The sequence below is a fragment of the Pseudomonas salicis genome (assembly GCF_057128705.1).
The window spans coordinates 513,152-624,465 of sequence record NZ_JBSKHU010000001.1 but is presented as its reverse complement, the minus strand read 5'-3'; the positions used below and the strand labels follow the sequence as shown (position 1 = coordinate 624,465).

At 62.1% G+C, this 111,314-nt stretch carries 110 protein-coding genes, 2 pseudogenes and 1 riboswitch (1 of these 113 cut by a window edge); of the genes and pseudogenes, 45 read left to right on the top strand and 67 right to left on the bottom strand.

The features are described 5' to 3' along the window. From ACWKWE_RS02920 to sctU, 9 genes are all read left to right on the top strand, one after another. On the top strand, nt 1–126 hold the final stretch of the coding sequence (locus tag ACWKWE_RS02920; RefSeq protein WP_483849557.1) for a FliI/YscN family ATPase. 1,224 nt of this gene lie to the left of the window's left edge; only the last 126 of its 1,350 coding nucleotides appear in the window; the start codon falls outside the window, past its left edge; it ends in the stop codon at nt 124–126. A 321-nt stretch (nt 127–447) separates the two neighbouring features. Next, nucleotides 448–894, top strand: coding sequence for a YscO family type III secretion system apparatus protein (locus ACWKWE_RS02915; protein WP_166594328.1), 447 nt, complete (start codon nt 448–450; stop codon nt 892–894). 24 nt (nt 895–918) lie between these two features. After that, complete coding sequence (locus ACWKWE_RS02910; RefSeq protein WP_483849556.1) at nt 919–1,467, top strand: type III secretion system HrpP C-terminal domain-containing protein; 549 nt, start codon at nt 919–921, stop codon at nt 1,465–1,467. Continuing rightward, nucleotides 1,464–2,186, top strand: a complete 723-nt coding sequence (locus ACWKWE_RS02905) for a type III secretion system protein (protein WP_483849555.1) — start codon at nt 1,464–1,466, stop codon at nt 2,184–2,186. Before ACWKWE_RS02910 ends, ACWKWE_RS02905 begins: the two co-directional genes overlap by 4 nt. Beyond that, on the top strand, nt 2,176–2,613 hold the full coding sequence (locus ACWKWE_RS02900) for a FliM/FliN family flagellar motor switch protein (RefSeq protein ID WP_483849554.1): 438 nt from the start codon (nt 2,176–2,178) through the stop codon (nt 2,611–2,613). Before ACWKWE_RS02905 ends, ACWKWE_RS02900 begins: the two co-directional genes overlap by 11 nt. After that, nucleotides 2,610–3,263: a type III secretion system export apparatus subunit SctR gene (sctR, locus tag ACWKWE_RS02895; RefSeq protein ID WP_341957639.1), complete on the top strand. Its 654-nt coding sequence runs from the start codon at nt 2,610–2,612 to the stop codon at nt 3,261–3,263. The genes ACWKWE_RS02900 and sctR overlap by 4 nt, the downstream gene beginning before the upstream one ends. 8 nt (nt 3,264–3,271) lie before the next feature. After that, nucleotides 3,272–3,538, top strand: a complete 267-nt coding sequence (gene sctS / locus ACWKWE_RS02890) for a type III secretion system export apparatus subunit SctS (protein WP_166594323.1) — start codon at nt 3,272–3,274, stop codon at nt 3,536–3,538. Continuing rightward, complete coding sequence (gene sctT, locus ACWKWE_RS02885) at nt 3,539–4,333, top strand: type III secretion system export apparatus subunit SctT (protein ID WP_483849553.1); 795 nt, start codon at nt 3,539–3,541, stop codon at nt 4,331–4,333. A gap of 28 nt (nt 4,334–4,361) precedes the next feature. Beyond that, nucleotides 4,362–5,438, top strand: coding sequence for a type III secretion system export apparatus subunit SctU (gene sctU / locus ACWKWE_RS02880; RefSeq protein WP_483849552.1), 1,077 nt, complete (start codon nt 4,362–4,364; stop codon nt 5,436–5,438). A 49-nt stretch (nt 5,439–5,487) separates the two neighbouring features. Here the strand turns inward: sctU and ACWKWE_RS02875 are convergent, their stop codons facing one another. Continuing rightward, entirely contained in the window at nt 5,488–6,408 is a 921-nt protein-coding gene (locus ACWKWE_RS02875) for a LysR family transcriptional regulator (RefSeq protein WP_166594320.1), read from the bottom strand. A gap of 278 nt (nt 6,409–6,686) precedes the next feature. Between ACWKWE_RS02875 and ACWKWE_RS02870 the strand changes: the two genes are divergently transcribed. Then, a complete protein-coding gene (locus ACWKWE_RS02870; RefSeq protein ID WP_483849551.1) occupies nt 6,687–8,006 on the top strand; it encodes an OprD family porin in 1,320 nt (439 codons plus the stop codon). An 11-nt stretch (nt 8,007–8,017) separates the two neighbouring features. Here the strand turns inward: ACWKWE_RS02870 and ACWKWE_RS02865 are convergent, their stop codons facing one another. Then, entirely contained in the window at nt 8,018–8,527 is a 510-nt protein-coding gene (locus tag ACWKWE_RS02865) for a helix-turn-helix domain-containing protein (protein ID WP_166594318.1), read from the bottom strand. Nucleotides 8,528–8,751: 224 nt separating this feature from the next. Here ACWKWE_RS02865 and ACWKWE_RS02860 point away from each other — a divergent pair, with 224 nt between their 5' ends. Next, entirely contained in the window at nt 8,752–9,396 is a 645-nt protein-coding gene (locus tag ACWKWE_RS02860; protein WP_483849550.1) for a phosphohydrolase, read from the top strand. 71 nt (nt 9,397–9,467) lie between these two features. Here the strand turns inward: ACWKWE_RS02860 and ACWKWE_RS02855 are convergent, their stop codons facing one another. The 5 genes from ACWKWE_RS02855 to ACWKWE_RS02835 all read right to left on the bottom strand — a co-directional run bounded on the left by ACWKWE_RS02855 (nt 9,468) and on the right by ACWKWE_RS02835 (nt 16,336). Then, nucleotides 9,468–11,759, bottom strand: a complete 2,292-nt coding sequence (locus ACWKWE_RS02855) for an ATP-binding protein (protein ID WP_483849549.1) — start codon at nt 11,757–11,759, stop codon at nt 9,468–9,470. A 204-nt stretch (nt 11,760–11,963) separates the two neighbouring features. After that, nucleotides 11,964–12,581, bottom strand: coding sequence for a response regulator transcription factor (locus ACWKWE_RS02850; RefSeq protein WP_166594315.1), 618 nt, complete (start codon nt 12,579–12,581; stop codon nt 11,964–11,966). Between the two features lie 14 nt (nt 12,582–12,595). After that, entirely contained in the window at nt 12,596–14,149 is a 1,554-nt protein-coding gene (locus tag ACWKWE_RS02845) for an ATP-binding protein (RefSeq protein ID WP_483849973.1), read from the bottom strand. 234 nt (nt 14,150–14,383) lie between these two features. Beyond that, nucleotides 14,384–15,271, bottom strand: coding sequence for a helix-turn-helix domain-containing protein (locus ACWKWE_RS02840; protein WP_483849548.1), 888 nt, complete (start codon nt 15,269–15,271; stop codon nt 14,384–14,386). A gap of 72 nt (nt 15,272–15,343) precedes the next feature. Beyond that, nucleotides 15,344–16,336, bottom strand: coding sequence for an MBL fold metallo-hydrolase (locus tag ACWKWE_RS02835; protein ID WP_483849547.1), 993 nt, complete (start codon nt 16,334–16,336; stop codon nt 15,344–15,346). A gap of 208 nt (nt 16,337–16,544) precedes the next feature. Here ACWKWE_RS02835 and ACWKWE_RS02830 point away from each other — a divergent pair, with 208 nt between their 5' ends. From ACWKWE_RS02830 to ACWKWE_RS02815, 4 genes are all read left to right on the top strand, one after another. Further along, on the top strand, nt 16,545–17,975 hold the full coding sequence (locus tag ACWKWE_RS02830; RefSeq protein ID WP_483849546.1) for a mechanosensitive ion channel domain-containing protein: 1,431 nt from the start codon (nt 16,545–16,547) through the stop codon (nt 17,973–17,975). Nucleotides 17,976–18,152: 177 nt separating this feature from the next. Beyond that, nucleotides 18,153–19,367, top strand: a complete 1,215-nt coding sequence (locus tag ACWKWE_RS02825; protein WP_483849545.1) for an MFS transporter — start codon at nt 18,153–18,155, stop codon at nt 19,365–19,367. Between the two features lie 134 nt (nt 19,368–19,501). Then, the gene (locus tag ACWKWE_RS02820; RefSeq protein ID WP_166594742.1) at nt 19,502–20,260 is read left to right on the top strand and encodes an endonuclease/exonuclease/phosphatase family protein; all 759 of its coding nucleotides are present in this window, start codon (nt 19,502–19,504) and stop codon (nt 20,258–20,260) included. A 148-nt stretch (nt 20,261–20,408) separates the two neighbouring features. After that, the gene (locus ACWKWE_RS02815; RefSeq protein WP_166594309.1) at nt 20,409–20,606 is read left to right on the top strand and encodes a con-10 family general stress protein; all 198 of its coding nucleotides are present in this window, start codon (nt 20,409–20,411) and stop codon (nt 20,604–20,606) included. Nucleotides 20,607–20,676: 70 nt separating this feature from the next. Here the strand turns inward: ACWKWE_RS02815 and ACWKWE_RS02810 are convergent, their stop codons facing one another. Continuing rightward, nucleotides 20,677–20,841 carry a hypothetical protein gene (locus ACWKWE_RS02810; RefSeq protein WP_166594291.1) on the bottom strand — a complete coding sequence of 55 codons (165 nt, stop codon included), beginning with the start codon at nt 20,839–20,841 and terminating at the stop codon, nt 20,677–20,679. 58 nt (nt 20,842–20,899) lie between these two features. Next, on the bottom strand, nt 20,900–21,457 hold the full coding sequence (locus tag ACWKWE_RS02805) for an ATP-dependent Clp protease proteolytic subunit (RefSeq protein WP_166594308.1): 558 nt from the start codon (nt 21,455–21,457) through the stop codon (nt 20,900–20,902). Nucleotides 21,458–21,822: 365 nt separating this feature from the next. On the opposite strand from ACWKWE_RS02805, the gene ACWKWE_RS02800 reads away from it, so the two are divergent. The 5 genes from ACWKWE_RS02800 (at nt 21,823) to ACWKWE_RS02780 (ending at nt 26,893) form a co-directional block, all read left to right on the top strand. Beyond that, nucleotides 21,823–22,818 carry an aldo/keto reductase gene (locus ACWKWE_RS02800; RefSeq protein WP_483849544.1) on the top strand — a complete coding sequence of 332 codons (996 nt, stop codon included), beginning with the start codon at nt 21,823–21,825 and terminating at the stop codon, nt 22,816–22,818. 119 nt (nt 22,819–22,937) lie between these two features. After that, nucleotides 22,938–23,657, top strand: coding sequence for an aspartate/glutamate racemase family protein (locus ACWKWE_RS02795; protein ID WP_483849543.1), 720 nt, complete (start codon nt 22,938–22,940; stop codon nt 23,655–23,657). 58 nt (nt 23,658–23,715) lie between these two features. After that, nucleotides 23,716–23,924: riboswitch (cobalamin riboswitch) on the top strand. Nucleotides 23,925–24,045: 121 nt separating this feature from the next. Beyond that, entirely contained in the window at nt 24,046–25,065 is a 1,020-nt protein-coding gene (locus ACWKWE_RS02790) for an ABC transporter substrate-binding protein (RefSeq protein ID WP_483849542.1), read from the top strand. Continuing rightward, complete coding sequence (locus tag ACWKWE_RS02785) at nt 25,062–26,102, top strand: FecCD family ABC transporter permease (RefSeq protein ID WP_483849541.1); 1,041 nt, start codon at nt 25,062–25,064, stop codon at nt 26,100–26,102. Before ACWKWE_RS02790 ends, ACWKWE_RS02785 begins: the two co-directional genes overlap by 4 nt. Then, nucleotides 26,099–26,893: an ABC transporter ATP-binding protein gene (locus ACWKWE_RS02780; RefSeq protein ID WP_483849540.1), complete on the top strand. Its 795-nt coding sequence runs from the start codon at nt 26,099–26,101 to the stop codon at nt 26,891–26,893. Before ACWKWE_RS02785 ends, ACWKWE_RS02780 begins: the two co-directional genes overlap by 4 nt. Nucleotides 26,894–26,962: 69 nt before the next feature. Here ACWKWE_RS02780 and ACWKWE_RS02775 read toward each other — a convergent pair whose 3' ends face one another. The 15 genes and pseudogenes from ACWKWE_RS02775 to ACWKWE_RS02705 all read right to left on the bottom strand — a co-directional run bounded on the left by ACWKWE_RS02775 (nt 26,963) and on the right by ACWKWE_RS02705 (nt 39,597). Further along, entirely contained in the window at nt 26,963–27,313 is a 351-nt protein-coding gene (locus ACWKWE_RS02775) for a type III secretion protein HrpV (RefSeq protein WP_166594303.1), read from the bottom strand. Nucleotides 27,314–27,315: 2 nt separating this feature from the next. Then, nucleotides 27,316–27,522, bottom strand: a complete 207-nt coding sequence (gene hrpT / locus ACWKWE_RS02770; protein ID WP_166594302.1) for an HrpT family type III secretion system protein — start codon at nt 27,520–27,522, stop codon at nt 27,316–27,318. Further along, nucleotides 27,519–29,624, bottom strand: coding sequence for a type III secretion system outer membrane ring subunit SctC (gene sctC, locus ACWKWE_RS02765; protein WP_483849539.1), 2,106 nt, complete (start codon nt 29,622–29,624; stop codon nt 27,519–27,521). The genes hrpT and sctC overlap by 4 nt, the downstream gene beginning before the upstream one ends. 1 nt (nt 29,625) lies before the next feature. Beyond that, nucleotides 29,626–30,055, bottom strand: a pseudogene (locus tag ACWKWE_RS02760) (type III secretion protein). Next, the gene (locus tag ACWKWE_RS02755; protein WP_166594299.1) at nt 30,042–30,266 is read right to left on the bottom strand and encodes a type III secretion protein; all 225 of its coding nucleotides are present in this window, start codon (nt 30,264–30,266) and stop codon (nt 30,042–30,044) included. The pseudogene ACWKWE_RS02760 and the gene ACWKWE_RS02755 overlap by 14 nt, the downstream one beginning before the upstream one ends. 278 nt (nt 30,267–30,544) lie before the next feature. Beyond that, on the bottom strand, nt 30,545–31,120 hold the full coding sequence (sctL, locus tag ACWKWE_RS02750; protein WP_483849538.1) for a type III secretion system stator protein SctL: 576 nt from the start codon (nt 31,118–31,120) through the stop codon (nt 30,545–30,547). 23 nt (nt 31,121–31,143) lie between these two features. Beyond that, nucleotides 31,144–31,692: a type III secretion protein gene (locus ACWKWE_RS02745; RefSeq protein ID WP_256665096.1), complete on the bottom strand. Its 549-nt coding sequence runs from the start codon at nt 31,690–31,692 to the stop codon at nt 31,144–31,146. After that, nucleotides 31,692–32,495, bottom strand: coding sequence for a type III secretion system inner membrane ring lipoprotein SctJ (gene sctJ, locus ACWKWE_RS02740; protein ID WP_483849537.1), 804 nt, complete (start codon nt 32,493–32,495; stop codon nt 31,692–31,694). The genes ACWKWE_RS02745 and sctJ overlap by 1 nt, the downstream gene beginning before the upstream one ends. A gap of 10 nt (nt 32,496–32,505) precedes the next feature. Continuing rightward, entirely contained in the window at nt 32,506–32,880 is a 375-nt protein-coding gene (sctI, locus tag ACWKWE_RS02735; RefSeq protein WP_166594296.1) for a type III secretion system inner rod subunit SctI, read from the bottom strand. A gap of 38 nt (nt 32,881–32,918) precedes the next feature. Beyond that, entirely contained in the window at nt 32,919–34,004 is a 1,086-nt protein-coding gene (locus ACWKWE_RS02730; protein WP_166594295.1) for a harpin HrpZ family protein, read from the bottom strand. A gap of 53 nt (nt 34,005–34,057) precedes the next feature. Next, entirely contained in the window at nt 34,058–34,366 is a 309-nt protein-coding gene (locus ACWKWE_RS02725; RefSeq protein WP_166594294.1) for a type III secretion system major pilin HrpA, read from the bottom strand. A 303-nt stretch (nt 34,367–34,669) separates the two neighbouring features. Next, the gene (locus ACWKWE_RS02720; protein WP_483849536.1) at nt 34,670–35,581 is read right to left on the bottom strand and encodes a sigma 54-interacting transcriptional regulator; all 912 of its coding nucleotides are present in this window, start codon (nt 35,579–35,581) and stop codon (nt 34,670–34,672) included. An 85-nt stretch (nt 35,582–35,666) separates the two neighbouring features. Continuing rightward, a complete protein-coding gene (locus ACWKWE_RS02715) occupies nt 35,667–36,614 on the bottom strand; it encodes a sigma 54-interacting transcriptional regulator (RefSeq protein ID WP_483849535.1) in 948 nt (315 codons plus the stop codon). A gap of 1,086 nt (nt 36,615–37,700) precedes the next feature. Continuing rightward, nucleotides 37,701–38,798 (bottom strand): annotated as a pseudogene (locus tag ACWKWE_RS02710) (transglycosylase SLT domain-containing protein); the annotation flags it as partial. Between the two features lie 103 nt (nt 38,799–38,901). Beyond that, the gene (locus ACWKWE_RS02705; protein WP_483849534.1) at nt 38,902–39,597 is read right to left on the bottom strand and encodes a GntR family transcriptional regulator; all 696 of its coding nucleotides are present in this window, start codon (nt 39,595–39,597) and stop codon (nt 38,902–38,904) included. 197 nt (nt 39,598–39,794) lie between these two features. Between ACWKWE_RS02705 and ACWKWE_RS02700 the strand changes: the two genes are divergently transcribed. After that, nucleotides 39,795–41,537 carry an IlvD/Edd family dehydratase gene (locus ACWKWE_RS02700; protein WP_166598694.1) on the top strand — a complete coding sequence of 581 codons (1,743 nt, stop codon included), beginning with the start codon at nt 39,795–39,797 and terminating at the stop codon, nt 41,535–41,537. 86 nt (nt 41,538–41,623) lie between these two features. Continuing rightward, nucleotides 41,624–42,985 carry an MFS transporter gene (locus ACWKWE_RS02695; RefSeq protein ID WP_166598695.1) on the top strand — a complete coding sequence of 454 codons (1,362 nt, stop codon included), beginning with the start codon at nt 41,624–41,626 and terminating at the stop codon, nt 42,983–42,985. 15 nt (nt 42,986–43,000) lie between these two features. Here ACWKWE_RS02695 and ACWKWE_RS02690 read toward each other — a convergent pair whose 3' ends face one another. Further along, complete coding sequence (locus ACWKWE_RS02690; protein ID WP_483849533.1) at nt 43,001–43,675, bottom strand: alpha/beta fold hydrolase; 675 nt, start codon at nt 43,673–43,675, stop codon at nt 43,001–43,003. A 106-nt stretch (nt 43,676–43,781) separates the two neighbouring features. Here ACWKWE_RS02690 and ACWKWE_RS02685 point away from each other — a divergent pair, with 106 nt between their 5' ends. After that, nucleotides 43,782–44,669, top strand: coding sequence for an amidohydrolase family protein (locus tag ACWKWE_RS02685; protein ID WP_483849532.1), 888 nt, complete (start codon nt 43,782–43,784; stop codon nt 44,667–44,669). Between the two features lie 76 nt (nt 44,670–44,745). Next, nucleotides 44,746–45,975, top strand: coding sequence for an MFS transporter (locus ACWKWE_RS02680; protein WP_166598698.1), 1,230 nt, complete (start codon nt 44,746–44,748; stop codon nt 45,973–45,975). Here the strand turns inward: ACWKWE_RS02680 and ACWKWE_RS02675 are convergent. From ACWKWE_RS02675 to ACWKWE_RS02620, 12 genes are all read right to left on the bottom strand, one after another. Beyond that, complete coding sequence (locus ACWKWE_RS02675; protein WP_166598699.1) at nt 45,972–46,853, bottom strand: NAD(P)-dependent oxidoreductase; 882 nt, start codon at nt 46,851–46,853, stop codon at nt 45,972–45,974. The genes ACWKWE_RS02680 and ACWKWE_RS02675 overlap by 4 nt on opposite strands. A 17-nt stretch (nt 46,854–46,870) precedes the next feature. Continuing rightward, nucleotides 46,871–48,211, bottom strand: a complete 1,341-nt coding sequence (locus ACWKWE_RS02670; RefSeq protein WP_483849531.1) for an MmgE/PrpD family protein — start codon at nt 48,209–48,211, stop codon at nt 46,871–46,873. A gap of 38 nt (nt 48,212–48,249) precedes the next feature. Continuing rightward, nucleotides 48,250–49,017 carry an SDR family NAD(P)-dependent oxidoreductase gene (locus ACWKWE_RS02665; RefSeq protein WP_166598701.1) on the bottom strand — a complete coding sequence of 256 codons (768 nt, stop codon included), beginning with the start codon at nt 49,015–49,017 and terminating at the stop codon, nt 48,250–48,252. After that, the gene (locus ACWKWE_RS02660) at nt 49,014–49,853 is read right to left on the bottom strand and encodes an N-acyl homoserine lactonase family protein (protein ID WP_483849530.1); all 840 of its coding nucleotides are present in this window, start codon (nt 49,851–49,853) and stop codon (nt 49,014–49,016) included. Before ACWKWE_RS02660 ends, ACWKWE_RS02665 begins: the two co-directional genes overlap by 4 nt. Before the next feature lie 26 nt (nt 49,854–49,879). Beyond that, on the bottom strand, nt 49,880–51,271 hold the full coding sequence (locus tag ACWKWE_RS02655) for an MFS transporter (RefSeq protein WP_483849529.1): 1,392 nt from the start codon (nt 51,269–51,271) through the stop codon (nt 49,880–49,882). Nucleotides 51,272–51,318: 47 nt separating this feature from the next. Continuing rightward, nucleotides 51,319–52,083: a carboxymuconolactone decarboxylase family protein gene (locus tag ACWKWE_RS02650; RefSeq protein ID WP_483849528.1), complete on the bottom strand. Its 765-nt coding sequence runs from the start codon at nt 52,081–52,083 to the stop codon at nt 51,319–51,321. Between the two features lie 229 nt (nt 52,084–52,312). After that, nucleotides 52,313–52,702, bottom strand: coding sequence for a cupin domain-containing protein (locus ACWKWE_RS02645; protein ID WP_483849527.1), 390 nt, complete (start codon nt 52,700–52,702; stop codon nt 52,313–52,315). After that, complete coding sequence (locus ACWKWE_RS02640) at nt 52,699–53,619, bottom strand: NAD(P)-dependent oxidoreductase (RefSeq protein WP_483849526.1); 921 nt, start codon at nt 53,617–53,619, stop codon at nt 52,699–52,701. The genes ACWKWE_RS02645 and ACWKWE_RS02640 overlap by 4 nt, the downstream gene beginning before the upstream one ends. A 32-nt stretch (nt 53,620–53,651) precedes the next feature. Further along, nucleotides 53,652–54,992 (bottom strand): MFS transporter, encoded by a 1,341-nt coding sequence (locus tag ACWKWE_RS02635; protein WP_483849525.1) that lies wholly within the window; start codon nt 54,990–54,992, stop codon nt 53,652–53,654. 48 nt (nt 54,993–55,040) lie between these two features. Further along, nucleotides 55,041–55,436, bottom strand: a complete 396-nt coding sequence (locus ACWKWE_RS02630; RefSeq protein ID WP_401147085.1) for a carboxymuconolactone decarboxylase family protein — start codon at nt 55,434–55,436, stop codon at nt 55,041–55,043. Nucleotides 55,437–55,530: 94 nt separating this feature from the next. Continuing rightward, nucleotides 55,531–56,958 carry an aldehyde dehydrogenase family protein gene (locus ACWKWE_RS02625; RefSeq protein ID WP_483849524.1) on the bottom strand — a complete coding sequence of 476 codons (1,428 nt, stop codon included), beginning with the start codon at nt 56,956–56,958 and terminating at the stop codon, nt 55,531–55,533. Between the two features lie 14 nt (nt 56,959–56,972). Continuing rightward, nucleotides 56,973–57,854, bottom strand: coding sequence for an NAD(P)-dependent oxidoreductase (locus ACWKWE_RS02620; protein ID WP_483849523.1), 882 nt, complete (start codon nt 57,852–57,854; stop codon nt 56,973–56,975). Between the two features lie 195 nt (nt 57,855–58,049). On the opposite strand from ACWKWE_RS02620, the gene ACWKWE_RS02615 reads away from it, so the two are divergent. Continuing rightward, nucleotides 58,050–58,376, top strand: a complete 327-nt coding sequence (locus ACWKWE_RS02615; RefSeq protein WP_166598711.1) for an NIPSNAP family protein — start codon at nt 58,050–58,052, stop codon at nt 58,374–58,376. A gap of 321 nt (nt 58,377–58,697) precedes the next feature. On the opposite strand, the gene ACWKWE_RS02610 is transcribed toward ACWKWE_RS02615, so the two are convergent. The 11 genes from ACWKWE_RS02610 to ACWKWE_RS02560 form a co-directional block, all read right to left on the bottom strand. Further along, complete coding sequence (locus ACWKWE_RS02610) at nt 58,698–59,378, bottom strand: GntR family transcriptional regulator (RefSeq protein ID WP_166598753.1); 681 nt, start codon at nt 59,376–59,378, stop codon at nt 58,698–58,700. A gap of 160 nt (nt 59,379–59,538) precedes the next feature. Beyond that, the gene (locus ACWKWE_RS02605) at nt 59,539–61,149 is read right to left on the bottom strand and encodes a gamma-glutamyltransferase family protein (protein WP_483849522.1); all 1,611 of its coding nucleotides are present in this window, start codon (nt 61,147–61,149) and stop codon (nt 59,539–59,541) included. A gap of 48 nt (nt 61,150–61,197) precedes the next feature. Continuing rightward, complete coding sequence (locus ACWKWE_RS02600) at nt 61,198–61,977, bottom strand: amino acid ABC transporter ATP-binding protein (protein WP_483849521.1); 780 nt, start codon at nt 61,975–61,977, stop codon at nt 61,198–61,200. A 1-nt stretch (nt 61,978) separates the two neighbouring features. Further along, nucleotides 61,979–62,746, bottom strand: coding sequence for an amino acid ABC transporter permease (locus ACWKWE_RS02595; protein ID WP_166598756.1), 768 nt, complete (start codon nt 62,744–62,746; stop codon nt 61,979–61,981). A 24-nt stretch (nt 62,747–62,770) separates the two neighbouring features. Continuing rightward, nucleotides 62,771–63,577: an ABC transporter substrate-binding protein gene (locus tag ACWKWE_RS02590; RefSeq protein WP_483849520.1), complete on the bottom strand. Its 807-nt coding sequence runs from the start codon at nt 63,575–63,577 to the stop codon at nt 62,771–62,773. A 106-nt stretch (nt 63,578–63,683) separates the two neighbouring features. After that, on the bottom strand, nt 63,684–64,358 hold the full coding sequence (locus ACWKWE_RS02585) for a GntR family transcriptional regulator (protein WP_483849519.1): 675 nt from the start codon (nt 64,356–64,358) through the stop codon (nt 63,684–63,686). A gap of 369 nt (nt 64,359–64,727) precedes the next feature. Then, nucleotides 64,728–65,348 (bottom strand): isochorismate family cysteine hydrolase YcaC, encoded by a 621-nt coding sequence (gene ycaC, locus ACWKWE_RS02580; RefSeq protein ID WP_166598759.1) that lies wholly within the window; start codon nt 65,346–65,348, stop codon nt 64,728–64,730. A 125-nt stretch (nt 65,349–65,473) separates the two neighbouring features. Beyond that, nucleotides 65,474–67,312 carry an amidohydrolase gene (locus tag ACWKWE_RS02575; protein WP_483849972.1) on the bottom strand — a complete coding sequence of 613 codons (1,839 nt, stop codon included), beginning with the start codon at nt 67,310–67,312 and terminating at the stop codon, nt 65,474–65,476. A gap of 133 nt (nt 67,313–67,445) precedes the next feature. Then, the gene (locus tag ACWKWE_RS02570) at nt 67,446–68,078 is read right to left on the bottom strand and encodes an antibiotic biosynthesis monooxygenase (protein WP_483849518.1); all 633 of its coding nucleotides are present in this window, start codon (nt 68,076–68,078) and stop codon (nt 67,446–67,448) included. After that, nucleotides 68,071–68,487: a DoxX family protein gene (locus ACWKWE_RS02565; protein WP_166598761.1), complete on the bottom strand. Its 417-nt coding sequence runs from the start codon at nt 68,485–68,487 to the stop codon at nt 68,071–68,073. The genes ACWKWE_RS02570 and ACWKWE_RS02565 overlap by 8 nt, the downstream gene beginning before the upstream one ends. Nucleotides 68,488–68,837: 350 nt before the next feature. Beyond that, a complete protein-coding gene (locus ACWKWE_RS02560) occupies nt 68,838–69,539 on the bottom strand; it encodes a hypothetical protein (protein ID WP_483849517.1) in 702 nt (233 codons plus the stop codon). A gap of 192 nt (nt 69,540–69,731) precedes the next feature. Between ACWKWE_RS02560 and ACWKWE_RS02555 the strand changes: the two genes are divergently transcribed. Further along, nucleotides 69,732–70,133, top strand: a complete 402-nt coding sequence (locus tag ACWKWE_RS02555; RefSeq protein WP_483849516.1) for a hypothetical protein — start codon at nt 69,732–69,734, stop codon at nt 70,131–70,133. A 70-nt stretch (nt 70,134–70,203) separates the two neighbouring features. Here the strand turns inward: ACWKWE_RS02555 and ACWKWE_RS02550 are convergent, their stop codons facing one another. From ACWKWE_RS02550 to ACWKWE_RS02525, 6 genes are all read right to left on the bottom strand, one after another. Then, on the bottom strand, nt 70,204–71,055 hold the full coding sequence (locus tag ACWKWE_RS02550) for an urea carboxylase-associated family protein (RefSeq protein ID WP_483849515.1): 852 nt from the start codon (nt 71,053–71,055) through the stop codon (nt 70,204–70,206). 29 nt (nt 71,056–71,084) lie between these two features. After that, nucleotides 71,085–71,759 (bottom strand): GntR family transcriptional regulator, encoded by a 675-nt coding sequence (locus ACWKWE_RS02545; protein ID WP_483849514.1) that lies wholly within the window; start codon nt 71,757–71,759, stop codon nt 71,085–71,087. A gap of 66 nt (nt 71,760–71,825) precedes the next feature. After that, the gene (locus ACWKWE_RS02540) at nt 71,826–72,677 is read right to left on the bottom strand and encodes a sugar phosphate isomerase/epimerase family protein (protein WP_483849513.1); all 852 of its coding nucleotides are present in this window, start codon (nt 72,675–72,677) and stop codon (nt 71,826–71,828) included. Then, entirely contained in the window at nt 72,670–73,914 is a 1,245-nt protein-coding gene (locus tag ACWKWE_RS02535; RefSeq protein ID WP_483849512.1) for an NAD(P)/FAD-dependent oxidoreductase, read from the bottom strand. The genes ACWKWE_RS02540 and ACWKWE_RS02535 overlap by 8 nt, the downstream gene beginning before the upstream one ends. Then, nucleotides 73,911–74,243 (bottom strand): MocE family 2Fe-2S type ferredoxin, encoded by a 333-nt coding sequence (locus ACWKWE_RS02530; protein WP_483849511.1) that lies wholly within the window; start codon nt 74,241–74,243, stop codon nt 73,911–73,913. Before ACWKWE_RS02530 ends, ACWKWE_RS02535 begins: the two co-directional genes overlap by 4 nt. A 39-nt stretch (nt 74,244–74,282) precedes the next feature. Then, the gene (locus tag ACWKWE_RS02525; protein WP_483849510.1) at nt 74,283–75,380 is read right to left on the bottom strand and encodes a fatty acid desaturase family protein; all 1,098 of its coding nucleotides are present in this window, start codon (nt 75,378–75,380) and stop codon (nt 74,283–74,285) included. A gap of 170 nt (nt 75,381–75,550) precedes the next feature. Here ACWKWE_RS02525 and ACWKWE_RS02520 point away from each other — a divergent pair, with 170 nt between their 5' ends. After that, nucleotides 75,551–76,594 (top strand): LacI family DNA-binding transcriptional regulator, encoded by a 1,044-nt coding sequence (locus ACWKWE_RS02520; RefSeq protein WP_483849509.1) that lies wholly within the window; start codon nt 75,551–75,553, stop codon nt 76,592–76,594. 270 nt (nt 76,595–76,864) lie between these two features. Here ACWKWE_RS02520 and ACWKWE_RS02515 read toward each other — a convergent pair whose 3' ends face one another. Together ACWKWE_RS02515 and ACWKWE_RS02510 are read right to left on the bottom strand one after the other, a co-directional pair. Next, the gene (locus ACWKWE_RS02515) at nt 76,865–78,016 is read right to left on the bottom strand and encodes a phytanoyl-CoA dioxygenase family protein (protein WP_483849508.1); all 1,152 of its coding nucleotides are present in this window, start codon (nt 78,014–78,016) and stop codon (nt 76,865–76,867) included. After that, entirely contained in the window at nt 78,013–78,870 is an 858-nt protein-coding gene (locus tag ACWKWE_RS02510; protein ID WP_483849507.1) for an SDR family oxidoreductase, read from the bottom strand. The genes ACWKWE_RS02515 and ACWKWE_RS02510 overlap by 4 nt, the downstream gene beginning before the upstream one ends. A 163-nt stretch (nt 78,871–79,033) precedes the next feature. On the opposite strand from ACWKWE_RS02510, the gene ACWKWE_RS02505 reads away from it, so the two are divergent. From ACWKWE_RS02505 to ACWKWE_RS02460, 10 genes are all read left to right on the top strand, one after another. Further along, on the top strand, nt 79,034–80,059 hold the full coding sequence (locus ACWKWE_RS02505) for a LacI family DNA-binding transcriptional regulator (protein WP_166597824.1): 1,026 nt from the start codon (nt 79,034–79,036) through the stop codon (nt 80,057–80,059). Between the two features lie 46 nt (nt 80,060–80,105). Next, nucleotides 80,106–81,104 (top strand): inositol 2-dehydrogenase, encoded by a 999-nt coding sequence (gene iolG, locus ACWKWE_RS02500; RefSeq protein WP_166597823.1) that lies wholly within the window; start codon nt 80,106–80,108, stop codon nt 81,102–81,104. Nucleotides 81,105–81,666: 562 nt separating this feature from the next. Further along, nucleotides 81,667–82,641 carry a CobW family GTP-binding protein gene (locus ACWKWE_RS02495; RefSeq protein ID WP_483849506.1) on the top strand — a complete coding sequence of 325 codons (975 nt, stop codon included), beginning with the start codon at nt 81,667–81,669 and terminating at the stop codon, nt 82,639–82,641. A 74-nt stretch (nt 82,642–82,715) separates the two neighbouring features. Further along, nucleotides 82,716–83,219 (top strand): DUF1097 domain-containing protein, encoded by a 504-nt coding sequence (locus tag ACWKWE_RS02490; RefSeq protein ID WP_166597821.1) that lies wholly within the window; start codon nt 82,716–82,718, stop codon nt 83,217–83,219. A gap of 34 nt (nt 83,220–83,253) precedes the next feature. After that, nucleotides 83,254–83,997, top strand: coding sequence for a nitrile hydratase subunit beta (gene nthB / locus ACWKWE_RS02485; RefSeq protein WP_483849505.1), 744 nt, complete (start codon nt 83,254–83,256; stop codon nt 83,995–83,997). Between the two features lie 38 nt (nt 83,998–84,035). After that, nucleotides 84,036–84,659 (top strand): nitrile hydratase subunit alpha, encoded by a 624-nt coding sequence (gene nthA / locus ACWKWE_RS02480; RefSeq protein ID WP_166597819.1) that lies wholly within the window; start codon nt 84,036–84,038, stop codon nt 84,657–84,659. A gap of 10 nt (nt 84,660–84,669) precedes the next feature. After that, nucleotides 84,670–85,032, top strand: a complete 363-nt coding sequence (locus tag ACWKWE_RS02475) for a nitrile hydratase accessory protein (protein WP_166597818.1) — start codon at nt 84,670–84,672, stop codon at nt 85,030–85,032. Nucleotides 85,033–85,043: 11 nt separating this feature from the next. Further along, nucleotides 85,044–85,223 (top strand): CbtB domain-containing protein, encoded by a 180-nt coding sequence (locus ACWKWE_RS02470; RefSeq protein ID WP_166597838.1) that lies wholly within the window; start codon nt 85,044–85,046, stop codon nt 85,221–85,223. 21 nt (nt 85,224–85,244) lie between these two features. After that, complete coding sequence (locus ACWKWE_RS02465; RefSeq protein WP_483849504.1) at nt 85,245–85,988, top strand: CbtA family protein; 744 nt, start codon at nt 85,245–85,247, stop codon at nt 85,986–85,988. Between the two features lie 187 nt (nt 85,989–86,175). Further along, a complete protein-coding gene (locus ACWKWE_RS02460; RefSeq protein ID WP_483849503.1) occupies nt 86,176–87,156 on the top strand; it encodes a GlxA family transcriptional regulator in 981 nt (326 codons plus the stop codon). 7 nt (nt 87,157–87,163) lie between these two features. Here the strand turns inward: ACWKWE_RS02460 and ACWKWE_RS02455 are convergent, their stop codons facing one another. The 8 genes from ACWKWE_RS02455 to ACWKWE_RS02420 all read right to left on the bottom strand — a co-directional run bounded on the left by ACWKWE_RS02455 (nt 87,164) and on the right by ACWKWE_RS02420 (nt 96,566). After that, a complete protein-coding gene (locus tag ACWKWE_RS02455; protein WP_483849502.1) occupies nt 87,164–90,292 on the bottom strand; it encodes an error-prone DNA polymerase in 3,129 nt (1,042 codons plus the stop codon). After that, nucleotides 90,268–91,698, bottom strand: coding sequence for a Y-family DNA polymerase (locus ACWKWE_RS02450; RefSeq protein ID WP_483849501.1), 1,431 nt, complete (start codon nt 91,696–91,698; stop codon nt 90,268–90,270). The genes ACWKWE_RS02455 and ACWKWE_RS02450 overlap by 25 nt, the downstream gene beginning before the upstream one ends. A 7-nt stretch (nt 91,699–91,705) precedes the next feature. Then, complete coding sequence (imuA, locus tag ACWKWE_RS02445; RefSeq protein WP_483849971.1) at nt 91,706–92,323, bottom strand: translesion DNA synthesis-associated protein ImuA; 618 nt, start codon at nt 92,321–92,323, stop codon at nt 91,706–91,708. Continuing rightward, nucleotides 92,323–92,940, bottom strand: a complete 618-nt coding sequence (lexA, locus tag ACWKWE_RS02440) for a transcriptional repressor LexA (protein WP_483849500.1) — start codon at nt 92,938–92,940, stop codon at nt 92,323–92,325. The genes imuA and lexA overlap by 1 nt, the downstream gene beginning before the upstream one ends. 109 nt (nt 92,941–93,049) lie before the next feature. Next, nucleotides 93,050–93,850, bottom strand: coding sequence for an isocitrate lyase/PEP mutase family protein (locus ACWKWE_RS02435; RefSeq protein WP_483849499.1), 801 nt, complete (start codon nt 93,848–93,850; stop codon nt 93,050–93,052). A gap of 53 nt (nt 93,851–93,903) precedes the next feature. Then, nucleotides 93,904–94,443 (bottom strand): methylated-DNA--[protein]-cysteine S-methyltransferase, encoded by a 540-nt coding sequence (locus tag ACWKWE_RS02430; protein WP_483849498.1) that lies wholly within the window; start codon nt 94,441–94,443, stop codon nt 93,904–93,906. Between the two features lie 92 nt (nt 94,444–94,535). After that, nucleotides 94,536–95,216: a hypothetical protein gene (locus tag ACWKWE_RS02425; RefSeq protein WP_166597810.1), complete on the bottom strand. Its 681-nt coding sequence runs from the start codon at nt 95,214–95,216 to the stop codon at nt 94,536–94,538. Nucleotides 95,217–95,429: 213 nt separating this feature from the next. After that, a complete protein-coding gene (locus ACWKWE_RS02420; protein WP_166597809.1) occupies nt 95,430–96,566 on the bottom strand; it encodes an MFS transporter in 1,137 nt (378 codons plus the stop codon). A 297-nt stretch (nt 96,567–96,863) separates the two neighbouring features. Between ACWKWE_RS02420 and ACWKWE_RS02415 the strand changes: the two genes are divergently transcribed. From ACWKWE_RS02415 to ACWKWE_RS02390, 6 genes are all read left to right on the top strand, one after another. Next, a complete protein-coding gene (locus ACWKWE_RS02415) occupies nt 96,864–97,850 on the top strand; it encodes an aliphatic sulfonate ABC transporter substrate-binding protein (protein ID WP_483849497.1) in 987 nt (328 codons plus the stop codon). After that, nucleotides 97,847–98,683, top strand: a complete 837-nt coding sequence (locus ACWKWE_RS02410) for an ABC transporter permease (RefSeq protein WP_483849496.1) — start codon at nt 97,847–97,849, stop codon at nt 98,681–98,683. The genes ACWKWE_RS02415 and ACWKWE_RS02410 overlap by 4 nt, the downstream gene beginning before the upstream one ends. Before the next feature lie 292 nt (nt 98,684–98,975). After that, complete coding sequence (locus ACWKWE_RS02405) at nt 98,976–99,959, top strand: LacI family DNA-binding transcriptional regulator (RefSeq protein ID WP_483849970.1); 984 nt, start codon at nt 98,976–98,978, stop codon at nt 99,957–99,959. 104 nt (nt 99,960–100,063) lie between these two features. Then, complete coding sequence (locus ACWKWE_RS02400; protein ID WP_483849495.1) at nt 100,064–100,864, top strand: sugar phosphate isomerase/epimerase family protein; 801 nt, start codon at nt 100,064–100,066, stop codon at nt 100,862–100,864. Next, a complete protein-coding gene (locus ACWKWE_RS02395) occupies nt 100,857–101,834 on the top strand; it encodes a sugar kinase (RefSeq protein ID WP_166597805.1) in 978 nt (325 codons plus the stop codon). Before ACWKWE_RS02400 ends, ACWKWE_RS02395 begins: the two co-directional genes overlap by 8 nt. A 70-nt stretch (nt 101,835–101,904) precedes the next feature. Continuing rightward, nucleotides 101,905–103,221, top strand: coding sequence for an MFS transporter (locus ACWKWE_RS02390; protein WP_483849494.1), 1,317 nt, complete (start codon nt 101,905–101,907; stop codon nt 103,219–103,221). A gap of 59 nt (nt 103,222–103,280) precedes the next feature. Here the strand turns inward: ACWKWE_RS02390 and ACWKWE_RS02385 are convergent, their stop codons facing one another. Next, a complete protein-coding gene (locus tag ACWKWE_RS02385; RefSeq protein WP_483849493.1) occupies nt 103,281–104,906 on the bottom strand; it encodes a methyl-accepting chemotaxis protein in 1,626 nt (541 codons plus the stop codon). Between the two features lie 629 nt (nt 104,907–105,535). On the opposite strand from ACWKWE_RS02385, the gene ACWKWE_RS02380 reads away from it, so the two are divergent. Next, complete coding sequence (locus ACWKWE_RS02380) at nt 105,536–105,817, top strand: DUF1652 domain-containing protein (protein ID WP_166597835.1); 282 nt, start codon at nt 105,536–105,538, stop codon at nt 105,815–105,817. Between the two features lie 180 nt (nt 105,818–105,997). On the opposite strand, the gene ACWKWE_RS02375 is transcribed toward ACWKWE_RS02380, so the two are convergent. Further along, nucleotides 105,998–108,505: a UvrD-helicase domain-containing protein gene (locus ACWKWE_RS02375; RefSeq protein ID WP_483849492.1), complete on the bottom strand. Its 2,508-nt coding sequence runs from the start codon at nt 108,503–108,505 to the stop codon at nt 105,998–106,000. Between the two features lie 270 nt (nt 108,506–108,775). On the opposite strand from ACWKWE_RS02375, the gene ACWKWE_RS02370 reads away from it, so the two are divergent. Continuing rightward, complete coding sequence (locus ACWKWE_RS02370; RefSeq protein ID WP_166597801.1) at nt 108,776–109,471, top strand: pirin family protein; 696 nt, start codon at nt 108,776–108,778, stop codon at nt 109,469–109,471. Between the two features lie 140 nt (nt 109,472–109,611). Here the strand turns inward: ACWKWE_RS02370 and pgm are convergent, their stop codons facing one another. Further along, nucleotides 109,612–111,258 (bottom strand): phosphoglucomutase (alpha-D-glucose-1,6-bisphosphate-dependent), encoded by a 1,647-nt coding sequence (pgm, locus tag ACWKWE_RS02365; protein ID WP_483849491.1) that lies wholly within the window; start codon nt 111,256–111,258, stop codon nt 109,612–109,614. Nucleotides 111,259–111,314 lie beyond the last annotated feature (56 nt).

Here is a 111,314-nt window from a genome sequence, read left to right as displayed (position 1 = left end):
ACCGATTGCGCGGTGCAGCTTAACGAACCGATCAACGCCTTCCTGCGCCAGGATTTGCGCGAGCCGGTGCCGTTGCAGGAGACGCTTGAAGCGTTGATGCAGCTGACGTCGCAGTTGCCCGACTGAGGTGAACGTGCCGTTGCAACTGACTGCACACGACACCTGTGGGAGCGAATCGGCAGGCACAGACGACAGAGCTTCATCGCCTGAAAGACCGCTTCGCGAATGAATTCGCTCCTACAGAGAATCGCGTTTCAACCCGTCGGCCCGGGCCTGGCTGCAACGCACGAAACCTGTGGGAGCGAATTCATTCGCGAAAATGCGTCAGGCGACGGAGATATATGAGCTGTACCGGCCTCTCGTCGGGATGCCGCCCAGAATGAATTCGCTCCTACAGGGGATCGCGTTTGAACCTGTCGGCTCGGGGCTGACAGCTGGAGGTGTTTGATGGAAGAAGAACTCGAAACCGATCCGCAACGCCTGGCGATGGAACAGGTGATCGGTGTGCTGACGCCGTTGCGTCAGCACCGTCAGGCGAGTGCCGAGCGGGCGCAGCGTCTGGCGCAGCAGGCGTTGGAGGCGATGCAGGTGCAATTGCAGGAAACGCGCGAGGTGTTGAGCCAGGAGCGGGTCAATCAGCGGGAGCGGCGTCAGGTGTTGAGCGAGGTCAACCTGAACAAGACCATGCCCTTGAATGACCTCGACCGCTGGCACGAAAAGGAACACCGCATGCTCGACCGCCTGGCCTATATCCGTCAGGACGTGGAGCGGCAAAAGCTGGGCATCGACGACCAGCGCCAACGGATCACCGAGGCCATGACCGCCGCGAAGGCCGCCCAACGGGCCGTGGAGAAACTGGCCTGCCTCGCCGAAGCCGTCAACGAACAGAGCTGATTTTCAACGATAAGGTTGAGCCCGATGAACCCACCGATCAAATCGCCCCCTCGCCCAGCTGCACACCCTGCGCAGCGTCCGGCGTCGCCTGAACTGTCCACGCTGGCCGACCGCCTCACGCTGAGTGGCGCCCGCCGATCCGATGTCAGTCGCCCCACCACGGCATGGCCTCAGTCCACCCCCAACGACGCGCTAAACGCCGACGGCCTGTTTTTCTCGCAACTGCTGGTCCCGCCCGTGAGCGAAGAGCCCGATCATTCAGGCTTCGGTGGCAGCGGTTTCAGCCTGTTGCCTCCGAGCGAAGGCGTGCCGACCCAATTGATCCACGCACTCGCCGAGCGCCTGCCCGCCCAACCCGACGGCCCGTTCAGCGTGACCCTGCTGATGCCGACGCTGGGCAAGGTCCAGGTCAACGCCAACAAACGCGACAACCAATGGAACGTCGAACTGGGCTTTGCCCGAAAAGGCGTGCTCAAGCGCGTCCAGCGCCACCAACGGGCCTGTGAAACTGCACTGGCCGACGCACTGGGTCATGACGTCGACCTGTCTTTTCACGAGGAACTGCCTGCATGAACGCCCTGACTTTCCGCCAGATCGATCCTCACGCCGCGCACTTCAGTCGCCAACTGGGCGCCGGGGCCACGCTGGCCTTCAGCGCGCAAGGCCTGCCGGGCGAACTGACCCTGCGCCCGATGACCGCCGAAATCACCGAGCCTCACTCACTGACCTGGTTCGACAGCGCCCTTGGCATCCTGGGCCTGAGCGACGCCGACGCCCTGCTCAGCCTGCTCGGCGAGCTGCCCGTCACCCTCTCCGGCGAACCTCAGCCGTGGTACTGGCAGGTGCTCAATCAGCGATTCAGTCCGGTCATCGCGGAACTGCTTTCGCCCCTTGTGCCACTCAGCACTGACACTGCACTGCCAACCGCCGCCGTGACCTGTCGGATTCAGCTGCAATTGGGCGATCAATGCCTGCACGGGGTGATCCGCGCCACTGCCGACGTCCTGCTCCGCGTGCTGCAAGGCGCTGACTGGCACCGACATCGGCAAGCGCTGGACGAGCAATGGCCGGTCCGACAGCCGCTGGAATTGGGCGAGCTGTCACTGAGCCTGGCGCAGCTCGCGTCACTGCAACCCGGTGACGTGCTGCTGCCCACGCTGAGCCATTTCGACAGCGACGGCCAAGGCCGCCTGAACCTCGGCGGACGGCAATGGGCAGTGCACACCGACAGCGACGAACGCCAGCTGTATGTACGGCTCAGCCACGAGGAAACCCTGGAACATGGCCAATGAAGCGCTCTACGACGAAGAGCTGGACACCCTGACCGACGAGGATCAGGACGTTTCCCCCGTGGCTGACGACGGCTACGAAGACCACGGGCAACCCCTCCACGAAGACCCCGCTGAAACGGATTGGGCACACCCCGCCGACGCCCCGTTCGAAGACACCCTCGACACCCCGACTGCCGAGTCCCAGCCGCAACACACACTTGACCCGCTCGATCACCTGCCCATGGCCTTGACCCTGCGCTGCGGCCACCTCGACCTGACACTCGGCGACCTGCGCCGGATCGCGGCGGGCACGGTGCTGGAAGTCAGCGGCATCGCCCCCGGCTACGCGACGTTGTGCCACGGCGACCGCGTGGTGGCCGAAGGCGAACTGGTGGACGTCGACGGCCGCCTCGGCCTGCACATCACCCGCATGGCGTCGCCCGCATGATCATGGACGGGATGAACCCGGTCATGCTGGCGCTGTTTCTCGGCGCCCTGTCGCTGATTCCGTTTCTGCTGATCGTCTGCACGGCCTTTCTGAAAATTGCCATGACCTTGCTGATCACCCGCAACGCCATCGGCGTGCAGCAGGTGCCACCGAACATGGCCATGTACGGCATCGCCTTGGCGGCGACCATGTTCGTCATGGCCCCGGTGGCCCACGAGATTCAGCAGCGGATTCACGAACACCCGCTGGAAATGGGCAGCACCGACAAACTCCAGGCCAGCGCCAGCACGGTGATCGAGCCGCTGCAACGGTTCATGACCCGTAATACCGACCCCGACGTCAGCGCCCACCTGCTGGACAACACCCAACGCATGTGGCCCAAGGAAATGGCTGATCAGGCGACCAAGAGCGACCTGCTGCTGGCCGTCCCGGCGTTCGTGCTGTCGGAATTGCAGGCCGGGTTTCAGATCGGCTTTCTGATCTACATCCCGTTCATCGTCATCGACCTGATCGTTTCCAACCTGCTGCTCGCGCTGGGCATGCAGATGGTCTCGCCGATGACCATTTCCCTGCCGCTGAAACTGTTGCTGTTCGTGCTGGTGCAAGGCTGGACACGCCTGCTCGACAGTCTCTTTTATTCGTACATGTGAGGCGGCCCATGGAAGCGTTGGCGTTGTTCAAGCAGGGCATGTTTCTGGTGGTGATCCTCACCGCGCCGCCGCTGGGCGTGGCTGTACTGGTGGGGGTGATGACGTCACTGGTTCAGGCTTTGATGCAGATTCAGGACCAGACCCTGCCCTTCGGCATCAAACTGGCGGCGGTCGGCCTGACCCTGGCCATGACCGGGCGCTGGATCGGTGTCGAACTGATTCAGTTCATCAATATGTCATTCGACCTGATCGCCCGTTCCGGGGGCATGCACTAGATGCCCTTCGACGCACAGGGGCTGTTTGAATTGATGCTGGGCATGGGCCTGGCAGCGGCGCGCCTGTTGCCGTGCATGATTCTGGTCCCGGCGTTCTGCTTCAAATACCTCAAGGGCCCGCTGCGCTATGCCGTGGTGCTCGTGGTGTCGATGGTCCCGGCGCCCGCCATCAGCCGCGCGCTGTCTTCCTTTGAAAACGACTGGTTTTCCATCGGCGCGCTGCTGCTCAAGGAAGCGGGGCTGGGCACCTTGCTCGGCCTGCTGCTGTACGCGCCCTTCTGGATGTTCGCCTCGGTGGGTGCCTTGCTCGACAGCCAGCGCGGCGCTTTGAGTGGCGGGCAGCTGAACCCGGCCCTCGGGCCTGATGCAACCCCCTTGGGCGAGTTGTTTCAGGAAACCCTGATCATGCTGGTGATCCTGTCGGGCGGCCTGTCGCTGATCACCCAGGTGATCTGGGACAGCTACCAGGTCTGGCCGCCCACCGCGTGGCTGCCGGGCATGACGGTCGAAGGCCTGGACGTGTTTCTCGAACAGCTCAACCAGACGCTGCAACACATGATGCTCTACGCCGCGCCGTTCATTGGCCTGTTGCTGCTGATCGAAGCGGCGCTGGCGATCATCGGCCTGTACGCGCAGCAGCTGAACGTGTCGATTCTGGCGATGCCAGCGAAGAGCATGGCGGGCATCGCGTTTCTGCTGATCTACCTGCCGACCCTGTTGGAACTGGGCAACGGCCAGATTCTGCAACTGGCCGATCTCAAGCATTTGCTGACGCAATTGGTGCCGGTGCCGTGAGCGCGCAGCCGATAAACAGGGGCAGTCGATGAGCGAAAAAACCGAAAAAGCCACGCCCAAACAGCTGCGCGACGCCCGGGAGAAAGGCCAGGTCGGGCAAAGTCAGGACCTGAGCAAACTGCTGGTGCTGCTGGTGGTCAGCGAGGTCACGTTGGGGTTGGCCGATGAAAGCGTGGCGCGGCTGCTGCATTTGCTGTCGCTGTCGTTTCAGGGGATCGGAAAACCCTACCTGCACACCCTCGAACAGGTGGCCAGCGAAGGGGCCTCGGTGCTGGTCGGATTCATCCTCAGCAGCGTCGGCATCGCGGTGCTGATGCGGCTGGTGGGGAGCTGGATGCAGATCGGCTTTCTGTTCGCGCCCAAGGCCTTGAAGATTGACCTCAACAAGCTCAACCCGTTTGCCCACGCCAAACAGATGTTCTCGGCCCAGAGCCTGACGACGCTGCTGCTCAGCATTCTCAAGGCGGTGGCGATTGCCGCGACGTTGTATGCGGTGGTCAAGCCGTCGCTGGGGGCGTTGATTTTGCTGTCCAACACTGACCTGACGACCTACTGGCATTCGCTGTTGCAGCTGTTCCGCCACATCCTCCGCGCCACTTTGGGGCTGCTGGTGGTGATCGGCGTCATGGACTTCGCGTTGCAGAAGTATTTCCACGCGAAAAAGCTGCGCATGAGCCATGAGGACATCAAGAAGGAATACAAACAGTCCGAGGGCGATCCCCACGTCAAAGGCCATCGTCGGCAACTGGCCCACGAACTGCTGAATCAGGCCCCGACCGCGCCACCGAAACCCGTGGAAGATGCCGACATGCTCGTGGTCAACCCGACCCACTACGCCGTCGCGTTGTATTACCGGCCGGGAAAAACGCCGTTACCGCTGATTCATTGCAAAGGCGAAGACGACGACGCCCTGGCCCTCATCGCCCGAGCGAAGAAAGCCGGGATTCCGGTGGTGCAAAGCATCTGGCTGGCGCGCACGCTGTACAAGGTCAAACCCGGCAAACACATCCCCCGCCCGACCCTGCTGGCCGTGGCGCACATTTATCAGGTCGTGCGGCAGCTGGAGGAAGTGACGGACGAGGTGATTCGGATTGAGGAGGAGTGATCCTTCGGCCAGCATCAAAAGCTTGAACTGCGCCATTCAATACCACGCCTCACGGCATCGGCCGCGTTTCCTGTGACATGAACTCGGTGATCCGCCCCCGCAACCAGCGTTCGGCAGGGTCGTTGTCGTGGACGCCGCTCCAGACCATCGACAACTCGGCCGGCTCGATGGGAAACGGTGGGTCTTCGGCCCGCAGGGCGCAGCCTTCCACCAGCGCGCAGGCCGCGTAATCCGGGACGGTCGCGATCAGCTCGGTCCCGGCCAGCAAGGCGCGCAAACCACTGAACTGAGGCACCGCCACCACCACCCTTCTCGCCCGCCCGACCTTGGCCAGGTCCAGGTCGATGTTGCCGCTCAGATCCCCCGAGAACGACACCATGGTGTGCGGCCGCTCGCAGTAGTCGTCCAAAGTCAACGTGCCGGGACGCTTGTCGCCCCGCAGCACTTTGCAGCCGATGTCGCGCAGTTTCTTGCGCTTGGCGTTGGCCGGCAGTTCGGTGGTGTAACTGATGCCCACCGAAATTTCCCCGGACGCCAGCAGCGACGGCATCAGCAGGTAATTGGCCCGGCGCACCACGACGATGATCCCCGGGGCCTCTTCCCGCAGGCGCGTCAGCAGCGGCGGAAACAATCCAAACTCGGCATCGTCGGAGAGCCCGATCCGGAACACGTCGCAACTGGTCGCCGGTTCGAACTCCTTGGCGCGGCTCACGGCCCCAGAAATGGTGTCGAGCGCCGGTTGCAGCTCCTTGAGAATGTCCAGCGCACGGGCCGTCGGCTCCATCGCCCGGCCGTTGCGCAGCAGCAACGGGTCGTCGAACAAATCGCGCAAACGGGCCAGCGCGGCACTGATCGCGGGCTGGCCCATGAACAGCTTCTCAGCGACGCGCGTCAGGTTACGTTCGAACATCAACGCTTCGAAGATCACTAACAGGTTCATGTCGACGCGGCGCAGGTCGTTGCGATTCATGGATCGGTTCCGGTGTAAGCATGAGGGAAAGGCCCGCGCTGGGCGGCGCACGGTTCGAGCCCGTCAACAATGCACAACACGCGAGGCACTGTAAACGGCTCGGGCAGATATACACAGTCGGTTGCCGTACGGCTTGCATGAATGTGCTCTTCGTGACGTTGACGCCTTCATTTATCACGCAGCACTCCCGGACTAAAACGCGCACAGGGCATCAATCCCCGCGCGTCCGTGCCTGCCACATTGACGGCTTGCGTGTTCACTCTTCAGAAGGCCGTTTCATGGCAAGCCGATTGTCCCTGCTGTCCCTGGCGCTACTCACCACTTCCCCGACCTTGATGGCCGCCACTGCCCCCGATGATCAGGGCTTCCTCGCGGGCACTTCACTGAACATTCTGGCGCGCAATTTCTTCCTGCAGACCGACTATCGCACCGCGCATCCCGATCAGAGTTATCGACAGGAATGGGCCCAGGGTTTTATCGCCAACCTGCAATCCGGGTTTACCCAAGGCATGTTGGGCGTTGGTGTCGATGCCCACGGTTTCTATGGCCTGAAGCTCGACAGCGGCCGAGGTCACGCCGGGACCGGGTTGCTGCCGCTGGACAGCGACGGCCGTGCCGAAGACGATTACGCCAGCGCCGGCGGTGCACTGAAGCTGCGGCTCTCGAACACCACGCTGAAGATCGGCGAGATGGAGGTCGAGACGCCGGTCCTCGACACCGGGGACAAACGCCTGCAACCGGAATACGCCACCGGCCTGTTTCTCGACAGCCGGGATGTCGACGGATTGAAACTGGTCGCTGGACACTTCAACGCGTTCAAGAACGAAAACGCCTCCACCGCCCACGGCGATTTCGATGGCTATGGCGCCAGCACCCGGGGTCGCGCGTTCTCCCTGGCGGGCGTGGAAAGCACGGGCGACGGACCGTTTGGCGGGTCGGTCTATGGCTCGCAACTCACTGACACCTGGCGGCAGTATTACGGCAACCTGCACTACCTTGCCGTGCCATCCGACAACAGCTCATTGCTGACGGATGCCAACGTCTATCGCACGCTGGATCAAGGCAGCGCCCGGGCCGGGGCCATCGATAACACCGCCTGGAGCCTGTCGACGAAATACAGCCTGGGCGGTCAGGCGCTCACCCTCGCCTATCAAAAAATCGATGGCGACACGCCGTTCGACTTTGTGGGGGGCGATTCGATTTACCTCGCCAACTCGATCAAATACGCCGACTTCAACGGCGCCCACGAGCAGTCCTGGCAACTGCGCTACGACCTCGACGCCAGCGTGCTCGGCGTGCCAGGCCTGAAATTCATGACCCGCTACGTGCGCGGCAGCCAGATCGACGGCACCCACGCCCCTCAAGGCGCGGTGTACCAGCCGTTCGACGAAGAGACGGGACGTTTCCAGCCGGTCCAGGGCAAGGGCGGACGGCATTGGGAGCGCGACATCGACGTCAAATACGTCGTCCAGTCAGGCCCGGCGAAAGACCTGCTGTTCAACCTGTCGCATGTGTCCCATCGCGGCAACGACGCGCAAGGCGGCGATGACATTGATCGGTGGTACGTGGTGGTTCAATACCCATTGAATGTCTTGTAGCGCTGCAGTGATCACCCCGCACACGCCAACACGTGCGCCTTGGACCGTCGCCAGTTGAACGGCGTAATGCCCACCACTCGGGTGAACACGCGGGTGAAGTGCGACTGATCGGCGAACCCGCAATCAAGGCTGATCTGGGAAATGGTCAACGCCGATTCGCTCAACAGCCCACGGGCGCGGTCCAGTCGCATTTGCAGGAACCAGTCGCGGGGGGACAGGCCGGTGTTTTTCTTGAACGCCCGTGAGAAATGGCTGCGCGACAACGAGCATTCGCTGGCGATACGGGCAATCGACAGGCCCTTGTCCATCTGGCTGGCCATCAGCTCCTTGGCCCGCCGCTCCTGCCATGGAGACAGCGCCACGCGCTCGGCCGGGGTCTCGGTCTCAGGGCGTTCCGCTTCCGAGGCCACGCGATTCGACAGCTCACGCACCACCTGTTCCAGCAGTTGTTGCTCGCCGTCGGGCAAGGCACGCAAAGACGCCAGCAACGCGTTGTACAAAGTCGAGTTGATTGCATTCATTCCGGGCTCTCCAGGTCGCAGGGGGCGGTCTCTGGAGTCTGGTGCGCAGAGGCCTTAAAGTCCTTCTCCGGGTATTAAATGTTCTGAATGGTTAATAATCCGCGCCTGCCAGGTAGCCCGACCCAGACCCTTTCAGGACGTTTAAGGCGCCGCACAAAGACGCTGTCGCCCGAGCGGTTTAAGGTCTGAACATGCCAAGGCCCGGTTCGTTGCGAGGGACGCACGTGACCACCCGATATGTTGCTGGAATCTCGATCCCCGACAGCGCGATGGCCCGTGCGGCGACCGAGTTGATGCGGGCGACCCAGTCCGGACTGATGTTCGAAGCCGCCCGACGCACCTTTGTGTTCGCCAGCCTGATCGGGCAAGGCCGTGAATTGCGGTATGAGCCTGACCTGCTGTACATCGGCGCATTGTTTCTGCGCATCGGCGTGACGACGCTGTATCGCCATTCCCAGCAGCGCTTCGAAGTGGACAGCGCCGACGCAGCGGCCCAGTTCCTGCGAGGTTATGGCCGCTCCCGCGATGACATCGCCCTCGTCTGGGACGCCATCGCCCTGCACACCACCCCCGGCATTCCCTCGCACAAACCGGCGTTGACAGCGCTGCTGGCGGCGGCCGTCGACACCGACTTGCTTGGCACCCATTGCCAGGCGCTCTGCCCCGGTGTCCTCGCCTGCGTACTCAACGCATTCCCCCGCGAAGCCGGATTCAAGATCAAATTCCTGCATACGCTGGCCGAGGGACAACTGCACCGACGGCAAAGCACCTACGGCACGATCAACGCCGACGTGCTGGAGTTTCATGACCACCATCTGAATGCGGGCGGGTTCTGCGAACGGTTGCTGGCGTCGACCTGGCCCTATTAAGCGACGAGTTTCGAGCGGCAAGCTTCAAGCTGTGCGCGGAGGTCTCAGGTTCAGCGCTCGCCGCTCGCGACTTAAACCGCTGGGAGGGTGAAGACGAACGTGGCGCCGCCGTAGCGCGCAGGCATGACGTACAGCTGGCCGCCGTGGGCGTTGACGATGGAGCGGCAGATCGCCAATCCCATGCCCATGCCTTTGTCCTTGGTGGTGTAGAACGCGTTGAACACCTTGTCCATGTCCTCAGGGGCGATGCCCGGGCCGGTGTCTTCCACGCTCACCACCAGATAATCATCGTGCACCGCTTCGCTGGTGATCGACAGGCGTCTGAGCACCTGGTCGCCCGCGCTCAGGGCGTCCAGCGCGTTGAGGATCAAGTTCAGCACCACCTGCTGCAATTGCACTTCGCAGCCGTAGACCTGCAACGGTGAGCGGGTCAGGTGGCTGGTCATCAGGACTTTGTGTTGCTCCACCTCGACCACGGTCAGCGCCACGACGTGACGGATCACGTCGTTGATCAACAGCCGCCGTCGCTGCTGCGCACCTTGTCGCGCGAGAGACTGCAGGGCATTGACGATTTCTCCGGCACGCCGACCGTCCTGCACGATGTCCCGCAGCCCGGACAGCGCCTCATCGACCCGCGGGGTCTCCCGGTTCAACCAGCGCAGGCTTGCTGCGGCATTGGACACCATCGACGCCAGCGGTTGGTTGATTTCGTGGGCAATCGACGCCGCCAGCTCACCCATGACCGTGACTTGCGACACCCTCGCCAGTTTGGCCCTGGCGTTGCGCAGCGCGGTTTCAATGTCGTGTCGGCGAGCGTTTTCCGCCATCAGCTCCTGATGCAGTCGAGCGGTCTCCAGCGAGATGGCCGCCTGCCCGGCCAAGAGCTCCAACACCCCGGCTCTGTTGGCCGTGAACACCCCCGGCGCCAGATTGTTTTCCAGGTACAGCACACCGATCACCTGGCGCTGCTTGAGCAACGGCAGGCACAACGCGGACCGCACACGATGCTCGTCGAGGTATTCATCGTCGCGGAAGTAGCCGTCGGCGGAGACATCCTCGATCACCAGACGCTGTTGGGTACGCATCACCCGGTAGAGGATCGACAGGGGCAAGTGCGCCTTGCTGGGGGTCAGGTTCACCAATTCGATCTGCAGGCCGCCATCGTCGTCACGGCCAATCGCGTGGATCAGCGGCGCCTCGTTCTTGACCAGCATCAGCAGCGCCCGCTGTGCACCGGCATGCAGAATGGTGGTGCGCATGAGGATTTCGATCAGGCGATCCTGCTCGGTCTCGTCACTCAATGCCTGCGCCGCTTTCATCACCGACGCGAGGTCGAGCGTGTCCTGTCCTCCGGCAATGGTGACACTGACGCGAGATGCCAGAATCGCCTCCCGCTGCCGCGCCTGCGTGATCAGCGCGTGCCGGTACGCTTCACTGCGCGCCGGCGCCAGGTCGTGGCCCAATGCGGGAATGTCCTGAAGCCGTTGCCACTGGCAGTTGCACGAACGCAGGTCCGCCAGCAGATCAGCCGCGCTTTGGTAACGGTCGTCCGGGTTCTTGGCCAGCAACTTGAGCACCAGCTCCGACAGCGCGGGAGGAATGTCACCGCGATACAGGCTGAGCGCCGGTGGCTGTCGCGCCACATGGCAGTACACCCATTCGACGGCGTCGCGGGCCTCGAACGGCAAGTGGCCGGCCAACCACTCGTAAAACGTCATGCCGAGGGAGTAAAGGTCGCTGCGCTGATCGGCGTGACGCTCGACCCTGCGCGATTGCTCCGGGGACATGTACGCCAGCGTGCCGCAAATTGAATCCGACACTGGCAGAGCGCCCGAAGGGTGGGCCTCGACGCTCAGTCCAAATCCGCTCAGCCGCACACTGCCATCGGTCCCTTCCACCAGATTGCACGGCTTGATGTCACGGTGCAGCAGCCCTTCTGCGTGAAGGTGCACCAAGGCCGACGAGGCACCGATGGCCAAGTGTAGAAAGCGTTCGATCGTTAAGGGTTGATCGGCCAGTTCGTGCAGCGGCTGCCCGCCCGGATCGCTCGACACCAGCAGCAGGCCATGGCCGCTGGGCAATGCGTCGGACAACAGCGCCAGCGGTTGCAGCGCCCACCGGGGCGACAACCGGGCCGCGAGGGAAAACTCATGTTCCAGCCGCCGCGTGGCATTGTCACTTGCGCTGGCGGCCGCACTGATCACGCGCCACTGCTGACCTCCGCCGTCGGTGAGCCTGACCCGGAAATGACTCAGTTCGCCGTCGGCGAGCAGCCATTCCCAGACGAGCTGCCCCCACCACTCCGGCCCGAAGAGCGCGTCGTGGGGAGCCCTGCCTGATGGCGCATCAAAAACGCTGCTCATGAAAGCCCTTGTTGAGATTCAACGTCAGGGGCCGGATCGTGCCCCGCGGACCGTGCCTGAGTTCGACAGGCGTAAACAACAACGTGGAAGTCATCGGTCCTGCGAATCATAAGCACAACTTTGTCGGGCGGAAAGTTGACGCGATTGGCAGGTCACACGACATATAAACTTCAAACTACTGAAGATGTATAAATGTGCGGTTATTCATTGCGTCATGACACCGAGCCGCTCGTGCATCTTCAAAAGTTCGATGACATTGCGTGCGTTCATTTTTGCCATGACATGTTTTTTGTGAACTTTGGCGGTCACTTCGCTGGTGCCCAATTCGACGGCGATCTGTTTATTCATTTTGCCGGTGATCAATAAACCCATGACTTGTCGTTCACGGGGCGTCAGGTGATTGAAACGGTCGCGCACGTGAAACGTCAGGCGGCGTTCCGACAGGTTGAGCGCGTCGGCGGCCAGCGCTTCGCGCACCAGGTCCAGGAGGTGCTCCGGTTCGAATGGCTTGGTCAGGAACTCATGGGCCCCGGCTTTGATGGCCTTGACCGACATGGCGATGGTGCCGTAGCCGGTCATGAAGATGATCGGAAAATGCAGGCCGCGCACCTGCAATTCATCCTGCAAATCGAAACCCGTGCCGTGGGCGAGATTGACGTCGAGCAACAGGCAGGTCGGGGCTTCATCGAGCGGGTGCGCCAAAAAGGCGGCGGCGCTGTCGAAGGCGCTGCACGCGATGTCCTCCGAATTCAACAAGCGCTGCAGCGCGGTACGGATGGCCGCGTCGTCATCGACCACATAGACCCGGGGTGTCGCGTTCATAAACTCTTCCGTCTTCAGCGGCTCAACGCCAGTGCTCTGTGTGCCTGAGGATGATACCCGTCGGGACCCAACGGAACAGCCCTGAGCGGTTGGATATCGCCCTGTGCAGCGACGGGAACACGGTAGCGCGGGTCGAGCCTGAGGGTTTCGCCGGCGATTTCCTGGGTCTGAACCACGCGCAGGCAGGCCCGCGTTGCCGCCAGCATGCAATAAAAACGGAACGGTCCTTGGGCCGACACCACCAATAACGACTTGGTCGCCAGCCTCACCATGCAGTCCATGATGCACGCCCGGGCGAGCGTCGCGCACTGCAAGGCATGGCACGCCTGCTCCAGCGTGAACGGGCCGTCCAGGTCGGCGAGCAGCCTGAGCACCGCACGTTCGTCCCGGCTCAACAGACGATAGCTCCAGGCCAGCGACGCATGCAGCGTTTGTTGCCGTGGCGGCGCGGTGCGCAGGCTCGCGGTCAGCAGATGAACGCTGTCGTCCAGACTGGCGACCAGTTGATAAAGACCCAGTGCCGTGGCCCGTGCCGCCGCCATTTCCAGCGCCAATGGCATACCGTCCAGACGCCGACAGACCTCACCCACCAGCTCGACGCTGTAATCGTCCAGTTCGGTGTCGCCGCTGCCGCCCATGTGGCAGTCCAGCGCCCGCCAATGCCGGAGAAACAGCTGAGCGGAGGTGCTTTGCAACACGTTTTCGCGGCTGGCGTCCGGTGCGGGCGCCGTCAGCGGCGGCACTTGCACGCTGCGTTCGCCGGCAATCCGCAGGGGCTCACGACTGGTGGCCAGCAGCCGTGCACACGGCGCGCCCCGTAACACGGCCTCGACCAGCCCGGCGACCTCGTCGATGAGGTGCTCACAGTTGTCGAGGATAATCAGGCCCGGATGGCGAATGATGTGTTGGCAGAGGCTCGCCGCCAGCGGCTCACCCTCGACGGGCTCAACGCCCAATGCGGCCGCCAGCACTTCGCACAGCCGATCGCCCCGTTGCAACTCGGCCAGCGGCACGAAACACACCGGCATTGCCTCGCGGTCGATACGCTGCTGGCCGAGCACCACCGCCAGACTGGTCTTGCCCACGCCCCCCGGCCCGATCAGGGTGACCAACGCGTGGCCGTCGCTCAAGACGGCCTCCACCTCGTCCAGCAACGCCTCACGCCCCACCAGATCGACGCTCGCGGGCAGTCGATGCCTGGCGCTTGATGGTCCCCATCCCAAGGCTGTTTCCCGCGCCTTGGGCAACGGGTCCTGCAAGATGGCGTCAGGCCAGACACCCTCGCCGCCCAATAACAGGTAGCCACGACCGGGGATCGTGCGAATCAGGTCGCGGTCAGCGCCCAGCGCCTTGCGCAGTGCCGAAATGTGCACCTGCAAGTTATTTTCCTCGACGATGGTGTCGGGCCACACATGCTGAAGTATCTGTTCCTTGCTGACCAGTTGCCCCTGACGGCGAATCAGCATTTCCAGAATATCGAACGCGCGGGTGCCAATGCGCAGGGCAACGCCGTCTTTGAAAACGTCCCTGAGGTCCAGGGACACAGTAGCCTGACCGAGACTTATCATCTTATTCACGCAGTCCTTAGAGTGGATTCGCACGCCCTGAATGCGTCGAACGTGTACGAGGCCATTGGGCTCCCGCACTCGAACAACGTCGCCGATCCATTTTTAGTCAGTGAACATCTAATCAGTAAAAAACATTAACCGATATTATCCGTAGGGGTAGGAACTTGTAATCCATCCGTCTAACGCGTGCTGAATTTCGGTGAGCTTAATGATCGTTAGATAACGATTAGTTGGTCACTGTCGCTCGCCAGTGACCGGCACTGACAGCACCTGTCGCTGACGACTGCGCCAGGCACTGGGTGTTTCCCCGGTCAATCGGGTGAACACCCGCGTCAAATGCGGCTGATCGGCGAAGCCACAGTGCTGCGCAATCTGAACCAACGGCATGGGCGGCAGGGCGCGCAGCAATTCCCGCGCCCGCTCCACCCGAATCTGCAACAGCCAGGCGTGGGGCGCGACGCCAGTGGCCTGTTTGAATGCCCGGGAGAAATGGCTGCGCGTCAGCGAGCATTCCTGGGCAATGCGCTCAACCGACAGATCGCCGTCAAGGTGGCTGGCGATCAGCTCCTTGGCGATCGCCAATTGGGTAGGCGTGAGGGAGGCGTGAAGCTTGCCTGACGCCGGGGCGACACGCCCATAGCGGGCGATGGCGTGGCTGCTCATCGCCATCAGCACATGATCGAGAAACAAACGATTGGCCATGTCGGGACGTTGCAGCGCCGGGAGCATGGCGTGGGCCAGGTGATACAGCACGGGGTCTTCGGCGCCGCCCTGCTCGTAACGGAACACGCCGATCTTTTGGGCGCCCTGCTCGGCCTGCAACGCGTCCAGCGCCTGCCGGGGCAGCGTCACGCGCAGATTGTCGTAAGACGAACGATGCTGACAGCGCAGTTCATCGCCCATGAACGGCAACGCGACAGAGCCCCGGAGATGGCCACCGGCGTAGCTCAACCGGCGCCCGCGCCAGAGGCGGTGGGCGGCAAAATCCTGCAACTGAACGATGATCGAGAAGGCATCGACACACGGGATGTCGATGATCTTTTCAGGGTCGGGGGTCGCCTGCTGAATGCGCACCGCGGTGAAGGCATCACCGCTCAGTTGCATGATCCGGGGAGTGTTCAAGGGCCAGTCCTGTGTCAGTAAAGGGTGCCAGTGCAGTCGCCCACTCCCTGTGCCCAGGCGACTGCGCTCATCTTAGTCGATCAGCGGCACATGGGGAGCGCGCTGATACGGGCCGTATTCCACCGGCACCCACTGGAAGCGTTTGCCCAGGGCTTCGATGTGCCCGGTGCCGGGGAACGGCAGATGCGCGGCGGCGACCCAGCGCTTCTTGCTGGCGGCTTCGCTGAACACCGCGTCGCGGCTGGCGATCGCGTTCTGGCTGTTCTCGTCAAAACTGATGCTGACTTCCGGGTGTTCGAACTGCACGGCGAGGTTATGCACCAAGTCACCGATGAAGACAATGGATTGGCCACGAGACGTGAACTGGTACGTGGTGCTGCCGGGGGTGTGCCCCGCTTCGAGGGTGGTGTGCACTTCCGCAATGGGCGACTCGCCGGGGGTGAACGTCTTGAAACGACCGGCAGCGACGTAGGGAGCGGTGGAATCCTGCGCGATGTTGAAGAATGCCCTGGCCTGTTCCGGCACGCGGGACAGCGCCGTCGGGTCCAGCCAGTAATCGGCCTCAGGCTTGGCGGCGTACACCGTGGCGTTGGCGAAGATCGGCTGTTTGTTGCCGTCGACCAGGCCACAGACGTGATCCAGGTGCAGGTGGGTCAGAAAAATCGTGTCGACCTGCTCCGGTTCATAGCCCGCCGCCTTGAGGTTGCGCGTCAGCATGCCCGCGGTTTCACCGATGCACTGGCCCGCCCCGGTGTCCACCAGAATCAGGTTCTTCCCCGTGTTGATCAGAAAGGCATTGAAGGCGGTTTGCACCCCCGGTGTTTCGATGGCACGCCGAGCCAGCAGCGCGCGAATCCGCTCAGGGGACAGGCCTTTGAGCAGTTTTGGCGACAGGTCGTTGTAACCGTCGAACAACGCCGTGACTTCGTAATCCCCCACCGCCAGCCGGAAATAGCCCGGCACCTGGGTTTTCTGCTGGGCGGGCGGTTGGGCACTGGCCAGGGTCGAGCACAGCGCAAGGCCCAGGCCAGCGGCATGGGCGAGCGAAAACAGGGATGAGTGCATGGGACGCCTCAAAGCAGGGTTAGAAGAAGCGCCGATGGTGCAATCCCTGCCGATCCAGTGATTGAAGCGCTGTGCTTGTTTCGAAGCGACGCGGCGACGGCCGATGACGGTAGACTCCGCGAGCGATCGGTTATAGACATGCCGCCATCACTGTCCCTAACATCCCCGCGTGTCGTGGCGACGTGCCCTCTCCCGTGGAATTCCCTTCATGCCCTCAGCCGTTCCTCATTATTCGCTGGCCTGGAGCCTGCTTCTGCTTTTGGCAGATGTCGCGGCCTGGCACCTGCTGGCCGACCGCAACCGGTTGACCCGGATCGGCATCCGTCTCATGGGTTTCGTGGCCTACAGCCTGGTGATCGCCAGCGCAGGCGTGAGCCCACTGGAAGCGCCTGCCTGGCCCGACAACAGCGCCATGCAATTCGCCGCCACCGCGCTGGCCATCGTCTGGTGGATGTACGCGGCGCGCACCCTCACCGTTCTGCTGGGTCTGGTGTTGACCGGCCGCGTCGGCCACAGCGGGCGACTGTTGCAGGAGGTCATTGGCGCAGTGGTCTTCCTGATCGCCATCGTCGCGGCGGCCGGCTACGTGCTGCAGCTGCCCGTGAAGGGGCTTCTGGCGACCTCCGGGGCGATGGCGATCATCGTCGGCCTCGCGCTGCAGAGCACACTGAGCGACGTGTTTTCCGGAATCATCCTCAACACCACCAAGCCCTATCAGGTGGACGACGCGATCTCCATCGACGGGATGGAAGGCAAGGTCATGGACATCGACTGGCGCGCCACGCACCTGATGACCGGTGTCGGGACCATGGTGGTGATCCCCAACTCAGTGGCGGCCAAGGCAAAAATCGTCAATTTGAGCCGACCGGTCAATATTCATGGGGTGTCGATCACGGTGATGATGTCTCCGCACATCCGGCCCCGCCGCGTGCTGGATGCCCTGGAGCGTGCGTTGCAAGGGTGCAGCGCGTTGTTACAGACGCCACAACCCCGGGCGGTGGTCAAGGACACCAGCCCGACCACCATCGAATATTCGATGACAGGCTTCATCAGTGACCTCAATAACAAGAGCGACGTGCGCAATCTGCTGTTCGATCTGGCGTATCGGCACCTGGAAGCTGCGGGTATCGCCTGGCAATCGGAGATCACCGCCGAGGCCATGTCGCGACCCAGGGCGTTGCTGGACGAGGTGAAGGTGTTCAGGGCCAGCACCGCCGAAGAGAAAGACGAACTGGCGCAAACGATGGTCGCTCGGGAGTTCGCCACCGGTCAGACCATCATGGACATGGGAGACGAACCGGACGGGCTGTGGGTGATAGCGACCGGCGTTGTCTCGGTGAGGATTCCCGACGGCAGGGAGATGATCGAGGCCGGGCGCATGGGGCCGGGGGAAGTGATGGGCGTGCAGAACGTGCTCGACGACTCGCCGTCCGAGGCGCGCTTCATCGCCCTTACGTCCTGTGTGATGTACCGCATCGAAAAAGCCGCCACGCGCAAGGCGATGGAGCAGCGGGCGGAAATCACCACGGCACTCAACAAGTTGCAGGCGGTGCGCCAACAGAACAGCCAGCATGTTTTGCTGCGCAAGCCGGTGGCGATCAAGAAGAATCACTTTTTGGGCTGGTTGCAGAAGCGCTGAACGATTCGGGCGTGCGGGCAAGCCAAGGGAAATGCCACTGCCGGTAAACCCCCACCGCGACTGAAGATGGAATGAAAGAGACTGGCGACGCATCAGGATTAAATCGTTAGCCTGCTTTCATTTCCGTTGGCCTCGGGCGATGATGGCGCACTCCCACCGCGCCTGCGAAGAGCCCTCATGTCTGCCGCCCTGCCACCCGAAACGTCGCCTCAGCACACGAATTCAACGGCGATCACCCTGCAAATCGTCTCCATCGTCCTCTACACCTTCATCGCCTTCCTGTGCATCGGGCTGCCCATCGCGGTGATGCCCGGCTATGTCCATAACCAGCTGGGTTTCAGTGCGGTGGTGGCCGGTCTGGTGATTGGTTCGCAGTACCTTGCCACGCTGTTCAGCCGCCCTGTGGCGGGCCGGATCTGCGACACCATCGGTACCAAGCGGGCCATCGTGTACGGGCTGGCAGGCATCGCGATCAGTGGCGTGCTGACCGTTTTGGCGGTCCTGCTTGAACCGTTCGCGGGCATCAGCCTGTCCATTCTGGTGATTGCTCGGGTGATCCTCGGCGGGTCGCAAGGTCTGGTGGGCGTGGGCACCATCAGTTGGTGCATCGGCCAGGTCGGTGCGGAACACACGGCACGTTCGATTTCCTGGAACGGCATCGCGTCCTACGGCGCCATCGCCATCGGCGCGCCACTGGGCGTGGTGATGGTCAACACGCTGGGGTTCGTCAGCCTCGGCCTGGTGTTGACCGTGCTGGCCGCAGGCGCGCTGCTGCTGATTCGCAACAAACCGCCGGTGCCTGTGGTGCGCGGCGAGCGCATGGCGTTCTGGTCGGTGTTCGGCCGCGTCGCACCTTATGGCCTGGGCCTCACCCTGTCCTCCATCGGCTACGGCACCCTCACCACCTTCATCACGCTGTATTACGTCAGCCGGGGCTGGGAAGGCGCGGCGTGGTGCCTGACGGTGTTCGGTGTCTGCTTCATCGTGGCGCGGCTGTTTTTCATCAACGCCATCACCCGCTTCGGCGGCTACCGTTCGGCCATCGTGTGCATGTCGGTCGAGACCGTCGGACTGGTGCTGTTGTGGCTGTCGCCCAACACCACTGTGGCGTTGATCGGCGCGGGGTTCGCGGGGTTTGGTTTGTCGCTGGTCTATCCGGCCATCGGCGTCGAAGCCATCAAACAGGTGCCCAACAGCAGCCGAGGCGCGGGGCTGGGGGCCTATGCGGTGTTCTTCGATCTGGCACTGGCCATCGCCGGGCCGCTGATGGGCGCGATTGCCCTCGGCATGGGCTACGACTGGATCTTTTTCTTCGCGGCGGTGCTGTCGATTCTGGCGTTGGGCCTGACCGTGCTGCTGTCGCGACGCCCCGCCGTAGACACGCGGCTCTAGCACGACACCGGCCAAACGGCATCGCAAAACGCTGAACTGCCCGGACCCGAGCCGGTCGGAACTAGCACATCCCTCGCAAAAGGAGCGTGCGTGTGACTTCCGATCCTGCTGGTGTCCACCTTCCCCCCTCGGACATGTCGGGCGTACGGGACGTTCATCGTTTACGCGTACTGACGGTCAACACTCACAAGGGCTTCACGGCCCTGAACCGACGTTTCATCCTGCCGGAGCTGCGCGAAGCGGTGCGCAGCACGGGGGCCGATCTGGTGTTTTTGCAGGAAGTGCTCGGCGGCCATGATCGCCACGCCGCCCGCTATCACGACTGGCCGACCCTCTCCCAATACGAATTTCTCGCCGACAGCATGTGGAGCGACTTTGCCTACGGCCGCAATGCGGTTTACCCGGAAGGCCACCACGGCAACGCGATTCTGTCCAAATACCCGATCCTGCATTACCGCAATCTCGACGTGTCGATCACCGGCCCGGAGCGACGGGGCCTGCTGCATTGCGTGTTGCAGGTGCCGGGACACGACGAGGTGCACGCTATCTGCGTGCATTTGAGCCTGCTGGAAAGCCACCGCCAGTTGCAGCTGGATTTGCTGTGCGCGCTGCTGGACTCACTGCCCGAACACGCGCCGGTGGTGATTGCCGGGGATTTCAACGATTGGCAGTTGCAGGGCAACAAACGCCTGGCGCGCTGCACGTACTTGCACGAGGCCTTCGAGCAAAGCCACGGGCGATTGGCTAAGACCTACCCTGCCCGCTTCCCACTGCTGCGGCTGGACCGGGTTTACCTGCGCAACGCCACCAGTCACAACCCGAAAATCCTCGGGACGCGGCCGTGGACGCACCTGTCGGATCACCTGCCGCTGGCGGTCGAAGTGCACATGTAAACGCCCGTATTCAAGGCGCTGGCATCGTTTCGCCACTCCCGCCGTTTGTCCGGTAATGCCGTGATTGTTTAAACCAACTGCCGCTTGATTCATCCCATTTAATGCGAGCCACATGACTCGCCCTTCTCATAACAAGAGGTACGCAATCATGGCTAACACCGGAAAATCGAACCCTGGCAACTTCTCGAACGATCGCCAAAAAGCCTCCGACGCAGGCAAAAAAGGCGGCCAGGCTTCAGGTGGCAGCAACATGGCCAACGACCGGCAGAAAGCAACCGACGAAAAACGTCCGGACGCCAGCAAAAAAGGCGGAATGCCACAAGGCGGCGCAGGCCGTAAATCCTGATCAACGTCTGATCAGCGGAACGAGCGAGGGTGAGAGCCCTCGCTTTTTTTATGCCCGTGGGTTGGATCGGTCACGCGTCCGGGTCGATCAGCGGCACCGTGGCGTCCCGGTCGAACTGCGAACCCGGGTCTTCATTACCGGGGTCGTTATCGACGTCTACTTCAACCTCTTCTTCGTCCAGCGGAACAGCGCCACGGGGCACGGCGTCCGGGGTTTTGTGCGAATGAGTGTGCATGGCAGGTTCCTCGTGTCAGGCGGGTTCTTTGGCGACCCGGTGTGTGGATGAGTTGAGCTTAGCTGGCGCTGACCGTCCAGTGCGTGGCGCCTTCGGGAAACTGCAGCTGTTCGACCCGATGGGCGATGCCACAGGCCAGTGAATCTTCGGCCCGAATCACCTTTTCCTCCGATGACAGGCAGCGGCCAATGTCCAGCGGGGTCATCGCCCCGTCGGTTTCACTCAAATAGATGTTCACGTACCGCTGCAAGTCGTTGTCCAGGCTGCGCAGGTATTCGCGGATGCGTGAGTGATCCACCGAACTCTGGTTGAAGTACCAGCTCATCGGGTGGATGAGAAACCGGGAGTGAGGACAGACGATGCGCTCCTCGGCGGCGAGGTAGATGACGATGCCCATGGATTCGATGTTGCCGCTGTTCAGTGCGCGGATCGGCACCTTCAGTGACTTGAGAAAGTTGTAGATCGTGAAGCCCAGGGCCGTGCTGCCGCCTGCGGTGGAGAGGTTCAGCAGCAGGCCGGTCGCGCCCTTGTCGAGGGCTTCCAGACAGCGGTCGCGGAAATGCTCGGTGGTGGTCTGATCGACCCCACAATGGAAATGGACGATGTGTTCGCTCATCGACGGCCCTCCCTTTCCGGTTATCGACGCGGTGTAATGGGTTGGAAGGCGCGCAGACCGCAAAAGTTGCATGGTGCCGCGACGCCGCCTCTGCAGCAGCCCGGCTGGGTCATTCACAATAGCGTGCCGAGTTGAGAAACCTGTGGGAGCGAATTCATTCGCGAAAGGGTTTGGCAGACGACACACCTGCGTCGGATGTACTGCCTTCGCGAATGAATTCGCTCCCACAGGGAAAATCTGCGGCGTGGTGTGACACGTGTGCCCACCCTCCACACGAACCATAGAACTCCTGCCGCACGGCATGATCTGTACAACACGCCGGGCATTTTTTCCCGGCACTCCATGACCCCGGACAGGACACTTTCATGAGTCTGCACGACAAGATCATTGGCCGCCTCGGCTTTGGCGCAGCGCCTCTGGGCAATATGTTCCGCGACATCAGCGAGGAAGAAGCCGCCGCCACGGTGCAATCGGCGTGGGATCAGGGCATCCGCTATTTCGACACGGCGCCGCTCTACGGCTCGGGCCTGTCCGAGCAACGGCTGGGCAAGGCGCTGGCCCATGTGCCGCGCGACGAATACACCCTCAGCACCAAAGTGGGCCGGTTGATTTCCGACGAACTGGACAGCGAAACCCGCAGCGGCCCGTTCAGCGACGGTTTGAAAAACAAAATCCTCACCGATTATTCCGGCGACGCCACGCTGCGTTCCATCGAGGCCAGCCTCAAGCGCTTGGACACTGATCGCCTGGACATCGTGTTCGTGCACGACATCGCGCAAGATGCCCACGGCGACGAGTGGATCGAGCATTTCAACATCGCCCGCACAGGCGCTTTCCGCACCCTCACCCGCCTGCGCGAAGAAGGCGTGATCAAGGCGTGGGGCCTGGGCGTGAACCGCGTCGAGCCGTGCGAGCTGACGCTGGACCTGAGTGAAGCACAACCGGACGGTTTTCTGCTGGCTGGCCGCTATTCGCTGCTGGACCACGACCAGCCGCTGCAACGCCTGTTCGCCAAGGCCCGTGAGCACAACGCCGAGTTCGTCGTGGGCGGGCCCTACAGCTCGGGCGTGTTGGTGGGCGGCAAGCATTTCGAGTACCAGGAAGCGCCGCAAGCGATGCTCGACAAGGTCGCGCACATTCAGGAAATCGCCCGCCAGTACCAGGTCGAGATCAAATCGGCGGCGCTGCAATTCGTACTGGCCAACCCGCTGGTGGCGGCGGTGATTCCTGGCGCGAGCCGGCCCTCGCGAATCATTGAAGACGTTGCGGCGCTGAATGCCCAGGTGCCGGACGGCTTCTGGCAAGCGATGCGTGATCAAGGCTTCATTGCGCCGCAGGCTCCGGTGCCGATGAAGGATTGAAGATCCACCCGAGACGTCGGCGAACGGTTCGACGTCTCACCCGCCGAATTCCAAGGTGGCGCGGTTTTCGCTTCAGCGGTAGGCATGTATCCCATGATCACCGCTTGAGACCCGCCCCCATGCGCATTTTGATCGTCAACGTGAACACCACTCAATCCATGACCGACACCATTGCCGAGCAGGCGCGCAGTGTTGCGTCACCCGGCACGGAAATCATCGGCCTGACGCCACGTTTTGGTGCGGAATCGGTGGAAGGCAATTTCGAGAGTTACCTGGCGGCAATTGCCGTGATGGACCGCGTGCTGTCCTACGATCAGCCCTACGACGCGGTGATTCAGGCCGGGTATGGCGAGCACGGGCGCGAAGGCTTGCAGGAATTGCTGGACGTGCCGGTGGTGGACATCACCGAAGCGGCGGCGAGTCTAGCGATGTTGCTGGGACACACCTATTCGGTGGTGACCACGTTGGACCGGACCGTGCCGCTGATCGAAGACCGCCTGAAACTCGCCGGTGTGTTCGAACGCTGCGCGTCGGTGCGAGCCAGTGGCATGAGCGTGCTGGAGCTGGAAGACAGGCCGGACCGCGCATTGGAGGCCATCGCCGGGCAGGCGGTCGACGCGGTGACGCAGGACAAGGCTGAGGTGATCTGCCTGGGTTGCGGCGGCATGGCCGGGCTGGACCAGCTGATTCGTGACCGTGCGGGCGTGCCTGTGGTCGATGGCGTGACGGCCGCCGTGGCGCTGGCGGAGTCGTTGGTGCGGTTGGGGTTGAAGACCTCCAAAGTGCGGACGTATGCGAATCCGAGGCCGAAGAAAGTGATCGGCTGGCCGTTGAAATAACGGACCTGTAGGAGCGTGGCTTGCGAACGCCGAGTGGTCGCCTGTTTCGGGCAAATCGTTTACCATCCCCGCCGCCGGTTTCCACTCGGAATTAATAGGGAATCCACGAGCCGTGCCCTGTGTCATCGGGCGCGCTCAAACGGAACTGTCCCCGCAACTGTAGGCGTCGAGCCGTGCTTCCTGTTTGCCACTGGGTTACCGCCCGGGAAGGCCGAAGCACGGTGATGAAGCGCCAGTCAGGAGACCTGCCGGCAAGCGTCAATCATTCACCGGCGGGGTGTCCGGGAAGGACTCCCGTGCGCGGTGCTTGCCTCTTTTCTTCGGCTGCCGTCAGGGTGTGCTTTCCAGTGCCTGTTTCGTCGATCACAGGCTCACTGGAGAAACCCCGATGTCGCTGCGCCGCTTTGCTCCCTTGTTCACCGGTCTGACGCTGTCGAGCGCAGCGTTCATGTCCCCCTCCGCGTTGGCTGCACCGACCCACTACCCGTTGACCCTCGACAACTGCGGCGTGCCCCTGACCTTTGCCCAGGCGCCTCACAAAGCCGTGACCATCGGCCAGGCCGCCACCGAAATGCTCTATGCGCTGGGCCTGAGCAACCGGGTCATTGGCACTTCCCTGTGGTTCAACGACACCCTGCCTCAATTCAAGGACGCCAACGCGAAGATCGAGCGCCTGGCCGACAACGCGCCGAGCTTCGAATCGGTGATCGGCAAGCACCCGGACTTCGTGCCGGTGCAGTTCGAATGGATGGTCGGTCCGCAAGGTGCGGTCGGCACCCGCCAGCAGTTTCACGACCTGAAGATCCCGACGTATATCCTGCCGTCCGACTGCGAAGGCAAGAACAATCTGGTCGGCGCTGACGGGACTCGGCTTGAAGCGTTCCGCATCGACGCGCTGTACAAAAGCATCGCGCAACAGGCGGAAATCTTCGACGTTCAGGATCGCGGCCAGCAACTGATCGATGGCTACAAGGCCCGTCTGGCTCAGGCCATCGAACACGCCAAGGCCCATGACGCGAGCAGGGTTTCGGCGGTGTTCTGGTTCTCCAGCCCGGACATCAACACCGATCCGTACGTCGCCGGGCGCAAAGGCATTCCGGGCTTCATGCTCGACACACTAGGCATGCGCAACGTCATCGATTCGGACGAAGAATGGCCGACCGTGGGCTGGGAAACCATCGCCAAGGCCAACCCGACGATTCTAGTGATCGCGCGCATGGACCGTCGCCGCTTCCCCGCTGACGATCACGAAAAGAAACTGGCCTTCCTCAAGTCCGACCCGGTGACCCGCAACATGGACGCCGTGAAAAACAACCGCATCGTGATCATGGACGCCAGTGCGATGGAGTCCAGCGTTCGCCTGTTCGACGGCATCGAGCAACTGGCCAAGGCCACTGACGCGCCATGAACATCCTGAACGTCGTCCGCTCGCTGGGCCATGGCCTGTGGGTCAGCGCGTTGCTGATACTGGCGGTGATCGCAGGCGTGGCCATCGGCGAAACGGCCATCAGCGTCCCGGTGATCTTTCAGGTGCTGGCGAACAAGCTGTGGGCGGCCGGTTATGCGGTCGATCCCATCGACGAGGGCATTGTCTGGAATTACCGGCTGACCCGGGCCATCGTCGCGGCGGCCTGTGGCGCGGGCCTGGCGATGTCCGGCGTGGTGCTGCAATCGTTGCTGCGTAACGCGCTGGCGGACCCTTATCTGCTGGGGATTTCCGCCGGGGCTTCGACCGGCGCGGTGTTGGTCGCGATCATCGGGTTGGGCGCCGGGGCGATTTCCTTGTCGATGGGTGCGTTCGCCGGGGCCATTGCCGCGTTTGCCCTGGTCGCGTTGTTGGCACGGTCGTCTCGGGCCTCGGGCAGCCAGGCGGCGACGGGGCAAATCATCCTCGCGGGGATCGCCGGGTCGCAGCTGTTCAATGCGCTGACGTCGTTCCTGATCACCAAATCCGCCAGCGCCGAACAGGCCCGGGGCATCATGTTTTGGCTATTGGGCAATCTCAGTGGCGTGCGCTGGACCTCGGTGGCGCTGTCCGTGCCGGTGGTGCTGCTGGGGTTGGTGGTGTGCCTGTGGCATCGGCGTTCACTGGATGCATTCACTTTTGGTGCCGACTCGGCGGCTTCGCTGGGGATTCCGGTGCGTCGGGTGCAGACCCTTCTGATCGCCACCGCAGCGTTGGTGACGGCAGTGATGGTATCGATGGTCGGCTCGATTGGCTTCGTCGGACTGGTGATTCCCCATGCCGTGCGCATGGTCGTCGGGGTGCGGCATGCGCGGCTGTTGCCGTTGAGTGCCTTGAGCGGCGCGCTGTTCTTGATCGCCGCCGATGTGCTGTCGCGGGTGCTGATCAAGGGCCAGGTGCTGCCCATTGGCGTGATCACGGCCCTGGTCGGCGCGCCGGTGTTTGCACTGATTCTGATGCGGGGAAATCGCGCCCGATGAACGCTTCTGTCGAACAGGCCGCCAGCGTGCTCAGCGCGGTCAATCTGAGCTACAGCGTCAAGGGCGCGACGTTGCTCAGCGGCGTGTCATTGTCGATTCGGGCGGGGGAAAACCTCGGCGTCGTGGGCCCTAACGGTTCAGGCAAATCGACCCTGATCAAGTTGCTGGCCGGGTTGCAGACGCCCACCTCAGGCGAAGTATTCCTGCACGGGGAACGGTTGTCTGCCATCCGCCGTCGCGACCTGGCGCAGCGGATGGCGGTGGTCGAGCAACAAGCTGAAACCGGCGATTCGATCAGCTTGCTTGAAGCCGTGGAGTTGGGGCGCACGCCGTGGCTGTCCGCGCTGGCGCCGTGGAGCGCGGAAGACGCGCGAATCGTCAGTGAGGCGATTGCCGATGTGAGTCTTGAGCCCCTTCGTCATCGAGCCTGGCACACGCTGTCGGGCGGCGAACGGCAGCGGGCGCACATTGCCAGAGCATTGGCGCAACGGCCGCAGATCCTGTTGCTGGACGAGCCGACCAACCACCTCGACATTCAGCAGCAACTGTCGATTCTGCACCTGGTGCAGCGCCTGCCCGTGACCACCGTCATCGCCCTGCACGATTTGAATCAGGCGCTGGCCTGTGACCGGTTGGCCGTGATGGACCGGGGGCGACTGGTGGCGTTGGGGTCACCGTTCGAGGTGCTGACGCTGGAGCGATTGCGGGACACATTCGGCGTATCGGGGCATTGGTTGACCGACCCGTTCGACGGGCAGCGGGTGTTGCGCTTGCGTACCCACATTGCCTGAATCACAGGGGTGTCTGACACCCCTCGATTCTCGCAGTGGATCGCGGTGCTGCATTGAATGGCGCAGGCCTCAATCCCGCAAATGCTCCAACCCCGCCAACATCAATTCATGCTGGCGAATGCTGTCCAGGCTGGTGGGGGATTCCGAGGCGTCGGGCACGGCGTGCCAGACCACGAAATCCCGCTGCACATCGAGAAACAGGAAATACTCGTTGAACACCTCAGCCTGCGAAAACCGCCGCTCCAATGCATCGCGCAATTGCTCGGGGCGCAGGGCGCGGCCTTCGATGTGCAGGGCGATGCCCCAATCCCGGTGCTCTCGACGGCTGACGAAGGCGATGCCGGTTGCCACTGGCCAGATGGCCGCGCGTTCTGCGGCGACGTGGGCGTAGAACGCTGCCTTTTCCGATACCCGAATCATGCTCAGTCCTTTAATGGCACAACGGTGAAGTCTTGCTCGTGGTCCCGCTCGTCGATGCCCTGGCGCATGTCCGTCGGCCACCAGATCACCAGCTCACGATCGTTGGAATCCGGGCGCTTGCAGGCGTAGCCCGAGCAGCCCGAATGGCTCGCGCAGCCGCCCAGGGTGGCGAACAGCACGAGCAGGATGATGTAACCGCGCAGGTTCATCGTGTGGCCCCCTTGAGCAATGATGGACGGTTTTTGCCGGACTTGGTCGAGACCTGCGGCTGGCGGACCGCAATGTAGATTTCACTCTCCGCGCCCGGTTGCAGCCAGGCATGGGGCCAGGCACTGACGCCCATCACCCAGCGGCCGCCGCAACGGCTTTCGTCGATGCGCACCGGTTTCGCGGTGGTGTTGTGGGCGACCACCACGGCGATGCCCCAATCCTTCTTCGCAAACCACTGCGAACGCTGACGGTCCAGTTCCAGACCCGCACCGGGGTCGCACAGGCTGTCGGCTTCGAACGGCAGCGCCTCGCCACTGTTGAAGCCCACCGGCGCCACGCCATCGAGCAACTGCGTGAACGCGTTCTGCACGTCGCCACGGGTCGGTTCTTCACCGCCGTCGCGGCGCTGCTTGATGCGCTTCATCTGATCGTCAACGTCGTGGGGATTGCTCAGCTCGACGTAACGCGAGGGGTTGACCTGATCGCCAATCAGACGCGGGGTCAGAATGAACAGGCGTTCACGCTGGTTGGTTTCCCGGGTGCGGTTCTGGAACAGCAGCTTGCCGATCACGGGGATGTCTCCCAGCAACGGGATCTTGTTGACCTTGTCGTTGGTTTCCAGCCCGTGAAAACCGCCGATCACCAGCGAACCGTGCTCGGCGATCACCGCCTGCGTGCTGACGTTGCCCTTGCGCACCGCTGGCTGATCTTCGTTGATGTTGGACGTATCGATCTGGCCGTCTTCAATGTCCACGATCAACTGCACCTGAGAACTGCCGCCCTTTTCCAGCGAGCGAGGGATCACCTGAAGGCTGGTGCCTGCCGTGATCGGTTGAATGTCCGCCACCCGCTCGGACGTCGCCGTGAGGAATTCGGTGCGGCTGAAGTCGATCACCGCTGGCTGGTTTTCCAGGGTCAGGATCGACGGGTTGCCAATCACCGACGCCGCGCCGTTGCCTTCGAGGGCGTGCAGGTCGGCGGCGAACTTGCCGGCGTCCTGAATGAACAACGTCGAGCTGGTGCCTTGGGAAAATAGATTCGCCCCGCCGCTGACGCTGCCGGAATTGAAATTCCAGCGGCTGGACAGTTCGGCCAGTTCGTTGCGATCGATGTCGAGGATCACCGCGTCGATCTCGATCAGGTTGCGCGGGGTGTCCAATTCCTTCACCAGCTTCTGGTACATCGCCTTGCGTTTTGGCAGATCGTAGATCAGCACCGAGTTGTTGCGCACATCGGCGCTGACGCGGATTTTCGAGCGGCCGCTTGCGCTGTCACGGGAGCCACTGCCGCGTTTGCCACCGGAACCGAGCACGCGGTCCAGCCCTTGCTCCAGCGCATTGGTGTCGAACCCGCCGCCTTCGAGGCCGCCGTAGTTCAGACCGGCCGAATTGTTGCCCGCCATGCCGCTGGTGGTACTGCCCTGCCCTTGCACCAGATTCACGCCGTTGATGGACTCGCCCCGGGAGCGGCTTTCCAGCAATTCCTGAAGAATGCTCGCCACCCCGGCCACGGTCAGTTGCTGGTCGCGGTAGCGGATGGTGCGGTCGGCGGCGTTGGCGTATTTCAGCGGCAGCACGACGATGTCCTGCTTCTCGGCTTTCTCCGGCGCCTCGACCTTCTTGCTGTAGGTGCGTACGAAATCGACGTACTTGGCCGGGCCACGGACCAACACCACACCTTCGTCGGGCAATGCGCCCCAGCCGAAGCGTTTGTCCAGCAACCCGACGTCGGACAGCGCCTGCTGCAAGTCGTCCACCGCCTCCGGAGACACTTCAATGCGCGCCGAGGTCTGCTCGCTGGTGGGGCTGACGTACAGGGTTTCGTTGTAGACGAACCACTGGAAGTGGTGTTCCTGGCCCAGACGGTCGAGGAATTCCTGCGGGTTCTGCGCCCGGATGCGGCCGTCGAGGGTGCCCTGGATCGGCGCCATGTCCAGGCCAATGCCAAACTCCTTGGCGAAATCCTTGAGCGCGGTGGCCAGGTCGGTTTGCCGTGCATCGTAGGCGTAAGCCGTGTGTTTCCAGGCATCGGGCACCGCTGCCAGCGCGGGCATCGCGACGCCAATTATCAGCAGGGGCAACCACATTAAGGCCTTGCGCATTTCACACTCCCGGTTGCCAGGTATTGAGGGTTGCGCGAGGCGACGACAGGGCCGGCGTGGCGCATGGAGGTTTGCATCAGGCTGAGCATCGCGCCGCGCTGGTTGGCCAGCTGTTCGAGGCGATTGAGGGCATCCGCCGACGTGCAGGGGTTGGGGAGCCAGCTGAGCAGTACGACGCAGCGGGTCTCGGGGTCGATGGCCAAGGCACCGACGCAGTCGCAGGCCACGCTGGCACCGCCCTGCCCCAGTAACGCCTCCAGACGCTGAGGGTCGCTGCCGTCGTAGGGATCGAGCAGGTCGAGGCTGATGCGGATACCGTTTCCGTGCACCGCCAGCCGGGCGTTGGCGTCGTCGATCCAGCAGTCCAGCGGCGTGAGCGGACGTTGCTCACACCACTGGGCGAGGATCGCCGTGAACTCACTGAATTCCATCGATGATTGCTTTGGTGATGCCGTGTTTGGCGCGCAGCCCTTCGTTGAGGATCATGTTCGCCACGTTGGTTTGTTGCGACGCGTCATTGAACGCCTGAAGGTCTTCCATCGTGCCGCTGTCGGACGCGGTTTCAGCGGCGTCTTCCATGTCGCTCTGGGCGCGGCTGTAGGAATGATCGAGGTGGTTTTGCAGGGATTTGAAACTGATCATGGGACGACTCCAACGTGAAGGTTCATCCCCTGAGTGGAAGCGACGGGCGGTCCGGTTCCCTGTGACGTGACAAAAAGGCTTCAGACGCGTGCTGTAACCGTCTCCACTACCGGCAAGCTGTGCTGCTACGGAAGGTGGGGTGTTCAGGATGATGGGGCGCCGCGAAAACCTGTGGGAGCGAATTTATTCGCGAAAATAAGTACGGGCGACGCAGATCGAGTGCCTGTCCGAGCCCTTCACGAATGAAATCGCTCCCACAGTGGAGAGCGTCGATGCGCCTATGCGTCTTGCCCCAACAGCCCGCGTTGCAGGCTTGTCCAGTCAATGTCGAACGCGCCGTTGGCGTCGCTCAGGCGCAGGGTGAGAGGCGGCATAAGGGGGTCGGCCTTGAGTTGCCAGTGTTCCGAAAACCGGCTTTGCGCGAGCCAGTCCCGAAGTTCGTCGAGCTGATCGGGGTGCGCGCTGAGGGTGGCGACGGCTTCGTGGCGTTGACTGTCGGCGAGGTTGCGGATCAGCGCCCGTGTGCGCTCGGCCAGGGTGGTCTCGTCCAGCAGTCGGGCGAGCGTGGTGTTGAGCAAGTCTTCGACAGCGCTCATCGCTTCTTGCTGCAAAGCCTGCCGCTGCAGCTCGAACGCGTCCAGAAAGCCGTTGGCCTGTTCCCAGAACTGCATCAGCGCCTGGTCTTTTTCCCGTTGCGCCTGTTCGCGGGTGTCCGCAAGGATCTGCTCGGCTTCCTCGCGCGCACTGCGCAATACGTCCCCGGCGAGCTGGATATCGGCCAAGTCGTCACGCCGCAGAATGGTGTCGAGCAGCACATCGGAAGAAGCCAGGGCGAGGCGGCGTTTGGCGAGCATGTCGAATTCCCGGAGAGAAAGAGTCAGGGTGTGCTGGCGCGCCAAACGACGGATTGCCAGAGCGTGTGCAATTTGCCGACGGGCATCTCGATCACCGCGTCACGCACGGCGCCAGGTGCCCAGTTCAAGCGCAACCGGGACCAGCAATCCTCCCCCACCCAGGCCGCCAACAATTCACGAGGATCGTGCACGGAAGCGTCGAGCCAGACGCCAGGACGCAACGCCTTGGCCACGGCGCGGCACCAGCTTTCATGAAGGGATTCATCGGTCACGCGGCCCAGGCAAATGCTCTGCGCGAGGTGCAGCGCGGCCTGCTGTTGAGCGGGATCGAGCGCCAACCATTGCATCACCGGCTCAACCGGCGCGGGAGGTTGACTGGGCGCAATCCCGACGCTGTGCAAAAACGCGCCATGCCGGGTGCGCAACACTCCTGACAGCTCCAACGTTGGCAGCCCGCTGTCCTCGGCAAATCGGGCCAGCCAGTCGCCGTGCGCCCACTGCCAAGGCGCGCACCACCACTGAATCCAGCGCTCATCCGCGTCCGTCATCGCAGCGTGCGTCGCGTTATGCATCACGCCCGCACCGGCAGGTTCGAACCCTCGCCGCGACGCAGGCCAATCCGCTGCAACAGCGCGTTGCGCCAGTCGCTGCGCAGGATCAGCACCAGCAACAGGATCACCACCAGCCCGGCAAACGGCGCCGCCCACAGCATGCTTTTCCAGAAGCCCAGGTTCGCGCTGTCCACCAGAAACGGCCCGAAATTGACCAGCCGCTCGGTGTCCTGAAACTCGGCGGCCGGCACGAACACGATGGCGAATTTCTTCGAGTCCAGCGGCTCGCCGGACATCCCCGGAATGCTGCTGGCGACCATCTGCTGAATGCGCCCGCGCACGCTGTCGGGGTCGAGCGCCGAGGTGTGTTTGATGAACACGGCCGCCGATGCGGGCTGGACCGGCTCGCCCGGCGCGACCCGTTCAGGCAGCACCACGTGAACCCGGGCCACGATCACCCCGTCGATCTGCGACAGCGTCGCCTCCAGTTCCTGCGACAAGGCGTAGATGTAGCGGGCGCGCTCTTCCAGCGGCGTTGAAATCACGCCTTCCTTCTTGAAGATTTCACCCAGGCTGGTGCGCGAATGCCGAGGCAATCCGGCGGCGTCGAGAATGCGCACAGCCCGGTTGATGTCGGCCGTGGCGACGGTGATCACCACCCCGGTTTTCTCCATGCGTTTGCGCGCATCGATGTGCTGATCGGCGAGGCTGGCCACCACATCGTTGGAGTCCTGTTCGGACAGACCGCTGAACAGGTCGGTCTCGTCGCTGCATCCGCTGAGCAGCAACATCAGGCACATCAGACCCGCAGTCAGATACTTCACGCCAGACCCTCTATTGCAGGTTGGTCAGCTTGTCGAACGCCTGAGCGCTCTTGTTGACGACCTTGGTGGTCAACGCCATTTGCAACGAATACTGCGACAAGGATCGGCTCATCTGCGCGATCTCCAGCGGGTCGTCGGTGGTGGAGGCTTTCTTCATCTTGCGCGCCGCCTGCTGGGAAAACTTGTCCATGGTGCCCAGTCGCTCGGACAAGGCACTGGCAATCTGTTCGGAAAGGTGACTCTGCTGCAGCGCCATGTCGGGGCGCATGGCCGCATTGAACAGATCGACGTCCGCCTGCGAAGGCCCGCTGACCAGTCCGTGATCAAGGTGTTGCTCAAGATCGGGGGATGGCGATTTGAGTTGATTGACGTTGGAAACGGTCACGGGTGCTCTCCGGCAGACGGGTCGATACGAAGGCTCGATCAGGAAACGCTGTTGTTGCCCGATCCGAGCAGTGCCTGGACGATGGCGTTGGCGGCCTGGCCCAGACTGTTTTGCAGATCGTGTTGCGCGAACAACGCGTTTTGCGGCGCACCGTTACCGGTGGCGCTGGCGCCATTGCCGTTGCTGCCCTGACTGGCTTCGAGGCCTTTTTCGATCAGGCCGCTCAGCAACTGACCGAGGTCCTGGGCCACGCCCTGGCTGCCCGAATTGCCCGGCTGCACGGCATCGTTCGCAGGAGAGCCGAGGCCGCTGCCGACGTTGTTCCCTGCGCCGTTGCCGGTGCTGGCATTGAGGCCCTGTTGCAGCAGACCGCTGAGCAGCTGGCCCAGGTCCTGGGCAGGATTGCCGCTCAATGCGCCTTGGCCACCGGTCGGGTCCGCCGCCAGCGTGCTGCCCGTCGGACTGCCCGCGCCGCTGCTGGCATCGGCAACGCCGCTTTGCTGCTGATCCAACTGGCCACCGAGCATGTCCAGTGCGGCACGGAAGGCGCTGGTTTCGCTCTTGTCGAGGTAGTTGTCTTCCTTGAGCTCGTTCTTCCACGACCCGGAATCCGGCGCGGGGAATTTGCTCGGGTTCTGGTCCATGAACTGCGCGACCTTGTCCAGCATCGGCATGTCGTCGGAGGAAAACTTCGTTCCATCACCCTGCTTGCTCAGAAGGTCATCCAACGAAGCTTTACCCAGGCCGTTCAGCACTTGGGACATCAGGTCCGGCTTGCCCGCGCCACTGCTGGCGCCGCCGCCCAGGCCGAAGTCCGCCGCCGCGCCGAAGTTGTCGCCCAGCTTGTCCTTGATCACGTCACCCAAGGCTGCCTTGATCATGTCGGGCGAGCCGCCGACCATCGCGGCCAGAGGGTTCATCTTTTTCATCTGGTCGCCGACCATTTTGCCGAGCGGCGAATCCTGGTCCAGGTGACCGTCTTTGGTCAGCGCGCCGGCGAGCTTGTCGATGACGTCCTTGAGCGACTGTTGCGGCCCTTGTTGACCACCGATCCCGCCGGTGGACACGACGGTGCCGATGTGCGCGTTCTGCAGCGGGTTGATACTGGCGTTGAGACTTAGCATGAAACCTCCAATGTCAGGGGGTTGCCCCCTTTTTCAGGGGGCGCTCTGAATGATCAGTAGCTGATACCTTTGGCGTTTTGCGCCTCGGCACTGATCGCCTTGTTCGAGCTGTCTTCCTTGCCGGAACGGATGGCGCTGAGGACGTCGTTGGTTTGTTTCTTGATGTCGGCGTCGGTCTGCATGGCGATCAGTCGTGCAGAGCTGGCGTCGGATTTTTCGGTCGCGGCGTTTTGCGCGGCTTCAGCCTTGGAGGGTGCGGCGGAGTCGGTGATGCTGCTTTCCTGCTTGATGCTGGACAACGCGCCAGCGGCGCCTTGGGTGAGGTTGCCGATCATCGAGATTGGGTTCATACCTACGGCCATGTCGATTACTCCTGGGTCATCACCAGCGGAAGTGCTTGGTGCTGATAGGTGGTAACGGGGGTGGGATCGGTTCCATCATCGGGTTGGAAATTTTTTTGTTGGCTTTTAGATCGTGGGGATATCCATTCGCGGTGGTGTTGCCGATTACGGTTCCGCTCTTACAGCGGGTTCTGCCTGGGGGCAGAAGGTTTCGCCTTCGGCGAGTTACTTTTGAAAAGCGACAAAAGTGACCCGCCGTAAGGGCGGAACCGATATCAGCAACACCCGAGGAAATGGATATTCACACACCTCAAAAAAACACCCTCAGACATCCAACTCCTTCATCCGGTGATAAAGCGTCCGCCGGGGAATGTTCAGCTCCTGGCTCACCGCATCGATGCTGTTGTTGTGCCGCTTCAACGCCGCCTGGATCAACACCTTCTCGATCACCCGCATCTGCGATTTCAACCCTGACGACGACTCACCCTCTTCCCCAGGCTCCTCGCCCAACAACGGAAACCCCAGCACAAACCGCTTGGCGGCCGACTTCAGCTCACGAATGTTTCCCGGCCAGTCATGGTTCAACAACACATGCCGCAACACCGAACTCACCTCCGGCATCACCCGCCCCGACTCACGGGCGGACGACAGCGCGAAGCGCCGAAACAGCGGAATGATCCGCTCACGCTGTGCCCGCAACGGCGGCAGTTTGAGCGTCAGCACGTTGAGCCGAAAATACAGGTCCCGGCGAAACCGCCCCTGTTCCACCAACTCATCCAGCGCATGCTGCGCCGAGGCGATCACGCACACATCCAGCGCAATCGGCGTCGTCGACCCCAGCCGTTCAAGCTCACGCGTCTCCAGCACGCGCAACAGCTTGGCTTGCAGGCTCAACGGCATGCTGTCGATTTCATCCAGGTACAACGTCCCGCCCTGCGCCGCTTCGATGTAGCCGACCCGGGACCGGTCCGCACCGGTGTAAGCGCCGCTGACCACGCCGAACAATTCGCTCTCGGCCAGCGTCTCCGGAATGGCCGCGCAGTTCATCGCCACCAGACGCCCCTTACGCCCCGACAACCCGTGGATGCGCTCCGCCACGGTGTCCTTGCCGGTGCCCGTCTCCCCCGACAGCAGCACATCGATGCCCAGCTGCGAAATGCTCTGGGCGATGACTGTCAGGTTCGGCACCTGATGGTCATCGGCGGGCTCATCTTCAAAAAAATCGTAAACACTCATCCCCAACCTCTGGCAGTTCACGCGCCTGCAAGCGCCCGTCGCTGCGGGCGGGCCGAGCGATTCGTGGGACAACAGGCGTCAGGTGTTACGAAAATAGCGGATCGGATACGGCAAGGCAGCTCAGGCCCAGTTCTTTCATGCGGTGATACAGGGTGCGCCGGGGAATCTCCAGCTCCTGAATCACGGCATCGAGGCTGTGTTTGTGGCGCTTCAACGCGTCCTCGATGAGCATCTTTTCGATCACCCGCAACTGGGTTTTGAGGCCGGTTTCAGGATCACGATCCGGTTCGATGTCGGCACCCAGCAATGGGAAACCGAGGACGAAGCGCTTGGCCGCCGACTTGAGTTCGCGAATGTTGCCGGGCCACGCGTGGCTCAACAGCACTTGCACCAGACCGGTGTCCGGTGAAGGAACCGAGCGGTTGAAATCGCGGGCGATGGACTGGGTGAACTGGTCGAACAACGGCAGGATCTGTTCGCGACGGTTGCGCAAGGCTGGCATCTGGATCGTCAGCACATTGAGGCGAAAGAACAGGTCGCGGCGAAACAGCCCTTGTTCCACGAGTTCATCCAGCGGCCGTTGCGCCGAAGCGATGACCCGCAAATCCACGGGAATGAACGCGGTGGAGCCCAGGCGTTCGATCCCGCGGGTTTCGAGAATGCGCAGTAACTTGGCTTGAAGGCTCAGGGGCATGCTGTCGATTTCGTCCAGGTACAACGTGCCGCCGCAGGCCGCTTCGATGTACCCCTGACGTGATCGGCTGACGCCGGTGTACGCGCCGTTGACCACACCGAACAACTGGCTTTCGGCGAGCGATTCCGGGATTGCCGCGCAGTTCATGCCGACGAAGGCACCGGTCCGACCCGACAGTTCATGAATGGCCTTGGCCAACGTGTCCTTGCCGGTTCCGGTCTCGCCGCACAGCAGCAGGTCCACGCTCAGACTCGCTGTATTCAACGCTATCTGATGAACATCCAGCGTTGTATTTGCCCCTAAAGATTCCCAGCCGCTTACATCGATTTCGTCCTTCATCGATACCTCTCAAATTGGGTGCAAGCGAGTTATTAGTACCACGCATTACAAAGGCAGCAATAATTAATTTTAGTTCCCGCGCTTGATGAGAACAGGTTCACAAGGTTCCCCAGTGATATCAATATGACTGCACTCTTCCGCGCAACTAATACATGCACAGCCCCTTTCAAACGCGTATTTAAATTTAAGACTTGCCTCGTGCAAGACAATGTTTTAACAGGGCATCGATTGCGCAAAATAATTCTCATCGCCTATCACAATAGATTAACAATCAACGGGTTATGCTACATTTCAGTGCGCCCAGCCCCCGATTTCCTGGTGCTCGCCTGAAAGCCATCACCGGCCGTGAGCGATCTAAGTTCAAACGGCTATTAGTTCTCCAAGTAACATTGTTGTGGTTGAAGTTAAAGAAGCGCGCATTTATCGATTCGTTGATACTCACTTTCTGAATACAAAGTGACTACTGCTCCCTCTCAACCCCCCTTGCTTAGCTTAAGAGTTAGCGCGGCACTTTAATTCACTCAGTCGCGGCAACTTAATGAAGTTACGCACACTTTATTTACGCCGTTTAAACATTCGGAAATCCAACTAAGGCCATTCGGATTTCCGAACGGTGCTTTATCCATTCAGCAACTCCGGCTGAACACCCTTGTATTCCGGGGGTTTGCGTGGACGCGACGTGGCCGATTTCCGCCACCTGAGGACCGCAACGCGACCTTTGTTTCTTGTCCGTGTCGACTGCGACACAACTAAGTGTCCCCAACGCGATGACGAGTGGGGAGCTGTGATAGCGAGGCATTCGCGAAACAAATACTCATGCGATGTTTCAAGATATTTCTGAAACACGATAAATCCCTCTGTATCAGCAAGGGTACAGGGGTGCGAAAAAGTTCACGGCGTATGCCACGATTTAGATGAACGAATATATGGCCCGGCGACACCACAGCAGGCTTGAAGCGCTGAATGCCTGCCTCAGGAAGGTTTGTATCCGTACGGTTACCAACACGCTTTTTTGTAGCGGTGCACCGAAGCGGGTCACGGCGATCGGTGGAGCGAGTTCCGCCCTCAGGGCGACAACCGGACGGACGGCGATACCGGCGAGAGGGTCGCCGCAAGCGCTTCGCCTGACGCCTGTGACCCGTACGGGCCCATTTTCGCAAGGCTGGCGGAAAGTTGCTGCACCTGATCCCTGGGCACCAGCAAATGCGTCGGGCCATCCAAGGTTTTCTTACGCAGGAAAGCCGGATTCAGGCCCAGCAGCACCGCTTCGTCCACCCCGGCGCTGGCGGCCAACTGGCTGAGGTCTACAGGGCGGGTCAGTTCGATGGCGGTGAAATACGGGGCATTGGCCACGGGGCTGAGCTGGACGCCGTACACCTCCGGTTCGCGCACCAGCATCGACAGTGCCAGCAGGCGCGGCACGTAATCCTGGGTTTCCTTCGGCAGGTTCAGGTGCCAGTAATCGGTGGGCAGCCCCCGCAGTTGGTTGGCTTCGACGGCTCGGCTGACGGTGCCCTCGCCCGCGTTGTACGCCGCCATCGCCAGCAACCAGTCACCGTTGAACTGGTCGTGAAGGCGTGTGAGGTAATCCATGGCCGCCTTGCTCGACGCCACGACATCGCGGCGGCCGTCATACCAGGCAGTCTGGCGCAGGTTGAAGTCGCGCCCGGTGGCGGCCATGAACTGCCACAACCCTGCCGCGTCCTTGATCGAATTGGCTTTGGGGTTGTAGGCACTTTCGACGATGGGCAGCAGCGCCAACTCCGCAGGCATGCCGCGCTGGTCCAGGCTTTCGGCGATGAAGTGCAGATAGGGGCTGGCGCGCAGGCTGGCGTTGCGCAAGAAACCGGGATTGCTCAACAGCCAGTCACGCTGGCGGACGATGCGCGGGTTCTCCCCCGTGTCGTCCACCAGGCTGAACCCCCGCCCCAGCCGTCCCCAGATATCACTGCCGTCATACGCCGCCGCCATGACGCGAGGGCGCGGACGGACGCTGACGTCCGGCGAGCGATTGAGCCCGGCCACCAGTCGCGGGGTGCGTTCGACCGAGGTCGGCAATGGGTAGCCGAGGACCTCATGGTCGAGGGTCTGGCAACCGGCGCAGAGCATGGCGAGGGCCAGCGAACCGAAACGGACATGGCGAACGAAAGTGGGCCCCAAAAGTGGGGTCGAGGCAGGTGGCATGGGGGGCGGGTCCTGGGAAGCGATTACCCTAGGTGGCCCCCGCGCCCACCCGGTTCCATAAACAGTGACTCAACAACGACGTTCCATTTACCGAGTCCGGCGATCAGGCGCTCAGGTGTTTGGGTTCGGTCTGCGTGACGAGCCCCGCACGTCGATGGTAGGCCTCGACGTACGCATCCCGCGACGGTGCCAGGTGCGCCCGGCACAACTCGACCAGGCGATGCGAGTCGCCTGCCTTGAGGGCTTCGATGATCTGCCAATGCTCGCGACGGGCTCGCTCAAGCTGCTCCGGCAGCACCAGCGAGGATGAACGAATGGAGTGCGCCCGTTGCGCATGGTCCTGGATGGCAGCGACCAATACGGGATTATCGGACAGCGCAAACAACTGCCGATGGAAGCTCATGTTGGCGCGGAACACCAACCGTAAATTGCCAGCGGCGACCTGAGCGTCGTGTTCACGTTGGGTCGCCTCCAGCGCCTGCATTTTCTCTTCCGGCACCGGGAAGCGGATCAACTGCACACACTGGCATTCAAGCAGCTCGCGAACGGCGTACAGGTCTTCGACCTCTTTGATGGTGTAAGCCCGTACCAGCGCGCCAACATTGCGTTTGCGCTCCACGAGCCCCATGCGCTCAAGCTCGACCAGCACCTGCCGGACCACATGCCGCTTGAGATTGAAACGCGCCAGCAACTCGTCCTCCACCAGCCGTTCACGCGGGTGCAGGAAACCCAGCACGATTTCTTCTTCAAGCGTCTGGACGGCCCGTTCCAGGCCGCTTTGTGGGTCATCGAATTCCATGGAATGCATAACGGGGGATTGCGCTCGGTTTGGGTGGATGGACTGCGCCAGACTGCCACAAACCCTCGTCCGCCGCAGCTTCGAATGAGCATGACGTCCAAACATCGCGGCGCTTGCATCGCCCGGCCCATTCATGATTTCATCGCCTTCACGGATTATCAATAATATCCCCAATAATAAAATCGACAGAGGTGACCATGCCTGATCACAACCCCGTCATCAAACCGCTGGGCATTCGCAAGGGCCTGACCAACTACGGCGACACCGGGTTCGCGCTGTTCCTGCGCAAAGCCTTCATCAAGGGCGCCGGGTACACCGACGACGCGCTGAACCGCACCATCGTGGGCATCGCCAACACCGGCAGCGGCTACAACCCTTGCCACGGCAATGCGCCGCAATTGATCGAGGCGGTGAAGCGCGGGGTGATGATGGCGGGCGGCCTGCCCATCGACTTCCCGACCATTTCCATCGCCGAAAGCTTCTCGCAACCGACCAGCATGTACCTGCGCAATCTGATGTCCATGGACACCGAAGAAATGATCCGTGCCCAGCCCATGGATGCCGTGGTGCTTATTGGCGGGTGCGACAAGACAGTGCCTGCGCAACTGATGGGCGCGGCCTCGGCGAATGTGCCGATGGTGCAACTGGTGACGGGCGCAATGCTCACCGGCGGCCACCGGGGTGAACGGGTTGGCGCCTGCACGGACTGCCGCCGGTTCTGGGGTCAGTACCGTGGCGATCAGATCGACGAACAGGAAATCACCGAGGTCAACGACAAACTGGTGGCGAGTGTGGGCACCTGTTCGGTGATGGGCACCGCCAGCACCATGGCCTGCATCGGCGAAGCCCTGGGCATCGTGATGCCGGGGGGCGCCTCGCCACCGGCGGTGACGTCCGACCGTATCCGCATCGCCGAACTCAGCGGGCGCCAGGCGGTGATCATGGCCCAGACCGGTCTGACGCCGGACAAAATCCTCACTGAGAAAGCCTTTGAAAACGCCCTGCGCGTGCTGCTCGCCATCGGCGGCTCGACCAACGGCATCATTCACCTCACCGCCATCGCCGGGCGCATGGGCTTCGAGATTGACCTTGAAGCCTTCGACCGCATGAGTCGCGAAACCCCGGTGTTGGTCGACCTCAAGCCTTCGGGCCAGCACTACATGGAAGACCTGCACCGCGCGGGCGGCCTGCAGACAGTGCTGCGTGAGCTGCGCTCGCAGCTGCACCTGGACACGCTGACCGTGACCGGGCGCACGTTGGGCGAAGAGCTCGACGCCGTGCCGTCGTTCAAGCAGGACGTGGTGCGCACGTTCGCCAATCCGATTTACCCGGCCGGTGGCATCGCCTTTCTCAAGGGCAATCTGGCCCCCAACGGCGCCATCATCAAACAATCTGCCGCCGACCCGGTGCTGATGGAGCACGAAGGCCGCGCCGTGGTCTTCGAGAATTCCGAAGACATGGCGGCCCGCATCGACGATCCCGATCTGGACGTCAACGCGGACGACATTCTGGTGCTCAAGAACATTGGCCCGATTGGCGCGCCGGGCATGCCGGAAGCGGGCTATTTGCCGATTCCGAAAAAACTCGCCCGCGCCGGGGTCAAGGACATGGTGCGCATCTCGGACGGCCGCATGAGCGGCACCGCCGCCGGGACCATCGTCCTGCACGTCACCCCCGAGGCGGCGCTCGGTGGCCCGTTGGCCCTGGTGCGCAATGGCGACCGGATTCGCCTGAGCGTGGCCGACCGCTGCATCGAAATGAAGGTGTCTGCGGAGGAGCTTGAACGGCGCAAGGCCGAGTGGGTCCGCCCGGTGCCGCAAGGTGCCGAACGCGGCTATCGCAAGCTGTTTTTCGAGCAGACCACCCAGGCCGACAAAGGCTGCGATTTCGAATTCCTGCGCCCGCCGCAGATGATCGCGCGAGTGCCTGCCAGCGACTGATCGCCACGGTTTTCCACGGATGTACGCCGCTGTCTCGGTCAGAGGCAGCGACGCACGGGCTCTAACAATAAAAAAGGACCGTCGTCATGACCGCTCGCCCTACCCGAATCAGGTATCTGATTCTGTTGATGCTGTTTATCGTCACCACGCTGAACTACGCCGACCGCGCCACGCTGTCGATTGTCGGGTCCACGTTGCAAAAGGACCTGGGGCTGACCCCGGTGCAGATGGGCTTTATCTTCTCGGCATTCGCCTGGGCTTACGTCATCGGGCAGATTCCCGGTGGCTGGCTGCTGGATCGCTTCGGCTCCAAACGCGTGTACGCCTGGAGCATTTTTCTCTGGTCGGTGTTCACCTTGATGCAAGGCTTCGTCGGCTTTCTCAGCGTGGGCGCCATCGTCGTGGCGTTGTTTATCCTGCGCTTCATTGTCGGTCTCGCGGAGTCGCCGTCGTTCCCCGGCAACAGCCGAATCGCGGCGGCGTGGTTTCCCACCGCAGAGCGCGGCACGGCGGCCGGGATCTTCACCTCCGCGCAGTATTTTGCGACCGTGCTGTTCGCACCGCTGATGGGCTGGATCACCTTCCACTACGGCTGGCATTACGTGTTCGTGGTGATGGGCGGCCTGGGCATGCTGATGGCGGCGATCTGGTTGAAGACCATTCATGCGCCTCGCCAGCACCCCAAGGTCAACGAAGCCGAACTGCAACACATTGCCAGCGGCGGCGGCCTGATCGAGATGGACCAGATCGGCGTCAAGAACGAGTTCACCCGCCCACGCTGGACACACTTCAAGCAACTGCTGACCAACCGCATGATGCTGGGCGTGTTCATCGGCCAGTACTGCATCAACACCCTCTCGTATTTCTTCCTGACCTGGTTCCCGGTGTACCTGGTGCAGGAGCGCGGGATGTCGATTCTCAAGGCCGGGCTGATCGCCTCGATTCCCGCCGTCTGCGGGTTTCTCGGGGGCGTGCTGGGCGGGATCATTTCCGACGCCATGCTGCGCCGGAATTATTCCCTCACGGTCTCGCGCAAAGCGCCACTGGTGCTGGGCATGTTGATGTCCACCAGCATGATCGCCTGTAACTACATCGACGCCGAATGGCTGGTGGTGGCGGTGATGGCCATCGCGTATTTCGGCAAGGGTTTCGGTGCCGTGGGCTGGGCCGTGGTCGCCGACACCGCGCCCAAGCAGATCGCCGGGTTGTGTGGCGGGATGTTCAACGGCTTCGGCAACACCGCCGGCATCACCACGCCGATCGTGATCGGTTTCATTTTGCAGGCCACCGGATCGTTCGAATGGGCGTTGATTTTCGTGGCGGCGAACGCCGTGCTGGCGATGTTCTGTTACCTGGTGATCGTCGGCAAAATCGAACGCATGCCGCTCAAGGACGAGCCTGACGTCATCGCCATGCAATCGACATCGGCGGCGCAGCGCACGCCGTGAGCGCGTTGACGGCGCCTACCCCAAGACACGGAGAAAGGACTGGATATGCTCGCTCACCTGTTCAGTGTGTTGCGTCAACAGGCTATGACCGCCGCCCTCGATCACCGTCAGCCGGGCGCCGGGCATGCCATGTGCCAGCTCATGGGCATGGTGCAGCGGGCAATCCTGGTCGTCACTGCCGTGAATGATCAGGGTCGGCAGGTCGATGCCGGGCAGTATCGAGCGTTGGTCGGTGTGCCGGATCGATTGCCAGGTCCAGGCCACCGCATCGTGGTCGGCGCCCCCTTTGACGGACAGCCGACGCTCGCGCTCGGCAATCTCATCGAGCAGCGCCGGGCCGTCGCTGCGAAACCAGTTGACCCGTGCCAGGCAGGGGGTGGCGGAAATCAGAATCAGCGCGTGGGGGCGTCGTGCACGGGGGTCGCTCAAGTACTCCAGCGCCACCGAGGCGCCCATGCTCCAGCCCGCGAGGACGAAAGGGCCGGCGTCGATCAGGTGATCGGCAGCCGCACGCGCATCGTCGACGAAACCCTGCAACCGGTAGTCGTCGGCATGGGTACCGCGAAACGCTTCGCCACGTCCACGCAAGTTGGGCGCGACGACTTCGCAGACGCCGTCGAGGCTGCGCGCCACCCCCAGCCAGCCTTGTCGCGAACCCTGAATACCGTGCAGCGCCAGCAGTTGAATCATCTGAAACTCCGAAAGAGGTGTGGGTCAGAATGCGCACGCCCATCATGGGGAAACCCATTGCAGATTATCAATGATGCAGTCGATAAACAGTCCGAGGACCCGTCCCATGCCTGATCATCGCGCGCCTGCCCCATCCACGGCGCTCTGCCTTGCGCCGTTTGAAACCTCGCAAGCCAGCACCTTCAGGGTGCCTCCCGGCGCCTGCGACACCCATGCCCATGTGGTCAGCGCCTCCAGCGAGTTCCCGTTCGCGGCCAATCGCAGCTACACCCCGCCCCCCGCGCCGGAAGCGGAGTACCTGGCCATGCTCGACCGCATGGGCATGAGTCGCGGCGTGCTGGTTCAAATCAGCGTCTACGGCACCGACAACCGCTACATGCTCGACGTGCTTGAGCGCCATCCCGAGCGCTTGCGAGGCGTGGCGGTCGTCGATGCGGATATCGATGACGCCGAGCTGGAGCGCATGCATCGCCTGGGTGTGCGCGGTGTACGCCTGAACGTGCTGTTTGGGGGCGGCGTCGGCTTCGACAGCATGGAGCGGCTGGCCGCGAGGATTGCGCCACTGGGCTGGCACATGCAGTTTCTGATGGACGTGCGTGATCTGCCTGACCTGATGCCCCGCATGAAAACACTTCCCTGCCCGGTGGTGATCGATCACATGGGTCATATGCCCGTGGCCGACGGCCTTTCGGCACCCGGTTTCAAAGCGTTGCAGCAAATGATCGGCGACCAGGGCTGGTGGACCAAACTGTCCGGTGCCTATCGCATCAGCGACCGATCCGACGGTTATCCCGACGTCACCCCGTGGGCCCGCGAGCTGTTCAAGACGGCGCCGGAGCGCATGCTCTGGGGCAGCGACTGGCCCCATGTCGCGATTGATCCCATGGTCGACACCGGGCTGATGCGCAATTTGCTCGCCGAGTGGCTGCCGGACGACGCGCAACGCCTTCGGGTTCTGGTCGACAACCCGGCGCGACTCTACGACTTCCACTGAATGAGCCCTGTGGCCGCGCACACTGTTGGCGCAACGGCCTGGCATGACAATCACCGATTTCAGGATAAAAACAACAATGAAATGGTACCGAGAGCTCGACACGAATGGACGCCGCACGTTCCTCGCTGCATTTGGCGGCTGGACCCTGGATGCGCTGGATTTCATGGTGTTCACCTTCGTCATTTCGACGTTGATGCACCTGTGGGACATCGACAAAGGCCAGGCCGGCATGCTCGGCACCGTGACCCTGTTGTCGTCGGCGGTCGGTGGCTGGCTTGCCGGTATCCTCGCCGACCGGTATGGCCGCGTGCGTATTTTGCAGGTGACGATCCTGTGGTTTTCGCTGTGTACCGTGGCCATCGGGTTTAGCCAGAACTTCGAGCAACTGTTCGTGCTGCGAGCGCTTCAAGGCCTCGGTTTTGGTGGCGAATGGGCGGTGGGGTCGGTGTTGATGGGTGAAATCGTTCGCTCCGACATCCGCGCCAAAGCGGTGGGCACCGTGCAGAGCGGTTGGGCAGTGGGCTGGGGCATCGCGGCGCTGGCCTACACGCTGGCGTTCTCGCTGCTGCCCGAAGAATGGGCGTGGCGCAGCCTGTTCTGGGTGGGGGTGCTGCCCGCGTTGCTGGTGTTGTTCATCCGTAAAAACGTCAAGGAACCGCAAGTGTTCCTCGATACCCGCAAACGTCAGGCCGAAGGCGAGGAACGGCGTTCGTTCTGGGCCATTTTCTCGCCGGGGCTGGTGGGCACGACGTTGCTCGCGGCCTTGCTGTGCACCGGGATTCAGGGCGGGTATTACGCGATCACCACCTGGCTGCCGACGTTCCTGAAAGTCGAGCGCGGCCTGTCCGTGATCGGGACCGGCGGCTATTTGCTGGTGATCATCAGCGGTTCGTTTTGTGGCTATCTGTGTGGGGCGTACCTCGGCGACCGGCTGGGTCGGCGCGGCAACCTGATCCTGTTCTCGATCCTCTCCGGGATCACCATTTACGCCTACACGCAGATGCAACTGACCAACAATCAGATCCTGTTTCTGGGTTTTCCCCTCGGTCTGGCGGCTTCCGGCATTTTCGGCGGGCTGGGGGCCATGCTCACCGAATTGTTCCCGTCCGCCTTGCGCGCCAATGGCCAGGCCTTCACCTATAACTTCGGCCGTGGCATCGGCGCGCTGTTTCCGACCCTGGTGGGCTACCTCAGCGCCAAGACCTCGTTGGGGCTGGCCATCGGCATGTTCGCCGGCGGCGCCTACTGCGTGGTGCTGATCAGCGCGCTGCTGTTGCCGGAAACCAAGGGACGAACGCTGGACTAGCGGTTCGACCAGCCTTCCACGGTGCGCACCAGATCGGTCAGGTCTCGGTGCCCGCCGTCCTGTTGCGCGGCGACGTTCCACAGTTGCCGCGCCGCGTTCCCCAGCCACATCGGCACGCCCAGCGCCTGGCATTCTTCGACAGCCAACCCGACGTCCTTGCAGACACTGGAAATCGGGAAGCCAAAATCGAAGGTGCCCGGCAAGACGTGCTTGGGAAATTTGTCCATCGTCGCGCCGTTCTTGCCGCTGCCCGCGTTGATCACCGCCATCATGACCTCCGGGTCCAGGCCGCCTTTCACGCCCGCGACGAAGGCCTCGCTGGTGATCGCGAACGCGGTGGTCGAGAGCATGTTATTGAGCAGTTTGAGCAGCTGCCCCTGCCCCGGCTGCTCGCCGACGATGAATACTTTGCCGAAGGCATCGAACAGCGGGCGCACGCGTTCCACTGCCGCCGGTTTGCCCGCGACCATCAACGCCAGCGTGCCTTTCTTCGCCCCGGCAGCGCCACCGCTCACCGGCGCATCTACGGTATCGATGCCTTTCGCGGCCAGCCCGTCCGCCACTTCCTGTTCCGCACGGGAACCGACCGTGGACAGGTCCACCAGAATGCGCACCGCATTGCCTTCGATAATCCCGTCAGCGCCCAAGGCCACGGCCTTGAAAATCGCTGGACTTGGCAGGCTGGTGAAAATGATTTCAGCGCTGTCCGCTACCTCCCGCACGCTGCCCGCGACCTTCGCGCCCAAGGCACCCAGCTCGTCCAGTGCGCCTTGATCTTTGTCGTAAATCACTAACGAGTGACCTTGTTCCAGCAGACGCCGCGCCATGGGCCGTCCCATGACGCCTACGCCGATGAAGCCCAGCAATTGATTGCTCATAAGTGTTTTCCTGTCTGTCAGAGACTGGCCAAGCGCATCAGCGCGCCAGCGTCGGTTGCCTGTTCCAGCGCCCAGAGCGCATCGATCAGCGGTTGCGGTTCGCATCCGGACCGGCCGTAAGCGGCGAGGTCGCGGAGTTTGTCTTCGAGAAAATGATCGCTGAGGGGCGCGTCGAGGCTGCCGAGGGAAACGTCGACGGTTCGCGTGAGGACCGAACCGGAATTGAACGTGATCCGCACCTGCGCAGACTCCACCGAGTAGTCAGCGTCATCGACGAAATGCACACGTTCATACAACGTCCGCAGCCGTTGATCACTCACCGCTGCGTCACTGAATTCCGCCAGACCGGCCTTGCCCGTCCCCAGGCTGACCGCCACGGCGTGTTGCGCGCTGACTTGGGATTGTCTGCCGAAGCGAATGTCAGGCCGATCGGTGCGTTGACGCAATAACGGATGCCCGGTGAGTTCGATGCGCTGAATGTCGTCCAGCCCCCACGTGCGATCCCGCGCCAATTCGAGGCACGCCTGAATCACCGGGTTAAGCACCACCCCGCAGGGATAGGGTTTGTAAGTGTTCGCCATCAAGGCCCAGCGCTCGCCCAGCCCAACGCTGATTTCGTCGAAACGCGGCTGTTCACCGAACACCTTCAAGAAACCGCGCTCACCTTCCAGTGGCTGGTCTGGCCCGACGAACCCGTCCTGTGCCAGCAATGCCGAGAGCAGGCCATTGCGCGCCGCGTTGCCGACGCTGATGCTTTTGGCCGCGCTGCCGAGGGTTTCCACCAGGCCACAGGCCTGAGCGCTGGCATTACCAAACGCCCCGACCAGTTGCCGCGCATCGAGGCCCAGCACCTTGCCGATGGCCGCCGCCGCACCGAACACCCCGCAGGTCGAGGTGATGTGCCACCCGCGCCGATAATGTTCGGGGGAAATGGCCATCGCGATCCGGCACTCGACTTCCACGCCCAACACAAACGCTAGCAACAGCTGCTCACCGCTGACAGGCTGTGTTTCCGCCAGCGCGAACAACGCGGCGGCCACCGGTGCCGTCGGGTGCAGGATCGTCGGAATGTGCGTGTCGTCGTAATCGAAGACATTGGCGCTCATGGCGTTCAGCGACGCCGCGTTGAGCATGTCCATGACTTCCGCGCGACCGATGATGTGGGCCGCGCCGCCTGCGTTGAAGCGCGTGAACAGCGTCGCCGCTTTCGCCACGTCCGGGTCGCTGCAACCGGCCAGCGACACCGCGAAATAATTCACCAATGCGCGATGGGCTTCGTGACGCACGTGGGCGGGAATGTCCGACCAGGTGGTGCGTTCGATGAAATGCGCCAGTTGTAGGCTGAGGCTTTGAGTCATGGGCAGTTCCGTTTTCCAAGGGTCATGTTCAGCATCGCTCACCCCGCCATCCACCCGTCATCCACCGGCAATGTCGCGCCGGTGATCGACCCTGCCGATTCGCTGCACAGGTAGACGATCAAATCCGCCACGTGGCTGGCCTCGACAAAGCGCCCGGTGGCCTGTTTGCCGTGCAGAAACTCCACGGTAGCGGTCTGGCGGTCCAGCTGTTTTTCGGCCATCAGCGCAGTCAGGCGGCTGTCGATGTTCGGCGTCATCACCGAGCCGGGGCACACGGCGTTGCACGTGATGCCCTGCCCCAGGGTTTCCACCGCCACGGCGCGGGTCAGGCCCAGCAGCGCGGTCTTGGTGGTCACGTAATCGATGCGGTTGGCGATGGCCCGCGAGCCATAGGCGGACGACAGGTTAAAGATGCGTCCCCACTGCCGTTCACGCATGCCCGGCAGCACCCGCTGAATCGCCAGAAAGGCGGCCGTGACGTTCACTGCCAACGCCTGATCCCAGCGCGCCAGCGGGAAGTCTTCCAGCGGCGCGAAATGCCGGATCACCGCGTTGTTCACCAGCACATCGACCGGCCCCGCCGACGCGATCAGCGCCTCCACACCCTCAGGCGTGGACAGGTCAGCGCGCACGTAACGCACCTGCACATCGTGAGTGCGCGTCAGTTCTTCGCAGGTGCCGCGCACCTCATCGGGTGTGGCCAAACCGTGCAGCACCACGTTGTAACCCGCTGCGGCCAGCCCTGTGCCCATCGCCAGCCCCAGGCCGTCAGACGACCCGGTCACCAGTGCCGTGCGCCCTTTCATACTCCGGCTCCGTTGGCATCGATGCGCACCGCGAACGACGGATCGTTCGGATCGACCGGCGCGAATCGGTTCATCACGTCCGGGTCATGGCCGGGAATCACCACCGCGCCGGGGCGTTGCAGCCATTCGCGAATGCGCTCGTAGCCCTGGTACATGTCGGCCAGGCTGTCGAGCACGGCGAAGGGCCGGTCCTGCTCCAGTTCGTCGTAATAGTGAATGGCGTCCGACGCGAGGATCACCGGGCCTTCGGGCATTTCCACCACCACCGCCATCTGGCCCGGCGTGTGGCCGCCGAGTTCGTACAGCTCGATGCCGGGGATCAGCGTGTTCTGTTTTTCGTCGAGCAAGGTAATGCGGCCTGCACGGTGCAGCGCCTGAATGCGTTCGATGTCCAGCGGGTCGATGTGGTGACCGTATTGCGGGCGCTTGCCCATGTCGGTGCCCCAGAAGTCGAACTCCTTGCGCGACATGACGATCTTCGCGTTCGGGTACAGGCCCAGGTTCCCGGCGTGGTCGTAGTGGGCGTGGGTCAACACCAGCAACTTGACCTCTTTGGGGTCGATGCCCAGGCGGGCCAAGGCATCCGCAGGCGCCACCACCGGTTGGCGTTTGCGTGCGGTCGCGGCCTCCGGGCTGAAACCGGTGTCGATGACGATGGTTTGCTCGGCGTTGCGGAAGATCCAGAAAAAATAATCCATGGTGATTTCCGCGTCCGGTTCCCGGTAGGCGCGGAAGTTGTAATAGCACTCGCTTTTGGTGGTCTGCCGGGTGCCATAACGCACCACGATCACTTCGGGGTCGGTCCAGTTCGGTCTGACGGTCGAGGGTGTGTCCATGGGAAAACTCCAGATAGGGTCGGTCTTCAGGTCTTGATTTCGTGAGGCTTTTCTTGCCCCGCTGCCACCACCGGCAGCGGCGCCACGGCGATGTCTTCCAGTGATCGGTTCTTGGTTTCCGGGCCGATCGAGCCGACGATGATGGCTTGCAACAGCAGCGTGCCGACGATCAGCGAGATCACGCCGACGATGCCGAAACCGGCGAACACCGACGCGATGGCATAAGGCACGAGGATATTCACGCCGCGCCCGATGGCGTTGCACAACCCGGCACCGCGCAAGCGCAGTTCGGTCGGGAACAACTCAGGCACGTAACTCGCCACGCTCAACGACGACAGCACGTAGATGCACGCGGTGATCGCGAAGCCGGCGGCGATGATCGCGGTTTCGGTCTCGGCAAAGGGATAGCTCACGCCAAAACCGATGCCCACCAGCGAGAACAGCACGATGCCCCATTTGCGTCCCAGCCGTTCTGCCAAGGCGAAGGCAATCAACGACCCCAGCGGTCCTCCGGCGAACATCAGGGTGGTCAGCCCCAATGAATTGGAGACGCTATGGCCCTGCTGCACCAGGAAGGTCGGAATCCAGCTGACGAAAGCGTAGTTAACGGTGAACAACGCGACCAGCACGGTGATCCCGGTGATGGTGCGGGTCAGCAGGCGGCGGGAAAACAGGTCGCGAATCCGGGCAGGCGGTGTGTCGTCGCGCGACGTGATCGGCACCGGCGCCGCCGTGCCAGGCTCGACGCCGCAGCGGCTTTCGATGTTCGCCACGATCTTCTCGGCCTCTTCCTGACGCCCTTGGGACGCCAGCCAGCGCGGCGATTCCGGCATGTTTTTGCGCAGGAACCAGACGATCAGTGCCCCCACGCCCGCGATGGCGAACATCCAGCGCCAACCGAAGCGCGGGATGATCAGCCAGCCGAGGAAGGCCGCCAGAAACAGCGAGGTGTTGATGATCAGGTTGAGGATAGTGCCAAAGCGACCGCGCCAGGCGGCGGGGATGAATTCGCTCAACGTGCCGTAGCCGACGACGATCTCGGCGCCCATACCGACGCCCATCACCAAGCGGAAGAAGATCAGCCAGTACATGTTGGGTGCCAGCGCGGCGGCAATCGACGCGAAGCCGTAAATCCCGAGGTTGAACTGGTAGGTGAAGCGTCGTCCGTAGCGGTCGCCCAACACGCCGGACAGCCATGCACCGGACATCATGCCGATGAAGGTCACCGAGACGAATGTCGCGTTCAGTGCCAGTGTGGATTCATGGCTGTTGATCAACGCGGCGAGTACCGACCCGGCGATGTAAATGTCGAAGGAGTCGAAAAACATCCCGGCGGCGATCAGGCCGAGCAGACGGTAGTGAAAGCCCGACAGCGATAACCGGTCCAGGCGCGCGCCAATGCTGGCTGCTGCGTTCATGTGCGTTCCTCATCGTTATTGTTATAGGAATCTTGGGAGCAGCGGCGTCATCGGGCGTCGCGAGCCCTCGCGTTGAGTGCCTGTTCCAGGATCGGCGCGGCCATTTGCGCACCGTGGATGCCGATCACGCTGACGATCTCCAGCATTTCCATGATCTCTTCCTTGGTCGCGCCGTAACGCAGGGCATTGCGCATGTGCAGCTTGAGGCCCGGCACGTAGAGGTGCGTGGCAGCAGCGTCGAACGCGCAATACATCAATTCCTTGACCTTGGGTTCCAGCACCCCGGTGCGCCACGGCACCGACGAAAATTCGACGTAGGTCTCGAACATCTCGGGGTCCAGCTCCAGCAGCCCTTCCCAAGACGGGTGCCAGTAGCCACGGTTCTCCATGAAGCTGGCCTTGAGCGCCTCGCGCCGGGCGTCGAGGGGTTCAGGACCGTTGCGCATGCCCTCTTCTTCCAGCACTTCCAGCAACACCGGAACGCCGACGTTGGACGCGTGAATGCCGACCGTGCTGATCAGCTCCAGCACTTCGGTCAGTTCCTCGCGGGTGGCGCCGTGCTGGAGTGCAGCCTGTATGTGCTCCTGAATACCGGGCTGAAACAGGTGCGTGGCATTGGCGCTGGCGACCAGCGCGATGAAGCACTTGACCTTGTTCGGCAGGTGATTGTTCTGCCAGGGCACCGACGCAAAATTCGCATACGCCTCGACAAAACCGGGGTCCAGACGCAACAGGCTGTCCCAGCCTTCATTCCACGTGCCATGGCGCGTGAACGCGGTTTTGGCCTGTTGTTGTTTTTCGGTGAGGCTCATGGTTTTCCTCATAAATCCAGAGTGCGATGAAAGAGGCGATCGGGCGGTGCGGTCGCCTATCGAAACGCGGAGATGCGTAGGAGCGTGGCTTGTCCCGCGATCGGCCGCGAAGCGGTCGTGAAACCATGCGACCCGGTCGTATCAGTCAGATCGCGTGCCCAGGATTGGCTGCCGGTCCCCGGCAGATCGCGGGACAAGCCACGCGCCTACAGTGAACAGCCCGTACGAATCAGCCCGCTGTGCGCAAATAATCCTCATCCGCCACGGCTTCCTGCCACACGGTCTTGCCGATGGAGGTCGCGGTGTGGACCATGAAGTTCTTGGTGTTGGCGCCGTGCCAATGCCGTTCGTTCGGGCCGATCCACACCGTGTCGCCCTGACGGATCGGCTGTGGGTCGCTGCCTTCCAGGCAAATCCAGCCGCTGCCCGCCGTCACGTACAGCACCTGCCCGACCTCATGGTGATGCCAGAACGTGCGGGCGCCGGGGTTGAACGACACGTTGTTGATGGTCACGCCGTCCGTGGTCGGCATCACCGGGTCGGCCCAGACCACGCCAGTGAACGTCGCGCCACGTTGCTCTGAAATCGCGCCTTCGACGGCGCCGTGAAAAACCTTCATGCCTTCTCTCCTGTCTTGTCTTTGGCCGAATCGTGCAGACGCACTCCACCGGACATGTCACCGATGGCGTCCACCACTCGGTTGCTGATCAGGTCGCCGTAACCCAGCGCCGTTTGCAGGCCGAAACTGGCCAGCGGCCCCGACGCATTGAGGGACGCGACGCCCAGTTCACGCACTCGGTCGAGGTACAGCACCACGTCCTTGCTCATCAACTTGCCGGTCAGGCCGCCTTCCAGGTAATTGCCGTCGACGATATGCGGGAAACGGTTCTGCGTGGCGAAGTTCACCCCGCTGCTGCTGTTCAGCACATCAAGCAAACGATGCAGATCGAGACCCGCTTTCTTGCCCGCCACCATCACCTCGGCGGTGGCCGCGAGGCTCACCGCGTTGAGGAAATTATTCAGCAGTTTGGTGGTGTGCCCGGCACCGCTCTCGCCCATCAGAAACACCTTGCTGGCGATGGGTTCGAACACCCAGGCCAAGGCGTCCACCGTCGCGGCATCGCCCCCGACCATCAGGGTCAGCGCGCCCTTCTCCGCCGCCGCCGCGCCGCCGGAAATCCCGGCGTCGACGTACTGCACACCGCGCTCGGCAAACAGGCCATGCAGGCGAATGGTCGAACTCGCCGCCGCCGTGCTCAGATCAACGACGACCTGCCCTTTACGGCAGTGCGCCAACAGACCGTTCGGGCCTTCGACGACCGCCTCGACCACCTTGCTGTCGGGCAACGACAGCAGCACCACACCTGCTTCGGACGCCACGTCGGCGATGGATTTCGCCGCCTGCGCTCCAGCGGCCTTGACCCGCTCGGCGTCGGTGTCATAACCGAGCACGTTCAACCCGGCGTTCACCAGGCAGCGCGTCATGCGCCCGCCCATGTTGCCCAAGCCAATGAAGCCCACAGTTTTGCTATTCACGACTGCTCTCCTCAGCCACAGGGCTGTGAATCCTAGAAATCCACGTCTTTGGTTTCCGGCCCCATGTAGGCGCCGATGGTGGCGATCACGCCGCCGATCACCAGCAACACGGCCGGGGTCACGGTGAACGGCATGAATTCGCCGAGCCAGGCCATGTAAAAGGCGTAGAACGACGGGATGATCACCGACAGGCTGAAACCGACACCGAAGCCGGTGGCGCGCACATCGGTCACGAAACGCTCGTTGATGTAGGTCACGATCACGCCCCACGGTGCAGTCACCAGCACCGACAGCACGCAGACCAGGGTAATGATCACCGGCAGGCTGAGGCCCTGAACGTTGGCGAGCACGTACATGATCGCGGCGCCCACGGTGGCGATGATCGGGCCCAGCACGACGAAGAAGCGCCGACGGCCGATTTTCTGACCGATCATCCCCGAGGCGATGTAGCTGAAAAACAGGATCGAATAGGCGATCAGCAGCGTACCGGTCACCTCAAGCCCCGAAAGGTGCAAGGTGTTCCTCAGCAACCCGGTGGGCAGGAAGATGGTGATGATGTTTTGGGTCAGCCAGAAGCCGGTCATCATCAGCAGCACTTGCAGCAGGTTGCGGCCGCTTTTGCCTCGGATCAGGTCGGTGAGCGGCAGTTTTTCGCGGGGTTTGTTGCCGGTTTCGCTTTCCCAGATTTCCGATTCCGACACGGCGTACACGTAGTACAGCGCCAGCACACCGGCCAGTACCGCGCCGATCACGAACGGAATGCGCCAGCCCCATACCACGTACGGCGAACCGGGGCCGTCGAGGGGGAACAGCATGAACATCAGCATCGCCACCAGATTGATGGAGACGTAGGCCAGGGGGAACCCGGCGATGATCAAGCCGCCGACGAAGCCGCGCTGGTGCTTCTTCGAATATTCGATGGCCAGGGGCATGGCGCCGGTGTAGCCGCCGCCGAGGAAAATCCCGTCGACGAAGCGCAACAGCACGAGTAACCAATACGAGGCGATGCCGATGGTCTCGTAGCCGGGCAGCAAGGCGATCAGCAACGTGACCACGCCGAAGCCGGACACCGAGTAGATCGAGGCCATGCGGCGACCGGTCTTGTCGGCGATCATGCCGAACAGCAAGGCGCCAATCGGACGGCCCAGCAACGTGGTGATGAACACCAGCGAGGCCAGAATCGCGGCCATGCCGGGCGACAGTTGCGCGGGTTGGAAGAAGAACAGCACCGGGGACAACACCACCACCGGCAAGTAGATGTCGAACATGTCGATGTATTCGGAGAAAAACGCGCCCTTGATGGCGTTCCTTCTCTTCTTCTCGATCGACTGCTCGGTTTCAGCCGCCGAGCTGGCTGGGGCGTAAGTGCTCATGGCGTTTCCTTATAGTTATTGTGAGACGCATGGATGTCGGTGAAGCGTTCAGCTGGCAGCGGTTTCAGCCTCGTAGGCCTTGATCGCTTCGGACGCCACACGGAAGGCCGCCAGGCCCAACGGCGCGCCGCAGTACACCGCCGCCTGCATCAGCACGGCGCGAATCTCGTCCTGGGTCACGCCATTGCGCAGCGCGCCGCGCACGTGAATGCCCAGTTCATGGTGCTGGCTCATGGCGGTGAGCATGGCGATGTTGATGATGCTGCGGGTCTTGAACGAGAGCGTCGGGTCGCCCCAGATCTCGCCCCAGCAGACTTCCGTGACCATCTTCTGCATCGGCCGGTTGAAGTCGTCGGCGGCGGCCCAGGACTTCTCGACGTGGCGGTCACCCAGCACTTCCTTGCGATTGTTGAAGCCTTGGTTGAAGCGTTCGTTGTCACTCATGTTGTTTTCACCTTATTCGTACGATCGACCGATTGTCATACAGTTTAAACGGGCAAATTTTTTTGAACGTTGGGCCCTGAATCGCCGCAGCGACTCAGCTGCCGTAGCCCACCAATGATTTGACTTCCAAGTATTCGCGCAAGCCGTATTCACCCCATTCGCGGCCATTGCCGGAACGCTTCACCCCGCCAAACGGCGCGGCGAAATCGGCAGGCGGGTAATTCAGGTGCACGCTGCCGGCCTGCAATTGGCGAGCGACACGGCGGGCACGCTCCTGATCGCCGGATTGCACGTACGCCGCCAGCCCATAGTGCGTGCCGTTGGCGATGGCAATCGCCTCGGCCTCGCTGTCGTAAGGGATCATCGACAGCACCGGCCCGAAGATTTCCTCCTGGGCGATGGTCATGTCCGAGGCCACGTGGGCGAATACCGTCGGCCTGGCGTAGTAGCCCTTTTCGATACCGCTCGGCAGGCCAACGCCGCCGGTGACCAATTGCGCGCCTTCGTCGATGCCACTTTGAATCAACGTCTGCACCCGACGGAATTGCGCGCGATTGACCAGCGGGCCGAGTTGCGTGCTTTCGTCCGTCGTCACGCCGACGCTGTAGCTTTCAGCGGCGGTTTTGGCCATCTGGATCGCGTCGTCCATCAGGCTGCGCGGGATCAGCATGCGCGTCGGGATCGAACAGGACTGGCCGCTGTTGGTGAAACACGCGGCGACACCGCGAGTCACGGCATCCTGCAGATTGACGTCGTCGAGCAGAATATTGGCCGATTTACCGCCCAATTCCTGCGCAACACGCTTCACGGTGTCGGCAGCGGATTTGGCCACTAGCACACCGGCGCGGGTCGAACCGGTAAACGACAGCATGTCGATGTCCGGGTGGGCCGACAGCGCCGCGCCGACACCCGGCCCGTCACCGTTGACCAGGTTGAACACCCCCGGTGGCACGCCCGCCTCGTCCAGCACTTCGGCGAACAGCAGGCTGCTCAACGGCGAGTATTCACTGGGCTTGAGCACCATGGTGCAGCCTGCCGCGAGGGCCGGACCGACCTTGACCACGATCTGGTTGATCGGCCAGTTCCACGGCGTGATCAGACCACACACGCCCACCGGTTCGTGACGGATCAGCGTGCTGCCCTGAGCCTCTTCGAACTGAAAGCGTTGCAGCACCTCGATCAGTTGGTTCAAGTGCAGCCAACCGCGTGGCACCTGGAACTTGCGCGAAAAGGTGATGGGCGAACCCATCTCGATGCGCATGGCCTGGGCGAATTCTTCCTGGCGACGCTCGTAGATCGAGACGATGCGTTTCAGCAACGCGATGCGCTCGGCAACGGAGGTCTGGGCGTAGGAAGGCAATGCCTTGCGAGCAGCAGCCACGGCCCGGTTAACGTCGGAGGCATCGCCCAGCGCCAAGCGCTCGACCACGGTTTCGGTGGCCGGGTCGATGACGTCGAACCATGAGGGCGACGCGGGTTCGACCCATTGCCCATCAATGTAAAACTTGGCGGCATGTGACATGGGATCGGACTCCTTCACTCGCCTTCTTTGGCCAGCATGCGGTACATCTCGGTGTGGTCAGTGGTCGGCGTGGCATCCTGCGCCACGTCGTTCCAGACCTTGATCGCGCTCTGGCCGAAAATCATCGGATACTCCAGCGCATCCGACAGGCCCTTGGCGATCTTCAGGTCCTTGTTCATCAACTGCATGGAGAAGCCCGAACCGAAGGTGCCGCTGAGCATGAATTGCTTGGCCTTGTTCAGCGAGGTGTTGCTGCCGCCGCTGGACGCATTGAGCACATCGACCATGACGCCGGGGTCGATGCCGAAGCGTTTGGCAACGTGCAGCGCCTCGACCGTTGCCATCAGGCCCGCAGCCGAGACGAAATTGTTGAGTGCCTTGGCAGCGTGTCCCGATCCGGCGTCGCCGATGTGCAGAATGTTCTTGCCCATGGCGTCAAGCACCGGGCGGCATTGCTGCATCACCTCGGCATCACCGCCAACCAGAATCGCCAGGCTGCCGTCCACGGCACGTTTCACGCCGCCCGAAACGGGGGCGTCGAGGTATTGAAGGTTGAGGGTCTTGAGTGTCTGGCCAAGATCACGGGAGCGGGCAGGCTCCGAAGAGCTCATGTCGATCACCACGGCCTGTGGCGCCAGCGACGCCGCCCACCCGCCTTCGCCGAGCAACACGTTCTCGACAATGGTCGAGTTCGGCAGCATGGTGATGAGGATGTCGAGGGACTGGGCGTTTTCAGGGGTCAGCGCGCTGGCGTTGAGGGTCGCCTGCACGTCTCGCAGGCGCCCGGCATCGGCATCGGCGAGGAACAGTTGAAAGCCGGCTTTGGCCAGGCAGGCGGTCATGGGCGTGCCCATCATGCCCAGTCCGATAAAGCCGATACGTTGGGGTTGCGTCATGTTCGTGCCCTTTGATTTTTATGTTCTTGTCAATTCGGGTCGCGGCGGTGTCTGCAATGTTCTGCATGACATTCGCCAGCAGGTGAGACAAAACTATAGGACTGTCATACAATCGGTCAATAGGCTAATTTACGGTTTCTTACCAGCGGCACCTGCTTTCAATCTTTGTCAGCAGCACTTAACAGGAGAAGAAGAATGATCGTTGAATTGCGCACTTATCACTGTGCTCCCGGCCGTTTGCCTGCGTTGCATGACCGGTTTACCAGCATTACGTTGGGTTTTTTCGATAAGTATGGGATCAAGCAGGTCGGGTTCTGGACGAATCTGTCGGGGCCGACGAATCAGTCGCTGACGTATTTGTTGCAGTGGGAGAGCCTGGCGGAGCGTGAGACGAAGTGGAATGCGTTTCAGGCGGATCCGGAGTGGGTGGAGAAGCGCAATGCGACAGAGGCGCAGAAGATTATCGTGGAGCGGGTTGAGGTGCAGTTTATGACGCCTACCGCGTATTCCGCATTGCGGTAGGTTTGCCGCCAGGGCGGTTCTGCCTGGGGGCAGAAGGTTTCGCCTTCGGCGGTGTCTGGACTGTCGCGGGAGAAAAGCTTTTCTGGCTGGAGCTAACGCTCTTCGCGGCATGAGGTCATGTGCAAGGCTTCATTCTGTGCGCGGGTCTCAAACTGTGGGAGCGAATTCATTCGCGAAGGCGGTACAGGCGACACATCTCCGCCGCCTGAAGACCCGCTTTCGCGAATGAATTCGCTCCCACAGTAAATTCCCAGCGAACACCCAATCTCCGCAGTTCTCCCACAGGGGAAGGCACAGCCCGGCGGTCCGGGTGTTGGCAGGTTATTGCACCGCGTGCACCCCGGTCGCCGCCAGCAGTTCGAGCACGTTTTTGGAGGCGTTTTCGACGTGGAGCAGTGCGGCGGCGCAGGCGCCTTCTTCGTCGCGCAGTTGGATGTTGCGGACGATTTCCTTGAGTTCGGCGAGGGTGTGGGGCATGCGGCCTTCGCGGCCCAGGGACAGGGCGCGCAGGAGGCTGACGCGGTTGTTGAGTTGTTCGAGCATTCCGCCGACGACGCGGCTTTGTTCGATGTCGAGCAGGACGTGGTAGAAGCGGCGCTTGATGTCCAGCAACGCTGTGCCGTCGACGCTGGTGGTGCGGGACTGTTCGGCGAATTCGTCGAAGACTTCGCTCAGTTCGCCGACGTCTTCGTCGGTGGCGTAGCGCACGAAGTTGCGCACGGCGAGGACTTCCAGCGCGCCGCGTACGTCGTAGATCTGTACGGCGTCCTTGGCATCCACCGAGGCCACGTAGGCGCCGCGATGGGGCACTTGTTCCACCAGCCCTTCCGCTTCCAGTTGCCGCAATGCTTCACGCAGCGAGGTGCGGCTGACGTCCAGCGCGGTGTACAGCTGTTGTTCCACCAGACGATCCCCAGGCTTGAAGCGCCCCGAGATGATTTCATTGCGCAGTGCATCCTGCACTTGATGCCGCAAGGACGACGCCTGACGTAGTACTTTCATGCTGTATTCCTGAAGACCTGTGAATGCCACGGTGGCGGCCTTCCTTTTGCGGGAAGACCACGATTGAATCCGGGGCCGATCCTCATGATCCGGCCCGTCGAAAGCAATCGTATTGTATTACAGGACTTTTCGGAAAATTAAAATCAGCAGATCGTCTGGTTTACCACGCCACGATGGTGGAGTCGGCCCTGGGCTCGGTGCCGCCACATAACACGCCTGTGTCCGGATCACGCACGATGATCTGCCCGCGACCGAATTCCGTGGAGTCGTAGGCGATGCTGATGTCGTGGCCCTGTCGCGCCAGTCCCGCTGCCAACGCTTTTGACGCGCCTTGTTCGATGCCTACTCTCATCCCGCCCAACCACTGCCAGCGCGGTGCGTCGAGGGCCGCTTGGGGGTTGAGGCGGAAATCCACCAGGTTCATGACCATCTGCACATGCCCTTGAGGTTGCATGTAGCCGCCCATCACGCCAAACGGCCCCACCGCCTGGCCGCCCTTGGTGATAAACCCCGGAATGATCGTGTGAAAGGTTTTCTTGCCAGGGATCAGACAATTGGCGTGCGCGGGATCAAGGCTGAATTCTTGCCCCCGGTTCTGCAACGCCAGCCCGCTGTCGGGCAGCACCACGCCGGAGCCGAAGCCGTGGTAGTTGCTCTGGATGAACGAGACCATGTTGCCCTCGGCATCGGCGGTGGCCAGGTAGACCGTGCCGCTGGCGTGGGGATCGCCCGGCTTGGGTGCCTGGGCGTGTTCGGCGATCAACGCCCGGCGTGCATCGCTGTAACGGTCGCTGAGCAACTCCTCGACCGCGACGCGCATGTGCAATGGGTCGGTGATGTGGTGCAGGCCGTCGCTGTAGGCCAGCTTCATGGCTTCCAGCTGACGGTGCCAGGTCTGCTGGCTGTCGCGATGGTCGAAATCGAAGCCTTCGAGGATCTTCAGCGTCATCAGCGCCACGAGGCCCTGGCCGCTGGGCGGGATTTCCCAGACGTCGTAGCCCCGGTAATTGACGCTGATCGGATCGACCCACTGCGGGCGAAACGCGGCAAGGTCTTCAGCGCGCAAATAGCCGCCCGTGGCTCGCGAATGAGCGTCGATGCGCTGCGCCAGCGCGCCGCGATACAGGCTCTCGCATTGGGTGTTGGCCAGTTCTTCAAGGGTGCGCGCCTGCGCCGGGTTGCGAAACAGTTCTCCGGCTTTCGGGGCCCGGCCGTCCATCAGAAAGGTGTCGAACCAGCTGTCCAGCACCGCGTCCCGATGGGGACTGAATTCGTCGAACGCTTTTTGCCATTGATAGGCGACCACGGGTGACAGCGGAAAGCCATCCCGGGCCAGGCTGATTGCCGGTTGCAGCAGATCAACGAACGGTAACTTGCCAAACCGTCGGGACAGTTCAGCCCAGGCCGAGGGGCAGCCGGGCACGGTGACGGGCGTCCAGCCGTACAAAGGCATTTCGGTGTGACCGGCCGCTTTCACGGCCTCGATGCTCAACGCCGCTGGGGAATGGCCGTTGGCGTTCAGGCCGTGCAGTTGGCCTTGGGTCCAGACCAGCGCAAACGCGTCACCGCCGATGCCGCAGCCGGTGGGTTCGACGACGGTCAGGGCCGCAGCCGTGGCAATCGCGGCGTCGATGGCGTTGCCGCCTTTTTGTAGCATTTCCATCCCTGCCTGAGCGGCCAGCGGTTGCGATGCGGCGATCATGCCTCGGCGGGCAAAAACGCTCTGGCGTTGGGACGGATACGGATAGTCGTGGGCAGAAAAATTCAACATGTCGAAGGCTCTATCAATGCGGGATTCGTGGACCAGACCGGCTGGGCCTCAGAGAACGCGGCTGAGAAACGCCTGGGTACGGGGGTGATTCGGACGGCTGAAAATCTGTTCCGGGGGCCCCTGCTCGATCAGTTCGCCCTGGTCCAGCACCACCACGCGGTCGGCGACCTCTCGGGCAAAGCCCATTTCATGGGTCACCACGACCATGGGCATGCCGTCTTCGGCGAGTTCTTTCATCACCTGAAGCACCTCGCCGACGGTTTCCGGGTCAAGGGCGCTGGTGGGCTCGTCGAACAGCATGGCTTTGGGTTTCATCGCCAGCGCGCGGGCGATCGCCACTCGCTGTTGCTGCCCGCCGGACAGCATTGAGGGATAGTGCGCGGCCTTGTCCGCCAGACCGACCCGCGCCAACAACTCACGGCCCTGATTCAACGCAGCCGCTTTTGGGACGCCGAGCACATGGATCGGCGCCTCGATGATGTTCTCCAACGCGGTCATGTGGGCGAACAGATTGAAGCGCTGGAACACCATGCCGATGTCGCGACGCTGGCGGGCGATGTGCCGCTCGGACTCACGCACTAGAGTGCCGTCGGCCCGCTCGCGATAGCCCATGGCCTGGCCGTTGACCCGGATACGTCCGGAGTGAATGTCTTCCAGCAAATTGATGCAGCGAATGAAGGTGGTCTTGCCCGACCCCGAAGCGCCAATCAGCACCACCACTTCGCCTCGCCGCACTTGCAGCGAGATGCCCTTGAGAATTTCCAGGTCGCCGAAGGACTTGTGAATGTTCAGCGCCTCGATGATCAGTTCGTCACTTTGATGCGCCATCTCAACGCCCCCTCAGCAGTTTCATTGCGCTGCGACCGAACATGCGTTTCGCCGCCGGTGGCTGTCGGTCCGACTGGCCGAAGCGCTGTTCCAGCCAGCGCTGGAAGAAGCCCCACAGCGTGGTCAGCATCAGGAAGTAAATCGCCACCACCAGGTACAGCTCGAAAACGCGGAACGTCGCGGAGGTCACCATTTGCGTGCTAAGCAGCAGTTCCTGAACGCCGATGACGCTGACCAGCGTGGTGTTTTTCAGCATCACGTTGAATTCGTTGCCCAGCGGCGGAACGATGACCCGAAACGCCTGAGGCAACACGATACGGCGCATCAGCTTGCCGAAGGTCATGCCCAGCGAACGCCCGGCCTCGTACTGACCTTTGTCCACCGCGCCGATCCCGGCACGAATGATCTCGGCCATATACGCGCCTTCGTTCAGCCCCAGCGCGATGATCGCCGCCTGAATGTTGCCCGGCACGATGAACCAGCCAAGGTCGATGTCTTCGAAGCGGAAAATCCCGCCCGCCGCCAGCGCGGTGTAGAGAAAGACGATTTGCACCAACAGCGGCGTGCCGCGCATCAGCCATACGTAAAAACGCACCGGCAGGTTCAACAGCGGGTTCTTCGACAGGCGCATCAACGCTGCGATCAGGCCCAGCGTGCAACCCAGCAGCATCGCTAGCACACTGATCAGGCACGTCAGCCACAGCCCGGTGACGTAGACGCCACTGGGTTGCAGGAGGTATTGCCAGAACACATCCCAATTGAAATTCATCGGTCTATCCCGTTCGGCGCTGACTCAGTCGAGCTTGTCGCTTTCGACATGCCATTTGGCGAGCAACTGCGTGTAGCTGCCGTCGCTGCGCATGTCGCTGATCACCTGCTGCACAGCGGTGGTCAGTTGCGCGTCGTCCTTGCGAATGCCCAATCCGGTGAGGATGCGGCTGAACGCGGGCACGCCTTCCTGGAACAGGTCCGGGGCCATGTTGGCGTAGTAACCGGCGGTTTCCACGGTGGTGCCGTACGCGTCGACCTGGCTGATGCGCAGCGCCTGGAAGGCGTCGGTGTCGGTGTTGTAGACCACCAGCTTCAGCGGCGGCTTACCGGCTTTGGTCAGGGTTTCGTTCTGCGCGTCGAGCAGGGTCTTGATCGTCGACCCGTTGAGCACCGCGACCTTGTGCCCGGACAGGTCATCCAGCGATTTGATGCCCTTGGGGTTGCCCTTGGGCACCACCACCGACTGGCTGGAATACATGTAGTTGACGATGTTGATCACTTCGCGACGTTCGGGTTTGTCGAACAACTGATCGACGATCATGTCGCACTGCTGCGCCAGTAACGCGGGCACCAGCCCGGAGAACGGAATCACCCGCCACTCCACCTTCTTGCCCCCCAGCCGCTTGGCGATCTCGACACCGAGGTCGATGGTCAGGCCCACCGGCTTCTGCGCGGCGTCGAACGACACCAGCGGCGGTGAATCCATGCCCGAGCAATAGGTGACCTTGTCGACCTTCTGCAGACGGTCGGGCACGGTCGGCGCGGCGAACACCTGCGATGCGCAGAGACTCAGGGAAATGGCGGCGGCCAATGTGGCGGGTGTGTGCATGACGGAAGCTCCGGTTTCAGTAAGAAAGTAAGGGCAGTTCTGAACGTCACAGCGGTACGGCGTTACAGCGGCAGGCTGACGGCCCGCTCTGGTTCTTTGGGGCAAGCTAGGGGTGTTTTTGTTGCTCCAGAAAGGCGATCAGGCTAGGCACCGTGCCTTCGATGTGGTCGCGCAGGACCCGCTCGGCGTGATTGGCGTCGCCAGCGCGCACGGCATCGAGAATCACCGCGTGTTCATCGCGGGCGCTGAGGGGCTTTTCGCCGTGCTCCAGCCAGACCCGCATGTGCGGCTCGATGACCGTGTACAGCGCGGAAATCTGCCGCATCAGCCGCGAGCGCTCGCTGAGGCTGCAGAGGTATTCGTGAAACGCGCGGTGACGGCTGACCCACTCCGAACTGTCGTCGCGGTAGTCGTCCATGTCGTCGAGCAGGCGCTCCAGATGGGTGAGGTGGCGTTCGGTGATTTTGGGCACCGCCACGCGGATCGCCAGGCCTTCCAGCGCGCTGCGCATTTCGAAGACTTCGCGCATTTCGTCGATGTTCAGGCCACTGACGACGGCGCCGCGGTTGGGCCGCAACGTGACCAGTCCGTCGGCCGCCAGGCGCCTGAACGCTTCGCGCACCGGCATCCGGCTCATGCCGATCTCCCCCGCGATGTCTTCGGCGATCAGCCGTTCACCCATGCGGTAAGTGCCCTTGCAGATGGCGTCGAGCAGAAAGGCGTACGCCTCCTCTTCGGCGGTCACGGGTTGACGTTCGGTGTAACGCGGCACGGGGCGCATGAAGTGACCTCTTTGAATTTTTGTATCCAATCATCCACGGATGCATAAAAGCAAAAGCGGTGCCAAGGTCAGCGGCACCCCGCCAACTGTCTGACCGGAATGGAAAATGTGCAGGGATAGGTTTCGGGGGGCGTATCGGACTGCTACTTCACGCACCAGGAATGGGTAGATAACGCACGATGATCGTGCGTTCGGGAACGGGAAGGGGGTGGTGGGGTTCTGCGGGAGCGAATTCATTCGCGAGAGGCCGATACATCCGATAAACCTCTGCGGATGTGCCGCCGTCTCGCGAATAAATTCGCTCCGACAGGGACTGCGGCGTTTGTCAGACAGGCCGCAACAATGGCGCCCTGTCTGACATCAACCCTCTTACTTGTTGAACGTCGTGTAGCTGTTGATCAGGTTGCGGTAGTTCGGGATGCGCTGGGACAGCAGGTTGGCGAGGCCTTCCATGTCGTTGCGCCAGTCGCGTTGCAGCTCGCAGGCCACGGCGAACCAGTTGACCAGTTGCGCACCGGCAGCGGACATACGCGCCCAGGCGGCTTGCTGAACCACTTCGTTGAACGTGCCGGAAGCGTCGGTCACCACGAACACGTCAAAACCTTCTTCCAGCGCGCACAGCGTCGGGAACGCCACGCAGACGTCGGTCACGACACCGGCGATGATCAATTGCTTGCGGCCGGTCGCCTTGATCGCTTTGACGAAGTCTTCGTTGTCCCAGGCGTTGATCTGGCCAGGACGGGCGATGTACGGCGCGTCCGGGAACATTTCCTTCAGCTCGGGCACCAACGGACCGTTCGGGCCGGATTCGAAGCTGGTGGTCAGGATGGTCGGCAGTTTGAAGAACTTGGCGCAGTCGGCCAGGGCCAGCACGTTGTTCTTGAACTCGTTCGGCGAGAAGTCCTGCACCAGCGAGATCAGGCCGGTTTGGTGATCGACCAGCAGGACCACGGCATCGTTGATGTCCAGACGTTTGTAGGGAGCGGTCATGATTGACTCCATTGAGTGAGTGACTGAGGTGTGGCGTTTCGTTTATTGGGGTCAGCGAACGGCGCTGACCCCTGCCCTCGCCCATTCAGCCCGGCGAGGGATTTCAGGCTCTTTTCAATCGCCGGTCAGAACGCGAAGCACGAACAGCCGAACGCGCCCCAGAAGCCCTGGAAGTCACTGACCGGGACTTTCGACATTCGCGCCTTGTCGTGGCTGTGGGCATGCACCCCGCACGGTCCGCTGCACTGGTGAACAGCAGCGGCCATCGGCGCGCCCTGACGCCAGTGGCCTGGCACCTTGGCCACGGGAGACCAGTCCGGCAGCACCGGCACGCTCGGCGGGGCCAGGTCGTCGAATTCTTCGGTGGCGTACACCACCTTGCCGTCAACGATGGTCAGCACCGATTCGATCCACTTGATCGACTCTTCCGGCACGCTGAAGAAGTTCTGCGACAAGGCCACCACGTCCGCGAGCTGGCCCACCTTGATCTGGCCCTTCTTGCCTTGCTCGGACGAGAACCAGGCGCTGCCACGGGTGAACAGCTCCAGCGCGGTCTCCCGGGACAGGCCTTCCGGGTACAGTTCCAGACCGCCAACGGTGCGCCCGCTGACCATCCAGTACAGCGAGGTCCAGGGGTTGTAGCTCGACACGCGGGTGGCGTCGGTGCCCGCCCCCACTGGCACGCCTTCGGCCAGCATGCGTTTGATCGGCGGCGTCGCCTCGGCGGCCTGCTTGCCGTAACGGTCAACGAAATATTCGCCCTGGAACGCCATGCGGTCCTGAATCGCGATGCCACCGCCCAGCGCCTTCATCCGCTCGATGTTCTGCGGCGTGATGGTTTCGCAATGGTCGAAGAACCACGGAATGCCGTTGAACGGGATCTCGCGGTTGACCTTCTCGAACACGTCGAGCATCCGCGAGATCGATTCGTTATAAGTGGCGTGCAGGCGGAACGGCCAGCGGTGCTCGACCAGATGGCGCACCACCGGCTCAAGGTCCTGTTCCATGCCAGGTGGCAGGTCCGGGCGTGGTTCGAGGAAGTCTTCGAAGTCGGCGGCGGAGAACGTCAGCATTTCCCCGGCGCCGTTGTGGCGCAGGAAGTCATCACCCTGGTGCAGGGTGACGGTGCTGGTCCAGTGCTTGAAGTCGTTGAGCTCTTCTCTCGGCTTCTGGGTGAACAGGTTGTAGGCGATGCGCACGGTCAGCTGTTTCGCTTCGGCGAGCTGGGTGATGACGGCGTAATCGTCCGGGTAGTTCTGGAAACCGCCTCCGGCGTCGATGGCGCTGGTCAGGCCCAGACGGTTCAGCTCACGCATGAACTGACGGGTCGAGTTGACCTGGTATTCCAATGGCAGTTTCGGCCCCTTCGCCAGCGTGGAATACAGAATCATCGCGTTGGGCCTGGCCACCAGCATGCCGGTCGGGTCGCCCTTGCTGTCCCGCACGATTTCGCCGCCCGGCGGGTTCGGCGTGTCGCGGGTGTACCCGGCCACGCGCAGTGCGGCGCGGTTGAGCAGCGCACGGTCGTAGAGGTGCAGGACGAACACCGGGGTGTCCGGCGCCGCCTGATTGAGCTCTTCGAGCGTCGGCATGCGTTTCTCGGCGAACTGGAATTCGTTCCAGCCGCCCACCACGCGCACCCATTGCGGGGTTGGCGTACGGTCGGCCTGATCCTTCAGCATACGCAGCGCGTCGGCCAGCGAAGGCACGCCCTCCCAGCGCAGTTCGAGGTTGTAGTTCAGGCCGCCACGGATCAGGTGCAAGTGCGAGTCGTTGAGGCCCGGAATCACCGTGCGCTGGTGCATGTCGATGACCTGTGTGGCGCTGTCGCGCAGGGACATGATCTCGGCATCGGTGCCCACAGCGACGAATTTGCCGCCGCCAATGGCCACGGCGCTGGCTTTGGGTTTTTCCTGATCGACCGTGTGAAAGTTGCCGTTATAGAGAATCAGATCGACGTTCATCGCGCCTCCGGGGGCAGAAGAGTGGGATGCACCGACCGCAAGGCCAGTGACGGGAAATGAGGAGAAAACGGCCGCCGCCGCGCTGAGCAGCGAGCCGGTGGCGACGAAGCGGCGGCGGTCGCTGTTGGTGGGTTCATCCTTCATGGTCGGCACCGGGCAATGGCTCGGGTTTGGCGTTCAGCCATGGCGCGGCCAGCTTTGTCGCTTGGGGCATCAGCAGGTACACCACCAGCAACACGATGGTGATCGTCACCAGCGCCGTGCTGATCACGTAATTAGCGAGCAACGGAAATGCGCGGAAGACCGGGCCCCACAGCAGTGGGATCAGCAGGGTCAGCGGGCAGATCACGCAAAAGGTCACCACGGCCTGTTTCCAGCGTGGCGGCGGTGGCAGCTCGCTGGCCGGAACGAACCAGAATTCGCTGTGGCGATTGACCTCGGTGGTGTCGCCGTCGGCGAGCATGTGCGCCACTTCAGCGACCAGGTCGCGGCGCTGGGTGGAGCTGAGCCAGCTCTGCATGACCTCGGTGCAGGAGAAGCGCAGCACACAGGTGAAGGTGTGCAAACCGTCGGACTTGCCGCGAACGACGTCCACCCCGAGGTGCCCCGGGTAGGTGCTGGCAATGGTGACCGTGCGGCGCAGCCAGGCTTCGTATTGCGTTTCCATCCCGTGCTTGACGCGGTGCTTGACCACCAGCGTCACGATTTCGTCGGGTGACAACGTCGACGGCTCGGGGATATCGGCGGACAGAACGGTTTCAGGCATAGCGAAGCGCTCCCGGCAGGCGAAGATTGAGCGCCAGACGACCGGGACCGGCAATCAATACGCTGGTGAAAATGATGATCAGCAGCCAGCCGAACTGGCCTTGCTCGACGCTCCAGTCGCTGTGCACCACGACCAGCGCCACCAGCAGCAGAAACAGAATCGGCAGGCAGGCAAGCCGGGTCAGCACACCGGCAAGGATCAGCAGTGGGCACAGCACTTCGGCGAAAATCGCCAGGCTCAGGGTCAAGACGCCGCCCAAATGGAAAGGGTCTTCGATCAGCGTGAGTTGCGCCTTGTAATCCAGCAACTTGGGCAGACCGTGGACGAACAGCAGAAACAGCGCACCGCTGCCCCGCAGGCACAACAGCCCCAGGTCCAGCGCGCGGTCGTTGAAAGTCGAATAGCTCATTTCACACCAACGGATTCATGAATACCGCCATGTCCTCGATGAGGGGTGGCAGGTCTTGAAGCCATAGTGTCGTGGGGGGGATGAGGGGGTATTGAACGGACGTGCTGTGAATGGACGGTTTGTGCGTGGCAGAGGGGTGGGTAAATCAGGCAGACCGCTATCGCTGCCGTCGTAACCTCCGGCGTCTCCCACGGGATTTCGCGCCATCCTTGATCCCGGGGGGCACGATCAACAGTAGAGGCATCGATCGCAGGTCGCGGATTCGCAACAAGTCCTGTGGGAGTCGCCGAAGGTTACGACGGCAGCGAAGACAGTGGATCAGGAAACGCTGAATCGCATGACACACCGCCTCAATTGGCTTCCTGAATCTGCCCCTTGCGTTCCATGATCATTCGCTCCCCGCTCCGCTGACGTTCCTGCTGCAGGGAATCACTGTTGCCGCTGGAGGACGGCGCCGATGACGAGCCACCCACGCCGTTACCCGGTCTCAATGCCGGATTGGTCGTCCCCACGTTGCCGTTGTTGACGCCACCGTTGTTCACGCCATTTTGCCCGGTCCCGTTATTGACTCCGTTGGTGGTCGAGGTGTTCGGCGCGGTGGTGTTAGTGCTGTTGCTGCCGTTGGTGTGGGCAGCGTCGGTGTTGTTGGCATTCGTGCCATTGGTGCCGGTGGCGTTGGTATTGCTGCTGTTGCTGCCATTGGTGTGGGCGGCGTCGGTGCCGTTGACGTTCGTGCCGTTGGTCCCCGTGGCATTCGTGTTGCCGCTATTCATGCCATTGGTCCCGGTCGCGTTGGTATTGCCGCTGTTAGTGCCATTGGTCCCGGCAGCGTTGGTTCCGGCGGCCCCTGTACCTGCCGCACCAGCTGCACCTGCCGCGCCACCTCCAGCAGCCCCGCCTCCTGCCGAACCACCACCCGCCCCGCCACCGCCAATGCCTGACGCTGCGAGCATCAAGGGCGATGAAACGGCGGATTGCGCCACCACACCGCCCGATGCAACGGCGGCCGCGACAAACAACAAAGGCATCAAGGTCTTGCGCGAACTGATCATCGTCGTCTCTCCAGAATGACCGCGAGGGGTATGAACGTTCGAGGACCGAGACACGCCAGCGTTCGTTTTTTCTGCACCAACGGCTGCGCAACGAGACGCTGATCACACAGCAAGACCGTACGGCGACTCGATCACGAGGCCGTCCATCGAAGCCCTATAAATCCCCGATCCCCCTCGCTATGATCGGCAACCATGACCCCCACACTGCCGATCCGCTCACCCTGCCCGCCTGGCGCCTGCATCTGCGACCGTGAACGCCTGCTGGAGACAGCCGGGGCAGACCAACGCATCCTCCGCCTGACCAAGCCCGAGGAAAAGCGCCTGCTCGAACGGCTGGAAAACATCGCCAGCCTCACCGACCTGGAGCACATGCAGCGGCGCCTGTACGAGCAACTCGGCATCCGCCTCGACGTCGCCCCCGGTTTCAACGAAGTGCGCAGCATGCGTGGCATCGTCATCGACATCGCCGACCTCCCCGGCCTCTGTCGCAAGACCCGAGCCGCCATCCCCGCCGCCATCCGCCGCGGCCTGGAAAAACGCCCTGAAATCGCCTGGAGCCTGCTCAACGCCCATGACTTGTTGCGGGATGCTTGAGGTCATCCCGTTCGATCCGCCCCGGCGGGCTGTAAAATTTTCCAGGCCCATCCAGGACACTCAGGCGTAGCTACTTTTCCCACGCCGCCTTGGCAATCCCCAACCCATGCAGCCCGTTGTACTCGGCGCGTTTGGGTTGCTCCCAACCGTGCAGCAGCTCAGGCGTCAGGTCGTAGATTTCCACCCCCAGCGGTCGACAGACGCTGAGCGGGTCTTGTGCTTCAGGCCCCCACATCGGCAGGGACAGGTCGCCGCCGGGGCAAGTGGACAAGGCGCAGAGCAGGTCGATTTCGGCGAAGAATTCCAGGTAGTCCCCCTTCTGCGCCGGGCAGGCCTTCATGAAGTACATGTCGTCTTGGTTCAGGCCCGTGCATTGGAAGATGTTCAGCACATCGTGGACGTCAAATTCGGTCAGGCCGTGAGGCAACACTGCGCGGGTCAGGTTGGAATGGCAGTGGTGGTGAAAATCTTCGCCGGTGAGCATTTTGTTGACGTAGGGGTCGCAGCGGGTGCCGAGCAAATCGTGCAGACGGCCGCCGTGTTCGTCGATGCCGTAAGCCGCGAGGCTGTCGTCGGTGATGGTCACCAGCGGACGCAGGAATGGCAGGTTCGACCACAGGCGATCATGGGTGGTGACGTGGGCGCCTTGCAGTTGGCGGGTGCGGGCGGCCCAAAGGCGTTCGCGAGGGTCGTTGGCGTTCCAGACGTTGAAATCGCCCACCTGCGGGCCGACCGGTGCGGTGACGCGGAACACCTGCCCCGCCTTCACTTTCCACGCCCGCCCGGTGCGGATGGGCACCTCAAACTGCTCGACCAGGGTGCGCTGGTCCTGCGCCTGTCGAATGCGCTCGTAGAACGCCGTGTCGACCTGCAAGGTCGAGCCTTTGCTGACCTGATACGCGGCTGGGTAGTCTTTGTACATGAGGCTCTCCTGGTTAAAGGTGGCTTGATTCAAGGGTGTGCAGCGCTGGCCAGCAGCGTCAGCGCCTGGCGTTCGGAATCGTTGAGGTAGCTGTCCATGGCCTCGTTGGCTTCAAGACGTCGGTCGTCGAGCAGCAGCTGATAGAGGTGGCGGTCGCGCGCCAGCCACGGCGCCTGAAAGCTCGCTTCGTCGAGGGCGGCGGAAAACACCAGGCGCATCTGGGCGACGATGTTGGTGAAGAATTCGTTGAACGACGGGCTGCCCAGGAGGCCGACGACCTGCTGATGAAAGCGCAGGCTGTGGGTGCCGAACGCCCGCCAGTCTTCGCGCCCGCAGGCCAGCTCGGCGGCGTCGATGGCGTTGGCCATGTGATCGGCCTGGGGATGAGCCAGCAGGCGGCCGGCCAGAATGGCGCGGGATTCCAGGGTGCGGCGCACGCTGAAGAGGTCACGCACGTCGTCCACGGTCAGGCGACGGACGATCACGCCCTTGTGCCGTATGTAGGTGGTCAACCCTTCCCGCCCCAGCAGGTGCAAGGCTTCGCGCACAGTGTTGCGGGACGCGCTGTAATGGCGGACCAGTTCTGTTTCCACCAGCGGCATGCCGGACAGCAAACGACCGTTGATGATGTCTTCACGCAGTTCGTGCGCGACCTGATCGGCGAGGGACAACCCGTTTTCTTTGGCGATGGACACAGCGTGCATTCCTGAGCGAGCGGGATTGTTCAACAACCCGGTATCGATCAGGACAGCACAGGGCGTGCCAGAACGTCAGATTGGCGCGCAGTCTTGCCAGAGGCGGCGAGCCAGACCCTTCATCTGCAACGACTCTTCCCACCGGTCCGTGATATCCCGCCCAAACCGGTCGGTGATCCCATACGGCGGCGGGCCCAATTCGCAGGTAAACGACAGGCTCCCCTGCGCTTCCGGCCGTGCAAGCCAGTCGTGAATCCCGAATCGCCACCACTCGCTGAACAGCGCCAGCCAAGGCTGATGCTGGGGAAAACTGATCGGCACCTGCACCTGCTCACAACTGGCGACCCGGCCATGAAAGCCCCAACTGCGCCGCAGGATGGTTTCGATCTGACGCTGATCCTCATCACTCGGTGGCAGCGGAATCTCGCGCCCCACCACGTAATGGGACAGGTCGGCCAACAGCTTCATCTCCGGCAATTCCCGAAGCAGGTCGAGGGTGAAATGCAGGTCGTTGGTCACGCGGTAGCGGTGGGTTTCGATCAGCACGGGGAAATCCACCTGCTCCGCCAGACGCTGCCAGCCTTCGATCAGCGTGACCGCCTCCTTCAGCGTGCGCGGGCGAATGTCGGCCTGAATCGTCAGGTGATGACAACCGTACTGGCTGGCGATGTCCAACGCAGGCTGCAACCCGTCGACGGTTTGCGGAAACAACTGGCCTTCGATCTGCAGCCCGAGGGTACGCGCCAACCGCGATAATTCCCGTGCAGCGGCGGGCTCGTAGAAGTGATCAGTGATGCCATCGAAACCCGCTTCGGCAATCTTCGTCAGTTGCTGCTCAAGGGGCAACGGCAGCACGCCCTGTTCGTTCTGCATGGCCCACATTGACTGGAAGACCACGAACTCACGCGCAGAGGACACATCAGGCATGGGCACCCCGCAACAATCCTTTCAGTGACACCCCGGCATCGGCCAGTGCGTCGACGGGTAACACCGCGCTGCTTTCGATCAGCCGCTCGCACAGCTTGATGTCTTTGGCGATGCTGTTGCCCAGCCCCCAACCACTGGCGCCCGTCAGCCTGGATTGGGAATCCAGATACAGCAGCAAAAACCCGCCATCGCCTCCCTCTCGTTGGACGATCCGCGCGTCCGCCGCCAGCACGCCCACGGTCTGCAAGCCAAACGCGTAATGATCGGACCAGAACCCCGGCACGCCAGTGAACGGCTGCTCCTGACCCAGCATGTTCAACGCGGCGATGCGGCCCTGAGCCTCGGCATTGCGCCAGGTTTCCTGACGCTGAAACCCGCCGTTGATGCCGGGAAATTCGCAGGCATCCCCCGCCGCGTACACGTCCGGCGCGCTGGTGCGCAGATAGCGATCCACCCGAATGCCGCTGCCTGTTTCCAGACCGGACTGACGCGCCAGCTCAAGATTCGGTTGCAGCCCGATGCCCACCAACAATAGGTCGCACGGGACACACGTCCCATCGGCCAGCTGCACTGCTTCCACGTGGGTTTCCCCGATGAAACGTTCGATTCGCGCGCCGAGGTGTATGGTCACGCCCTCACGTCGGTGCAACGCCAACAACGCCTCGGAGGTCCGCTCCGGGAGTGCGCGAGCCGCCAGCCGTGTCCCGGCCTCTAGCACCGTTACGTCACAGCCGCGCTCGCAAGCGCTGGCCGCCACTTCAAGGCCGATGAACCCGCCGCCCACCACGACCAGCCGGGTGCCGGGCGTCAGGTGTTTTTCCAGTTCGACCGCTTCGTCGTACGTGCGCAGGTAATGCAGGTTGTCAAACGAGCGACCGCCCAGATCAAGGCTACGGGACGTGCCGCCAACGGCCAGCAGCAGTTTGCTGTAACCCACGGAGGCACCGCTGTCCAACACCGCCTCATGCCGAGCCGGGTCGATGTGCGTCGCTTTCACCCCACTCAGATGCTCGATCCCCGACGCGATGAAATTCGCCTCACTGAACAGGCTGCACGCGGCCAGGTCCGACTCGCCCTTGAGCAGCGCTTTCGACAGCGGCGGCCGCTCGTAGGGCAAGTGCGGCTCATCGCCGATCAGCACGATGCGCCCAGTGAAACCGGCTTCGCGAAGGGTCAGCGCCGCCCGCCCACCCGCGTGACCGGCGCCGACGATCACCATCGTCTCGGACGCGTTCATGCTTCGCCCTGCCCCAAGAGATCGAGCAAGACTTTTCCGGCCTCGACCTTGACCGGGTAGGTCTTGAGGTTGATGCAGGCCGGGGCGTTCAGTGCCTTGCCGCTGCGGTAATCGAAACGCCCGTTGTGCTTGGGGCATTCGATGACGAAGTCCATGACCAGTCCGTCCGCCAGATGAATTTTCTCGTGGGTGCACAGGCCGTCGGTGGCGAAGTATTGGCTGTTGTGGGAGCGGTACACCGCGTAGGTTTTCCGTTGATGATCGAAGCGAATGACATCTTCTTCATCGATGTCATCGACGTGACAAACCTCTACCCATTGATTGCTCATGGCAATGCTCTCTTGTTCTTGTGAAAAGAATGGTGATGTTCAGCTGAACGCCGATTCCGGATTTTCGGACGCTGTTGCCGCTTCAGGCGCAGGCTCGCGAACCGGGCGTTTGATGTAGAAAGAAGGGTCTTTGCGCTGTTTCAGCAACGTCGGAATGATTTCCTGGTACGCCTCGAACAGGCTGTTGTACGGCGGCGGGCAATCGTCTTTTATTTCTTCATGAAGTTGCGCCAGGGCGTGATAAGGCACCATGGGAAACATGTGATGTTCCAGGTGGTAATTCATGTCCGAATAAAAGAACCGGAACACGGGGTTCATATAAATGGTGCGGCAATTCTTGCGGTGGTCGAGTTCATCTTCCGCCAGGCCCACGTGCTGGGTCAGGCCAAACACATAACTCAGCCAGCCGCCGTACATCGTTGGCAACAGCACGAACATCAGCGGCAGCCAGGAATTGAGGTACAGCGCCGAGGCGATGACGATCCCGTGCAACACCAGCCAGACGCGCGCCGTGCGATAAACCTTGGGGAATTCCGACTCGGGCACGAACACTTTTTCTTCCGCGCTCATCTGCCCGCTCGCGTGGAGGAACAGCGACTTGAACGCGTTGTAGACGTGGGGCAGCGAGAACAGCTTGAGCACGATCATGTTCAGGCGCGGCGGACGGGGCTCGACGATCTCGGGGTCGCGACCGACGATGATGGTGTCGGTGTGGTGGCGGGCGTGGCTCCAGCGCCAGACCTGCGGTTCGTACATGACCATGAAGCAGGCGATCTGATAGACCACGTCGTTCATCCAGCGGGTCTTGAACGCTGTGCCATGGCCAGCCTCATGCCAGCGGGAGTTGGCGGCGGTGCCGTACAGCAGGCCGTAGACCAGGAAGAACGGCACGCAGGCCGCGCTGCCCCAGAACACATACCCGCCCCAGCCGCTGAGGACCATCGCGCCGAGCCAGATCGCCGTGTCGCGAAGGGCGCGGTGGTCATGGCGTTGCATCAGCTCTTTCATACGTTTGCGCGGCACCGGGCATTGATACCAGACGGCCGAAACCAGACCGGCTTCTTCCGCCCGCCGCGCCTGTTCGCCGGTGATGCTGTAATCCTTCCCGCGTTCAGGATCGTAGGGAATCTGCGACATTGTTATTGTTCTCCGAAGTGTGAAATAGCGTGCCGTTCAATGACGTGGCTGATTCAAACTATAGAGATCCAAAAGGGCGCGACAAGCGCTTGAAAGTATTCTCTCTCAAGCTATCATCCAGCCCTGTTAGCGCTTGATAGTTTTCTATCAAGCCGTCTTTTTGAGGCTGTATGAATCATAAAAAACGCCCGACCATTGCCACTGTTGCCCATTACGCCAACTTGAGCGTCGCGACGGTTGACCGCGTATTGAATGCCCGCGCGCCGGTGAGCCCGGAGACCGCGCAAAAAGTGCAGGAGGCCGCCGAAGCCGTGGGCTATTTTGCAGCGCGATTGATCGGCCAGCGGATCAACGAAAAGAAGCCGGCGTATCACTTCGGCATTCTGTTGTTGGGCACCTCGCAGACCTTCTACAAGACCTTGAGCGATGCCATCGTCGAACAGGCGCGGGACTCTCAAGTCGCCAATATCGTCTGCCACATCGAGCTGATCCATGACCGCACGCCGTCGTCCATCGTCGGGCAGATTCATCGGCTGGCGGCGTTGTGTGACTGCCTGGCGCTGGTCAGTTTCGACCACCCGCTGATCATCGAGGCCATCGAACAGGTGCGTCAGCAAGGCGTGCACGTGGTGTCGCTGCTGACCGATTTACCGACGATCACACCCGGCGCCTACGTCGGCACCGACAACCTTGAAGTGGGCCGTACAGCGGGCTGGTTGATTGCCCATGGCTCGCCAAAAGAAGGCGGTTCAGTGGCGGTGATGCTCGGCGGGCATCGATTTCTTGGGCATGAACAGCGGGAAGCCGGGGTGCGTAGTTTTTTCGAGGAAAGGGCTCCGCAATTTCGGGTGCTGCCCTCGATCATCACCCTCGACAACGGCGCGATCACGGAAGAGGCCACGCTGGAACTGCTGGCGCGACACCCGGATTTGCGAGGACTGTACGTGGCGGGCGGTGGCGTTGAGGGCGTGATCAGTGCCTTGGCCGCAACGCCTCATCGGCCCGAGCTGTGCGTGATTCTGCAAGAACCCACAGTCGAATCCCGCCCGGCGATGCGCAAGGGACTGGTGACGCTGGTGATCGACTCCCAACCCAGGCTCATCGCCCAAGCGCTGATCGAGGTGATGGTGCAATTGCCCAAGGCCGACACCATCGACCCGCAACGCCACCGGGTGCTGGTGCCGTTGCAGATTGTGACGCCGGAAAACATCTGACGCCTTGCACAGATTCAAACCTGTAGGAGCGATGGATTCGCGATGGCATTTCAGGCGACACCGTTGCATCGCCTGCTCGATCTTTCGCGAATGAATTCGCTCCCACAGAGGTCCATTGGCGCCGCAGAAACTTGGCCTGACTCGATCTCTACTGTGGGAGCGAATTTATTCGCGAGAGGCCCGTTCGGTCGATAGAGTTGTGTTGCCTGACCCACCTTCGCGAATGAATTCGCTCCCACAGTCTGAGTCCGGGTCTGACTCCACCGTTCCTCACGCCAACCGCTTCTCCCGCATCACGCCCACCGCGTCCACAAACCGCTCCACCGCCCACCGCTCCCGCAACGCCAGTTCCAGCAACTGCTGCCCGGTCTGCGGTGCCATGCCGTGCAGCGGTGGGTCGGTGTCGAGGTTGGTGGGGAATGCGTACCCGTCCGCGCTCATCGCGATCACCGCCTGCATGCCCGTCTCGTCCAGTTCCCCCTGCTCCACCCGCTTCAACAGCGACGGGTAGAGGGCCAGGAGCATCTTCTCGCGGTTGACGGTTTCCATCGGCTTGCCAAACGCCGACGATATTTGCAGCAGGTTCGCCATGCGGTACTGGTCCGTCGTGCGATTGGTCCCCGCCGCGTGGAACAGCGCCGGGTTGAAGAACAGCAGGTCGCCCTTGTTCAACGGCAACTGAATGGCGTGTTGCGCGAAGTAATCGATGAAGCCCTGATCGCGCCACGCCAGATAACCCAATTCGTACTGCTGCGAGAACGGCAGCAACAGCGTCGGCCCGGTTTCCAGCGGCATGTCGGTGTGGGCCACGGCCCCTTGCAGCGTGAGGTTCTGCGACAACCAGTGCAGCGGCAGCGGGAACCGCGACACCACCTCGTCGCTCTGGAAACCCAGGTGGTAATCGCGATGGGGTTGTTGCGCCTGACCGCCCGGCGTCACCACATTGACCTGCGCCGTGGCTTGAAAATACGGCCCCAGCCACGCCTCCGAGATCAGCCCCAGCACCGGGTTGGCGTAATACTCGATGAACGACTCCGGCGAATGCTCGGCCGCCTTTTGCAGGGAATTCCAGATCCGCTGATTGGCCCCGGCCTTGGCGAAGTGATCAGCGCGCACCACGCGGGCGGACTCGTCGGCAATGATCTGCCGGAACACATCGCTGTGCCGGTCGACAACGGCCGGATCCATGTAGGCCCCTCGCACCACCATCACCCCCGGCCCGTCGCGGAACAGGTGATGCAACTCGCTCATCAAGGCCCGACGGTCCCGCTGCTCGGCGTCGCGCAGGGTGTCGGCCCGGTAGATCACCACTCGGCTCACGACCTCTTGGGCATGGGGGTAATCGGCGACACGCACCGACTGCTCGCACAGCACGGCAAACGCGCGAACGTCGATGTCAGCCGGTTGGGCGAACAGGTTCATTGCGCGGCTCCATTGACCCCGTCCAGCGTCAGCGGTGCATCGGGGCGCGGGGTCGAGCCGTCGCCACAGCCGATGATGCCCTGCTCCATGTCAATCACCGAGCCGGTGGTCATGCCCGACTGATCGGAAAGCAGGTAGGCAACGCTGTTCGCGACTTCCTGGGGTTTCAGCAGGCGGCCAAACGGCGACTGCGCTTCAGCGCGCTCCAGCCAGCCGTCTTCGGCGCCGTGGTACTGCCGCTGAATCTGGTCTTCGTGAGGGGTGTCCATCCAGCCGATGTTCAGACCGTTGACCCGAATGCGGTTGCGCAAGGTGCTGAACGCGACGTTCTTGGTGAGGATCGCCAAGGCGCCTTTGGACGCGGCATACGCGGTGAGGAACGACTGCCCGCCGTGGCCGGAGACGCTGAGAATGCTGACAATCGAGCCTTCAACCTGATTGGCGATCATCAGCTTGATGCATTCCTGCATGAGAAAAAACGGCGCTTTGACGTTGACCGCGAAGATCCGGTCGAACAGCTCGGGCGAGGTGTCGAGGATGCTGCCCCGGTCCGACATGCCCGCGCAATTGACCAGCCCGTGCACGGTGCCGAAGTGTTCCTTGGCGGCACCCACCACCCGGCGGCAATCCTCGACGTCCTCCATGTCGGCTTCGACGAAGAACGCCTGGCAATCCAGCTCGGCCAATTGGCGAACCTGCTGCTCGCCCTTATCCCGGCTGCGCCCACAGATGATCAAACCGGCGGCGCCCCGTTCCGCCAAGGTGCGGGCCACGGCGGCGCCCAGGCCTTGCGTGCTGCCGGTGACGACGAAATAGCGGCCCGCGAACGACGTGGACAGATCCAATGCTGACATGCGCTTCTCTCCTGCATTTGTTGTTTTTGGCTGCGGATGAATCGTTGCCAATAGAATTTAAATTCCATCTGTACAACGAATGGAACTGAGACTAGCATTGCGTTCACCTCATACAGGCCCGAATCGACCTCAACAAGACCTCAACAGAGGCTCAGGAGATTCCATGCTCGACCGCGCCAGACGTTTCTCCATCAAGCAGATCGCCGCCCAGGCGGGGGTCAGCAAAGCCACGGTCGACCGCGTGTTGCATGAGCGCGGCAGCGTGCATTACCAGACCAACCGTCGCATCCAGCAGGCCCTCGAAGAACTCGAAGCCCAGGAAAAGTCCGGTCCCGCAGTCGGCCGCACCTTTCACATCGACATCATCTTGCACACCCCCAAGCGCTTCAGTGACGCGGTGCAGGAGGCCATTCATGCGCAATTGGGCAACCTCGCGCCCTTTCGCATCTTTCCCCGTTTTCATCTGTATCAAGAGATCGACACGGCGTTGATGACCGACGTGATCCTGCGCTGCATCAGCAAAGGCAGTCAGGGCGTGATCCTCAAGGCCGCCGACGAACCCCAGATCAACGACGCCGTGAACCAGGTGACGGCCGCTGGCATTCCCGTGGTGACGCTGGTCTCGGACCTGCCGCAAAGCGAGCGCATCGGCTACATCGGCATGGACAACCGCACCGCCGGGCAAACGGCGGCGTACCTGATGTCGCGCTGGCTGGACGATGCGGCGCAGGACGTCGCGGTGGTCATCAGCAGCGAGCTGTTCCGAGGAGAAGAAGAGCGTGAGATGGGCTTCCGCACCTGGCTGCGCAGCCGCGCGCCGCATTTGCGGGTGGTCGACATCACCGGCGGTTTCGGGGTCTACGAACCCACACTGGCTCGGGTCAGCCAGGCGTTGCAGGCGAATCCGTCGATCAAGGCCGTGTACAGCGTCGGCGGCGGCAACCGCGCCATTGTCGATGCGTTCGCGGCTCAGAACCGGCCCTTGACGGTGTTCATCGGCCACGACCTCGATCAGGAAAACCGACAGTTGCTGGCCGAAGAAAAAATCGCCGCGATCATCGACCACAACCTGCAAATCGACGCCCGCCACGCGTTCCAGCACATCCTGCAATTTCACCGGTTGTGGAAGGTCGACCCGATCCCCGCCTCGCCGGTGCAGATCGTCACGCCGTTCAACCTGACCCACTGAATCCACCCGATCGTCCCGACAACAACAATCCAAGGAGATCCACCCCATGCTACGCATCGCAGTCCTCGGCGCAGGCCGCATCGCCAACATCCACGCCGCCAACGTCGCGGCCAACCCCGATGTGCAACTGTCGGTGATCGCCGACCCCTGGCGCGAAGGCGTCGACAAGCTGGCGGCCAAACTGGGCTGCGCGGCGGCCTACGATTGCGCCGAGGCCATCGAGCGGGACGACGTTGATGCCGTGGTGATCGGCACCCACACTGACACCCACATTGACTACATGCTGCGGGCGGTGAAAGCAGGCAAACCGGTGCTCTGCGAAAAACCCATCGACCTGGACTACGCCAAGGCCGCCAAAGCCGTAGAAGACGTCGAGCGCCAGAACGGCAAGGTCATGCTCGGCTTCAACCGCCGCTTCGACCCCGACACCCTGCAGATGCGCAAAGCCATTGCCCAGGGCGACATCGGTGAGGTGCGCCAGGTGGTGATCACCAGCCGCGACCCCGGCCTCGCGTCGCTGGACAACCTCAAGCACTCCGGCGGCATTTTCCGCGACATGACCATTCACGACTTCGACACCGCGCGCACGTTGCTCGGTGAAGAACCGGTCGAGGTGTTTGCCATCGCCAGCCGCCTGGTCGAGCCTGCCCTCGCCCAACTGGACGACTACGACAGCGTGATGGTCCTGCTGCGTACCGCCTCTGGCAAACAATGCCACATCAACTGCTGCCGCGAAGCGGTCTACGGGTACGATCAACGGCTGGAAGTGTTTGGCTCGAAAGGCATGGTCCTCAACGACAACCACCGCCCCACCACCGTGCGCACCTACAGCGCCAGCCAGACCGAAGTGCGCGAACCGCTGGAAAACTTCTTCCTCGAACGCTACGCCGATTCCTACCGCATCGAACTGAACCAGTTCATCGCCGCCGTCCGCGCCAACGAACCGCTGCCGACCCACGCACGGGACGGGTTGAAGGCACTGCATTTGGCGAATTGCGCGCTGGAATCGATCAAGACCGGGCGGGCAGTAAAGGTCGAGGGTTGATACCAAGCCCCTGTGGCAGTCAATTCATGCGCGAGAGGCCAGTGCAGGCGATGCATCTTCATCACCTGAACGATCTTCGCGAATAAATTCGCTCCCACAGAGGGTTCATCGGCGTCACGAAAAGAGCGCCAGACGCGGAATCACCTGTAGGAGCGAATTCATTCGCGAGAGGCCGGTGCGGACGGCACATCTTTATCACCTGAACGATCTTCGCGAATAAATTCGCTCCCACAGAGGGGTCAGCGGCGTCACGAAACGAAAGCCAGACGCGGAATCACCTGTAGGCGCGAATTCATTCGCGCCTACAGTCCAGAACCTGTGCATCACGCTCCACGACAGTGCATCCTTTCTGTTCAATCCCCCTCTCGGAAAACCTGCCACCCCAACCCGCCCCTGTCCTTTTTTGACCTTGCAGACCGATCACGCCACGGAACCTGACCAAACGTGACAACAGCCTGTCCACCCCGGACAGCCGACGCAAAGCGGACTGATAATCGCACCTGTCATGAGGAAAGCTGCCCACTTCGGCAGCGCCCCATCACAGCGACAAGGGTGCGTACTCATGGCAAACGGCAAAATCCCAGTCACGGTCATTTCCGGTTTTCTCGGTGCGGGCAAGACCACGCTGGTCAATCACCTGTTGAGTGAGAACCGGCATGAGCGTATCGGCGTCGTGGTCAATGAGTTCGGCGAAGTCGGCATCGACGGCCAGTTGATCGTCGCCGAACAGGAAGCCCTGATCGAGATCAACAACGGCTGCGTATGCTGCACTGTGCGAGCGGACCTGGTGGCCAGCGTCAAGGAAATGCTCAACCTGGCCGGCCACCGTCTTGACCGGCTGATCGTCGAAACCTCAGGCCTGGCCGACCCGGCCCCGGTGCTGCAAACCTTCCTCGCCGACCCCGGCCTGCGCACTCAGGTCGAGCTTGAATCGGTGATCACCGTGGTCGACGCGGTGCATCTCCAGGATCAACTGAACGCCGAAATCGTGCGGGAACAGATTGCCTTCGCCGACACGCTGATCCTCAACAAGACCGCGCTGGTCAGCCACACCGCACTGGCCGACATCGCCCGTCAGGTGCGCCAGCTCAACCAGACCGCCAGCCTGCTGCCGACCAACCATTCCCGGGTCGCAGTGGAAACGTTGCTCGGCACAAAACGGTTCTCGCTGCCAAACCTGCTGATGATCGAGCCGGACATTCTTGAAGAAGAAGGCCATGACCACGAGCACGACGCGTCGATCTCGTCCTGCTCGGTGGTCACATCCGGGACACTGGACCCGGACCGGTTCAACCGCTGGATCAACCAGCTGGTCAACGATCAGGGCCAACGGCTGATGCGCATGAAGGGCCTGTTGAATTTCACGAGCGAAGCCCGGCGCTTTCATTTCCACAGCGTGCACATGCTGCTGGAGGCCATGCCCGGCCGCCGCTGGGCCGACGAAGAATCCCGCGACAACCGTTTCGTGTTCATTGGCCGCGATCTGGACAGCGAACAGCTGCGTCAGGGCTTTCTCGACTGCCTGCAGGCGGCCTGAGCACGACGCGGACTTTCAACCTTGAGCTTCACCCTGCCCAACACCACACCCCACCCACGACAGGAAATGACCTCATGAAACAGAAAGAAGCCTACACCGTCAGCATCGGCCTGCTCGCCGTACTGGACACCTACGTCACGGCCACCGTCTTGCCGGTCCCAGTCTGGGTCACCTTCATCGCCTGGGCCTCGTTTTTCGTGGTCGGCGGTGGCAGTGCCGGATTCGTGCGCAGTGTCGCGTCGAACCTGACAGGGCTGGTGATCAGTTCCCTGGTGTTACTGGGGATCGCCACTGTCAGTGAAGCGCCCATCATCATCGCCGTGCTGGTGGGGGCTGGCAGTGCCCTGATGGTTCAGGCCTCCAAGGTGCCGTTGCTGAGCATTCTGCCCGCCATCGTCTGGGGCTTCGCCTCGACAGTGGGCACCACGGCGGTCGGCGGCAAACCGATGACGACGCCCGGTCTGGAAAACCCGGCCCTGATCGCCGCCGTCGCGTTGGTCACCGGTGCGGTCTTTGGCTACGTCTCCGAACGCCTCGGCGATGCGTTGACGAGCAAACCCAGCCCGCAACTGGCTTGATTGCGACCCCTTGAACTTCACACTGGAGCGTTCGATGAAACTACAACACTACCTCGGCGGCCTCGAAAACCTTGGCCCGGTGGACTTCGAAAAACAAGTGTTCGTGCAGGAATGGGAGAAGCGCATCTTCGGCATCCACACCGCGATGATGGCCGAGAGCGCCCACCTGAAAGACGCCCTGCCGAACTACCCGATGGACACCCTGCCCACGGCCTTCAAGAGCGACTGGACCTGGGCCTCGTTGCGCACCGGCGCCGAAGGCATGCAACCCTTCGAATACTTCAAGTTCCGCTACTACGAGAAATGGCTGGGCGGGATCTCCGGCTTTTTCGTCAACGCGGGCTACATCCACAGTGACGAGCTCAAGGACCGCGCCGATCACTACCGCAAGCAGCCCGATGCACCGCTGCCGGACAAGCCGAATGCCGCGATCCGCGAGCAGATCGTGCGCTACCTGGAGCAAGGCGACTCGGGGCTCCGGCCCTACGACGCCGCACCGCTGTTCGGCGAGGGTGATGTCGTGACCATCGCTGACCCGGTGGCCGTGGACCACACCCGCCTGCCCGGCTACCTGCGCAACAAACCGGGAAAAATCGTTGAGATGTATGCGGGGGCGTTCGCCTATTTCGTCAACACCGGGCCCGACGGGATTGGCGAGCCGATGCCGGTGTACCGGGTGGCGTTCGACGCCGCTGACCTGTGGGGCGTCGATAAAAGCGAGCCCAACACGACGATTTATGCGGACCTGTTCGAAGCCTATTTGCAGCCCACGCGCTGACCCCCACACGTTTGACGAACCCATTGCGGAGCATTTCCATGAGCCAACTCTTCGACTATGAACAACAACGGGAAGCCGAAAGCGCGGCCAAGGTCCGGGCACTCGAAGCCTTGCTGATTGAAAAAGGCGTGATTGGCAGCGACTCGGTGGACGCGGTTCTGGCCCACTTCGAAACCGTCGCAGGCCCCTTCAACGGCGCGAAAATCGTCGCCCGCGCCTGGGTTGACCCTGAGTACAAGGCACGCCTGCTGGCCGACACGCCCGCCGCCATCGCCGAGCTGAACCTGGCCCAGGGCATGGACGGCGCCGAGGGCGAGCACATGCTGGCCGTTGCCAATGGCCCCGGCGTGCACAACCTGATCATCTGCACCCTGTGTTCCTGCTACCCGTGGCCGATCCTCGGCCTGCCACCCTACTGGTACAAAGACCCTGTGTTTCGGGCCCGAGGCGTGCGCGAACCCCGCGCCGTGCTGCGCGAATTCGGCGTGCCGGTGAGCGCAGACACCCACGTCGAAGTCTGGGACAGCAGCGCGCAGATCCGCTGGTTCGTGGTGCCCGAGCGCCCGGCGAACTCCGATCACCTGAGCGAAGCACAACTGGCCGCGCTGGTGACACCGGAAGCCATGATGGGCGTGGCCCTGGTGGAATTGCCCGCCGCCTGAGGAGGCCGCCATGTTTACGCGTTTCGAAGAGTTCGCCGCCAACAGCATGCTCGGCCACAAGGACTCGCCACCCCGGGCACAAGGCCGGTTGCAGTTCACCCAGGAATGGCAGCGCAGCCTGTACGGGCTAGCGCTGGCATTGTCCAAGGCCGGTCATTTCGAGTGGGAAGCCTTCCGCCAGCAACTGATTGGCTCGATCTCGACGTGGGAGCAATTGCCCTGTGACCACCAGCCCCCGTGGGATTACTACGAGCGCTATCTGGAAGCCCTGATCAAGGTGTTGCAAGCGCATTCGCTGCTGGACACCGATGAGCTGTACAGCCGCTTGAACACACTCAAAACCGACAACACTGAAACGAGGACTGCCCCATGAGCAGCAACCCAATGAGCAGCACCGCCCTGACGCATGCCCCGTCCGCCACACGCAGCCATCGCCTGCTGGTCACCTTCGGTTCGATCCTGATGGGCCTGTCGCTGGTGTACTTCGCCGGGTTTTCGCACCTGGACCTGGTCCACAACGCCGCCCACGACACCCGCCACAGCTCGGGTTTCCCCTGCCACTGATCCATTGCGGAGCACACGCGCATGTTCAAACGCATCCTCACCACGGCCTGCTACACCGGCGCCCTCGCCGCGCTGTTGCTGACCCTGCTGCAAAGCCTGTGGATCACGCCCTTGATTTTGCAGGCCGAAGTCTACGAAAACGCCGAATCGGTTCATGAGCAAGCCCATGAACAGTTGGCGGCTCACGACCACGGCGCCGCTGCCCATGCGCACGAGCACGATGCCGAGGCCTGGACACCGGAGGACGGCTGGCAGCGCACGCTGTCCACGTTCGGGGGTGATCTGGTGGTCGCGATTGGCTTCGCCATGCTGCTCAGCGCGCTGTACAACCTGCGTGAACCGGCCAAGGCCTGGCACGGCGTGCTCTGGGGGTTGGCGGGGTATGCGACGTTCTGTCTGGCTCCCGCGGCAGGATTGCCACCGGAATTGCCGGGCACCGTGGCCGCCGAGCTGACCTCACGCCAGGACTGGTGGGGCGCGACGGCGCTGGCCACAGCCGTCGGGCTGGCGTTGATCGTCTTTGGCAAACACTGGGCATGGCGACTCGTGGCGGTGTTGCTGATTGCGGCGCCGCATCTTTACGGCGCACCGCAACCCGCCGAGCACCATGCACTGGCACCGGATGACCTGCAGGCGCAGTTTCGCGTGGCGTCCTTGCTGGTCAACGGTGTGTTCTGGATGGCGCTGGGCGGGCTCAGCGGGTGGTGGTTCCAGCGGCAAGTACCGGGGGCGGAAGACATGAGTGCCGTAGCGGCCGTGAGGTAGCCCGGGAATTGCATGCATCATGTAAAGCCTCGATGGTGTGGCCGATCCCCGTCCTTTAGCAGTCCGGCTTGCCAGCGGTAGCGATCTTCAGAACGCCACCGCCGGCAAGCCGGGCTGCTACAGGCGACCGTGAAAATGCCGACCCTCCGGGCCGCGACAGGCGATCTCAATCTTCAAAGGAAACCCTATGCGCAAAATCAGCGTGGGTATGGTGCTGTTCCCCGGCTTTCAACTGCTGGACATCGCCGGTCCCAAAGACGCCTTCGCTCAGGTCAAGGTCTTGAGCGAAGGGGCTTGTGAATACGAAATGCTGACCGTCGGCACCACCCGCAGCCCGTTGCTGTCGTCCAGCGGGCTGACGGTGATCCCGGACCGAACGATTTTTGACCCCTGCCCGCACTTCGACACGGTCATCGTTCCGGGCGGACTGGGGATTTTCGATGTCTACGCAGACTCGACCCTCGGAGACTGGCTCAAGGTCCAGGAAAAACGCTGCCGCCGTCTGGCCGCGATCTGCAACGGGGTGTTCGCTTTCGGTGCGGCGGGCCTGATCGACCGCAAGTCGGTCACCACCCACTGGATGGACGCGGCGCACCTCAGTGAGCTATTTCCTTCGGCCCACGTCGACCCTGACCACATCCACGTCAAGGACGGCACGATCTACACCACCGCGGGTGTCACGGCGGGGATCGACCTGTCGCTATTGATGATCGAGGAAGACTTCGGCAAACGCATGGCCATCGACGTCGCCAAATACCTGGTGGTGTATTTGCGTCGGGCCGGTGGGCAATCGCAATTCAGCCCGTTGCTCGACATTCAGGGAGGCGTCGACTCCCAGGTCGAGGCGATTCAGGATTACATGCTCGCGCACTTGCACATCGATCACAGCCTGGCCTCCCTGGCCGAACGGGTGCACATGAGCCCGCGCAATCTGTCGCGACTGTTCACCAAGGAAACCAGCACCCCGCCCATGGCCTTTCTCGCCGATGCACGGATCGACGCCGTGCGCCGCTATCTCGAAACCACCGAACAATCCATGAAGGAAATCGCCCGTCGCTGTGGCTTCGACAACGCCGACAGCCTGCGTCGGGTGTTCGTCAAGCGGCTGGCCATCAGCCCGGTGGAGTATCGCCAGCGGTTTCACTCCGAAGCCATGAACGCCTCGTAGCGGTCGATCACTTGAAATCGCGACTGCGCACGTCCAGCCCGGTCAGCAGCGGGGTCAGGTCGAAGAGCCGTTGGGCAATGACGTGACGGACCCCCTTCTGATACTCGAACTTGCCAAACACCTGCATCAACTGCGAACCCACCAACACCTTGCGCTGACGTTCGGCCAAGTCGCGCCAGACCACCACATTGATCATGCCGTGTTCGTCTTCCAGGGTGACGAAGGTCACGCCGCTGGCCGTGCCCGGTCGCTGTCGGCCCACCACCAACCCGGCGACACTGAATTGCCGTCCGTGCTCTTCATCGAGCAAGTCCTTCGAGCTGCGAAACCGTTTGGCGGCCAGTTTGTTGCGCAGCAGCGACAGCGGGTGCGGCCCCAGCGTCGTGCCGAGGGTGTTGTAATCGGCCATCAGGTCTTGGGCCACGCTCGGCAAGGGCAGTGCGACTTGAGCTTCCTCGGCAAAACAGTCATCGCCGAACAACGGACGTTTCACCTCGACCCCCGCCATTTCCCAACGTGCGCGATGACGATGCCCTACCAGACCGCGCAAGGCCCCGGAATCCGCCAGCGCCGCCCGCGCGCGGTTGTCCAGATCGGCACGCACGCAGAGGTCTGTGACGTCATTGAACTCGCGCACCGAGCGCGCCTGCTCGATGCGCCGGGCGTCTTCCTCGCGGAAACCACGAATCATCCGCAGGCCCATGCGGATCGCCAGGTCCTGGGAGTAGTCGCGGCCTTCCACCGGCTCTAGCGAGCAGTCCCAATCGCTGTAGCGGATGTCCACCGGGTGCACGTCGATGTGGTGGCGACGGGCGTCCTGTAGCAGTTGGTCGGGGCTGTAAAAACCCATCGGCCAGCTGTTGATCAGGGCGCAGGTGAAGGCAGCGGGCTCGTGGCATTTGAGCCAGCAACTGGCGTAGGTCAACAAGGCGAAGCTGGCGGCATGGGACTCGGGAAAGCCGTAGCTGCCGAAGCCTTTGATTTGTTCGAAGATGCGATCGATGAAGTCCTTCGTGTACCCCTTCTCGGTCATCCGCTGGCTGAGACGGGCATAGTGAGGCTCAAGTCCGCCGTGGCGTTTCCATGCGGCCATTGAGCGGCGCAACTGATCGGCTTCACCGGCCGTGTAGTCTGCCGCGACAATGGCCAGTTGCATGACCTGTTCCTGAAACAGCGGCACGCCGAGGGTGCGCTCGAACACGGCTTTCAGTTCCTCCGAAGGATAGGTCACCGGCTCTTCTTTGTTTCTCCGACGCAAGTACGGGTGCACCATGTCGCCCTGAATCGGTCCCGGCCGGACAATCGCAACCTCGATCACCAGGTCGTAAAACGTCTCCGGCCTGAGCCTCGGCAGCATCGACATCTGCGCCCGGGATTCGATCTGGAACACGCCAATGGTGTCGGCGCGACTGATCATGTCGTAGGTCGGTTTATCCTCGGCGGGTATGCTCGCAATGGTCAGGTCGTAGCCGCGATAACGGGTGACCAGGTCGAACGTGCGGCGCAACGCGCTCAGCATGCCCAACGCCAGAATGTCGACCTTGAGCAGTCCTACCAGGTCCAGATCGTCCTTGTCCCATTGAATGATCGTGCGATCCGCCATCGCCGCGTTTTCCACCGGCACCAACGTTTCCAGCGGCTGCTCAGAAATGACGAAACCACCAGGGTGCTGAGACAGGTGCCGGGGAAAGCCGATCAGCTCGCCCGCCAGCGTCAGCACCCGGCGCAGCACTGGGCTGTCCGGCTCGAAGCCTGATTCTTTCAGCCGATCGGCGGGCGGCAGGTTGTCGGTCCAGCGTCCGCAGCAATCGGCCAGGGCGTTGATCTGATCGGGCGGCAGACCCAGCACGCGCGCCACGTCACGAATGGCGCCGGCGCCGTGGTAGGTGCTGGCGACGGCGGTCAACGCCGCCCGGCCCCGGCCATAACGGCGGAAGACGTATTGCAGGACTTCCTCGCGGCGTTCGTGTTCGAAGTCCACGTCGATGTCAGGCGGTTCGTTGCGCTCTTCCGAAATGAACCGGGCGAACAGCAACTGGCCCTTGCCTTTGGACGGGTCCAGCTCGGTGATACCCAAGGCGAAACACACGGTCGAATTGGCGGCCGACCCCCGGCCCTGACACAGAATGGCTTGCTGACGGGCAAACCTGACGATGTCGTGCACGGTGAGGAAATAGCTCTCGTACTGTTTATTGGCGATGATCCCCAGTTCATGTTCGATGTTTGTCCGAGCGACCGTAGGGATGCCTTCAGGCCAACGCTCACGCGCCCCCTCTTCGGTCAAGTGACGTAACCACGTCGTCGGCGTATGCCCTTTGGGCACCAACTCGCGGGGGTATTCGTACTTCAGGTCATCAAAATCGAAGGTACATCGCCGCGCGATGACCAGCGTTTCGGCCAGTAACTCCGCAGGAAAAACATCCGCCAACATCGCCCGTGGCCGCAAATGTCGCTCCCCATTGGGAAACAGCCGGTGCCCCGCCTCGGCCACGGTCGTGTGATGACGGATGGCAGTCATGGTGTCCTGCAACGCACGACGGCCTCGGGCGTGCATGTGCACATCGCCGCTGGCGACGGCAGGCAGACCGCACTGACTCGCCAGTGCCAGCAGATGCGTCAACCGCTGCTGATCGTCCGGCCCGCAATGCAACTGCACACTCAGCCAGAGGTTGTCGGTGAACAGATCGCGCAGCCATTGACCTTGCTCACGTAACGTCGCGTTTTCTTGTCCAAGGTCCGGCACCCACAGGGCGAGCAACCCGTTGAGAGGCGACTGGAAATCCTCCCGAAGCAGACAATATTCGCCCTTCTTGCTGCGCCTACGTCCTTGGGTTATCAGCCTGCACAGCGCCTGATACCCCGCAAGATTTTCGGCCAGCAAGACGATTTTCGGTCCGTTTTCGAGGGTCATCTCACTGCCGACGATCAATGGCAGGCCGCATTCCTTTGCCGCCTGCCACGCACGCACCGCCCCCGCCAGCGTGCATTCGTCGGTGATGGCCAAGGCCTCGTAGCCATGCAACTTCGCCCGCTCGAACAACTCCAGAGCACTAGAGGCCCCGCGCTGAAAACTGAAGTTGGACAGGCAATGCAGCTCGGCGTACTGGCAGCTCATGCGAACCATCCGTGCAGCCACAGGCCGCTGTCATCGCCCACGCTGCGATAGGCCCAGCCACGCAGGCCGGTGCGAGTTTCGATCAGGTAATAATCACGGCGCACATCCCCACCGTCCCACCAGCCCGACTCGATCCGTTCAGGCCCTGCCAACACCCGCGAGCCGGTGTCTGTCAGGGCTTCGGGCTCACGCAGCAGCCAACCGGGGCGAGGCACCGGGTTGAAGCCCACCGCAGGCTTGGTGTGCGAGGCGGGTTGCCATGCGCATTCGGGGCGATGGTCGGCGTGGAAGCTCAAGCCGCAGACCGCGTCATCGCCCAATCGCGCCCGCAGCCGCTCGCGCAACTGCTCCCACGGCATGCTTTGTTGAGGGCGATCATCGAACAGTTCTCGATGGGACGGCACGAAGGCCGGCAAGTCTTTGGCCGAAAGCTTGAGTGCCCGCACCGGGGACGGCACGACGATTTGCTCCAATCGCCCCCGGGCCAGTTCGAACAGCATGTTCGCTTCCCTTTCCGCGCTCAGCAGCCCCACCGGAATCAGCGTGTCCGGGGCGGTGCTGCCGACACTCGGCACATGCTCCAGATGAATGACGAAGCGTTGCACGCCGCTGTCCCGACCGCCGAGAAACAGCGCCAGATCGGCAATCATCCGCTTGAGGGGAAACAACAGCGCCTGATGGGATTCGACGTCGAAGTTCAGCTCGATGCGGGTCTCGAAAAAGTCCGGCGGCACATAGCATTCCAACGCCATCGGGCGACGCCCGGTCAGGGTATCCAGGTGTTGCAACACCGTTGCGGGAAAACGCCGCGCCAGGGTGTCGCGAGGCAAGGCCAGCACCTGCCGCAAGTGGTGCAGTCCCATGCGCCCTAACGCGGTGGCCACGTCTTGGGACAGCCCGAGGCGATTGACCGGCATCCGTTGCAGCACGTCTTGCAGCGTCTCGTTGTCGGTGACGGCCAGACCGTCGTGGGCATTGGCCAACATCCTCGCCGCCAAAGGGTTCGGTGCAACAACGATGCGATGACTGAACCCCATGGCGGTCAGCTCCTGCCGCAATCGCGCCTCGAATACCGGCCATGGGCCGAACAGTCCAAAGCTCGACTCGACTTCCATCAGCAATACGCGGGGGTATTTCAGGCTGACCTGGGAACTGAAGCGGTAGGCCCAGGCCGCAAGCAGACGGTGCCAGTGTTCGGTCTGCTTCGGGTCGTATTCGACCGTGTCGAACCCACGGCTCATGGCGTGGGCGGCGGTCAACGTCTGTCCGGGACGCAACCCCAGTCCACGGGCGGCGGCGTTCACCGTTTGCAACACACGGCGCTGAGCGGGACCGCTGATCAGGGCCAGCGGTTTATCAGGTTCGGCGCGACGACGCATGACGCCGTCCAGTGCCAGTTGCGGCAGCAGGACACAGGCCCAGAGCATGGAGACCTCAAGCGTCGGTGGTGAACGGGATGGGGGATGACGGGGCCAGCCCGCCTCGGCACTTCAGCACCCGCAACTGGCGGGGTCGAACATCGATGGCGATGCGCAGGGCGGCAGGCGAAGGGTTGGCGGCGGCTTGCTGACCACGGCAGGCGAACGCGAGGGTTTCACCCGTCTCCGCTGCCACTTGCAAACGACGCAGGGCGCGGTCATCGACCTTGCCCGGCCACGCCAGCACCGCCCCACAACTGCCAGAGCGCAAGCATTGCTCCACCGCCCACAAGGCATCGGTGTCGCTGGCCTGAATGATCGACAGCTGACGCACATCGACCCCCGCCGATTGCCAGGCCTGGGGGTATGGCACGAACGGCGGCGCGACCAGGACGATGCGTTCGCCCGCGTTGGCCAGGCGCGCCAGGGTCGGCCACAGCAGGCGCAACTCACCGCTGCCATTGGCAGGGATCAGGATTTCCGTGAGTGCCGCCGGGGGCCAGCCGCCAATGGGCAACGCAGCGTCGAGCAACGGGTGGCCTGTGGGTTGCGCCGCGACTGGCTGGACCTGCGCCCGCCCTTTCCAGACCCGACGCTCGTCCAGCAGCGCGTCAAGGCTGACCACCGCGCCCATCATTCCCGGCGCACCAGGCCGCAGAACACGCCTTCGATGGCGAAGTCCTGATCGGGACGCACGACAATCGGCGCATAGGCCGGGTTGCGGGGCAACAGACGCAATGTGTCATCGCCCCGCTCCAGCCGTTTGATTGTCACTTCGCCATCGAGTCGGGCCACGACGATCTGTCCGTCCCGAGCGTCGGCGCTTTGCAGAATACCCACGAGATCGCCGTTGAAAATGCCGTCTTCGATCATCGAATCGCCATTCACCCGCAGCAGGTAATCCGGCACCCGCAGGAAGGTGCGGCTGTCGAGGGTAAAGGTGTCGGGGTTATCGAGGTCGGGGCCTATGGGCGCACCTGCGGCCACCCGACCCAGTACCGGTATTTGCAGCATTTGAACGCGGGGTGTCGCGTCGATCAGGCGAATGCCACGGGCCTGATTGGCGGTGACTTCGATAAAGCCTGCTTCGGTCAACGCCACGATATGTTTGCGCGCAACGCTGCGAGACGCGAATCCAAACGCTTCGGAGATTTCCGCCAGGCTCGGCGGTTGGCCATTGTCGGCGATGCGATCGCGGATGAACGTCAGGATGGCAGCGCGTCGGGGAGATAAGTTCGTCATGGAGTACATTTGTACTCCATAAGAGAAACATATGCCAGCGCCGTTTATCGGGGGATGAAAGGTCGATCAACCGATGAGGAGTCGAAGCGCCAGGGAATGGCGCTTCTGAGGGAAAACATTACTCAAACCACCCCTGAATCTGAGGGTAACTGAGGGTGCTGTGGGTCACCGGTTCCGAACGCCCTTCCCCGAGGAAATCACGTCCTAATTGCTCGGCCAGACTCAACACGGTGATCGCCACACTGGAACCGGCGCTCAAGCGATGCACCCCCAGTTTCGCCAAGCCTTCTGCCTCCGGCAGGCCTGGCCGGGCCAACACGTTGATCGGCAGGTTGACGCCCTGAACGATGCGCGTGATCGCATCGACATCCACCACCGCCGCAGCGAACAGCCCGTCGGCGCCGGCTTTTTCATACAACTGGCCGCGTTTGAGGGTCTCCTCGACCTTCTGGTCATCGGCCACCAGATTCGCCAGGTACACATCGGTACGGGCGTTGATGAACACGTCCAGCCCATTATTGGAGGCCATGCGTTTGATCGCTTCGATCTTGCGCGCCAGCAAGTCAGGTGCATCCGGACCGTCTTCAATGTTGATGCCCACGGCACCCACTTCCAGCACGCGCTTGACGTTTTCAGCGACCGTCTTTGGATCGTCCGAATAGCCGTGCTCGAAATCCACCGACAGCGGCACCTTGACCACCCGCGCAATGTTTGCCGCTGCATGGATGGCTGCCTCCAGCGGAAACACACGCCCGTCGGCATACCCCTGTGCCCAAGCCACGCCCGCGCTGGTGGTGGCGATAGCTTTGGCGCCGAGGCTTTCGAACAGCAGCGCACTCACGGCGTCCCAGGCATTGGGCAGGCGCAGCACGGTAGATTGGTGGTGCAGGTCACGGAACGTCTTGGCAGAGGCAGGCATGTTCAACTCCATGTGAAGGTGACGGGTAAAACACTGTTGAAGGGCGCTTGAGTCTAGAACAGCGATGCTTGGGCGGAGGCCATCTCGTCGCGGTTCTTTTTCGAGGATTTCGGCATCCCGCCTTCAAGGGTCAGCAACAGCTCTTTGGCCGCCAGGCCACCGGCAAATCCGGTGAGCGCGCCAGAACTGCCGATCACCCGATGGCACGGCGCGACGATGGAAATCGGGTTCTTGCCATTGGCCGCCCCGACCGCACGCACGGCAGCGGGGTTGCCGATTTCGATGGCGATTTGCAGGTAGCTGCGGGTCTCGCCGAACGGAATCGCCAGCAAGGCGTGCCAGACTTTTTTCTGGAAATCAGTGCCGTGAAAGTCCAGCAGCAGGTCGAAACGGTTACGCGTTCCCGCGAAATATTCCGCCAGTTGCTGTTCGGCCTGATCAAGGATTTCGCTGTGGGGGGCTTCGGTCATGGGCCCCAGCAGGACGCGATTGGGGCGGTCGTTTTCCCAAAGAATCGCGGCCAACGCCGCACCCTTGGCCACCAGTTTCAACTGGCCCACAGGAGAATCGATGAAGCGATAAGTGAAGTTCATGGAAGGCTCCTCGTCTTTCGCACTGCGCCCATAGTAACCGGGTGTGCGATGAGGACCATCCAGATCTTGCGGTCAGATTCTCGACAGGAACTTCACGTCGGGCACCCCACCGCGCCGTCATTCAGGTTCTGCTTGTAGTTCTCATACTGCAACGTCGCCTTGCCGTTGTTCCACTTCAGGGTCAGCACCAGGACGGAGTCAAAGTCGTCGCCCATCCAGTCCTTGACGAGTTTGAGGTCCTGGCCGGAGGCCTCTTCGGCGACTTTGTTGATCAGTTCGGGCAGGTAGCCGTGGGACCAGGCGGTGTAGATGGTGGCGTCGTGGTATTTATCGCGCATCAGCTCGTCGGCGAGGTCGCTGGTGTCGTTGGCGGCGAAGTCGATGTTGATGGGCAACCCGAGCTTGATCGCGCTCGGGCCGACGGTCATCAAAGGGCGCAAGTAGCTATAGGAATGATCGCCTGCGCCTTCTTCAACGTGACGGCTGGGGTTGGCGGCGAAGATGAAGTCCGCTTTGCCGAAGGTATCCGGCAATACGGTAGAGAGGTCGATGGCGCGGTTCAGGCCCTGGCAGTTCAACTGGCCGAGGCCCATGTCAGGCTTTTCCGCGTGGCGCAGGAACACCAGCGTCTGCGTGCCGTTCTTCGGTTCCGCATGCACGCCCCTGCCGACGGTAAACCAGAACACCGCCGAGCAGATCAGCAGGATCGGCAGCAAGAAATAGGCGATGCGTTGCAGGGCTGTCGAAGTAACCGGGGTTTTGAAAAAGGTCATGATGGCCTGGGTTCTTGTGATGCGTGAAGGGCTGAGCGCCCTGAGCAACGTCCCTGTGAACTGGCATTTCGCTAGCGACTGCAGGCTAACGAAGCTTTATGTCCGTATGAAGAATGACCATGAGATAGGAAATGACCTCAGAGGTTGCATGCAAGCCTCTGATTTACCGGACTAATCGCTGAACGGTATGTAATAGGATGTTTCGAAAGCCCTTCAGGCAGGTACTTCGCGAACCCGATAGCGACTGCACACCACGGCGCTGACCACCACCGCCAACCCCGCCAGGCTGTAGACCCAGGACGGCGAGGCGATGGGCAGCACCACCCCGGCCAGCAAAGGCCCGACGCCCGCACCGACGTCACGCCAGACCGCATTTCCGGCCAGTGCCTGGACGCGCCCTACCCCCGGATTGCGCTCGGCCACCAGCGTGGTGACCAGCGGCAATTGCAGCGCACGCAGGATCAGCACGCCGCCCGCGCCGATGATCAGCCAGTGAAAGCCGAAGGCCGTCAACGCCAGGGTCGTCAGCGCCGAGAACACCACCAGCATGCGCACCGCCCCGTAGCTCGCGGCGGCGCGACCACCTAAAGGACTCAGGAGCATTTCCGAGACGTAACGCAACGCCAGCAGCACCCCGGCGATGAACACTGCGTTGCCACCCAGCACCGATTGCGCCTGCAACGACAGGCCGAAGATAAACAGCCCGTCCAGCGCGACGCCTTCGATGAAGGACCACATGGCCACGCTGTCCGGCGCCTTGAAGCGACGCCCGTTGGCGGTCGGCATCGCATGGGGAACGCTCGGCAGCCCTCGGGCGATGAACAGGCCGATGAGGGAAAAGAAGGCGAGTATCAGAAAGATCACCCGAGGGCCGAAATACATGCTTACCAGCGCCCCCAGAGGCAGCGCGAGCATCGGGCCGATGGCGATGATCGCCCGTGAGGTGCCTGACCTGCGGGCCGCGCCGGCAGGTTCGGAGGTTGCGAGAGCTTGGGTGGACAGGTTCAACGCCGCGTACGCCAATCCCCAGCCCAACCGCAGAATCAGCAGCCACCAGAAACCGGTGATGAACGAGTTGCCCACCGCGCAGACCATCGACACCAGCGAAGCCAGGGTCAGCGCCGCCCGGTCGCCGCGCTGTGCGTAGAAGCGCACGACGTAGCCATAGCCGAAGATCCGCACCAGCCGGTTGGCCGCCAGCAGCACCCCCGCTTCGGCGAGACTGATGCCAAAGGCGTCGGCGTTCATGGGCATTAGCAGGTACAACAGGACATCGCTGGGCAGGCACAGGCTGAGAACGGTCGCCGAACGGCGTGACGCAGCATCGGCATCTCGGGCAGGGACAGACATGCGCAGAAAAGTCCTGTAACACAATTGAAAAAAGCCAGCATGCAGACCGCGCCGAAGCCTGACAACTGTTTAATGCAGATATTTCACACAGTGTTTCTCGGGCAACACCGCTTCCGCAAACTGTTGATGGAGCAACTGCGTCCACGTCCTCTTGCCCCAGTCGCCCCACGCTAGCCCGCACATGAGTTCATGGCACAGAGCCTGCATTATTCCATTTGAGCAGGCTGACTCGCGCTGACTACCGTTTTCGACATAAGCAGCCCCGTGCAGCTTCAAACCCTTCGACTGGACTTGATCATGACCGCGTTCCCTCGCCTGCCCACTTCCCTGAAACTCCTGGCCGGTGCCCTGGCACTGACCCTGCAACCCTTCGCCCAAGCCGCCGAAGCGCCGCCGGCCGAGGTGCATCTGGATTACGCCTACTACTCGCCGGTAAGCCTGGTGCTCAAACATTTCGGCTGGCTGGAGAAGGCCCTGCCGAACACCAAGGTCAGTTGGGTGTTCAGCCAGGGCAGCAACCGCTCGCTGGAATATTTGAACAGCGGCGGCGTTGATTTCGCCTCGTCGGCCAGCCTGTCCGCTGTGTTGGCCCGTGCCAACGGCAGCCCGATCAAGTCAGTCTACGTCTACAGCCGCGCCGAGTGGACCGCGCTGGTGGTACGCAAAGATTCGACGCTTAAAACCGTCGCTGACCTTAAAGGCAAGAAAATCGCCGCCACAAAAGGCACCGACCCGTACCTCTTCACCTTGCGCGCGCTGCAACAGGCGAAGCTGACCAAAGACGACGTGGAGCTGCTGCACCTGCAACACCCGGACGGCCGCATTGCGCTGGAGAAAGGCGACGTCGACGCGTGGGCGGGTCTCGATCCGCACATGGCCGCCAGCGAAATTCAGGCGGGTTCGCGCCTGCTTTATCGCAACAAGGACTTCAACAGCTACGGCGTGGTCAGCGTGACCGAGACGTACGCCAAAGAGCATCCGGAGGCGATCAAGACCGTGTTGAGCGCCTACGAGCAGGCCCGCGAATGGTCGCTGAAGAATCCGGAAGAGCTGGCGAAATTGCTGGCCACCGAATCCGGCCTGCCACTGGACGTCGCCAAGCTGCAACTGACCCGCACCGACATCAGCAGCCCGCAGTTGACCGATAAAGACGTGACCGCCTCCAAAGCCGCCGCGCCGATTCTGGTGTCGGAAGAACTGGTGCGCAAAGGCACGAATGTCGATCAGGTCATCGATCAGTTGATTGACCCGACCTTCGGCAACGCCGTCGTCGCCAAGCCATGAGCAGCTCCCAGGTCGAATCGCTGAACGCCGAAGCCGGCACACCGGTTGCACCCGCCGCGTCCACGCCCAACCGATGGCGCGGCCGCCTCAAAGGGCTGGTGGTGCCGGTGGCGATTCTGGTGCTGCTGGAAATCGTCGTTCGCATCGGCTGGGTTCACTCGTACCAGATGCCCGCGCCCAGCGAGATTTTCACCACGCTGACCGACTTGGCCAACGGCGCCTTGTGGAAACACATCAGCGCCAGCCTGCTGCGGGTGTTGAGCGGGTTCGGCATCGGCGCGGGCCTGGCCCTGCTGTTTGCAGCGTGGGTCGGATTGAGTCGGGAGGCCGAAGCCTATCTGGAACCCACGTTCGCGGGTTTGCGCTCGATCCCGAGCCTGGCGTGGGTGCCGCTGTTGCTGCTGTGGCTGGGCATCGGCGAGACCTCGAAAATCGTGCTGATCGCCATCGGCGCGTTTTTTCCGGTGTACCTCAACGGCGTGGCGGCGATTCGCGGGATTGATCGCAAACTGGTGGAAGTCGGCAAGATGTATCGGTTCAGCCAGCGGCAGATGATTCTTCACCTGTTTCTCCCCGCTGCCCTGCCCGGCCTGTTCACCGGGCTGCGCTCGGGGTTGAGCCTGGCGTGGATGTTTCTGGTGGCCGCCGAACTGATCGCCGCGACCAAGGGCTTGGGCTATCTGCTCAGCGATGGGCGCGAGACCTCACGGCCTGACATCGTGCTGGCGGCGATTATCGTGCTGGCGCTGCTGGGCAAGATCAGCGATGGCGTGTTGGCGATGCTGGAGAAGCGGTTTCTGGCGTGGCGGGATACGTTCAAGGGGAATGGCTGACTCTACATTGACTGATACGGCGTCATCGCGAGCAAGCTCACTCCTACAGGGGAACGCTTTTTAATTGTAGGAGTGAGCTTGCTCGCGATAGCGATGTACGTGGCACCATCGAGACACCAAGGACCCCAAGCACCACCTTTCATCCGATCCCGAGTTGACGACACCCCTCGCTTTGGTGTTTCCTGAAACCGGTTTCAGAGCCTCACACGCTCGACAATAAAAGCCTGCTGATAAATCCAATAAGGGTCAGGCCGTGAACAGCATTCCGACACCGACGCGTGCCCGCGTCACCATGAATGACGTCGCCGACATGGCGGGCGTTTCCAAGGCCAGCGTCTCGCGCTTCATTGGCGATGACCGGCAATTGCTGTCCGAGGCCATTGCCCGGCGCATTCAACACGCCATCGACACCCTCGGCTATCGCCCCAACCAGATGGCCCGTGGCTTGAAACGCGGCCGCACCCGCCTGATCGGCATGCTGGTGGCCGACATCCGCAACCCTTATTCCATTGCTGTCATGCACGGCGTCGAAACGGCCTGCCGCAAGCACGGTTACAGCCTGGTGGTGTGCAACACCGACCGCGACGATGAGCAGGAACGCCTGCACCTCGCGGCTCTGCGCTCGTACAACATCGAGGGTCTGATCGTGAACACCCTCGGCCATCATCTGGACGAATTGCGCGAGTTGCACACCGAATTGCCGATGGTGTTGGTGGACCGCAAAGTCGATCAACTGGACAGCGATCTGGTCGGGCTCAACAACGTCGATGCCGTCACGCAAGCGCTGGATCACCTGCACCACACCGGCTATCGCGACATCCTCATGGTCACCGAACCTCAGGACGGCACCAGTTCGCGAGTCGAGCGGGTCGACGCGTTCAAGACCGGCCTTGCCCGACGCAGCGGCTTCCGTGGCCAGGTCTGTGAAACCGGCCCTGCCCTGCGCGATCACCTGCGCGCCTTTCTCGATGATCAGGGGCACGGCCCCAAAGCCTTGTTCACCGGCAACGGCGTTGCAACCCTGAGCACGACTCGCCAGTTGCACGCATTGGGCTGCCATCTGTTCGACGACATCGGCCTGATCGCCCTCGACGAATTGGACTGGTACCCCCTCGTCGGCAGCGGCATCACCTCCCTTGCCCAACCGACCCACGACATCGGCGTGACAGCGTTCGAGTGCCTGCTTAATCGCCTGCGCGGGGACCAGGAGCCATTGCGGCTGTACGACTTTCCAGCGCAACTGATCGTGCGCGGTTCGACCCGACAGCGATCCTGACCCTCTTCTTTTATAAAGCAGGCTACCCGCCTGTCCGTTTGAAGAACTTTCTTCGAGCACCTTCGCTCGAACAAAAATGAAACCGGTTTCAGAGGACAACAATAATGAACCGATTCCCCGTTGCCATCAGCCTGGGCGCCTTCGGTGCCGACGTCGTTCGTGAACGCGGCCAAGCCAGTTTTATCCCGCTGCTGGTCGAGGCTGGCGTGACCCGCATGGAGCTTCGCGAGGAGCTGTTCACAGGCCGCGAAGACCTCGTCGCGTTGGGCGAAGCCATTCGCTCGCAAGGGCTGGAGTGTCTGTATTCGGCGCCGCTGGAGCTGTGGCTCGATGGCCAGAACGCGCCCAATCCCGAGCTGGAACCGACCCTGCAACGGGCGACGGCCTGTGGCGCGCCGTGGCTGAAAGTCTCGTTGGGCCACCTGACCGAAGACAGCGACATCGCTGCCCTGGCCGATCGCCTCGCCCGTTACGACGTGCACCTGTTGGTGGAAAATGACCAGACCCCACAAGGCGGCCGCCTGGAACCCCTTGTCCGGTTCTTCGCCCGGATCGACGCCCTGCAAATGCCCATTGGCATGACTTTCGACATCGGCAACTGGCTGTGGCAGGCGCAATCGGCCAGCGCCGCAGCGCAACAATTGGGCCGTTACGTCGAATACGTGCATTGCAAGGCGGTGTCCCGCAACACAGCCGGCAAGCTGATCGCCGTGCCGCCGCGCCAGACTGACTTGCACCTCTGGGAGCAGTTGCTCAAGCACATGCCCCTCGGCCTGCCCCGCGCGGTCGAATACCCGCTGCAAGGCGACGATCTGCTAGACGTCACCCGCACCCAGGTGGATGTCCTTGCCCAACTGGGCCAGCGCCATATGCACACGTCTTCGGAGGCCATGAGCCATGTCTGAGATCGATATCCTTTCCTTCGGCGAAACCATGACCATGCTGGTCGCCGAGCAGACCGGCGATCTGGCCGCTGTCCGCCACTTCGAAAAACGCATCGCGGGCGCCGACAGCAACGTCGCCATCGGCCTTTCGCGCCTGGGCTTCAACGTCGCCTGGCTGAGCCGGGTGGGCAATGATTCGATGGGGCGTTTCGTCATCGACAGCCTGCAACAGGAAGGCGTCGACTGCCGCCACGTCACCGTCGATCCGGCCCACCCCACGGGCTTTCAGTTCAAGTCGCTGGAGCTGGAAGGCGCCGACCCGGTGGTCGAGTATTTCCGTCGGGGCTCGGCGGCCAGTCACCTGTCCGTCAACGACATCGTTCCGGCACTGTTGAAGGCGCGGCACCTGCACGCCACGGGCATCCCGGCGGCGTTGTCGGCCACCTGCCGCGAACTCTCGCAGACGCTGATGATCCAGATGCGTGAGTCGGGTCGCAGCGTGTCGTTCGACCCCAACCTGCGGCCGTCGCTGTGGTCGAGTCAGGCCGAGATGATCCGTGAGGTCAACCACCTTGCCAGCCTTGCCGACTGGGTCATGCCCGGCCTGGCGGAAGGCGAGTTGCTGACCGGTCGCGACACCCCGGCGGACATCGCACAGTTCTATCTCGACAAGGGTGTGGAAGCGGTGGTGATCAAACTCGGCGCGAAAGGCGCCTACTACCGAACTCAACTGAATCAGGCCTTCGTGCCCGGCGTGCCGGTGGCACAGGTGATCGACACCGTGGGCGCGGGCGATGGCTTCGCGGTCGGGGTGATCAGCGCGCTGCTGGAGAACCTCGACTTCGCTAAGGCCACCGCGCGGGGCAACTGGATCGGCGCCCAGGCCGTGCAGAGCCGAGGCGACATGGAGGGCCTGCCGACTCGCGCAGCCCTGCAAGCCGCCGAATCAACAGCCGAATCAACAAACGCACCACGACGACAGACCGCGTGACACCCGTTTTACCCGAACCGCCATTCCCATCACCTGCTGCGACAAGAACAACACCCTCAGGGAGCTTGACATGGAAAAGCTACTCGACACCGTGAAACACGCAGGCCTCAAACGCCGCTGGCTGCTGATCATGCCGATCGTGTTCATCACTTACAGCCTCGCCTATCTGGACCGCGCCAACTACGGCTTCGCCGCCGCCTCGGGCATGGCCGAAGACCTGCACATCACCCCCGGCATGTCGTCGTTGCTGGGTGCGCTGTTTTTCCTCGGTTACTTCTTCTTTCAAGTGCCGGGGGCGATCTACGCGCAAAAGAAGAGCGTTAAGAAGCTGATCTTCGTCAGCCTGATTCTCTGGGGTGGCCTGGCGACCCTGACCGGCATCGTCTCCAACGCCTACATGCTGATCGGCATCCGCTTCATGCTCGGCGTGGTAGAAGCGGCGGTCATGCCCGCCATGCTGGTGTACCTCTGTTACTGGTTCACCAAGGCCGAGCGTTCACGGGCCAACACCGTGCTGATCCTCGGTAACCCGGTGACCATGCTGTGGATGTCGGTGGTGTCGGGTTATCTGGTGGCGCATTTCAGCTGGCGCTGGATGTTCATCGTCGAGGGCTTGCCTGCGGTGATCTGGGCCTTCATCTGGTGGCGCCTGGTGGACGAGCGTCCGACCCAGGCCAAGTGGCTGACCGCCGAGGAAAAGACCGAACTGCAAGCGCGTCTGGACGCTGAGCAGGTCGGCATCAAGCCTGTGAAGAACTACGCCGAAGCCTTCCGCTCGCCGAAAGTCCTGCTGCTCGCGGCGCAGTATTTCTGCTGGAGCATCGGCGTGTACGGCTTCGTGCTGTGGCTGCCGACGATCATCAAGAAAGGCATGCAGATGGACATGGTCGAGGCCGGTTGGTTGTCAGCGTTGCCTTATCTGGCGGCGGTGATCGGCATGGTCGTGGTCTCGTGGGCGTCGGACAAGACCCAGAAACGCAAACTGTTCGTCTGGCCGCCCCTGCTACTGGCTGCCATTGCGTTCTACGGCTCCTACGCGCTGGGCACTGAGCATTTCTGGTGGTCGTATTCGCTGCTGGTGATTGCCGGGGCCTGCATGTACGCGCCGTATGGCCCGTTCTTCGCCATTGTTCCGGAAATCCTCCCGGCCAACGTCGCAGGCGGCGCCATGGCCCTGATCAACAGCCTCGGAGCCCTCGGATCGTTTGCCGGTTCGTATCTGGTGGGGTATTTGAACGGCGTGACCGGCACGTTGAGCGCGTCGTACCTGTTCATGAGCGGCGCGTTGCTGGTGTCGGTGGTGCTGACGTTGCTGCTGAGGCCCGACACAACGGTAAAGCCCGTGCGTGATGAACCGACGGTTCGTCGTGCGGCAGCGCATCCATAAACCAAACGCAACCTTGTGGGAGCCGGCCTGATACGGGCCGACTCCCACAGAATGCTGCGTCAGATCACAAACCGGGTCACCATCGCTTTCAGATCCACCGCCAGACGCGACAGCTCGTGGCTGGCCGCGCTGGTCTGGTTGGCACCTGCCGCTGTCTGTGCCGCCAGATCGCGGATGTTCACCAGGTTGCGGTCCACTTCCCGCGACACTTGCGCCTGTTCTTCCGAAGCACTGGCGATGACCAGATTGCGTTCGTTGATCTGGCTGATGGCTTCGGTAATGAGTTCCAGCGCATCCCCTGCCGAACTGGCCAGACTCAAGGTGCTGCGGGTGCTGTCGGTGTTGCGTGACATCGATTGCACCGCGTCGCCGGTCCGGGACTGAATCCCGGCCACCATCTGTTCGATTTCCGTGGTCGATTGCGCCGTGCGATGGGCCAACGCCCGCACTTCGTCCGCCACCACCGCAAAGCCGCGTCCCGCCTCCCCGGCCCGCGCCGCTTCGATGGCGGCGTTGAGTGCCAGCAAGTTGGTCTGCTCGGCGATGGAACGGATCACGTCAAGCACTTTGCCGATGTCACGGCCCTGCTCCGCCAAGCCTTCGACGAGACCCGTAGTTGCCTGAATCTGCTGGGTCATGTCCTGAATCGACTTGACGGTCTCAACCACGCGATCACGGCCCTGACGCGCCGTCTGGTTCGACTGCTGGGACGCTTCAGACGTGGACACAGCATTGCGTGCCACTTCTTCCACGGCCGCTGTCATTTCATTCACCGCCGTGGCGGCCTGCTCGATCTCGTTGTTCTGCTGTTGCAGGCCGCGCGAAGACTCCTCGGTGACCGCACTCAGCTCTTCCGCCGCCGACGCCAGCTGGGTGGCCGAGCCTGAGATCAATTCAATGGTTTTGCGCAGGTTCTGCTGCATGGTGCCCAGCGCTTTCAACAGCTGCGCCGGTTCGTCCTTGCCGTCAATCTCGATCGGACGGGTCAAGTCGCCACCGGCAATCTCTTCAGCCACTCGAACCGCTCTGGACAGCGGGTTAACGATACTTTTGGTCAACAGCCAGGCGAGCAGAACGGTCAATAACACCGCTGCCACCGAGACGGAAATAATCCCGACAATGGCACCTTCATACTGTTCTTTTGACACCACTGCGGCTGCAGCAGCCCCCGCTTTATTGATGGCGATAAGTTGGTTGATCTGCACCCCCATCAAATCCGTAGCGTCTTTCATGCGCGTGTTGATCAAGTTGCGCATGTCTTCGATTTTTTCTTGGCGCGACAGCTCTAGCACTTGGCTTTGAACGTCCAGAAAAGTAGCCAGCGTCGCTTCGAACTGGCGAAAAACTGCAGCCTCTTCACTGCCCGCTGGCAACGCTGCGTAGTTCTTTTTCGCCTCCTGCAACTTGCCGATAAGTTCAGCAATACGGCCATCGGTTTCGCGAAGCGCAGCCGGTTCACGGTTGACCAACGTGCGGAACGAGGTGATGCGCAGGCGCAGGGAGTTTTCCAGCATGTTGCCCAGGTAGCCCACGCTCGGCAGTTGGTTGGATTCCATGTCAGTCGTCGCCTGCCGGATCACGGCCATGCGGTTCAGGGAAAAAAAGCCCAGTCCGACCACCAGAACCGCAATGAATGCGAACCCCAGGAATGCGCGTGGCGCGATGTTCATGTTTCTTATCGACATGGGATGTCTCTCTTTAAAGTGCGGCGAAGTGCATCCATGCGACGATCCGGCATTCGAAACTTCACGGTCTTGACTCAAACGGTGACGGACGAAATGCTTCTTGGTGTTTTCAGTGCCCCTGATCTTCTATCGGCAGCGGGCCAACTTTTATTCAGTGATCTTTAGAATATTTTTTACACCGTGCCAGATGCGGGATCCAAAACTAGGAAGATGGCCATCATGTGTTAAACAAACTTTACATAGACACTGCTTAGGCAGTGTTTAAAGTTTTTTTGACGCCAATTTAGTTGCTCTTATTGAGGACATCACGCCTGAATAGCTCTAAAGGATGGTGTCAATAAGCCTTATACCTAAATATTTATTTAATCATGGAGAAAATGCCAAAAAGCTATAACGAAACATGAGCTGAATCAAAGAAGCGTAAAGATTCAAACGATGTAGGATTTTTTTCTCATCACTGTAAGAAGTCGGTGCTACCTTTACCTGACTCCTGATCTGTGAATCCTGCCCTCGATCAACGCGGAACTCGACAAAGCAGCGAGGTGCTCCGGCACACGAGCTGCGACGTTCTTCGAAGCCGGACGCCAGACCCTGTTTTTCCTGCCCTGCGGAGCTTTGGCATTGCTCGATTGAACGAGGTGGGTCCCATGAATAAAGTCACGTTCCCCAACGCCTGCCAGCTGATGCGCTGGCATTTTCATCCGGTCGGCTTCGAAGCCAGCATGGATGCACCCAGCAGCATGGTCGCGCGCCTCTTCGACCGAGCCAGCGGTGAAACGGTGATCGCCATTGCCGGGATACCCTGCGCAACGGTGATGAACGCGATGGACGTGGAACGCATCATCGAAGCCATTGAGCTTGAGCTCGAAACCTTCGTGCCGCAGCAGACGCTTTATCTGCATCAGGCTTGAACACATTCCCGAACATCTCGGGATCAACTCTGTGGGACGCGAATTCATTCGCGAAAACGTACATCCGAGGGTGATGTGCCGTCTGGAAGATCGATTCGCGAATGAATTCGCTCCCACAGTTGAATCAGCGTTCGGCCTCAAACGTCGTGGCGATGCTGGAAGCTGTTAGAGGGGCGCGCATCACGCGTCCGTCGCAACACTTCCCCGTCGATCTTCAAAAAACGCCTTATCCCCGGCAATCCGCGCCGACGCTCTGGACGTGGCCGTCTCGTCATTGCCCGCCGCGTCGATGAACCAGTAGCAATGCCGCACCGCCCGGGTGATGGCTACATAGGCCAGGCGCAATACCTCGTCTTTCTGCGCGTTGTCGAACGCTTCCAGATCGCCCTCCCGGCCCAGACTCGCCAACTGATAGACCTGATTCTTGTAGGGCGATTGCGTCAAGTGCTGACAATCGCCGAGCAGGAAGACCGCGTCCGCCTGAAGCCCTTTGGAGCTGTGATACGTGAGTTGCTTGAGACGGCGTTCCTGGGGTGGCAGCGCGTAATCGGCGTTGACCACCGCTTGCAGCGCCTCCGGCAACTTCGCCCGCTCGCTGCCCTTGCGGTACAGCAGCAGGACGGAATCACCGGTGTTGTAGTGTTCGATCAGGCTGGCGACCAGTTGGTCGTCGTCGCGGTCCAGCACGGTGACCGGCAACAGCGTCTGCTCTGCCCCACTCGCCCTGGCCTTCTTGCCACTGATGGCGGGCGCGGCGCGGACGATGTGCTCGGCCGCATCGATGATGTGCTGGTGACTGCGGAAGTTGTCGCTGAGCATGACCTTGGTGGTCGACGGCGAGGAAAACTCCTTGGGAAATTCCATGAAGAACTTCGGCGAGCTGCCGCGCCATCCGTAGATCGATTGCCAGTCATCGCCCACGCACAACAGCGACGAGCGCTGCGCACCCCGGCCGCCGTGCAGCGTGACGCCTCGACTGCGGACTTCCCGCAGGCAGGCGCGAATCCACGACACGATCTGCGGTGATACGTCCTGGAATTCGTCGATCATCAGGTGCGACAGCGGACGCAGCCCGTCATCGCTCACCAGCTTCAGGTTCTCGGGCGACTTCTCGCCGAACAGCGAGAACATGCGGTTGTAGGTCATGACCGGCGGGGTCTGTTCCAGCAGGCGGTCTTCGAAGGCCTTCCAGAACAGGCTCAAGGCCTCGAAGAAGAACCGGTCCGGGTCTTCACTGGAAAAGCTCATCTGCGACACGGCGTCCGGCACGTCCAGCCCGAGGTTCTCGATAAAGCCCGCCGCCGCGACGAAACAGTCCAGCAACGGCGCCGCGCTCAGTTCCCCTTTGACCTTGTACTCGAAACCCGGCCCTGCGACTGCGGCGCCTGACAGTGACTGCATCATGCCCCGCGACGCGTCGTAGTTCTCCAGCCAGATGACGGGCTTGCGGCAGAACGCCTGGAACAGCGTGCGTTTGATCACCCACTCTGCCCACACTGGCAGCTTGGCGTCGGGCCGCCGCAGGTGCTGGTCCTCGCTTGGGTCGAAGCCCAACACGATCCACGCGTCCAGCTCGGCCGCGTAGCCATGCACGTGAAAGATCAGCCCGCTGACTTCCACGGTCTGACGCATCGGCTCGACGCCCTGAATCGGCCACGCACCCTTACGGATCCAAAGGTCTTCGATGACGTCGCACAGTTCCTCGTCGCGCTTGGACGACAGGCCCATGACCGTGATGCGTTTCTGCACATCGGGGTGGTCCCGGTCCAGTTCCTTGAGCTGCAACGAATGCCGGTACAGCGGCGCCATGACCTCGCGAAAACGCGGGTTGGCGGCGTACAGGTCGCGGTAGCAGAGGTTCATCTGCTGCCGTTGCGCGTCATTGATACGCAGGTCAAACGGGTTGCTGTCCTCGCCGTCGTCCAGCCGTTTGCCGAACAGGTCCGCGGTCTGACTGCTGAGGTTTTCGAACGCCTGCACCTGTTCGAACCCTGGCAGGCTGCGCACCAGCGGGAGAATGCGCGAATGGAACGTGCGAACGACGTCCCGCGCCTGACGCAGCGACAGGTCGTGGCCCCACAGGCCCATGACTTCGATCAGTTTGTTGATGAAATCTTTCCGCGACTCGCGGGTGAAGGTCACCACGGTCATGGCGTCCAGTTCGAAGCCCAGGTAGTGATGCAACAGCAGCACCCGAAGCACCAGCGAGGTCGATTTACCCGCCCCGGCGCCCGCGATGACGTAGGTGGACGGCGTGTCGCTGAAGATCATCTTCCATTGCGCGGCAGTGGGTTGTGCGTGAGGGGGCAGCTTTTCGGCGACATCGGCCTTGATGCGCTTTTTCAGCTCGTTGCTCAGGGGCAGGCGCCAGTCATCGAACAGGTGATCGTCTACCCTCGGCCCGCGATGCTCCAGCGGTCGCGTGTCGCGAATCACCAGGACGCGGCGCCCTTCCTCGATGCCGTCCAGGTGCCCTTCGGCGTACCCCTCGTTCATGCCCTCGGCGTGGCCGTTGAGGAAGCCGTCGGCGTGCCCCTGTTTCCAGGAGGGCACGTGCTGCGCTTCAAGACGTGACAGGCTGCCACCGATCAGGCGGGCCAGCAGGCGTTTGAAGAACGGCAGGCGGTCGGGGATGGTCAGGTCGGGAGGCAGTTCGTGGGGTGGCTCGGCGGGAAAATCGTGCGACACGCGGGCTCCAGCTATCAACGTTGGGCGAATAGGCGCCTATGGTCGCCCCATTCGTCATGAAGCTCCAGCGAAATGCTTTGCGGTCATGGGGTTAGCCGATCAAGTGCAGGTAAAGATCAACGTTTGGCGCTCATTAAATATCGGATTATCTGATTGTTATTACGCAAAACTTACGCTTTTTATCGATATTACTTTGACGGATCATTGCTCCATCGACTAACAGCGGTGCCCCCTTTGAACGGCCCGGCCCTGCTAACGGAGGAACTGATCATGCTGCAACTGAGACCTTTCACATCCCTCGGCGGCGCCGACCACGGCTGGCTGAACGCGCATCACCACTTTTCGTTCGCCAACTACTATGACCCGGGCCGCATGAGCTGGGGGCAACTGCGGGTCTGGAACGATGACGTGATCGAAGCCGGCACTGGCTTTCCACGTCACCCGCACCGCGACATGGAAATCATCACCTATGTCCGTGAAGGCGCGATCACCCACGAAGACAGCCTAGGCAACCGTGGACGTACCGAAGCCGGTGACGTGCAGGTGATGAGCGCCGGGACCGGCGTGGCCCACAGCGAATACAATCTGGAGTCGAAAGAGACGCGGATTTTCCAGATCTGGATCATGCCGGATGAAGTCGGAGCTCCGCCGTCCTGGGGCGCCAAACCGTTCCCGAAAGGCAACCGCGAAGGCTTCGTGACGCTGGCCAGCGGCAAGGCGGACGATGACATCGAGCTGCGAATTCGGGCGAATGCGCGGTTGGTGGCGGCGAACCTGAAAGCGGGCGAAACCGCGGAATATGCGCTGGATGAAGGTCGCCGTGCGTATCTGGTCCCCGCGACCGGCAGCATCGAAGTCAACGGCCTGCGTGCTCAAGCCCGGGATGGCGTGGCCGTGGAGCAAGAACGCGTGCTGCGTGTGACGGCCATTGAAGACAGCGAGATTGTGCTGGTGGATGTGGCGTAAAGCCCCTGCAATGCAAACGCCCCGGTTTCGTGAGGAACCGGGGCGTTTTTTTGTCACAGGATTATCCCTGTGGGTTGTCTTTCATCGATCCTGTGGGATAGCGGTGCATCGCAGCCACGCGACCGATGCGCAATCCGGAACTACTTCGGCGCGATGGCCGCATCCACCAGCACCTGCGCTTCGGCCACCAGGCGTTTCAGGTGGTCCTCACCCTTGAAGCTTTCGGCGTAGATCTTGTAGATGTCCTCGGTGCCGGAAGGCCGCGCGGCGAACCAGCCGTTTTCAGTCATCACTTTCAAACCGCCGATTGCCTGGTCATTGCCCGGTGCCTTGCTGAGGATCTGCTCGATCTTCTCCCCTGCCAGCTCGGTCGACGTCACCTGCTCCGGCGAGAGTTTGCTCAACAGCGCCTTCTGCTCGAAGTTCGCCTTGGCTTCGACGCGGGTAGAGACAGGCTCGCCCAGTTCATCGGTCAGCGCCTTGTACATCTCGCTCGGGTCACGGCCTTTGCGGGCACGGATTTCTGCCGCCAGCAGCGCCGGGATCAGGCCGTCCTTGTCGGTGGTCCAGACGCTGCCATCACGACGGAGGAAAGACGCCCCCGCGCTCTCTTCGCCGCCGAAACCCAGCGAGCCTTCATACAGCCCCTCGGCGAAGAACTTGAAGCCCACCGGCACTTCGTACAAACGACGGCCCAGACGCTGGGTCACGCGGTCGATCATGCCGCTGCTGACCACGGTCTTGCCGACCGCCGCATCAGCGCGCCAGTCAGGACGGTTCTGGAACAGGTAATCGATGGACACCGCCAGGTAATTGTTCGGCGCCAACAGGCCACCGGTCGGGGTGACGATGCCGTGACGGTCGTGGTCCGGGTCGCAGGCGAACGCGACCTGGAAGCGATCTTTCAGACCGATCAGGCTCTGCATCGCGAAATTGGACGACGGGTCCATGCGGATCTTGCCATCCCAGTCGACGCTCATGAAGCGGAAAGTCGGGTCGACGAATTTGTTCACCACCTCCAGGTTCAGGCCGTAATACTCGCCAATGGCCGACCAGTAACGCACCCCCGCGCCGCCCAGCGGGTCAACGCCCAGACGCAGATTGGCGCCACGGATGGCGTCCATGTCGATGACGTTCTTCAGGTCGGCGACGTAGGTGTTCACGTAGTCGTGGCGGTGAGTGGTGTCCGCGCGCAAGGCCTTTTCAAGCGTGATGCGTGTGACGCCGATGATCTTCTCGGCAAGCAGTTCGTTGGCCTTGGTTTCGATCCACTTGGTGATGTGCGAATCGGCCGGGCCGCCATTGGTGGGGTTGTATTTGAAACCGCCGCTTTCCGGCGGGTTGTGCGACGGCGTGATGACGATGCCGTCAGCAAGGCCCGACGTACGGCCTTTGTTGTAGCAGATGATCGCGTGGGACACCGCCGGAGTGGGCGTGTACTCATCGCCTTCGGAAATCATCACGTTGACGCCGTTGGCCGCCAGCACTTCCAGCGCAGAGGCGGCTGCCGGGGTGGACAGCGCATGGGTGTCGGCGCCGAGAAACAGCGGGCCATCGATGCCGTTGGCCTGACGGTACAGGCAAATGGCCTGACTGATTGCCAACACGTGCCATTCATTGAAGCTCAGGTCGAACGAGCTGCCGCGGTGACCGGACGTGCCGAAGGAAACCCGTTGGGTGGGAACCGAGGCGTCCGGCTGGCCGGTGTAATAGGCCGTCACCAGACGAGGAAGATCGACCAGCAATTCCGCAGGCGCCTGTTTGCCTGCGAATGGACTGATGCTCATGGGAAACCTCCGTGGATGGAAAACGTGAGAAGAAGAAAAAAAGAGGCAGCGCAACA

What these genes read in the sequence shown, in the direction of transcription:
- ACWKWE_RS02425 (WP_166597810.1), bottom strand. Translation starts at nt 95,216, where the DNA reads ATGACCTTTTTCAAAACCCCGGTTACTTCGACAGCCCTGCAACGCATC.
- ACWKWE_RS02560 (WP_483849517.1), bottom strand. Translation starts at nt 69,539, where the DNA reads ATGATCAGTTCGCGCAAGACCTTGATGCCTTTGTTGTTTGTCGCGGCC.
- ACWKWE_RS02845 (WP_483849973.1), bottom strand. Translation starts at nt 14,149, where the DNA reads ATGATAAGTCTCGGTCAGGCTACTGTGTCCCTGGACCTCAGGGACGTT.
- ACWKWE_RS02510 (WP_483849507.1), bottom strand. Translation starts at nt 78,870, where the DNA reads ATGTCAGCATTGGATCTGTCCACGTCGTTCGCGGGCCGCTATTTCGTC.
- ACWKWE_RS02700 (WP_166598694.1), top strand. Translation starts at nt 39,795, where the DNA reads ATGCCTGATCACAACCCCGTCATCAAACCGCTGGGCATTCGCAAGGGC.
- ACWKWE_RS02530 (WP_483849511.1), bottom strand. Translation starts at nt 74,243, where the DNA reads ATGAGCAATCAATGGGTAGAGGTTTGTCACGTCGATGACATCGATGAA.
- ACWKWE_RS02675 (WP_166598699.1), bottom strand. Translation starts at nt 46,853, where the DNA reads ATGAGCAATCAATTGCTGGGCTTCATCGGCGTAGGCGTCATGGGACGG.
- ACWKWE_RS02745 (WP_256665096.1), bottom strand. Translation starts at nt 31,692, where the DNA reads ATGCATAACGCGACGCACGCTGCGATGACGGACGCGGATGAGCGCTGG.
- ACWKWE_RS02835 (WP_483849547.1), bottom strand. Translation starts at nt 16,336, where the DNA reads ATGCACTCATCCCTGTTTTCGCTCGCCCATGCCGCTGGCCTGGGCCTT.
- ACWKWE_RS02785 (WP_483849541.1), top strand. Translation starts at nt 25,062, where the DNA reads ATGAACATCCTGAACGTCGTCCGCTCGCTGGGCCATGGCCTGTGGGTC.
- lexA (WP_483849500.1), bottom strand. Translation starts at nt 92,940, where the DNA reads ATGTACTCCATGACGAACTTATCTCCCCGACGCGCTGCCATCCTGACG.
- ACWKWE_RS02605 (WP_483849522.1), bottom strand. Translation starts at nt 61,149, where the DNA reads ATGTTGAATTTTTCTGCCCACGACTATCCGTATCCGTCCCAACGCCAG.
- ACWKWE_RS02400 (WP_483849495.1), top strand. Translation starts at nt 100,064, where the DNA reads ATGAACCGATTCCCCGTTGCCATCAGCCTGGGCGCCTTCGGTGCCGAC.
- ACWKWE_RS02540 (WP_483849513.1), bottom strand. Translation starts at nt 72,677, where the DNA reads ATGCCTGATGTGTCCTCTGCGCGTGAGTTCGTGGTCTTCCAGTCAATG.
- ACWKWE_RS02790 (WP_483849542.1), top strand. Translation starts at nt 24,046, where the DNA reads ATGTCGCTGCGCCGCTTTGCTCCCTTGTTCACCGGTCTGACGCTGTCG.
- ACWKWE_RS02865 (WP_166594318.1), bottom strand. Translation starts at nt 8,527, where the DNA reads ATGAATGCAATCAACTCGACTTTGTACAACGCGTTGCTGGCGTCTTTG.
- ACWKWE_RS02855 (WP_483849549.1), bottom strand. Translation starts at nt 11,759, where the DNA reads ATGAGCAGCGTTTTTGATGCGCCATCAGGCAGGGCTCCCCACGACGCG.
- ACWKWE_RS02495 (WP_483849506.1), top strand. Translation starts at nt 81,667, where the DNA reads ATGGCAAACGGCAAAATCCCAGTCACGGTCATTTCCGGTTTTCTCGGT.
- ACWKWE_RS02900 (WP_483849554.1), top strand. Translation starts at nt 2,176, where the DNA reads ATGGCCAATGAAGCGCTCTACGACGAAGAGCTGGACACCCTGACCGAC.
- ACWKWE_RS02585 (WP_483849519.1), bottom strand. Translation starts at nt 64,358, where the DNA reads ATGCGCCCCGTGCCGCGTTACACCGAACGTCAACCCGTGACCGCCGAA.
- ACWKWE_RS02615 (WP_166598711.1), top strand. Translation starts at nt 58,050, where the DNA reads ATGATCGTTGAATTGCGCACTTATCACTGTGCTCCCGGCCGTTTGCCT.
- ACWKWE_RS02370 (WP_166597801.1), top strand. Translation starts at nt 108,776, where the DNA reads ATGCTGCAACTGAGACCTTTCACATCCCTCGGCGGCGCCGACCACGGC.
- sctU (WP_483849552.1), top strand. Translation starts at nt 4,362, where the DNA reads ATGAGCGAAAAAACCGAAAAAGCCACGCCCAAACAGCTGCGCGACGCC.
- ACWKWE_RS02515 (WP_483849508.1), bottom strand. Translation starts at nt 78,016, where the DNA reads ATGAACCTGTTCGCCCAACCGGCTGACATCGACGTTCGCGCGTTTGCC.
- ACWKWE_RS02715 (WP_483849535.1), bottom strand. Translation starts at nt 36,614, where the DNA reads ATGAAGGACGAAATCGATGTAAGCGGCTGGGAATCTTTAGGGGCAAAT.
- ACWKWE_RS02635 (WP_483849525.1), bottom strand. Translation starts at nt 54,992, where the DNA reads ATGAGCACTTACGCCCCAGCCAGCTCGGCGGCTGAAACCGAGCAGTCG.
- sctR (WP_341957639.1), top strand. Translation starts at nt 2,610, where the DNA reads ATGATCATGGACGGGATGAACCCGGTCATGCTGGCGCTGTTTCTCGGC.
- ACWKWE_RS02815 (WP_166594309.1), top strand. Translation starts at nt 20,409, where the DNA reads ATGGCTAACACCGGAAAATCGAACCCTGGCAACTTCTCGAACGATCGC.
- ACWKWE_RS02660 (WP_483849530.1), bottom strand. Translation starts at nt 49,853, where the DNA reads ATGGACACACCCTCGACCGTCAGACCGAACTGGACCGACCCCGAAGTG.
- ACWKWE_RS02795 (WP_483849543.1), top strand. Translation starts at nt 22,938, where the DNA reads ATGCGCATTTTGATCGTCAACGTGAACACCACTCAATCCATGACCGAC.
- ACWKWE_RS02430 (WP_483849498.1), bottom strand. Translation starts at nt 94,443, where the DNA reads ATGAACTTCACTTATCGCTTCATCGATTCTCCTGTGGGCCAGTTGAAA.
- ACWKWE_RS02850 (WP_166594315.1), bottom strand. Translation starts at nt 12,581, where the DNA reads ATGAACGCGACACCCCGGGTCTATGTGGTCGATGACGACGCGGCCATC.
- ACWKWE_RS02465 (WP_483849504.1), top strand. Translation starts at nt 85,245, where the DNA reads ATGTTCAAACGCATCCTCACCACGGCCTGCTACACCGGCGCCCTCGCC.
- ACWKWE_RS02460 (WP_483849503.1), top strand. Translation starts at nt 86,176, where the DNA reads ATGCGCAAAATCAGCGTGGGTATGGTGCTGTTCCCCGGCTTTCAACTG.
- ACWKWE_RS02625 (WP_483849524.1), bottom strand. Translation starts at nt 56,958, where the DNA reads ATGTCACATGCCGCCAAGTTTTACATTGATGGGCAATGGGTCGAACCC.
- ACWKWE_RS02610 (WP_166598753.1), bottom strand. Translation starts at nt 59,378, where the DNA reads ATGAAAGTACTACGTCAGGCGTCGTCCTTGCGGCATCAAGTGCAGGAT.
- ACWKWE_RS02595 (WP_166598756.1), bottom strand. Translation starts at nt 62,746, where the DNA reads ATGAATTTCAATTGGGATGTGTTCTGGCAATACCTCCTGCAACCCAGT.
- ACWKWE_RS02695 (WP_166598695.1), top strand. Translation starts at nt 41,624, where the DNA reads ATGACCGCTCGCCCTACCCGAATCAGGTATCTGATTCTGTTGATGCTG.
- ACWKWE_RS02720 (WP_483849536.1), bottom strand. Translation starts at nt 35,581, where the DNA reads ATGAGTGTTTACGATTTTTTTGAAGATGAGCCCGCCGATGACCATCAG.
- ACWKWE_RS02870 (WP_483849551.1), top strand. Translation starts at nt 6,687, where the DNA reads ATGGCAAGCCGATTGTCCCTGCTGTCCCTGGCGCTACTCACCACTTCC.
- ACWKWE_RS02725 (WP_166594294.1), bottom strand. Translation starts at nt 34,366, where the DNA reads ATGGCCGTAGGTATGAACCCAATCTCGATGATCGGCAACCTCACCCAA.
- ACWKWE_RS02875 (WP_166594320.1), bottom strand. Translation starts at nt 6,408, where the DNA reads ATGAATCGCAACGACCTGCGCCGCGTCGACATGAACCTGTTAGTGATC.
- ACWKWE_RS02575 (WP_483849972.1), bottom strand. Translation starts at nt 67,312, where the DNA reads ATGAACGTCGATCTGATTCTCTATAACGGCAACTTTCACACGGTCGAT.
- ACWKWE_RS02915 (WP_166594328.1), top strand. Translation starts at nt 448, where the DNA reads ATGGAAGAAGAACTCGAAACCGATCCGCAACGCCTGGCGATGGAACAG.
- ACWKWE_RS02670 (WP_483849531.1), bottom strand. Translation starts at nt 48,211, where the DNA reads ATGACTCAAAGCCTCAGCCTACAACTGGCGCATTTCATCGAACGCACC.
- ACWKWE_RS02565 (WP_166598761.1), bottom strand. Translation starts at nt 68,487, where the DNA reads ATGAGCTATTCGACTTTCAACGACCGCGCGCTGGACCTGGGGCTGTTG.
- ACWKWE_RS02415 (WP_483849497.1), top strand. Translation starts at nt 96,864, where the DNA reads ATGACCGCGTTCCCTCGCCTGCCCACTTCCCTGAAACTCCTGGCCGGT.
- ACWKWE_RS02420 (WP_166597809.1), bottom strand. Translation starts at nt 96,566, where the DNA reads ATGTCTGTCCCTGCCCGAGATGCCGATGCTGCGTCACGCCGTTCGGCG.
- ACWKWE_RS02550 (WP_483849515.1), bottom strand. Translation starts at nt 71,055, where the DNA reads ATGTACAAAGACTACCCAGCCGCGTATCAGGTCAGCAAAGGCTCGACC.
- ACWKWE_RS02805 (WP_166594308.1), bottom strand. Translation starts at nt 21,457, where the DNA reads ATGAGCGAACACATCGTCCATTTCCATTGTGGGGTCGATCAGACCACC.
- ACWKWE_RS02535 (WP_483849512.1), bottom strand. Translation starts at nt 73,914, where the DNA reads ATGAACGCGTCCGAGACGATGGTGATCGTCGGCGCCGGTCACGCGGGT.
- ACWKWE_RS02780 (WP_483849540.1), top strand. Translation starts at nt 26,099, where the DNA reads ATGAACGCTTCTGTCGAACAGGCCGCCAGCGTGCTCAGCGCGGTCAAT.
- ACWKWE_RS02525 (WP_483849510.1), bottom strand. Translation starts at nt 75,380, where the DNA reads ATGTCGCAGATTCCCTACGATCCTGAACGCGGGAAGGATTACAGCATC.
- ACWKWE_RS02825 (WP_483849545.1), top strand. Translation starts at nt 18,153, where the DNA reads ATGTCTGCCGCCCTGCCACCCGAAACGTCGCCTCAGCACACGAATTCA.
- ACWKWE_RS02665 (WP_166598701.1), bottom strand. Translation starts at nt 49,017, where the DNA reads ATGAAAGGGCGCACGGCACTGGTGACCGGGTCGTCTGACGGCCTGGGG.
- ACWKWE_RS02390 (WP_483849494.1), top strand. Translation starts at nt 101,905, where the DNA reads ATGGAAAAGCTACTCGACACCGTGAAACACGCAGGCCTCAAACGCCGC.
- ACWKWE_RS02545 (WP_483849514.1), bottom strand. Translation starts at nt 71,759, where the DNA reads ATGCACGCTGTGTCCATCGCCAAAGAAAACGGGTTGTCCCTCGCCGAT.
- ACWKWE_RS02505 (WP_166597824.1), top strand. Translation starts at nt 79,034, where the DNA reads ATGCTCGACCGCGCCAGACGTTTCTCCATCAAGCAGATCGCCGCCCAG.
- ACWKWE_RS02830 (WP_483849546.1), top strand. Translation starts at nt 16,545, where the DNA reads ATGCCCTCAGCCGTTCCTCATTATTCGCTGGCCTGGAGCCTGCTTCTG.
- ACWKWE_RS02810 (WP_166594291.1), bottom strand. Translation starts at nt 20,841, where the DNA reads ATGCACACTCATTCGCACAAAACCCCGGACGCCGTGCCCCGTGGCGCT.
- ACWKWE_RS02570 (WP_483849518.1), bottom strand. Translation starts at nt 68,078, where the DNA reads ATGCCTGAAACCGTTCTGTCCGCCGATATCCCCGAGCCGTCGACGTTG.
- sctC (WP_483849539.1), bottom strand. Translation starts at nt 29,624, where the DNA reads ATGCGCAAGGCCTTAATGTGGTTGCCCCTGCTGATAATTGGCGTCGCG.
- hrpT (WP_166594302.1), bottom strand. Translation starts at nt 27,522, where the DNA reads ATGAACCTGCGCGGTTACATCATCCTGCTCGTGCTGTTCGCCACCCTG.
- ACWKWE_RS02385 (WP_483849493.1), bottom strand. Translation starts at nt 104,906, where the DNA reads ATGTCGATAAGAAACATGAACATCGCGCCACGCGCATTCCTGGGGTTC.
- ACWKWE_RS02410 (WP_483849496.1), top strand. Translation starts at nt 97,847, where the DNA reads ATGAGCAGCTCCCAGGTCGAATCGCTGAACGCCGAAGCCGGCACACCG.
- ACWKWE_RS02655 (WP_483849529.1), bottom strand. Translation starts at nt 51,271, where the DNA reads ATGAACGCAGCAGCCAGCATTGGCGCGCGCCTGGACCGGTTATCGCTG.
- ACWKWE_RS02905 (WP_483849555.1), top strand. Translation starts at nt 1,464, where the DNA reads ATGAACGCCCTGACTTTCCGCCAGATCGATCCTCACGCCGCGCACTTC.
- ACWKWE_RS02690 (WP_483849533.1), bottom strand. Translation starts at nt 43,675, where the DNA reads ATGATTCAACTGCTGGCGCTGCACGGTATTCAGGGTTCGCGACAAGGC.
- ACWKWE_RS02820 (WP_166594742.1), top strand. Translation starts at nt 19,502, where the DNA reads ATGTCGGGCGTACGGGACGTTCATCGTTTACGCGTACTGACGGTCAAC.
- ACWKWE_RS02490 (WP_166597821.1), top strand. Translation starts at nt 82,716, where the DNA reads ATGAAACAGAAAGAAGCCTACACCGTCAGCATCGGCCTGCTCGCCGTA.
- iolG (WP_166597823.1), top strand. Translation starts at nt 80,106, where the DNA reads ATGCTACGCATCGCAGTCCTCGGCGCAGGCCGCATCGCCAACATCCAC.
- ACWKWE_RS02450 (WP_483849501.1), bottom strand. Translation starts at nt 91,698, where the DNA reads ATGCTCTGGGCCTGTGTCCTGCTGCCGCAACTGGCACTGGACGGCGTC.
- ACWKWE_RS02775 (WP_166594303.1), bottom strand. Translation starts at nt 27,313, where the DNA reads ATGATTCGGGTATCGGAAAAGGCAGCGTTCTACGCCCACGTCGCCGCA.
- ACWKWE_RS02650 (WP_483849528.1), bottom strand. Translation starts at nt 52,083, where the DNA reads ATGAGCCTCACCGAAAAACAACAACAGGCCAAAACCGCGTTCACGCGC.
- sctL (WP_483849538.1), bottom strand. Translation starts at nt 31,120, where the DNA reads ATGCTCGCCAAACGCCGCCTCGCCCTGGCTTCTTCCGATGTGCTGCTC.
- ycaC (WP_166598759.1), bottom strand. Translation starts at nt 65,348, where the DNA reads ATGACCGCTCCCTACAAACGTCTGGACATCAACGATGCCGTGGTCCTG.
- ACWKWE_RS02600 (WP_483849521.1), bottom strand. Translation starts at nt 61,977, where the DNA reads ATGGCGCATCAAAGTGACGAACTGATCATCGAGGCGCTGAACATTCAC.
- ACWKWE_RS02620 (WP_483849523.1), bottom strand. Translation starts at nt 57,854, where the DNA reads ATGACGCAACCCCAACGTATCGGCTTTATCGGACTGGGCATGATGGGC.
- ACWKWE_RS02435 (WP_483849499.1), bottom strand. Translation starts at nt 93,850, where the DNA reads ATGCCTGCCTCTGCCAAGACGTTCCGTGACCTGCACCACCAATCTACC.
- nthA (WP_166597819.1), top strand. Translation starts at nt 84,036, where the DNA reads ATGAGCCAACTCTTCGACTATGAACAACAACGGGAAGCCGAAAGCGCG.
- ACWKWE_RS02910 (WP_483849556.1), top strand. Translation starts at nt 919, where the DNA reads ATGAACCCACCGATCAAATCGCCCCCTCGCCCAGCTGCACACCCTGCG.
- nthB (WP_483849505.1), top strand. Translation starts at nt 83,254, where the DNA reads ATGAAACTACAACACTACCTCGGCGGCCTCGAAAACCTTGGCCCGGTG.
- ACWKWE_RS02590 (WP_483849520.1), bottom strand. Translation starts at nt 63,577, where the DNA reads ATGCACACACCCGCCACATTGGCCGCCGCCATTTCCCTGAGTCTCTGC.
- ACWKWE_RS02475 (WP_166597818.1), top strand. Translation starts at nt 84,670, where the DNA reads ATGTTTACGCGTTTCGAAGAGTTCGCCGCCAACAGCATGCTCGGCCAC.
- pgm (WP_483849491.1), bottom strand. Translation starts at nt 111,258, where the DNA reads ATGAGCATCAGTCCATTCGCAGGCAAACAGGCGCCTGCGGAATTGCTG.
- sctT (WP_483849553.1), top strand. Translation starts at nt 3,539, where the DNA reads ATGCCCTTCGACGCACAGGGGCTGTTTGAATTGATGCTGGGCATGGGC.
- ACWKWE_RS02800 (WP_483849544.1), top strand. Translation starts at nt 21,823, where the DNA reads ATGAGTCTGCACGACAAGATCATTGGCCGCCTCGGCTTTGGCGCAGCG.
- ACWKWE_RS02630 (WP_401147085.1), bottom strand. Translation starts at nt 55,436, where the DNA reads ATGAGTGACAACGAACGCTTCAACCAAGGCTTCAACAATCGCAAGGAA.
- ACWKWE_RS02405 (WP_483849970.1), top strand. Translation starts at nt 98,976, where the DNA reads ATGAATGACGTCGCCGACATGGCGGGCGTTTCCAAGGCCAGCGTCTCG.
- ACWKWE_RS02395 (WP_166597805.1), top strand. Translation starts at nt 100,857, where the DNA reads ATGTCTGAGATCGATATCCTTTCCTTCGGCGAAACCATGACCATGCTG.
- ACWKWE_RS02755 (WP_166594299.1), bottom strand. Translation starts at nt 30,266, where the DNA reads ATGATCAGTTTCAAATCCCTGCAAAACCACCTCGATCATTCCTACAGC.
- ACWKWE_RS02730 (WP_166594295.1), bottom strand. Translation starts at nt 34,004, where the DNA reads ATGCTAAGTCTCAACGCCAGTATCAACCCGCTGCAGAACGCGCACATC.
- ACWKWE_RS02705 (WP_483849534.1), bottom strand. Translation starts at nt 39,597, where the DNA reads ATGGAATTCGATGACCCACAAAGCGGCCTGGAACGGGCCGTCCAGACG.
- ACWKWE_RS02685 (WP_483849532.1), top strand. Translation starts at nt 43,782, where the DNA reads ATGCCTGATCATCGCGCGCCTGCCCCATCCACGGCGCTCTGCCTTGCG.
- ACWKWE_RS02520 (WP_483849509.1), top strand. Translation starts at nt 75,551, where the DNA reads ATGAATCATAAAAAACGCCCGACCATTGCCACTGTTGCCCATTACGCC.
- imuA (WP_483849971.1), bottom strand. Translation starts at nt 92,323, where the DNA reads ATGGGCGCGGTGGTCAGCCTTGACGCGCTGCTGGACGAGCGTCGGGTC.
- ACWKWE_RS02555 (WP_483849516.1), top strand. Translation starts at nt 69,732, where the DNA reads ATGACCCCCACACTGCCGATCCGCTCACCCTGCCCGCCTGGCGCCTGC.
- ACWKWE_RS02680 (WP_166598698.1), top strand. Translation starts at nt 44,746, where the DNA reads ATGAAATGGTACCGAGAGCTCGACACGAATGGACGCCGCACGTTCCTC.
- ACWKWE_RS02645 (WP_483849527.1), bottom strand. Translation starts at nt 52,702, where the DNA reads ATGAAGGTTTTTCACGGCGCCGTCGAAGGCGCGATTTCAGAGCAACGT.
- sctS (WP_166594323.1), top strand. Translation starts at nt 3,272, where the DNA reads ATGGAAGCGTTGGCGTTGTTCAAGCAGGGCATGTTTCTGGTGGTGATC.
- ACWKWE_RS02470 (WP_166597838.1), top strand. Translation starts at nt 85,044, where the DNA reads ATGAGCAGCACCGCCCTGACGCATGCCCCGTCCGCCACACGCAGCCAT.